This window comes from Asaia bogorensis (assembly GCF_900465345.1).
GTDB classification, from domain to species: Bacteria; Pseudomonadota; Alphaproteobacteria; order Acetobacterales; family Acetobacteraceae; genus Asaia; species Asaia bogorensis_A.
This window is the reverse complement of sequence record NZ_UEGO01000010.1, coordinates 57,672-173,014: the sequence shown is the minus strand read 5'-3', so window position 1 is coordinate 173,014 and position 115,343 is coordinate 57,672. Positions and strand designations below refer to the sequence as shown.

Here is a 115,343-nt window from a genome sequence, read left to right as displayed (position 1 = left end):
GACAGGCGGCTGAAAAAGCGATGACCAGCGAGGATCGCGCCCCGTAAAGCAGTCTCGCAGCAATGTCGCGCCCCTGTGAATCGGCCCCAAGGGCATAAGGCCCCCAGCGCCATGACGGGCCAATGGGAGAGAGGCCCAGATGGAGCGGGTTGTCATTGGCCTGCATGATATCCTGCGCATGGCCGTTGCGCATGACGGTGCCGGCCAGATTGGAAGCCATTGCATCGACCCCAACCACTCGCGCATAGAGCGGCGCGGCGACCGCGCCAAGCACCAGAAGAAACAAGGCACCCATCGCCAGCAACACCGCGATATTCCCGTGCCAAAGGGCTGAGCCTCTCGTGTTTTTCATTGGCTGTGCAAGCGCGCATGCGGCGGCGGAATGACCTGCCCTGCGAGAGCCATCGACGGGTTGGCCGGCAACGCGCCGATCACCATAATCGCTTCTGGGTCGCAGGTCGAAATCCTCATCACACCGATCGTGGCAAAACGACGCGATGATTTCAACGCTGGAATGATCTCGGTCCGAGACAAAGCTGGGCAATCAGACGACGTGACAGCGCCAGATCAGGGCTGCCCGTCTGCTTGCAGGCCAGCTCGAAACCCTGCACGGCATCGCAGGCTCTCCTGAGACCTGTGCGATCCCAGCGCTCAAGGGCTTTCGTGAAGCTCTCGGTTTTCTTGAAAAACACCGGGGGGCGAAGCATTTTCATGGCTTCCTGACGCGACTTGCCCTCATCCATCCAGTCCAGCACCCGCAGCAACCGGTTCATGAGCGACAGACAGGCACGCGCCAGAGCAATGGGAGACAAACCATCGGCAAGCGCACGCTCCAGCGCAATGTCAGCAATGGCTCGATCACCAGCCATCGCAGCACTTGTCGCATCATCCAGCGTAGCACTGGCAGAATCACCGATACATTCCTGACAGTCATCGAGCGTCAGACGGCCACCTTCCCCGGCAAAAAGAACGAGCTTCTCGACTTCGCTTCGTATGGCTGCCCGGTCGGCTCCCATGACGGAAGAAAGCCAGAACAGGGCGTCACGGTCGATCGTGACTGAGGCTTCACGAAAGAGATCCGCCAGTGAGGCGATGAGGGTCTTGCCCTCCTCCGGATAGCAACCGATGGCGGCAATTGAGGCATGGGCTTCAAGCGAGGTTCGCAGCTTGGCGCGTGAGGCAAGCCCCGGTGCTTCGATGACCAGAACCGTATCGCTGTCGATCGCAAGCGCCGCCATGACTCTGGGCAACACCGCGTCCTGTGCATCGCGCACCCATATGGCACGACGCCCCCCGATCAGTGAAAGCGCGCCCATCTCCTCTTCGAGGCGGCCATGCTGCTCCTGATCGAGCACTGCGACACGGAACGGGTCATCCAGAGACTCTGCCACCAGCTTGACGCACTGGGCGGCCCGCTCGCGTATCAGGCCGAGATCATCACCATAGAGCAGGACCCCGCGCCACTTGCCAATTTCAGCGAGTGTGCGGGAAGTCGAGCGGGCATCGATCTTCATGCGCGATCAGTTATCCGTACTGTTGAGATCCGTACGCCCCGTTGCCGCAGCCGGGAAGCCATCAGGGCCTGCCTTCTCGTAAGGCTGGCCATTCTGGGTCGGCATGGCGTTCGGATCGAAATAGGAAGGCAGATCCGCTGCATTATTACGCGATGGCTTGATCTGGGTCTTGAACCAGATGGCAATCTGCTGACGGATTGATCCCGCGAGGGTCTGGGCGATACGGGCCCGCACAGTCTCGTCATTCAGGGTCTGGGCGAGATACTGCTCGAAGGTCGCATTGAAACCATCGAGTTCATTCACGTCGCCCTCAGCCAGAAATCTCGGAGAGGGTTCGACAGTATAAAGACGCCAATGCGCTGTCCCCAGTTCGCGATAACGGCCCGCAGTATTATCGCTATGAATATCGATGACCGAAGCATTGACGCCGTAGCTTACATTGAGCGTGTACCCGTCTGGTGCCTTGGTGCTGCCACTGCCCAGCTGCTCCTGAAGTGCAAGCCGCAACTCCTGCCCCTGGCGCTCGGGTATGTTCGAGACATAGATACGCTGCAGCTCGTGCATCACGCGGGCGCCGCCATCTCCGTTGCTTCCATAAAGCGGCTGGAACCCGCAACCGCTCAGAGCCAGAGAAGCAAGCAGGATAAGACGACGCATCGGTTCAGCCTGCCACTACGAAATTGACGATACGGTTGGGCACATGGATACGCTTGACGATACGCTTGCCTTCCAGCATCCGCGCCACATTCGGCTCGGCCTCGGCCAGCGGAAGAACCATGTCAGACGGCGCGTCGGGTGGCACCTCGATTGTGCCACGCAGCTTGCCCATGATCTGTACGCCCAGCGTGATGCTGTCACGCGTGAGGAACGCGTCCAGCGCCTCCGGCCAGGCGCGCTCGACGACCATAGCCCCCTCAGGCTCCAGCAGGGCCACCATCTCTTCCGCCAGATGCGGCATCATGGGGGCTACGAGCAGAGCCAATGTGAGAGCGGCCTCGCGACGGGCTGCGCCAATACCGTCCTCGGTCGATTTCTCGGCCTCCGAAAGGGCAGCACTCAATTCATGCAGGCGCGCCACGGCGACATTAGGTGTGAAGCCCTCAAGCGCCTCGGTCACAGCCTTGATGGTGCGATGCGTGGCCTGACGCAGGCTGCGACCGCCCTCAGTGCAGGGCGCTCCCTGCGGCACCTGCGCCGCGACATTCTGCACCAGACGATAGAGACGCTGACCAAAACGGGCTGAAGCGGCAACGCCGGATTCGGTCCATTCCATATCGCGCTCTGGCGGGCTGTCGGACAGAACGAACCAGCGTGCCGTATCCGCACCAAAGCGCTCGATAATCGCCGTAGGCGAAACCGTATTGCGCTTGGATTTCGACATCTTCTCCAGGCGACCGAGCTGCACGGGCTGGCCATTGTCACGACGCACATAGCCCTCGCCCGAACGCACCACATCCTCAGGCGCGAGCCAGCCGCTCTCATCGCGGTAGCTCTCATGGGTGATCATGCCCTGAGTGAACAGACCATCAAACGGTTCATCGACGTTCAGATGACCCGTCTCGTGCATGGCGCGCGTGAAGAATCGTGCATAAAGCAGATGCAGGATCGCGTGTTCGATACCGCCGATATACTGATCGACCGGCAGCCAGCTATTCGCCGCAATCGGGTCAGTCGGGGTACTGGCATGGGGCGCGGTAAAGCGCGCGAAATACCATGAGCTATCGACGAACGTATCGAACGTGTCAGTCTCGCGACGCGCCTTGGCACCGCATTGCGGGCAGTCGACATGCTTCCAGCTCGGATGGTGATCGAGCGGATTACCTGGGCGGTCGAAGGTGACATCCTCGGGCAGTTTCAGCGGCAACTGGTCGTCCGGCACGGGCACTGCACCACAGCTGTCGCAATGGATGACCGGTATCGGGCAGCCCCAGTAACGCTGGCGCGAGATACCCCAGTCACGCAGGCGCCAGTTCACGACACCACGGCCGATCCCCATACCCTCGAGACGCTCGATGGCCTTGCGCTTGCCTTCAACAATATCCAGCCCGTCGAGGAAGCCAGAATTGATGAGCGTGCCCTCACCCGTGACGGCGGTCTTGCCCACCGTAAAACCGGCTTGCTGCTCGCCTGTCGGCAGAATGACCGGACGCACCGGAAGGTCATATTTGCGGGCAAAGTCGAGATCGCGCTGATCGCCACAGGGGCAACCGAACACAGCGCCCGTGCCATATTCCATCAGAACGAAATTGGCGATCCAGACCGGCACGGTCTCGTCAGGCGCAAACGGGTTGCTGACACGCAATCCGGTATCGATGCCGCGCTTTTCGGCCGCCTCGATCGCTTCCTCGGACGTACCGAGACGCTGACATTCCTCAATGAAGCTGCGTACGGCTTCGTTATCCTGACCAACCTTCGCAGCCAGCGGATGATCGGCAGCAATGGCGACGAAGCTCATACCGAACAGCGTATCCGGACGGGTGGTAAACACCTCGACCGAATCCAGGTCTGTGTCGAACCCTTCGGGGGGTGCATGAAGCGCAAAGCGGACGCGAGCCCCTTCCGAGCGGCCGATCCAGCGCTCCTGCATGACGCGCACGCGGGCCGGCCAGCGATCGAGCTTGTCGAGGCCTTCGAGCAGAGGTGCTGCAAAATCCGTAATCTTGAGGAACCACTGCGACAGGCGCTTTTTCTCGATCAGCGCACCCGAACGCCAGCCACGCCCGTCAACCACCTGCTCATTGGCGAGCACCGTGTTGTCCACAGGGTCCCAGTTGACCGAGGATTCACGACGCTCGACCAGCCCCTTGCGCCACATATCCAGAAACAGCTTCTGCTGATGCCCGTAATATTCCGGCAGGCAGGTGGCGATCTCACGCTCCCAGTCCAGCGAGAAGCCAAGGCGCTGCAGCGTGCCGCGCATGGCCGCAATGTTGTCCAGCGTCCACTGCCCCGGATGCACACCGCGCTCACGCGCTGCATTTTCTGCCGGGAGGCCGAACGCATCCCAGCCCATGGGATGCAGAACCGAGAAACCACGCGCGCGCTTGTAGCGCGCCACCACATCGCCCAGCGCATAGTTGCGCACATGGCCCATATGGAGCTGACCCGACGGATACGGAAACATCTCGAGCACGTAATATTTCGGCTTGTCGGCAGCGGGATGGTCATCGGCGGCGAAGGCACGCACGCCATCCCATTTTGCCTGCCATTTGGGCTCAGCCTTGCCGAAATCGTAGCCGAGTGTCTCTTGTTCCGTCATGATCTTCTGTCGTCTGTTCGTGTCACGTGATCTTCAGAGCGGGGATATCAGTCCCGGTTGCCGTTATCGGCACGAAGCTGGCGCGCACGGGCGAGAATACGCGTGGTAATGTCCGACGTGGTATTGGCCGCAACGGGGGTATCGACCCATTCGCTTCCCTGCTTTTCCTGACGGAACACGGATACGCGCAGCGCATCCGAACGCAGCCGGCGATCAAGGATATAGGCAGCGATCTTGAAACGCTCATTGGTGCTGGCAGGCGGCTGGTACCAGTCCGTCAGGATCACGCCGCCATTGGCATCGGCAGATGCGAACGGCATGAACGACAGGGTGTCGATAGCACCACGCCAGAGATAGGCATTAACCCCACCCTGAAGCTGGTCGTCTCCACCGGTCGCTCCACGATCGACGCCGAGCAGATGGTTGCGGGGCTGTGTCAGGCTGTCGGGATCACGCCCACCGCCACAGGCGCTCAGCGCCATAAGGGCGCAAAGCGGCAGAACGGGGAGGAACCGTCCCTTGAATGACAACGCCTTTGTGGGCGCGTTGGGAGGGGCGATCGGCTGCAAACGAGGTGTCATGTTGTCCCTATTAGACTGGCACTGGCCGCGTGTCGAAATCCCCGATCGCGGTACCCGCGTCCGGCTTCAACATCGGTTCATATCGCGCCCGCCCGGTCCCGCCAAGCGGGGCATCCACTTATCCTTGCGGCAGGCTCACTCGCGCAAGCATTTCACGCAACCGCGCCTTCATGCATTCCGGCAGGAAGTCATGGCGCGAAAGCACTCCGGCGATGGTAATATCCGGCACAAGCCGCAGAAGATGCCGTTTGACGCGCTCGGTCTCCTCCCCCATTCCATGGGCTGAGAGCGCCACGAGATAATAGAGCACACCAGCTGCGCTACGCGGATACAGACTGACGAAGGCAGCGCCAGCCTGCCTGGCCTCCTCGTTATTGCCAGATGCTTCGAGAACGAAAATGCTGAACGGCTCCGACAGAACAGCCAGAGGCTGTGAGGCCCTCAAGGCCCGGAACTGCTGTATTTCCTCAAGCGCAACCGCCTTGTCGTCGGATAGCAGGGCCTGTGTAGCCTTGAGCGCATGAATGGAAGGTGAAATGGCGATGGCAGGAAACACGCCCCCGGCCCCGGTATATTCCGCAGTCAGCGCCTTGGCTTCATCGAGCTGACCAGGCGTGAACGTGCGCGTCATCATCGAGAGCCACACCCCGAGTGGGTTGGCTCGCAGCTGGATCGCCACATAACCTGCTGCGGAGGCGATCTCTTCGATATCTTCCTGCGGAGCCGACGACCATGTCTCCAGGTACAGGAAGAACCGGATCAATGAGCGCACATAAAGCACGAACACCGATTCCTGATCAGACTGATAGGCGCGTTCGACCAGGTCACGCAATTCGGCGGCAAGCGTGACATCGCAGCGCAAAAGCAGCGTAAGGGCGCGCACAGCCATCTGGAAAGCCGATAGTTCGGCAATCGGCCGTGACATCATACGCTGCCCCTCCGAAACGAACAGCGACCACTGGAGCGATTTCATCACATAGAAAAGCAATGCACGCTGGGCCCGCGTATCCCTTGGCAGCTCGAAACGATCCGCCCAAACCACGCATCCTTCCTGCCGCAGGCTCAGAAGACGGATGATGACATAACCCTCACTGGTCTCCCCATGCTCAACATTCGCACGAACGAGGCCCGAGATGACATAATCGGTACCGGGGTTATGGGTATTGCCCAGAAGCGGTCCGGTTTCGCCCTGAGGCGTTTCCGGAAACGGCACAACGGTGAATGTCTGCAACCCTACGAGCTTGACCTCCAGACGCTCGGTCAGCTCAGCGGCCAGGGTTTCGGCATGCGCACCACCTGCGGCCTTCAATGGCGCGACAGCGATCGATCCCAAAGTGCGCGAGGAGGTGCCTGACGCCAGGAGATGAGGCTCCGTAACACCTCCGGCAAACAGCTTGACGTTTTCAGCGTGCGTATCCCCGTGAACAAGTCCGGGGTCACTTGCAACCGAGGTACCGTGATGCGTCTTGGCGTAGGAGTCAAAAGCGATTCGCTCCTGCAGACTGCGAACAAGACCCATCGTTGCGGGCCCGGGCACCGCGCCAAGCTGATCCTGGAAAAGCTGCACGACCTGATCTCCGAGTGTCGCAGCCTGGGCATACTCGCCCTTGGTCACCCATGCCTGGATGCGGGCACGCCATGCCGCCTCGTTGAGCCCGTCGCGCATCAGCAGATGATCAGCAGTCTCAAGAATGGCATCAGGATCCACCTGCGTGCGTAGCGCGCTCTCGAAAAGCTGATAGATATGGCGATTGAGGCGTGTACGCTGCCCCTCGATCCATTCATTGAACGCCGGATCAATGCCGTTGAGTTCGCCCAGCAATACTTCGCTCGGCGGCGGCAACTCGCGCAGAATGGACTTTCCTCCGTTGAGGATACGCTCGACATCGACAGAGGTCAGGGCGGGCTTGAGCGCAAGCGTATGCCGCTGGACATCAATCACGTCGACACCCAGAGGACTCAGGGCATCAAGCAGACGATGGATCTCCTGACGCAGGGAGGCGCGCGCGAGATCATCGGGGCGGCGGCTCCACAGCAATTCGGCAAGATGTGAACGGGCAACAGGCTTGCGGTCCGAAAGCGCGAGGATGGCAAGTAGTCCCTTCGTCTTCCCACCCACTGGAAGGACGCTCTCACCCGTGAGCGTTGTCGCTTCCATGCGACCGATCAGTCGCAGACGCAGCAGGGTGGAATCGGTTTTTGCAACACCACGAAGGGCCAGATCGAACATTACTTCACGCTTTCTTTTCTCAAGGCCTTGTATCACATCCCTATCTCGGTTTTTTTTACGAAACGTATTCTCTTCCCTGGCAACGCTTGCAGTTGAAGGAAGATTAACATGCCGAGAACGTGTTTTGCCGCCTGCCGCCTTTAGGGAAAGGATCAAAGTAAATCTCAGGGCCAGCCAGCGTAAATAAGGGCAAATTTCGCATTCCTGGCAGGCATACAGACTTACTAACAAAAGCAATCTTAGAATGACTTGCCAGTATTGCAACCGATCCTATGGTACAGAAAAAATTGAAACCGGCCCTCTTGCCTGTGTCACACGAGCTCCCTAGAATGGAAATGATTGTCCGCGTAGCTCAGCAGGATAGAGCACAGGATTCCTAAAATTGGGCGCCATGCTTGGAAACATCATGGTGGATCTGCTCAAATTCGGGGAACGCTCTGGCGTCTAGCCGTGCCAATCCCGAGCCAAACATGCGTCCGCAAGGTGGCATGGAGGTGTAGAGACTGTACGGGCAGCGCCTGTCGTCCGGTTTTCCGGGCTATGGTGAAGAGACAGTCCAGACCACAAACGGTGCGCCATGCGTACCGGCGGCGAAAGCCGAAGTGGTATGAATCCTGGGGCCGTGGGTTCGAATCCCGCCGCGGACACCATCACACTCATATAATACCAGAGATATCTCCCGGCACTCGCGCCCTTTGGCCGCGACGCCGTGGCGCGCTGGGCTTGTCATCACCTTCCCCGGCCGATCTGGCATCGCGCCTTCGCCCTCGGCTGATCATCACCCGCACAGGGTAACGGTCCGGCCTCCCACTCTGGAACGCTAGATCGTGACGCCCGTCATTTCCGGCGCAAACAGCGCATGCAAAAGCAGGGCCAGCAGCACAATCGCGATCAGCAAACCAAACAGCTTCCCGAACAGACGGAAGGAGATAACAACCAGAAGAAGCAGCAGCAGTGCCAGAAGAGACGTCTGCACCTGATGAGGGACACCAAGTGTCTGCAACCCTCTGCGGGCGGCCTCCTCAATAACGGCAATGATGGATACAATAAGGGAAAACAGGCCGATAATCAGGCCAAGTATCACCGCAATAGCACTCTGAATCACGCTTCTTTTCCCCCGGAACGCCGCAAGGTCTGGCATCTCGCTAAGGTATGGCACACGAAGCTGCCCATACCTGACCCTGCCATCGCTGCATGCGATGCGAATCATATGACCGAGATCATATCGCGCGACAACGCTGCAAGACGATGCCGGATTGCTGCGCGTCGCAACATCTGACCCCGGAGGGCGGGAGAGCCGACAGGGCCTGGCATGGCGCTCATGAGACAAGGTGACTGTTCCAGATTTGATATGACAGGGTGTTATGGCCTAGACCCGGGCTTCCCCCGCCGTTTTGGAGCTGCCTCAATGAAGCGCATGAGCATGACCACACTCATCATCATCGCGATGCTGCTTGGCATTACGGTGGGTGGCCTCGCCCATGCCTGGATCGCCGATTCCGTGCAGCAGCAGCATTTCGCCCATTACATCTCCATCGGCTCGACAGTCTTTCTGCGCCTGATCAAGATGATCATCGCCCCGCTGGTTTTCTCCACCCTCGTGGTGGGTATTGGTCATATGTCGGACGCGGCTTCGGTTGGTCGTGTTGGCGCAAAGGCCATGATCTGGTTCGTGCTGGCCTCGCTATTTTCGCTGACGCTCGGCATGATTCTGGTCAATCTCTTTGGCCCCGGTGTCGGGATGCATCGCCTGCACGGCATCACAACATCCCCCATCGCAACCGATGGCATGTCGCTCGACAGCTTCGTCAAGCACATAGTGCCGGATTCCGTCTTCCGCGCCATGACGGATAACGAGATCCTGCAGATCGTCGTGTTCTCGGTCTTTTTCGGCGTCGCCTGCGCCTCCATGCCTGAAAAGGCCAGAGTGATCATGGAATGGACAGAGAGCCTGTCACAGATCATCCTCAAGGTAACAGGCTATGTGATGCTCCTGGCCCCGCTGGCCGTGTTCTGCGCCATGGCTGCGACCATCACGACCAATGGACTTGGCGTGCTCATCAATTACGGCAAGTTCATGGGCGAGTTCTATATCGCGCTCTTCCTGCTCTGGTGCTCCCTGATTGCGGCTGCCTTCGCCATTCTCGGTCGTCCGGCGCGTCGTCTGATTCGACTGATGCGCGAGCCGTTCCTTCTGGCCTTTTCGACAGCAAGCTCGGAAGCAGCCTATCCTCTGATGCTCGACCAGCTTTCGCGGTTTCCCATTTCGCGCCGCATCTCGTCATTCGTCCTGCCGCTTGGCTACTCGTTCAATCTCGACGGCACGATGATGTATTGCACCTTCGCCAGCATCTTCATTGCACAGGCCTATGATATCAGCCTGCCCTGGAGCACGCAGATCATCATGCTGCTTACCCTGATGCTGACCAGCAAGGGCGTTGCAGGCATTCCCCGCGCGTCACTGGTCGTGATCGCGGCAACTCTCAGCCAGTTCAAACTCCCCGAAGAGGGCGTTCTGCTGATCCTTGGCGTCGATACTTTTCTGGATATGGGCCGTTCGGCCACGAATGTCGTCGGCAACTCCCTGGCGACGGCCGTGGTGGCCAAATGGGAAGGGCAATTGCCGGCAGAACCTGCCCAGTCCGGACGGGACTGAGCAGGCCGTCTCGTTTGATCAGGCTTTCTTGCGGCTCAGTAGGATCAGTCCCCAGCCACCGGCGAGAAGCACCGCAATGAACGGAATGGCACACACCGTATAGGTGCCTTCAGGGTAATCCAGACCCATCATCACGACCACAAAGCCGAGAAAGCCCAGCGTCAGCCACGAGGTGAACGGCGCACCCGGCATACGGAATCCGGCGCTTTCGACCTCGCCACGATTAACGAGCTGGCGCAGGCGTATCTGGCAGATCAGAATGAAGCTCCAGGTGCTGATAATACCCAGAGCGGCGACATTGAGCACGATCTCGAACACACGGGACGGGATGAGATAGTTAAGCCCGACCCCGACGAGATAGACCGCCACCGTGGTCAGGATGCCAACATAGGGCACAGACTGCCTGTTCATCCGCGCCAGAGCACGTGGCGCCGAGCCTCCCATGGCGAGGGCACGCAGAATACGCCCGGTCGAATACAGGCCCGAATTCAGGCTCGACAGGGCCGCGGTGAGCACGACGATGTTCATGACCGTATCAACATGCGGCACACCAAGGGCCTGGAAGAAGGTCACGAACGGGCTGACACCCTTGTGGTAGGCATTCCACGGCAGAAGGCAGACCAGCAGGATCACCGAGCCGACGTAAAACAGGCCGATACGCCAGATCACGCTGTTGATGGCACGCGGAATGATTTCACGCGGATTGGCGCACTCACCTGCCGCCGTACCCACCAGCTCGATGGCCGAATAGGCGAACACGACACCCTGCATCAGGAACAGGGCCGGCATGATGCCGTGCGGGAAGATACCGCCATTTTCTGAAATCAGATGAAAGCCGGGGACACTGCCTGCCACGGGCATCTTGAGGCCCAGCACGACGCAGCCGAACACCAGGAACAGGGCAAGCGCAATGACCTTGATAAGCGAGAACCAGAATTCCAGTTCGCCGAAATAGCGCACACCAATCATGTTCATGGTGCCGACAATGCCCAGCGCCACGAGCGCGAACACCCATTGTGGAACATGATCGAACGTGCCCCAGAAATGCATGTAGAGCGCGACCGCCGTGATATCGACGATACCGGTCATGGCCCAGTTCAGGAAGGAGAGCCACCCAGCTGCATAGGCCGCCTTCTCGCCCAGAAACTCACGGGCATAGGAGACGAAGCTGCCAGCGCTGGGGCGGTACATCACCAGTTCGCCAAGCGCGCGAAGGATGAGAAAGCAGAACATGCCGCAAACGAGGTAATCGAGCGCGAGAGCCGGGCCCGCCTGCTGTAACCGCGAGCCGGCACCAAGGAAAAGCCCCGTGCCGATGGCCCCGCCGATGGCGATCATCTGGACCTGTCGACGCCCGAGATCCTTGTGATAGCCCTCATCGACTTGCGGCGGGGGATGAAGATGCGACTTGGATGGAATGTCCAAAATTCTGTAATCCTGACCCTGTTGACGAAAATTCTTGTCTAATCGTAACGAATTCCCGGACTGCTGCCAATCGTTTCGATCAGCCTCCGAACCGGATGCAACAATCCGGAAATGCACGGCAGCGCACCGGTTGTGTCAAGTCATTGCCCATATTCAGGTGACCGAGTGCGGCAGTCGGCACTTCTTCACAACCTGTTGAGCCTGAAAGATAACAGAGGGGTCGTTGGCACTGATCCGATGCGGCCAATGGACCCATACCGCCCGAACAGCAACGCAGAGGCGCGATCCTTGCCACCCGCATGCCGGTAAATCACGCCCGATCCCGCAGGAATGCGATCAACGTCACATCAATGTGTCTCTTTTCACATAGAAATGTCATGTCCTCCGACCGTTGACGATTCTAGCCTGACCCAACCGAGCGATAACAGGGGCCGCCACAGCCCCGCGATCAAGGCGGAGTTCGTCCATGAAGCGCTTTTTCAATTCCCGTGACACAATCGTAGCCGAAGGCATTGAGGGGCTTCTACGCTCTTCAGCGGGGAGCCATCTGTGTCGGCTTGACGGTGCCGACGATATCCATGTCGTCCTGCGGAAGAACTGGGCGAAAGATCGCGTGGCCATCATTTCTGGCGGTGGTTCTGGACACGAGCCCGCCCATGCTGGCTTTGTGGGGAAAGGCATGCTCACGGCAGCGGTTTGCGGTCAGCTTTTCGCCTCGCCGGGCGTCGATGCCATTCTTGCGGCCATACGCGCCGTGACCGGTCCGGCCGGGTGCCTGCTGATCGTCAAGAACTACACCGGCGACCGGCTCAATTTCGGTATCGCAGCCGAACAGGCGAAGGCGCTCGGGCTTGATGTCGAACTCGTCATCGTAGGCGACGACATTGCCCTTGGCCACACGGCCAAGGCACGCGGCATTGCCGGCACCGTTCTGGTTCACAAGATCGCTGGCTACGCTGCCGAGACTGGGCGCCCGCTTGCAGAAGTCGCCACGCAGGCGCGCAATGCTGCGGGTGCGCTTCGTTCCATCGGCCTCGCCCTGAGCGACTGCAATGTCTATACGCCCGACCAGCCGCCCCGCCTTGGCGAAAACGAGGCCGAACTCGGGCTCGGCATTCACGGTGAAGCTGGTGTCGAACGTATTCCGATGGCCCCTCTCGACAAACTGGTTGCGCTCGCAGCAGACCGGCTCCTGTCATCCCTGCCAGAGAGCGATGCCAAAGACACAACCAGGCAGATTGTCCTGCTCAACATGCTGGGCAGTGTACCGCCCCTTGAGGCTCTGGCACTTCTCGACGGTTTCTCCCGCACATCACTGGCCGCCCGGACAGCATGGATTGCCGGCCCTGCCCCGGTCATGACGGCGCTCGACATGAACGGCTTCTCCCTGACGACGCTCCCTGCGGAACCCGCCTTTATCGAGGCGCTTGCTGCACCGGTCGAGCCTCACGCATGGCCCGGTCTGGCCGCTTTCGGCCCGGTCGCGACCCTGCCCGTGCCCGCGCTGCCCGAAACGTTTACGGATGCCCCCTCTGACAATCCGTTGCTCAGGCACCTCATCACTAGCGGCGCGGATGCGCTGATCGGGCATGAGGCCGCCCTCAATACGCTCGATGCCAAATGCGGTGATGGCGATGCAGGCTCGACATTTGCCGAGGCCGCGCGACAGGTTCTGCGCGCCATCGACCGCCTTCCCCTCGCCTCGCCGCAGGCGCTCATGGCCACAATCGGACGCCTTCTGGCCCGTCACAGCGGTGGGTCGAGCGGCGTTCTGCTGTCCATTCTCATGACCACGGCGGGGCATGATGAAAACTGGCGCGAAGGATTGCATAACGGTGCCGCGCGCATGCAGGCCTATGGCGGGGCAAAGCCAGGTGACCGCACCATGCTCGATGCGCTTCTGCCTGCCATTGCTGCGTTGCAATCCGGTCAGTCACTCACGCAGGCGGCGGTCGCAGCGCGCAAGGGGGCCGACGCGACACGGAGCATGAAAGCGCGTGCCGGCCGCGCTTCCTATATCCCGCCCGAGCAGCTGGCCAATATCCCCGACCCAGGTGCCGAGGCCATCGCCGTGCTCTTCGAGGCCCTGGCGGCATCAACCTGAAAACTCACCCCCCTGTTCCATCCCGGGTCATTCCCGCGAACGGGACAGGAGGCATTAGCGGGCAAGCATGATATCGGGTCGCGCTCAGCTGGCGCCGACACCCATTTCAAGCAGGCTAAGGTTGCTGCGTACCTGGGCTTCATACGCATCATAACGCATACCATTACCGCGCCATGACGCCGGGCGCACCCGCAACAGGAGGCAAGCTGGAGCCGAATGCGGCAAGCGCTGCGCTCCTCGCAGCCCGTGCCTTGGGCTGGACGCCATCGGTCATTGATCTGCTCACGCCCGAAGAACAACACTTGTGAATCAGCGAGGGTTTCAGACTTTAGAACCCGCGCCGGTCATCGGCCTCATAGCTCCAATGTATCAAGCAGGCTTTGCACAAGACCGAGATAGGTGGCCCCGAACAGACGGTAATGCACGAGCGCAGGCCAGAGACGATAGACATTGATGCTGCGTTCATACTCTTCCGGCAACGGACCGTAACTGCGCCAGAACGCCTCAGGTGGAGTCGCAAAAAGCGTCAGTATGGCGAAATCCGCACTCGCATCGCCGATATAACAGGCGGGATCGATCAATACGGCGCGTATCCCGCCCTCAGGCGCGGGCGAGGTAATGAAATTGCCGGTCCAGAGATCACCATGCAAAAGCGTGGGGCGCGGGGCCGAGGGCAGAAAACGATCAAGGGTTTGCGACAGGTGATTGACCCGTGCCGCCACTTCCCTGGGGAGGCTATTGAGGAAGGGCCTTAACCGGCAATCCCGCCAGAAGTCACGCCAGTCGAGCGTCCAGTCATTGATGATAGGCACCGTGCCAAAAGCGTAATCCTCGTCCCACCCATAACGCGGAGGCTGCTTCACCTCATGCAGGCAGCGCATCGCCTGCCCAAGCGCCGACCACGCCTCGTCGCCTTTCCCGCCACGAGGCACATAGCCCAGTGCGAGCAAATCACCCTGCACCGCCAGAACGGGCGGAACAGCGACACCTGTTGCCGCCAGCGCATCGAGCATGGCCGCCTCAGTGGCGACATGAGGCCCATTCTTGACGACGACACGGCGCCCGGACGCGAAATCGAGCTGCCAGATATCAGAAAGATCGCCCCCACCGAGGGATCGCACCTCAAAGGCACCCTCTTCCCCGATCAAGGCCGCAATCTGCGCAAATCGGGACGCGGCTTGTTGAGCGGGGTCAGCTGTCATCAGGGGAGCCCCTTCTCAGGAATCCAGCGTGAAACTGGCCAGATGCGCGCAGCCTAGAGCAATTTCCTGCCACGCCGTCTCGAAATCGATGTCCTTGCCATAGAAAGGATCAGAGATTTCCTCACCAGCACGCTCAGGCACATAATCCATCAGCAGGCGGATACGCTCCTGTTCCGCTTCCGGGGCAAGGCGACGCAGGGCACGCAAATGCCCTGAATCGAGCGCGATGATATGATCGAAACGCGTGAAATCGTCTTCCTGGACCTGCCTTGCGACATAGGTATCGATATCGAGCCCGTGTTTCTTGGCAACGCGTCGCGCACGGCTGTCCGGGGCTTCGCCCACATGCCAGACACCGGTCGCCGCCGAGTCGATATCCAAAGTCAGACCACGACGGGCCGCCTCGGCGCGCATGGCCGCCTCGGCAAGGGGAGAGCGGCAAATATTGCCCGTGCAGACAAAAAGAAAGGAAGGCAAAGGCATAGGATCATTCCCGCAGAATCTCTGGTGCCGTTCCAAAACCGGCTGTTACTCACCGGCCTTGGAAGGATCTGAACCAGAATAGACAGCCCGTGACGCTTGGAAATGCCATGGCCTATCAAGACTTTGCTACTGCGTGGCAAGGGAACTTTCAGCCCCCGGCCCTATCAGGCGTCAGAGAGACCCTTTCACGAAATCTGCGCCAGTCGTGTCGGTTCGTGCAACGTTCCGGCAGCCAGGTTCAGTGCGGCCAGCCAGCCAGAATATCGTCACGCACCGCCTCGGGCACAGTGATGTAGTCGAGCTTTCGCGCTTCCTGCTCACCCTCGCGCAGGCCGATCTCGAAGAAACGCTTCGTTTCCGGCTTCACCCCGATCGGCACGATGGCGTAGGTCGCGCTCATGATCGGCCAGGCATTGTCGCCCGCACTGTCGAGCAGATCCACCACATGGTGGCTGGCATGGGCCCAGTTGGCCTGCGAAGCGGCGGCCATGAAGCTTTGAGGCGAGGCCGTGACATAGGCCCCGTCATGGCTTTTCATACGCGCCATCGGAATGTGGTTGTGGCTGGCATAGGCATATTCCACATACCCGATCCCCCCCACGGTCTCCTTGACGCTGGCCGCAACACCATCATTGCCCCGTGCTCCTGCGCCATCACGCCATGCCACGGAGGTTCCCGCGCCAATATGGGCTTTCCATTCAGGCGAGACATGGGAGAGATAGGAGGTAAAGACGAAGCTCGTTCCCGAGGCATCGGCTCGATGGATCGGTGCCACATCCGCATCTGGCAAATTCAGCCCGGGATTTTGTGCCTGGATTTTCGGGTCATTCCATTCGGTGATGCGCCCGTCATAAAGGGCAGCCAGGGTCGGCCCATCGAGTTGCAGCGCCCCGGCCGGGATACCGGGAACATTCACGATGACCACAATCGCCCCAAGCGCCGTGGGGAACTGGTAAAGGTGATGGGCATCGAGCAGGGCAGTCGCTGCAGGCTTGTCCGACGCGCCGAAATCGACCGTACCGGCCACGACCTGATTGAGCCCTGCGCCCGAACCCACGCTCTGGTAGTTCACCCCGAGCCCCGCCTTTGCCTTGGCGATTTCGCCCCAGCTTTCATAAAGCGGTGCTGCAAAACTCGACCCGGCACCGGTCACGCTCTGGGCGTGTGCGGCAGGAGCGGAAATGACGGCTGCCAGACCGAAAAGCAGAAGGGAGCGGGAAAGCGAAATCATGACACCGATCGATTTTCTGTAACCACAATGCCGCTCTTCAGGATAGCCTGAACGAGCGGGCTGATGATACGATACCATATCCCGCCAACAGGCCTAATACCGCATCGGCCCGACAGGATTTCAGGAGCGACTCCTTCCATGCAACCGAGCTTTACACAAACCTGGCCTGCTTCGCCCCGAAGCGACCGTGCAAGACGCTGGGCCTGGATCGTTCATATCCTTTTCATCGCCTCGTTCTTTTTCGGCATCACCAGCATACCCGGTGTGATTGTTGCCTATCTCAAACGCGGTGACGCGGTGGGGACGATCTATGAGAGCCATTTCATCTACGCCATCCGCACATTCTGGCTCGGACTCCTGGGGGCCATCGTGGCAGGGCTGCTCTGCCTCGTGATGATCGGTTATGTCCTGCTTGGTCTGCTTTTTGTCTGGTGGCTGGTCCGCGTCATCCGCCCCATCGTCGCACTGGTTGACGAAGCACCGATGCGCAATCCGCGCGGCTGGTTCTGAGATCGCGGCCGCAAGGCCGTTTATGATGGCGCATATACCCCCCGCCTTCTTGTTCTAGAGGGAGGCGGGCCCCGTTTCGGGGCTGGTCCACGTCGCTCACTGAGGAGGCCCCATCGAGGCACCGCGCCCCAATGAGGTAACTCACCCCTGCCAAAGAGGCGCTCTCCGGCATCTGAACCGGGCAGCCTCAGCCATCGTACCGGATTTTCCGCCCTTCACCGTGTACCTGACCGGGCCTAAACCAGCCCGCTGCCGCTCAGCTCGTTCGGGGCAGCCAGATGCGGCAGGTCATGCCCTTGCCCGGTGCGCTTTCGATACGCAGGCGGCCGCCATGCCGATCCACGATATGCTTGACGATGGCCAGTCCGAGCCCCGTGCCTGATTGAGAGGCAGTGGCGCGCCCCTCGACACGATAGAAGCGCTCGGTCAGGCGTGGCACATGCTGGCTATCCACACCACGGCCATTATCCGCGACGGTAATCTCGATACCCTTGCCGTTCTCTGCGGTGATCCCGACCCGTATCTCGATGGCGGGGCCGCCATATTTGAGGGCGTTTTCGACCAGATTGAGCAACACCTGAACGATCTGGTCCTCATCAGCCGGGAAGAAAAGGTCATCCTCGGTCGGCAGGAGGATCAGTCTGGCATCGGATGACCGTATCAGGATCTGACTGTCTTCCAGCAGACGATCCATAAGGTCCTGTGCGGACACCATGTCATGAGGCCGCATATGTTCGAGGCGCTGCACACGCGACAGATAAAGCAGGCGCTCGATCAGCCGCTCCATACGCGCAGCCTGCGCCGCCATGATGGCCAGAAACTGCTGCTGTGCCGCAGGGTCATCGGCCGCCGGCCCCTGAAGCGTTTCGATGAACCCGATGAGCGATGCCAAAGGAGTGCGCAGTTCATGGCTCGCATAGGCCACGAAATCGGCGCGCATCCGATCCACGACCTCGAACTCCGAGCAGTCTTCCAGAACGGCGAGCACGCCCTCTTCCCAGCCTATGGCGCTGGCAAAGCGCTCCGGCCATTTCCGGAAGGTCACCTGCACGATCCGACGCACCGGCACGTCAAGTTCGACACGCGTGACGACACCCGTCTCAGGGGTCAGCGTTGCAAGGACAGATTGCACCGCAGGATGCCGGATGACCGCCCCGAGCGCATCACCAAAGACAGCGTGCGCCACACGATTGGCATGGAAAATGCGCCCGCCTGCGCCAAGTAACACAGCGGGAATAGGCAGGAGTTCGCAAAAGACCGGGGCCTTAGGAGCCTCCCCCGGCTGGGTGTTCACCAGTGCGACAGGGGTCGGCAGACGGGCGAGGCGCAAACGTGACTGTCGCCATGTAAGCCCCCACCCAAGACATGAGCAACCAAGAAGGATTGCAAGCAGAGCCGTCAGGGTCGTGGTCTCTCAGGCCTGATCGTCAAGGGCATAACCGGCAGAACGCACGGTTCTGACGTAATCGAGTTCCGTGTCGAGATTGAGCGCCCGACGCAATCTGCGGATATGCACATCGATGGTACGCAGTTCCACATGCACGTTGGAGCCCCATACTTTCTGAAGCAGATCCTCGCGTGAGAAGACCCGGCGCGGATGACGCATCAGAAATTCCAGCAGGCGGAATTCGGTCGGGCCGAGAGTCAGGGCACGGCCATTGCGCTCGGCACGATGGGTCTGCAGATCAAGTGTCAGATCGGCAAAGCTCAGGACATTCTGCTTGACGGGCTGCGTACGGCGCAACAGGGCGCGCAAGCGGGCGTCGAGCGCCTCGATGCTACAGGGTTTGGCAATATAATCATCGGCGCCGCTATCGAGCCCGCGAATACTGTCCTGCTCGTCGGCACGCGCCGTCAGCATGAGCACAGGCAGATCGTGCAGCGAGGCTGTGCCCCTGATGCGACGGCAAAGATCGATGCCCGACATACCCGGCAGCATCCAGTCCAGCACCATCGCATCCGGACGCGAGCGAGAGATGAACTCCCAGGCCTGCTCGGCCTCAGGGAAAGCCGATACGTCATAACCGAGCTTGTCGAGGTTATAGCGGATCATGAGTTGCAGGGAGGGATCATCCTCAACCACAACGATTTTCACCAGTGAGCCACTCATCGCGAAACCAGATCATCCCCGGCTGCCAGACCACCGCGCGGGCGCACCGAAGGCAGGTTCTCCCCCGTCACGGCGTAGTAGACGCGCTCGGCAATATTGGTGGTGTGATCGCCGATGCGTTCAAAATTCTTGGCAATGAACAACAGATGGGTGCACGGGCTGATGTTGCGCGGGTCCTCCATCATATAGGTGACGAGCTCGCGGAACATGGCGGTGTAATACTCGTCCACCTCACGATCGGCCTGCCAGACTTCGGTTGCGCGGTCGGCGTCCTGCTGGGTCACGGCATCGATCACGCGGCGCAGGTTCTCCTGCACCAGTCGCCCCATGCTGCGCAGACCCGAAAGCGAGATCTGGCGATCGACCAGATCGAAACGCTGGCTGCGACGGGCGATCGAGGCGGCATAATCGCCAATACGCTCAAGGTCGCCGGTAATCTTCAGAGCGGCCACGATCTCGCGCAGATCGCCCGCCATCGGGCTGCGCAGCGCCAGAAGGCGGATTGCCAGCGCCTCGACATCACGCTCAAGCATATCCACCTGCGGGTCCTGCGCAGGGGCCGCCTGCGCGGCATCCTCATCATGTTCGGTCACGGCCGCTACGGCCTGCGCCACCTGACTTTCGACAATACCGCCCATACGCGCCATCATGGCGCGCATCCGGTCCAGTTCCTGCTCGTAGCTCTTAACTGTGTGAAGGCTGTCCGCTGGCATAATTGCGTATCCCTACCCGCTTGGGGAAAACTTAACCGAAACGCCCGGTGATATAATCCTGAGTCTGCTTCTGACGCGGATTGGTGAACATCCGGTCAGCGCTGTCCATCTCGATCAGGGAACCCAGATAGAAAAAGGCGACCTGATCCGCGCAGCGTGCCGCCTGCTGCATGTTATGCGTCACGATGGCGATCGTGAAATCCTGCTTGAGCTCGTCAAGAAGCTCCTCGATACGCGCGGTCGAAATCGGGTCCAGCGCCGAAGTCGGTTCATCGAGCAGCAGCACTTCGGGTTTGGTCGCAATGCTGCGGGCAATGCACAGACGCTGCTGCTGCCCGCCCGACATGCCCGCTGCGGGCTCCTTCAGACGATCGCGCACTTCCTTCCACAGGGCCACGCGAGTCAGCACGTCCTCAACACGCGCATCCATTTCCGAGCGCGAGAGCTTCTCATGCAGGCGCACACCGAAAGCGATGTTGTCATAGATCGACATCGGAAACGGGGTGGGCTTCTGGAACACCATGCCGATACGCGAGCGCAGCATGTTCAGGTCGAGCGCCGGATCGAGGATATCGGCCCCGTCGAACAGGACCGATCCTGTTGCCTTCTGCCCCGGATACAGATCGTACATCCGGTTGAAGATACGCAGCAGCGTGGACTTGCCGCAGCCGGAAGGACCGATCATGGCCGTCACGTTCTGCTTGCGAAAATCCATCGTGATGGATTTCAGGGCCTGTTTCTCGCCGTAGTAGAAATCGAGTTCGCGCACCGCCAGAGCCGCCTCCGGCGTGGCCGGAGCGGACGATGTATGGGGGAAATCCTGCAGGGCTTCGCTCATGAGCGTGTCGTCCTCTTGCTTATGACTGTTTGCTGCGGAAGCCGAACCGCACGATGATATTGATACCCAGAACGCCAAGCGTCACCAGAAGCGCTCCCGTCCAGGCCAGACGCACCCAGTCATCATAGGACGCGCCAGCATACTGGTAGATGGCGATGGGAAGGCTCGCCATGGGCTTGTTGAGGCTGAACGACCAGTTCTGATTACCAAGCGAAGTGAAAAGAAGGGGCGCGGTCTCTCCGCTCACGCGGGCAAGCGCGAGCAGGATGCCTGTCAGAACGCCCGGCGCTGCCGAACGCAGGCACAGGAAGAGCACAACGCGCCAATGAGCCGCCCCAAGGGCCGAGCCGGCTTCACGCATAGCCACGGGCACGAGGCGCAGCATATCCTCGGTCGTACGCACGATGATCGGGACAGCCAGAATGGCCAGCGCCACCGATCCAGCGAGCCCGGAGAAGTGGCCGAAAGGGGCCACAAGCACGAGATAGACGAACAGCCCGATCAGAATGGACGGCGCCGAAAGCAGCACGTCGGAGACGAAGCGCACCGACATCGCGAATTTCGAGCCGCTGCCGAACTCTGAAAGATAGATCCCGCAGCCAAGACCGACGGGTGTTGCGATGATGAGCGCCACTGCTGTCTGGATCAGGCTGCCGAGAATGGCATTGGCCAGACCGCCATTGCTGCCCGGCGGCCCCATGGGATGAAGCAATGCCGCCAGAGACAGCCCTGCAAGACCGTTCCAGAGCAAAGTCCAGAGAATGGAAACCAGCGCCAGCACGAGGATGCCCGTTGCGGCAAGGCTCATGACAGTCGCCAGACGGTCCATCACGAGGCGCTGTGTGGCGCGCGGGTCCTTGCGCCATCCCGCTCCCATCGCCTTGCTCATGCCCGTTTCTCCCGCAGCAGCCAGCGTGCAATCGCGAGCGTGGTGAAGGACAGCAGCATCAGGATGAAACCCAGAGCCAGAAGTGAGGAGAGCTTGAGGCTGCCTGCCGCACTCTCGGGAAATTCGAGCGCTACGAGAGAAGCCACCGTGTTGCGTGGCGCAAACAGTGACCAGCCGATCGTATTGGCATTGCCGATGACGAAGGTAACCGCCATGGTCTCGCCGAGAGCTCGACCCATGCCGAGCACCACACCACCGATCATACCGGCGCGCGACCAGGGCACGATCACCCGGCGCATGACCTCCCAGCGTGTGGCGCCCAGCCCGTAGGCGCTTTCCTTGAGCATGGGCGGCATGACTGCAAACACGTCACGCATCACGGCCGTCACGAAGGGTGTGATCATGACAGCCAGAACGAGCCCACCCGTCAGCAGGCCATAACCGAACGGTGCGCCATGCACGAGCCAGCGTATGCCAGGCACATGGCCGAAATGATGCCGGAAGAAAGGCTGCACATGCTGCGCCATGAAGGGCACGACAATGAAGAAGCCCCACATACCGAAGATGATCGAGGGTACCGCGGCGAGAAGCTGTACGGCAGTCCCGACCACACCTGCCACCATGGGCGGTGCAATATTGGTCAGCCAGAATGCCGCCCCGAAGGCCAGCGGCACACCGATCAGGATGGCGATGAGCGTCGAGCCGATTGTGCCGAATACGGGAGCCAGGGCACCGTATTCATTGGTGACGGGGTTCCACACATCGTGAAAGGCAAAGCCTGCACCAAAGGTGCTGAAGGCCTTGCTGCCTCCCATCGCCATGGTCAGAACAAGCCCGCCCAACGATACGAGCACCAGCAGGGCGCACGCCCCCACCAGCAGCCGGAAGAGACGATCGCCCTTCCAGAACGGGGTTTTCCGGGCTTCCTGGAGCGGTGCAGGCTGGGTCCGCGGCGCGGCAGCACTAGTCATACGGTCGTTGCGTCCTGGCTCAAACAAGGCGGTGACAGAGGTCAAAGGCATCTTCTGCCAGTCTGTCGTGTAGCTTTCCAGCCCCTGTGAGACAACAAGCCTGTTCATGGCAGGCCTGTGAATATTTCATGACAGGGTCAGAAGCTGCGCCCCTCGGCCCAGCCGTGAAGCAGATAATGCATCAAGGGGCCGGGAGACCAATCCATCACATCAGGCTGTGATACCATATAGGCCTCGCCTGCCCAGGGCTTCGTCATGGCGTGATCCTGAAACAGGATCGGCCCGTTCTCCACATGAACCGGGAGGGAGGATGCTGATTTTGCCCATGGTATATAGACATGAAGGAGCCCCTCATATCGGGCCAGAAAGTGCCTCTCATCTTCCAGAAGCACGTTTACAAGGTGGCGTCCGGGCAGATTGGGTGTTGCCGCGTAGCGCAGCAAGGCACTGCGATCATCGGGGTCGAGAAGTGAATTCGTGAGCTTGCGTCGCGCACGGCGTTGCATCTCACCATAATCGTGATTGTGCCAGTGGAGATAGGTAAAGCGTGTCAGGGCATAGCCTGGCGCCATGAGTGATGACGGATTGTGCTGTCCATTATCAACCACTCCGACGCAGCCTGCAGGCACAAAGCCCTTGAAGAAACCGGAATCGACAGCAAACCAGCCAGGTCTTCCAGGAATATTAAACAGGGACGTAGCAATACGCAGAGCCCTTTTCTCACCGATATGCCTCGCAAATTCCCGTCTGATGCAATCCGGATCGGTCGAGAGACCCTCGTCGCCCACAACCGTCAGGAATTCATCGCAGTCGACAGGCAAGGCGAAATCGTAGGATGAACTGCGATCCCACTCGCGTATCTGCTCCGCAAAATGGAGACCCTTGCCGTGGAAATCAGCCGGGTCATCACGGTCCCGTCTGACGGTGACACCGCAGCGTTGAGCCTGTGCTAGGAGATGCAATGTCAGGGGATCACGCGACCCGTTGTCGAAGATCGTGAGATTCGGAAGACCGAACACCCGACCATAATACGACAGCCATGCCATGAGCATGCTTCCCTCATCACGCTGCATCATGACGACGCGTATCCTGGGAAAGAATGTAATGAAACATCTCCTAGATAACTAATGACAGGTATTTACCTAGCCATGTCGGTGTAACTGCGGCATTGCTGACATCAATGACCGCCATGAGGTCACCGATGCGACTTGCAAGAGAAACAGACTATGCAAACTGCCCCACCCAACAGCCCTTTTATTGGTTACTGTGATGGCCTCCAGAACGAGACCATAATTGGCTGGGCCGTCAATCGGCTCGATCCCTCGACCCCCGTGCGGCTTCATGTCCTGATCGACGGACAGGAAATCGCGCAGATTCTAGCGGATCAGTCACGCAGCGACGTGCAGAATGCCTTGAGAACACCGCACGATCGACTGGGTTTCACCTTCTCCATTCCTGCAAGATTCATGGATGGCGCACAGCATGAATTATCCATACGCTTCCAGGATCGGTCATCATTACCCATACAAGACGATTCTTTACAAGAAGGAAAAGGTTTAGTTCATAAATTTACTATAAAAGCCAGACCTGAATACACAAGCTGCGTCGATGGCATCAAGCAGGGAGCTCTCAAGGGCTGGATCCTGCAAAAGATGCCGGAAGATGCAGAGTGGCGCGGTGACTGCATTGTTTCGGTGACAGCCAATAATGTCCTGGTCGCACAGGTGCGTGCCGATCGGTATCGTGGTGACGTTGCCGCCGCCGTGGGCTGCAATCCGAATTGCGGCTTCGAAATTCCCATCCCGCAGCGCTTTCGCGGCTCCTCCCCCAGAAGCTTTTCGGTCAAGGTCATGCCCGAGGGTGAACACCTCATGGGCAGCCCGTTCACAAGCTCGATTGCCGATGACGCGCTTGAGACGCGCCTTCTCGATATTGCCGAGACAATCGACCGCCTGCACCGCGAACTGACCAAGCTGCGCACCGAGATACGCGCTGCCATCCCCCAGGCAGGATATAATCTCGGCAATTATGACCGCTGGGCCTCGCTCTATTACCCGGCCCTGCGCGAACGTACAGCACTCATGCGCGTCAAGGCCCCGCTGGCAGATGAACCGCTGATCAGCATCCTTTGCCCTACCTACAAGCCTCTGAAGGCAGACTATGTCACCGCCATCAACTCGGTCCTGAACCAGACCTATCGCAACTGGGAACTTCTCCTGATTGATGACGGCATGGTCTGCCCCCAGACGACAGCGCTGATGGAGGAATATGCCGCCAGGGACAGCCGTATCCGCGTTCTCCCGCTTGCGGAAAACCAGGGAATTTCCGGCGCTACCAATGCTGGCATGGAAGCTGCCAGGGGCGCCTACACAGTGTTTTTCGACCATGACGATATGCTGGTCGATGTTGCGCTTGAAGTCATGCTGCGCAAGGCACAAGAGAGCAATGCGCTCATCATCTATTCAGATGAGGACAAGGTTGATCTGGCCAATAACTGGCAATCCCCCAATTTCAAGCCTGATTTCAACTACCGCTACCTGCTGGGCTGCAACTATATCTGCCATCTCACGATGGTTGAAACCGCGACCATGCGCGCCATCGGCCCATTGCGCGCCGAATATGATGGTGCGCAGGATCACGATTTCATGCTGCGTGCCTGTGAAACCGTTCCTCATGATCGCATCGCCCATGTGTCAGAACTGCTCTATCACTGGCGCATGACGCCCAATTCGACCGCGGTGACGGTGGGCAACAAGAATTACGCCATTGCCGCCGGGGTGAAGGCCGTCTCGGACCATCTGACACGTCGGGGCTTCTCGGCCGATGTCTCATCCATCAATGGCCTTACCCTGTACCGGGTGGACTGGCGGCTCGATGCCGTCCCCAGTGTCTCGATCATCATCCCGTTCAAGGATCAGATCGACATCACGCGCCGCTGCCTGGAAACCCTGCTGGAACGCACGGATTATCCGGATTTCGAGATTGTCCTGATCGATAACTGGTCAGTCACGCCAGAGGCACACGCCTTCATGCGTGAGTTTGGCAGCCATCCCAATATCCGCTTTCTGACAGTGGAGGAGCCTTTCAACTATTCGAGGCTCAACAACCTTGCCGCGGCCGGATGCCGGTCCGACTATCTTGTGTTCATGAACAATGATGTGTTCGTCGAACACCCCAACTGGCTGCGCCTGATGATGAACGAGGCACTGGCCGATACGGGCGTTGCCGCCGTTGGGGCGCGCCTGCTCTATCCCAACCAGACCATACAGCATGCCGGTGTCGTGGTTGGCCCTGCTGGCGTGGGGGCCCATGCCCATCGCGGCTGCGGCCCCGAGGATTACGGCTATATCGGTCGTATCCTGCTCAGCCATGAAGTTACGGCGGTCACCGCCGCCTGCATGCTCGTGAATCGGTCGGTTTTCGAGGAGGTCGGGCAGTTCGATGAGACCCATCTGAAGATCGCCTATAACGATGTCGATCTTTGCCTCAGGATCCGGTCGGCCGGTCATCGCATCATCTATTGTGCCGAGGCACTGGCCTGGCACCATGAGAGCGTCTCACGAGGCTCGGATGATGTGCCGGAGCAGGAAGCGCGCTTCTTCGAGGAAGGGCAGGTCATGCAGCAGCGCTGGGCCGGACACCCGCTCTATGAACGCGACCCCGCCTATCCGCGCTTCTTCACCGTCGATCTCCAGCCCTTCTTCGATCTGGTCGATCCCCAGCGCACCTGATCGGGACTACCCGCATGAAGGGCTCGCGCCCGTGACAAGGCGCTTGCCCGCGAGAGAGGGTGTTCCCCTCTCCCGCCCCGGCTCACACGCGAGGTATGTTGTTCTTCTTGGTCCTGAATTCGTCGGCAATGCTCAGCACATAGATGCCGAACCCGCCAAGCGAGAGCGCGAGCCCCACCCACCCAACTGACGTCCAGCCAAGCCCAGCCGAGATGGCAAGTCCACCCAGCCATGGTCCGACCGCATTGGCGATGTTGAAAGCACTCTGGTTCAGTGCGGCGGCGAGACCTTCCGCGCCAACCGCCACAGTCAGCAAGCGCGCCTGCACCACAGTGGCAAGACCGCCGCTGGCACCGATCATGAACACGTTGATGGCGAGAGGCATGAATTTATGCGCAGCCTCAGGAAAGCCCGCCATCGATGCCGCCCCCATGAGCAGCACACCCGCAAGGGTTGGCATCATCTTGTGATCGGCAAGCCAGGCACAGACCAGCGTGCCGATTGTCATGCCCACACCGAAAACCGCCAACATGATCGGCACATAGGATTCCGGCACCTGCGTGACGTTGATCATGATCGAGGCGAGATAGGTATAGACGCAGAACACGCTGCCGAAGCCCACCGCACCGATGGCGAGCGTCAGCCAGACCTGTCGCAGCTTGAGCGCCGTGAATTCGTTGAGAATACTGGCATCCTTGCGCGGCGCATCCTTGGGAGCAAAGATACTCAGCAGAACGGCAGTGCACAGCGCCAGAAAGGCAATGAGGGCGAAAGCCCAGCGCCAGCCGACAATCTGGCCGATACCATTCGCCAGCGGCACACCACCGATGGTGGCAATGGTCAGGCCCAGAATGACACGGCCCACAGCCTGGGAGCGCTTGTTAGGCGGCACGAGTGATGAAGCCAGAATGCCGGCAATGCCGAAATAGGCGCCATGCGGCAGACCACTGATGAACCGGCAGGCCAGAAACAGCAGATAGTTCGGTGCGATCGCACTGACACCATTACCGATCATATAAAGCAGCATCATGCTGATCAACATGGTGCGTCGGCTGATCCCGGCGCTGAAAAGGGCAATGGTCGGCGCCCCGACGCACACGCCTGCCGCATAGAGCACAATGGCATGACCCGCCTCGGGATCGGTCACCCCAAAGCTATGGGCAATCATGGGCACAAGGCTCATCGCGGCAAATTCTGCCGTGCCGATTGCAAAGGCCCCGAGCCCAAGACTAAAAAATATGATGCGAATGTCGCGCATCGACCGAGCCAGATCGCCAGATCCCAAGCTGCTCATGCCACCCTCAGCCAGTATGAAGAATGATTCCCGTGAATAAGGGCGCGCCCATGGACCTTACCGCATACCCCGAGACGATTTCTGCCCTTACCCTAGCTTCGGACCAATACGAAGAGGCTCTGGCGCAAAATGATGTCACCACCCTTGATGCGTTGTTCAGCAATCAACCGAACGTGATCCGCCTCGGCGCGACTGAAAACCTTTTCGGACCGGAAGAAATCGCTGCGTTCCGCCGTGAACGCACAGGTGGCGCTCCCCCCCGTGAACGCCTGCGCCGCGACATCATTTCTCTTGGTGCCGATGCGGGTTGTGTCACCATCGTGTTTCGCAATCTGCGCAACGGGCGCATCGGACGTCAAAGCCAGACCTGGATCAGACAGGACGCTGCGTGGAAGGTCATTGTCGCGCATGTCTCGTTTCTCGCGTGATCTGCCTGCATCAGAGCGTTGAGTATTCGAGGTATGAGAGACGGGACCTGGTTCGGAAAGCATCAGGAATTACCGTGATTGACGACCGCGTCCCTCACACCATGATGAACTATTCGACATGAATAAGAGCCCCAGTTTGACGAGGCTTTAGCGCAACCGGCTCCCCTCAGGCACGTTTGGAGTTCATCGCTTTGCGCGAATGTCCGACATCAAACTTGTTAGGGTAGATCAATGACCACGAAACACGCGATGCATACGACCCAGAATGCTCTGAAGTCCAACGCCAAGACCGTGTCGATTGAAACGCTCAATGCCCGCCTTGCCGATCTGATCGACCTGGCGCTGATCACGAAGCAGGCACACTGGAACCTCAAGGGGCCGCAGTTCATCGGCGTGCACGAAATGCTCGATGGCTTCCGTGACAGTGTTGACGATCTGGTGGACAAGGTTGCCGAACGTGCCGTGCAGCTCGGCGGCACCGCCTACGGCACAGTGCAGGACGTCTCCAAGAATTCGGCGTGCACGCCCTACCCCACTGACGTTTACAAGATCGCCGATCATATCTCCGCCCTGATCGACCGCTACGCAACGGTTGCGAACAACGTGCGTGAATCCATCGACGTGACGGATGAAGCCGGCGACGCCGATACGGCCGATCTGTTCACCGAAGCCTCTCGTGCCCTCGACAAGCATCTGTGGTTCCTTGAGGCCCATACGCAGGAGCCGACTGGCGAAATGCGCGATGGTGATCACAAGGGCGCACGCTGAGTATCCACCTTCCTGTCCACGGGAAGAGATACGGAGACCCTGTCGCGTTTTTCGCGGCAGGGTTTTTTCATGACGGATGAGTCAAGAACAGTATAAAATCAGCCTCGGCGCCGAAAATGATGAATTTTCGATAAATATATGAGTGTTATTCCGTAATTTTATGAAATTTAACGACTTCACACCCTTTCTGAGCATTAAAAATCTAAAAATAACGTAACTGGCCTGGTTACATGGCGATCTTTAACGAAAACTCCTAGGACCCAAGAGCTTCCCTATGGAGAATTAATCGTTTGAGCATTGTTACAATAGTAGGTACATCCGGCACGGCTATCCAGGTCACTGTCGGGGGAGGCAAGGCGCAAGCGCTGGCGCAGACCTATGCGCAGCAGATGGCTGATGCCTATACCCGTAACACTCTCACTACGGTGCTCCTGTCTGAGTCGACGAACCAGACGGCGACTACGAGCGGCGCATTGCTTGAGGGCCTGATTACGACCGGTGGCAGCTTCGCCCCCCTCGGCACCTATGATTTCATTGGCGTTGGTGGATGGGCCGGTTCTGGCAGCCAGCCTGGCCAGACATTGCTCAACGACCGTGTGACCATTGACGGCGCGGGCCTGACGCCAACAGCAACCCTCTCTGTCCTGGGTGGCAGCACGGCGGGTCTGACCTACGAGGCGGGCAGCGGCGATGGCAGTTTTCTCGGTCTGTCCGGCGACAACTATTTCAACGGCAACACAAGAAGCGCCAGCTGGACTATCGTAACCGGCACAGGCAACGACACCATTCTCGCCACCAATGGCGTCAACTCGATTGACGCTGGAACCGGCCGAAACCTTATCCAGCTCCAGAAAGGCGTAAACACTGTCTATTCGGAAGGAGAGGATACGGTAACGGGACAGGAGGGCGGCAAGACATCGCTCACACTGACAGGTGGGAATTCGGTCGTGACGCTGGGAAGCAACAGTCTTGTAAGTGATCAAGCCACGAGCGGCAGCCATATCACGGTTGGGAATGACAGCACCGTACAGGCTGGCCAGGGGTCAACCATCATTTTCTCTGGCAATAACGGCACGATCTCGGGTGCCCATAACGATACTGTCTCAGCCTTGGGCAATCTCTCAGTTCTGAATGGCTCCGGGCAGACCCTGAGTGTCGATGGTGCGCTCCAGTTTATTGCCGGTACCGGTGCGACCAATATCACAGCAGATCAGGCAACACTCTGGGGTGCTGATGGCCTTAATGCTCAAGTGGATGTCAACAAGATCTCGCTTTGGACTGGCAATCAATCTGGCAGCAGCAGCGCCGAAATGATCAATGCTTCATCTTCGAAGGGATCGTTCGAAGCCTGGACGGGTGCAGGTCAGCAGACAGTCATCGGCAGTGAAGCCTCGGATCACTTTGTGTTCGGTACCCAATATAGTGGCAATGACGGGATGACCTTTGCCACTGTAACCGGCGGTAGTGCCGCTGCAAACACGTTTGGGGTGCTGGCTGGCCATACGGCGGGTGATATCACGATCACGGATTTTGCAGCCGTCAATGGCAACAAGTTCTTCATGTATAACTACAAGCCCGCAGATGCCGCCTCTGCTGTGCAGAGTCTTCTGGCCACGGCAACGGTGTCGGGCGGCAATACCTCCATCATGCTCGACAACAACATGAAAGTGACGTTCATGGGCGTGACCGATCTCAAAGCCAGCAGTTTCGACATCAGCTGATTTCAGACCAAGCCGGAGCCTTGCCCGCGCATGAGTGAGATGCATCTTGGGTTCCCGCAAGCCGATGTGACGCATTTGCTCTCGATGACCTGTGCGCTGCTCAATGCGGGTCGCCCGCGAAGTCATTCATGACCCGCCAGGCTGATCAGCGATCAACCAGCGCCATATTGGTCGTATTATAGCGCTGCCCCGTAACGGTCCCGGCAGTAAGGGCCCTGTCGAGCGCAGCAATATCCTCATCACCAAGACGCACATCCAGCGCACCCAGATTCTCGTCCAGATAGCTCTGCCGCTTTGTACCTGGAATAGGCACGATGTCCTGTCCCTTTGCCAGCAACCACGCCAGGGCAATCTGGGCCGGTGTCGCATCATGCTGGCTGGCAATCACACCCACAATCTCGGCTGCCTTCTGATTGGCTGCAAAGGCCTCACCCTGAAAGCGCGGATCAGTATGACGGAAATCGGTCGCAGGATAGGACTCTGCTGGCTTCGCCGTCCCGGTGAGGAAGCCACGGCCTAGCGGGCTGAACGGTACGAAACCGATCCCCAGTTCGCGCAGGGTAGGCAGGATATCTGCCTCGACATTACGCTCCCACAGCGAATATTCGCTCTGTACGGCTGCGACGGGATGCACGGCGTGAGCTTGTCTGATGGCCGTTGTGCCAGCCTCAGAAAGGCCGAAATGCAGAACCTTCCCCTCCTCGACAAGCCGTGCCACCGCGCCCGCTACATCGGCCATGGGCACGGTCGGGTCCACACGATGCTGATAGAGCAGGTCGATATGGTCGGTCTGCAGACGTCGCAGCGACGCCTCGACCACTTCCCGGATATGATCGGGGCGACTATCGACGCCGCAGGATTTTCCATTGTCGATCTTGAAGCCGAATTTTGTGGCGAGCTTGAGGGCACTGCGCCGTCCTGCCAGAGCGCGGCCCAACAGCTCCTCATTCAGAAATGGCCCGTAGACCTCAGCCGTATCGAACAGGGTAATGCCACGCTCTATCGCGCGGTCGAGTGTGGCCAGGCTCTCGCGTTCATCGGCAGCACCGTAGGACTGGCTCATCCCCATGCAGCCCAGCCCCAAAGCCGAAACACGCAGCCCTGATGCTCCAAGAACGCGATATTCCATAGACCGACCCCTTAACCTGCAGAATTTCCAATCCGGCAGACACAAAGCGGGGCGCGGGTCAGGGTTTCGTGCGTGACGATGGTCTTTTGGCAGGTTTGTCAAGCAAGCGGCTCAGATACCCCACCATGAGCGCCTCATCGGCGCTCAGGCTGGTGCGTGCGCTCTCCTGTTCCAGCAGGGTCTCGGCCTGACGAGCAAAGGCTTCGCGCAGGCTTCCGTCTAGATAACCGGTCAGGATCTGCGGATGGATATAGCATTTGCGGCACACGGACGGGGTGTTCCCCAGTTGGGACGCGACATGCTCGATCGTGCGCAGGATGTTTTTCTTGGCCCTGGCCCGGCTGTCGCTTGCCTCGAGGCTGGACAGCGTCAGCGCTGCCAGATGGGTCGCCGCCCAGGTTCGGAAATCCTTGGCAGTGATATCCTCTCCGCTGATTTCCTGCAGATAGGCGTTCACGTCCTGGGAATGGATCTCGTGCGGTTCGCCCTCATCATCGAGATACTGGAACAGTTTCTGTCCGGGCAGATCCTGCAGCCGTGAAATCACGCGGACGAGTTTGGGGTCACGCACGTCAAGATGTGCCTCGATCCCGTGTTTACCCCTGAAATCCAGCGCCAGCTTTCCTCCCTCGATATGCGCATGCCTGTGCCTGAGTGTGGTCAGGCCAAAGCTGCGATTATCCCGGGCATAGGTCTCGTTGCCGATACGCGCCATCGTGCGTTCCATAAGGCGCACCACGGCAGCCAGCACGCGCGCCCGGTTGAGGCTGGGATGTCTGAGGTCGTCATCCACGCGCTGTCGTATCAGAGGCAGCTTGTCGCCAAAGACCAGCATACGCGCAAATTTGTCCTCGTCACGGATCAGGCGCCATCTGGGGTGGTAGCGATATTGCAGCCGGTTCCGGCTGTCCTTGCCCACCGCCTGCAGATGCCCCTTCGGGTTGGCGCAAATCCATACGTCCCGATAGGCAGGAGGAATTGCGAGCCCCTGGATGCGTGTGAGTTCCTCCGGGGCGGTGATACGATCTCCCGAAGGGTCGCGATAGAAAAACCCCTTACCTGCGCGGTGGCGGGTGATACCGGGGCCGGAGCGGTCCACATAGGTCAGGCGAGCGGACCGGGCATGTTGGCGTGCCTCCTGCTCGGCACTCGCTGTTGTCTGGCTTTGCATGGCGCCCATTCTCCCGCTTCGCGCGGGTTGGTCCCCGTGCATGGGTGGAGAAAAGCGCAACAGGGGCAGGAGGGTTCCCCCTCCTGCCCCCGCCCTGCAAGTCCACGGCCTGACCCGTGCCCGATTGTTCCCACAGGCGTTACTCGGCAGGCAGACGGATCAGATAGTCGAAGGCGGAAAGGGCGCTCTTCGCTCCCTCGCCCACGGCAATCACGATCTGCTTGTAGGGCGTCGTCGTCGCATCGCCTGCGGCAAAGACGCCCGGCACAGAGGTTGCGCCGTGATCATCGACCTTGATCTCGCCAAAATCGTTCAGTGCCAGCGTATTGCGCAGCCACTCAGTGTTGGGCAGCAGCCCGATCTGGACGAACACGCCTTCCAGCTCGATCCTGTGGTCCTTGCCATCGCCACCGCGATAGGTCAGGCCGTTGACCTTGTTACCGTCACCCTCAATGCGGCTCGTCAGCGCCTCGGTCAGAACCGTCACATTGGGCAGGCTGCGCAGCTTGTCCTGCAACACCTTGTCGGCCTTGAGCTTGGAGCTGCGCTGCAACAACGTGACATGACCGACGATACCTGCCAGATCGATGGCCGCCTCGACACCACTATTGCCGCCGCCAGCCACGGCAACACGCTTGCCCTTGTAGAACGGGCCATCGCAATGCGGGCAATAGGCCACACCCTTGGTGCGATACTGCTCCTCACCCGGCACACCCAGCTGACGCCAGTGAGCTCCTGTGGTCAGAATGACCGTGCGGCTGTGCAGGATCGCCCCGCTCTCAAGCGCGATGCCATGCAGCCCACCCGGTCGCGCGGCGGGGAAGAGTTCCTTGGCACGCTGACCGGAGATGATCTCCACATCATAGCTGCGCACATGGGCTTCGAGCTGGGCAGAGAGCTTGGGTCCCTCGGTTTCTTTGATCGAGATGAAGTTCTCGATCCCAGCCGTGTCCATGACCTGACCACCGAAGCGGTCAGCCACAAGCCCCGTCCGCAGTCCCTTGCGTGCTGCGTAGATGGCAGCTGACGCGCCAGCAGGGCCGCTGCCGATGATCAGCACATCGAAGGCAGGCATGTCCTTCAGACGCTCTGCCGCACGACGCGGGGCGTCGTCATCCAGCTTGGCGAGGATCTGGTTCACATCCATGCGGCCAGAACCGAAGGCCATGCCGTTCAGATAGACCTGTGGCACAGTCATGATGTTCTTCGATGCCACTTCCTCCTGGAACAGGGCACCGTCGATGGTGGTGACATTGATGGCCGGGTTGAGCACGCTCATGGCGTTCAGGGCCTGCACCACATCAGGGCAGTTCTGGCACGACAGCGAGACGAAGATCTCGAAGCGGAACTCGCCTGCGAGCCCCTTGATCTGCTCGGCAATTGCCGGCTCGATCTTGGGCGGATGGCCACCCGCCTGAAGCAACGCCAGCACGAAGGAAGTGAATTCATGCCCCATCGGGATGGCCGCAAAATTCACGCCATGTCGGCTGTCGCCACGACGGATCAGGAAGGACGGACGACGCTCGCTGACACCGTCTTCCGAATAGGTCACTTTATCGGAAAGGGCAGCAACTTCCTGAAGGAGTTCACCCATCTCCCGCGCTTTCGCGCTCCCGTCGAGGGACGCTTCAAGCACGACCGGGTGGCCCAAATTGGCGAGATAGGTCGAAAGCTTTGACTTGATGGGGTCCTGCAACATCAGGCTGATCCTGCTCTTTCCGAAAAACTGCGCCGGATGATCCCGGCGGGGTTGGCCCGGCATGAAAGCCGGGCCAGACGACCTCAGATCTTGCCGATCAGGTCGAGCGACGGAGACAGGGTGGCTTCACCCTCTTTCCACTTCGCAGGGCAGACTTCGCCCGGATGCGACGCTACATACTGGGCTGCGCGGATCTTCTCGATCAGCTCGGCAGCCGAGCGGCCGACGCCACCGGAAGTGACTTCGATGTACTGGATCTTGCCTTCCGGATCGATCAGGAACGTGCCGCGATCGGCCATTCCGGCTTCCTCGATCATGACATCGAAGTTGCGGCTGATCGTGCCCGTCGGGTCGGCCAGCATCACATACTTGATCTTGCCGATGGCTGGCGACGTGTCGTGCCATGCCTTGTGTGTGAAGTGCTTGTCGGTGGAGACCGAGTAGATCTCGACGCCAAGCTGCTTGAAGGTCTCGTAATTCTCGGCGAGGTCTTCAAGTTCGGTCGGGCAGACGAAGGTGAAGTCAGCGGGGTAGAAGAAGAAGACAGACCACTTCCCCTTCACATCGGCTTCAGACACCTTGATGAACTTGCCATCATGATAGGCGTCGGTCTCGAAAGGCTTCACGGTCGAATTGATGCGTGGCATGCGATATGCTCCCTTTTCACATCTCTGTTTGATGACGGGCTCTTTGTCCCACGAACACGAACGCCCCGGAAATCGTTTCTGTCAATGGCAGATATAGGCAAAACCGCTTTCACAAACCGGTCACATTGGTCTTATCTATGGATATGACCTATATTCCTCTTTCCGGGCTTTCCCTGCGTGACATCGAGTATGTGGTGGCTGTCGATGATCTTCGCAATTTCTCGCGTGCCGCCGAACGATGCGGTGTCAGCCAGGCCGGATTGTCGGAACAGGTCCGCAAGCTTGAAATGCTGCTCGATGTCACACTGTTCGAGCGCTCACGCCGCCATGTAGCCCCTACGCCTGATGGTATCCGGCTCATCGCCATGGGCCGCGAGGTTCTGGCCTCGGCCCGCGCGATGATCGAGGCTGCCCGTGCCCGCACGGGTCCGCTGGAAGGATTGCTGCGCATCGGCGTTATCGCAACGCTGGGCCCCTATTATGTGCCGAGCCTCCTGCCCCTGTTGCGCCGGTCCTATCCGGAACTGAAATTGCAGCTGACCGAGAGCCTGACCAACACGATGCTGGCCCGCCTGCGCCAGAACGAGTTGGATCTCGTCTTTGCAGCCTTGCCCGTTTCGGGAGAGAGCTTCGAGACCGCGCCACTGTTCGAGGAGCCCTTTCTGGCCGTGTTCCCTCGCACGCACCCATTGGCAGAGCGCGAAACACTCGCCATGCAGGATCTCGCGGGCGATCATGGCGAGAACGGCTTGCTACTGCTCGAAGACGGCCATTGTCTGCGCGATCAGGCGCTGGCTGTCTGCGGTATGATGCCCATGCGCGACCAGCAGCGCCTTGCCACCAGTCTGGAAATGCTCTGGCACATGATCGGTGCCGGCGAGGGCTATTCGCTCATTCCGCAGCTTGCCCTGCGCAACCGTGCCGAATGGGACGAACTCGTGGTCACGCGCACGCTGCCTTCAGCCAGCCGACAGATCGGCCTGGTCTGGCGCAGCTCCGATCCGCGTGGCCCAGCTTTTCGTGAGTTCGCCGCTTTTCTGGCGCGTCATATTCCTGAAGGATGCCGCCAGGTTGGCGCTGCCTGAGACAGCGCCCGAACATCATGGGCCGCCCCCCTTCTCATTACTGACCGGGATCGAGGCCTCGCAGGAGGGCAGAACCAGTCTGGCGGCTTCAGTACAATGCAAATACACCGCTCAGATCTGCCATCCCTATCAACCACACGGAATGGATCTGATGCAGGATATCTAGAAAAGCCAGCTCCAGAATCCCTTGTCCTTGAGGTCGTTCTCACAGCTGGCATATTGCGCGGCATAGACGTTGGCCCGTGCACCTACCTTGCGCGCGACGGTCATGAGCCACCCCTTGCTGGCATAGGATCGCTTGCGGTACCCGCCCCAGCCCTCGTGATAGGCCAGATATTGCCGCATCCCATCCGTCACGGGCACTCGGTTCTGCTTGCGGGTGTTGGTTACGTACCAGTTGATGAAATCGAGCGAGTCGGCGAAATTCTCACGACTGGCGCTGGTATCGGTCGCCTTCTGATAGTCCTGCCAGATATCCGTCTTGGCCTGCGGGTACCCGTAAGCCGTGGTGACGTAGCCCCAGGGGATGAACCACAGAATGTAGGTGCGCTTCGTATGCAGGTTACTGTGGTACCCGGATTCCTGATACATGATCGCCATCGGAACGGAGAATGGCACATTCCATTTCTTCTCCTGGCGCAGCGCCGCATGATACCAGCCCCGCTTTTCGTGAAAGACCGAGCAGATATCATCAGGATGCGCAGGCGGCGCGGGCGTACAGGCAGCAAGGCTCAAGGGCACGAGGCAACCGCCTGCGAGGCCAAGACGCCTCACCGATTTTCTGGACGACAAGATCGACACCACCCCTCGGAATCTGCTGCCACACCACGCCCCGACATGCCGTCCGGGCGCTTCTCTCATAGCACAAATTATGTCGGGCTTATGGTTGATCGGCTGGCACAGCACCGCCAGGGGAATCGTCCGGTGCCGTTCGGTACACTGGAGAGACGCTGACCCGATCGCCCCGCCTTTCCCTCATACAGCACAAAGGCGTCAGACACTGACACCGGCATCGGGTATCGGGTATCGGGTTGTATCGAGTGGCGAAACAACGTTCCCCTCAGGACTCCGCCGTTCGAACAGGGCTCAGGAACAGGGGTTCAGCATCGCGTGATCCTGCGGAGCTTATTGCAGCAAAGAAAGCGGCCGAACCACAACATTTGAGAGGCGCCACCCCGGTACAAGACAAACCCTGAAAGCTTCTGCCTCCTTATAGAAAAGCCCCTGCCCTGACCGACGACATCAGAAGCTTCAACGCCCTGTCCATGTTCATGACCCGACGAGACGATCCGAATCCCTACGCTGAGGTCCGGGTTCTGGGTCTGAAATATAAGGTCTGACCTTCGCGCCTGCCTCAAAAACGAACCACTGCCTCCCGATCAGTCTGAGCCGACAATCGGGGAGGCTCACTGCGCGGTTCAGCGCTCCGTCGTGACGCCGCGCCATTCATCACGGGGGACGAGCGAGAGATCAGCAGCGCAGCTGCCCACCATGTAGCGGTCTGCGTCCCAGGACCAGATTTCAGGGGCGTTTAGCGGCTCCTCGCCGCCATAGGTGGGAAGCGAGGATGTCAGGCCAACCGCGCCAGTCTTTATTGCCTCGTACAGGCTGTCCAGTGTCGGATACATCATGGGATTTTGCCTCCTTATCGGGCCTTTTTGTTCATCCCCGGTATTGTTTTCCGGGTTGGATGCAGAACCAGCAGCAGGCTTCGGGGTTTCGGTCAGACCCACTGCGGAATCCCTCACTTTTCCGACAACGTCACACAGGGGGATCGTCGCACGCCACCCTTGAGCAGTAATGAAAACCATGACCAGAGACCCAGCTTCCACGAACTCGGCCTCCGCCCATGACACCGTTCATTCTGAAGGCCAGAAGAGCAAGGCCGAGCGCGATGAAGCCGAGCGGCAACGTCGGCTCGGGCTGCTGATCGACCGGCTACCCGCACGCCTCGCAAAAACCGTGCGCTGGTTGCTCGCGCCGTCGAGGATCTGGATCCGTATTCCGGCGGGGCTTCTCTTCATGGTCGGTGGCTGCCTGGCTTTCCTTCCTGTTCTTGGCGTCTGGATGCTGCCTCTGGGCTTTTTTCTGCTGGCGGAGGATATCCCCCTTCTGCGTCGATGGAGCGGCAGACTTCTTGCCTGGATCGAGCATCGTCATCCCAGCTGGATGGGGCTCAATTCCTGAATGACGCCTCGCCCACCCAGGCTGGGTGGGGCGTTCATTCCGCTCATGGATAATAAGACTGTCCGACCATCAGCAGGCGCATAGCCCGATCGCCGGAACAAACTCAGTGCGTCGGGTTACCCGCTGGCGCCGGTATGGGGTTGGTACGCACGCACGCCGTCTGCGCCTTCGCAGAAGGATCGCAGAGCGGCAGTTTCTCGGCGGTGGGAATGGGCCAGAACAGCCTTATGCCAAGCGAGATCAGCACCAGAACAAGCGCAACGATCGCCCAGGGCATGATCGAGGGGAGTTTGCGCTGCGGATCGGGGTCAGGCACCCCGTCCTTCATGATGCGGTGCAGATCGTTCACCGGGTCAGCCCTTGACCAGAACGGCCTGCATTTCGTCCCATTCGCGCTTGCTCAGCCCTGAATCGGCCTGTGTCACAGTCTCACCGGCCAGCTGGCGCTGCAGCACGGCAATCATGCCTGCCGAGAAGGTGAACGCGCCCAGTCGATAGTCCTCGAAGGCCGATGCCGTGATGGGCACCCAGGCACGCAGGATATCGAGCATCGCCTCGGCATAGACCCGGATCTCATACTGCGCGTGGCTGTCAGCACGCAGGCTCAGGAAGTGCAGCAGGTTGTGGAGGTCAATCTTCCAGTACCACTGCGTGTAGGTGTTGAGCGTCAGGTTCATGCGCGCAAGTTCACGCGCCAGACCATAGCCCTCGGGGTCGAGCATCGTCTCGTAATTGTCATAGCAGCGCGAGGCGTCCTGACGCAGCAGGTCGAGCACCTCGGCGGCCTTGTCGGGCGAAAGCGCCTCAGCACGACCCTGACGGTTGGAAACGCTCTGGGCCGAAACCTGCTCGGGATCGGGCAGATAGAATTCGCGGTCGAGAATCGAGTAACGCGCCGAATACTCGTTCACGTTCGCCATACGATGGCGAATCCACTGACGCGCCACAAATACAGGCAGCTTCACATGGAACTTGATCTCGCACATCTCGAACGGCGTCGAATGACGATGGCGCATCAGATAACGGATCAACCCGGTATCCTCGGATACCTTCTTGGTGCCGCGCCCATAGGACACGCGCGCAGCCTGTACCACCGCGCCATCATCGCCCATGTAATCGACCACACGAACGAAACCGTGGTCGAGCAGCTCGATCGGATTGAAAAGAATCGCCTCCAGGGCAGGCACGGTCGGCCGGCTCGTCTGAGAGGGCGTAAGGCGGGAGGCGTCGATCTCGGCGCGTTGTTCTGGTGTCAGCGGCATGGGCCGAGGCTTACCACAGGAATGCCGGCTTAGACACCTGCACTTCGCCTCGCGAGACAATTTGTCCGCTTCTGACACCCCTACATATCAGGCGCCATCAGGAAACGGGCACTCATGGTTCATCACGATTCAACCGGCTTGGTATGACGCGCGGAATGCGGTGACAAACCACCCCTTGCCGGGCGCACAGCAACACCCTATATGCATCGGTGCCGGAGGGCTTGCCCTTGGCTATGGCGATAAACGGTAAGTGGAATAATCGTTACGGACCCGGGGGCAGTGCCCGGCGTCTCCACCATTCCTTCCCGAGGGCTCTGCCCGACGGAAAGTCAGGGGACGAAACAGGCTCGACGTGCGTGGTAAAGACTTATCTTTTGCCCGGCATTGTACCGCCGTTATCGGGCTAAATCACAAGTGCCAATGATAACACAAAGGTGCTCGCTGTCGCTGCATAAGCGATAAGCGCGGTTCGGGAGGGCACCGGGCAACAGAAGCCCTCCCACTTTTCAGATCAACATGGACTCCAGATAGCAACGTCAGAGGCAAGTTCTGCCTGAACAGCCGTCGTTCGGGCTTTCGGGTGTTATGCGCCTCCGCCCGGAAACGTCCTATCGCGCTGCCTAACCACGCCATGCAGTCGGGGCGGGTTCAGCCCGCGCATGGGTGAAACACTGCGCTTCCCTGCAAGGCCTTGCCATCCCGCATGAAACGTCGCATCCCTGCGTGATCAGTTTTCGCAAGATGGATCTTCCAGAATGAATGATGATCAGGGTGACGGCATGGATCACGAGCTGCCAGAAAGCCTGCTGCCTTACGATGAGTGGGTTGAAGACGCCTATCGCGAAGTCATGCTGCGTGCTCTCGATTATGCGGGCGCCGAAGGACTGCCGGGCGAGCATCATTTCTATCTCACCTTTCTGACCGATTATCCGGGCGTCATCATTCCCGATCGTCTGCGTGCGCAGTATCCGCATGACATGACAATCGTGCTGCAACACCAGTTCTGGGATCTGAAAGTAGACCGCGATGCCATGACGGCCTCCGTCGGCCTCTCCTTCGGGGGGATCGGCAGCGTTCTGGTCATTCCGTTTGCCGCCATCACGGCTTTTGCTGACCCGCATATCCGTATGGCCCTGCGCTTCACGGTTGCACCGGGCGAGATGGCGGCTGAAGCCGAAGAGCCCGAGGCTGAACCCGAGGAGGCCGAAGCCACCCACCCAGCAGCCAGCGAGGATGGCCAGGTTGTCAGTCTCGACGCTTTCCGCAAGCGCCCTCACTGAACGCGGCTACCGCGCTCTGACGACACCATCCCAAAAGGGCGCCCTCGCGGCGCCCTTTTGTCTTTCAGTCGTTCTGACCAGCACGGCGGTAGACCGGCCTTGTCCCTCAAGCCGCATTCACAAGCCCCAGAACGAGCTTTTCCATTTCCGTTCTGACATCCCTGTCCGCCTCGCTCCTGACCAGTTGAGGGGCAAGTTTGAGGAGATGCAGCAGCACGACACCACGAGCAGCGGCACTGGCTTGTGCTCTGGGTTCTGCCTTCTCCAGAATACGCACCACGCGGCCCTGAAACTTGGCGCGCCACTGCGCCGTATGGTGCTCGGCGTCGGGTCGCGCCGCCAGAAGCAGCGTCGTGTAATCGCGCTCCTCGCGCTTATCCAGCCAGACATCTAGCAGCGCACGGGCCAGTTCTCCCCCCGCTCCGGGCCGGACGGTCTCGCAAAGCTGATCGAGCACGGCAAGGCGGTCATGGATGAACCGCTCAAGAAGCGTCGCGGCAATGCTCTCCTTGGTGGGAAAGAACCGGTAGAGCGACCCGATGGCCGTGCCCGAGCGCGTGGCGATCTCGGTCATGGTCGTCCCATCGACCCCTTTTTCGGCAAAAACCGCCCCGGCAGCATCGAGGATACGCGCCACTCTCTCGCGCCCGCGCTGCCTCTTGGGCGCAATTGCGTTTGACTTATGCGAGGATTCCCTCGCATAAGTGGCGGGTGACGTTTCCATCAGAGAAGGGTTCTCCCATGCTTGCTCTCGATCCCAAGACAACGGCGCTCGTGCTGATCGATCTTCAGAAAGGCATATTGAGTATGCCCGTCACCCCCCATACGGGCCAAGAGGTTCTGTCGCGCAACATGAAACTTGCGGAGCAGGCCCGTCAGGCCGGTGCCCCGGTCATTCTGGTGCATGTCGGCTTCGCCCCGGATTTTGCCGATGCGCCGCCCCATAACGTGGACAAGCCTCTCGCCTCCTCCAGCCCCCTGCCTGCCGACTGGAGCGACTTTGCCCCGGACCTCCAGCAGCCCGGTGATCTTGTCGTACTCAAGAAGCAATGGGGCGCCTTCACAGGTACCAATCTTGATCTGCAACTCCGCCGCCGGGGCATCCGGACGATCATCCTGGCCGGTATCGCCACGAATTTCGGCGTGGAATCGACCCTGCGTCACGCCTGGGAACTCGGCTATGATGTGGTCGTGCCCGAGGATGCCTGCACCTCGCTCAATGCCGATCTGCACAACATGGCGGTAACCCATGTCTTTCCGCGTCTGTGCCGTGTCACACGCAGCGACGAGATCGCGTTCGACGCATGAAAGGTAGGGCGTCGCTCTGGCTGGGGCTGATTGCCCTTTCCGCTTTGCTGGGTGGCGGGCTCACCCTGCTGGGCCTGCCCGCTGCCCTGCTGATCGGCGCGATGGTCGCGGCCATTGCTGTGGCCGTTTCGGGCCGTGTCATACCGCTGCACCGCACGCTGCCTGTTGTCGCTCAGGCGGTCATCGGGCAGCTCATGGCGCATAGCCTGACCCTTGGCGTTCTGCGCGAGATCCTGTCCCAATGGAGTATCTTCCTGGGCGGGGTGTTCTCGGTCATCGTCATGAGCTTTGCCCTCGGCTGGGTGCTGGCGCGATTGCGCGTCATGCCCGGCAGTACGGCCCTGTGGGGTGCCTCTCCGGGGGCTGCCACGGCCATTCTGCTACTGTGCGAGGCCTATGGCGCGGATCAGAGGCTTGTGGCCTTCATGGTGTATCTGCGCGTGTTGCTGGTAACGCTCACCACATCGATCATTGCCCATATCACCAGTGCACACCGCCCTGTGCCGCATGATGCCAGCACCTCTCACGCCAGCCTGACCAGTCAGGTCGGGATACCGGAAACAGCCCTTCACCTGATCGGCCATGAAGCCGCAACGCTGTGGCCCTGCCTTGCCGTCATTGCCTGCGCGGTTCTGCTGGCGCGTTTCGTGCGTCATGGTGCCGCGCCTTTGCTGCTGAGCATGGCGGGCGGAGTCGTCCTTCAGGCTGGTTTTGGCGTGCATTACGCCCTGCCCCATTTCCTGCTCGTCCCGAGCTATATGGTGATTGGCTGGATGGTCGGGCGACGCTTCACCCGCGATGTCATGCACCATGTCTGGCGCACCCTGCCCGCCGTCACGCTTTCGACGCTCATCCTGATTGGCGGTTGCGCCCTGCTGTCCTGGCCCCTTGCCCATATTGCCCATGTGGATGTGCTGAGCGCCTATCTGGCGACGAGCCCCGGCGGTGCTGACTCGATTGCCATTATCGCAGCCTCGACACCCATCAACATGCCCTTTGTCATGGCCATGCAGGTGGCGCGCTTTCTGTCTCTGCTGGTGATTGCGCCGCGCATTGCGACAACACTGGCCCGGTTTCTGCCCCCCGAGCCCGATGCTGTCTCTAGTCAGACGGCCCGGAACACTGATAGTGCTTGATATACGCCCCCGCCAGCCGAGGTTCGATCCTTCATGCGCTTCACTGTTGATCGTCTAGACCATATCGTTCTTACGGTTCGTGACCGTGCACTCTCCGCCAACTGGTATCAGCGTGTGCTCGGGATGGAAATCGAGGAATACGGTCGCAACAACCGTGTCTCCCTGAGCTTCGGTGGCCAGAAGATCAACCTGCGCCCTATCGATTCAGAGGGCTGGACGACAGCGGAATCCGCTGCCCCGGGTGTCAGCGATCTGTGCTTCACCACCGCCATCGACTCGGAAAACATCATCCGTCATCTGGATAAATGCGGTGTGGCGGTCATTGAGGGACCTGTTACCCGTATCGGCGCCCTTGGGCCCATTACGTCTGTCTATATTCATGATCCTGACAGGAACCTGATCGAAATTGCTTCCTATCAAGGGTGAGACCTCACCCTTTTGCCAGGTCATGACTGCACGTCAGGACACTGGCCATCATCGGCCATGCCCTGACATGTAGATAGTGCCTTACCAGTTCTTGCTGATCAGCCAGAACTCTTCCGAGGTAAGGGTCACGAGCCCACCACCCGGCAGGCTGGTCTCGGCAGCGGCGCTGGCCAGCGCTTCGATACGCTCGACCATGATCGTCTTGCGGACATGGGTTTCGGACTGTTCCTTCACCTGACCCAGCGCAGTGAGGGCGGATTTGGACGCCTTGGCGACACGCGCGGCATCGAGAGCAGCATAGGACATGGTTTACCTCCGTAAGAAACGTTCCCCCAATCTAGCGGAAAACAGCCATCACTCCACCCCCCGATACGGGGGTGGTTTTCCACGCTGACCTAGCGGGAAGGACATCGCGTCTGACGCAGGCAGCAGCAACCCGTTTAGAGGTACCGCGACCTCAGCCCGCGCGATGCGCTGCCAGATCGAAAACCACCGACACCTCGAGCGCCACCCACTGCCCTGTTGACCACGGCCCCTGCCCCACGCCGAAGCGGCTGCGCAGCAGATCGGCATGGCCTTTCGCATGAGCGGTCTCCCCTGTGACATCCAGGGTGAAGTCCAGCGTCACGGGTTGCGTGACACCGCGCAGGGTGAGTGTGCCGCTGGCCTGATACTGATCGCCCTGAACACGGCGGATTGCGTTCGACACAAAATGGGCTTTGGGGAACGTCGCGGTGTCGAACCAGTCCGATCCGGGCAGGGCCGTGTCACGTTGCCTGTCGCCGGTTTGTGCGCTGGCCAGATCGATTGTCATGTCGATCCGCCCTGTCTCAGGGTGGGCAGGGTCGAGCGCGATCTGGGGCTCATACTGCGCGAAGCTTCCCTCAAACGGCGTCCCGGTCTGGGTTCCGGTAAAACCGAACCGGCTATGTGCCTTGTCTACCACCCAGCTTGTGGACAGCCCCTTCGTAGAGGGTCCGGTGACATTCTGCGCACGGGCGAGGGTCGCTCCTGCCATGGGCACAAGAACTGAAAACAGGGCAATCATCTGCCGCACAGGCAAGGCGCGAAACTGAAAATTCATCGACGGGATCTCCGCAGAAAATTCGGCAGCATGCGGGCAAGCACCTCATCATGCAGCACGAAATGGTGGCGCAGGGCCGCAAACCCGTGCAGCACAATGAGCGCCATCAGCAGATAGGCCCCATAGGCATGGATCGCCGAGAAAACAGCCTCGACCGGCTTCTTGTCAGGCAATGACGAAAGCCATGGCAGATCCGGCCAGGGGATGACGCCAAACAATACGGTCGGGATGGCAAACACCGAACTCGATACAACGGCCCAGCCCGTAAGCGGCAGCCCGATCATCTCGGCATACAGGGCAAGATGGGCCAGCCCTGCGAGACGCCTCTCGCCCGGCGCCATGTCAGGGGGCAGAGGCGGTGGCGGACGAACGAACCGCCACATCAAGCGCAGACAGGCGGCGATCAGGATCGTGATGCCAATCGATTTGTGCAGCTGATACAGGGCAAATAGTCGGGATGGGCCAAGCGTGCCATGGACCATGACAAGCCCGATGCCGATCAGCGTGAGGATACCAAGAGCCATAACCCAGTGAAGCGTTACGGCAACCGGGTCATAGCGCCGCCTAGGCCCCGCCCCGTCTGCGGGGCGGCTTGTGCTCTGCGATGCGTCGCGACGAGTCATCTTCTTCTTACCCAACTGACCTGACCCATGCCGGCGTCATGCCGTCCGATCGGGGAGCGGCACCGATCCACTCCAAAGGGCCCGGATATCCCGGGCTCTCGTCAGGCACGTTATCCGGCATGGGCATCGGGCCTGACCGAGGGGCGTTATGCCCCGCTCAGGACTGGCGCTCGAAAGCCGCAGCGATGTGCAGGGTTACGGCATCGCCCACCAGCGGGACGTAGCGCGACACACCGAAGGCGCTACGAGAGATTGTCGCATTGCCTTCAAACCCGACCGTCTCCTTCTTGTCGAGCGGGTTGACGCCACTGCCGATCAGCTTCGCCTTGAAGGTGACAGGACGCGTGACGCCATGCAGGGTGAGATCACCGCTGATGCTCGCCATGCCTGCGCCATTGCGTACAATATGCGTCGAAACGAAATGCGCCGTCGGGAACTTGTCGGCATCGAACCAGTCTGTGCCCTTGAGTTCACCATCCAGCTTGGCCACCGTGGTCTGGACCGAGGCGATCGGCAGGGTCACATCGAGCTTCGCGGCATCGATATGAGCCGGGTCGAGCGTGAGCGACCCCGATGCCTGCGAGAAGAACCCCGAGAAATTGGTGAACCCCATATGCAGGAGCGTAAAGCCGACTTGCGTGTGATAAGGCTCGACCGCATAGGTGCCGGCCTGCACGGCCTTGGGGTCGGGGGTCCCGCCCTTTTGGGCATGAGCCTGCGGCAATGCCGCCAGAGAGGTGACGAGCGTGAGACCGGCGAGGAAAGACTTGTTCACAACCGATGATCCTTGCGTGAGGGTTGACTGATCAGAAAGAAAGGGCGGCGATCTCGGCCCGGGCGGCCTTGAAGGCGGCCTCACGGGCTTCCGGCCCACGGCTCAGACCTTCGGCACGGATCCAGGTGATGTCTTTCAGGCCCAGAAAGCCCAGGACCGCGCTCATATAGGGCTCCTGATGGTCCATGACGGCAGCCGGGTTGCCCGGTGTGTAATTGCCGCCGCGCGTCGAGATCAGCACGACTTTCTTGCCCTGCGGCACAAGGCCGGCGGGGCCGTTCTCGCCATAGCTGAACGTCTTGCCTGCCACCACGACACGATCAATCCAGTTCTTGAGCTGGGCCGGGACGGTGAAATTGTACATAGGCACAGCAATGACGATCACATCGGCGGCAAACAGCTCATCCACATGGGCATTACCACGCGCCAGATCGGCCTGAATCGTCTCGTCGGTCACCTCAGCGCCGAATCGCGCTGCAACATGACCGGCGCTGAGCACCGGAATCGGGTGCGCAGCCAGATCGTGATAGGTGATTTCAGCGCCGGGATGCGACGCCTTCAGATGGGAGATCGTCTCGGCCGTCAGGACCCGGCTGGCCGAATTGTCACCAAGAATGCTGGAATCGATGTGAAGAATCTTCATGGACTACGCTCCTGAATACAGCTTCGATGAGTCGACGGGCGGCCCGTATCGAGCCTCACCAGCTGCCGTGAGGAGCGCACCGTCCCATATGTTGATCCATCTGGACACTTGATATATTCCGATAGATAGTATCGCTTCAGGTTATGGATAATCAGTCAGGGAAGAGGCGCAATGCTCGACCGTATCTCGCTCGATCAGCTACGCGTTTTTATTGCCGCCGCCGATGATGGCAGCTTTTCCGCCGCAGCCAGACGCTTCCGCCGGTCGCAACCCGCCATAAGCGAGATGATCGCCACGCTGGAATCCCAGATGGGTGTCGCGCTTTTTGACCGTATGGGGCGCTACCCGCAGCTCACCAAGGCAGGCGAGACCCTTCTGGCGGACGCACGCGGCATCGTACTGGGCGTGGATCACATGAAGGCACGCGCTTACGGCATGTCATCGGGGATCGAGCCTGAATTATCGGTCGTGGTCGATGTGTTCTTTCCCATGGATCGCATGACGCGCGTGGCACGTGGCTTTCGCGAGACCTTTCCCCACACGCCGCTGCGCCTTTATGTCGAGGCGCTTGGGGGCGTGTTCGAGCCGATCCTCGATTCACGGGCCCGTATCGGCATTGCAGGCCCCCTCCCCGATCTGCCCGACGCGCTCTCCTCGGAAGTTCTGGGCGATATCCGTTTCATGATGGTGGCCTCGGCCGAGCACCCCCTGGCCCGTCACGAAGGTCCCATTCCACGTGAGGAACTTGCCCGGCATGTGCAGCTTGTGCTGACGGATCGTACCTCCCTTTCCGCCGGGCGCGAGCGTGGCATTTTCTCACCCTCGACCTGGCGTCTGGCCGATCTCTACGCCAAGCATCACTTCCTGCTTGGCGGGCTTGGCTGGGGTGGCATGCCGGTCCACAGCATCAGGGCCGATCTGGACTCCGGCAGGCTTGTCGAACTCGATATTGATGGCTTCATCCCCGGCGGATCGGCCATGCCCATGACCGCTGTCTATCCAACAGCCGAGCCGCCCGGCCCGGCGGGGCGCTGGCTGATCGATCACCTCAAGCTCTGTCCGGGCCATCAGGCTGAGGCTGAGAGTACCGGCTTGCCCCGAAGCGGTCACACACGCTCCGAGGAGCAGCTTCAACCGCAAATCACGAGCGGGGCCTGCCGCTCCACGCAGCCGGTTCTTCCCTGACGACGCACGCGACGGCGGGGAGAGGAAAGGATTATTTGCACTGGCATTTCAGGCCGGATCTGGCCTAAACGAAGCCGCCCATGCAGATATCCGATTTCGATTTCGATCTTCCGCGCGAGAATATCGCTCTGGAACCCGCCCGCCCGCGTGACAGCGCCCGCCTGTTGCGTGTTGCTGCCGGTCAGCCTTTGGCCGAGACGCGTATCAGCGATCTGCCCAGCCTGCTCGAACCCGGCGATCTGCTGATTGCCAATGATACGGCGGTCATCCGTGCTCAGCTCGCGGCACGACGCGGTGAAGCCAAAATCGGGATCACGCTCGATCGTATCCTGAGCGATGGCAGCTGGCATGCGCTGGCGAAAAACGCCCGCAAGCTGAAGCCGGGCGACACACTGCATTTCGGCACGGATTCCGTAACCGCTGAAGTGGTCGAGAATGAAGGCGATGGGGCAATCTCCATGCGCTTCTCCGCCGAGGGCGAGGCCTTTGACGACTTCCTCAAACGCGCTGGCGTTCTTGCCCTGCCGCCTTATATCGACCGCCCCACCGGCCCGACGGCGCAGGATGATAGCGACTACGCCACGATTTTCGAGCGCTACAAGGGCGCCGTTGCGGCACCCACGGCGGGGCTGCATTTCACGCCCGAGGTTCTGGCCGCCCTCGATGCGCGCGGCGTAAAGCGCCACACCCTCACCCTGCATGTGGGAGCGGGCACCTTCCTGCCCGTGCGTGACGAAATTGCCACCCACAAGATGCACGCCGAATGGGGCCGCATCGACGCCCAGACGGCACAGCTCATCAACGACACCCGCGCCAGTGGCCGGAAAATCGTGGCCGTGGGCACGACCAGCCTGCGTCTGCTTGAGAGCGCCGCCGATGAGCGGGGCGTCGTGCATCCGTGGGAGGGGGAGACCTCCATTTTCATCAAGCCAGGCTATCGTTTCCGTGCGGTCGATCGGCTGATGACCAATTTCCATTTGCCGCGCTCGACCCTGTTCATGCTCGTCTGCGCCCTGGCCGGAACCGAGACCATGCGCGAGGCCTATCGTCACGCGATTGCCGAGGGCTTTCGCTTTTATTCCTACGGAGATGCCTGCTTGCTGGACCGCGCCCCATGACCGAATCCGCCACGAAAATGCAGTGGAAGGCCGAGGCCTGTTGCGGTCAGGCGCGTGCGGGCCATCTGCATACCGCCCATGGCACGATCCCGACGCCTACCTTCATGCCGGTCGGCACGGTGGGTACGGTCAAGGCCATGACCATGGATGCCGTGCGCTCGACGGGTGCGGGTATCATTCTGGGCAATACCTATCACCTCATGCTGCGCCCCGGTGCCGAGCGCGTGCGCAAGATGGGCGGGCTGCATCGCATGATGGACTGGTCAGGCCCGATCCTGACCGATTCAGGCGGGTTTCAGGTCATGTCGCTCGGCGCGCTGCGCAAGCTCGATCAGGACGGGGTGACCTTCAACTCCCATATCGACGGCTCCAAGCATCGTCTGACGCCAGAGAGCAGCACCGACATCCAGCACGCGCTGGATGCCACCATCACCATGTGCTTCGATGAATGCCCCGCCCTGCCCGCCACGCCGGAGCGCCTCGAATCCTCCATGGAATTGTCCATGCGCTGGGCGGCGCGCTCGCGCGAGGCCTTCGTGCAACGCCCCGGCTATGGCCAGTTCGGTATCGTGCAGGGCGGCACGGAGCGCGATCTGCGCGCGCGCTCGGCCAAGGCGCTGACCGATATCGGTTTTGAGGGTTATGCCATCGGCGGTCTGGCGGTGGGTGAAGGTCAGGAACTCATGTTCTCGACGCTCGATTTCACCACCCCGCTCCTGCCGCAGGACCATGCACGCTATCTGATGGGCGTGGGCACCCCCGATGATTTGCTGGGCGGTGTGGAACGCGGTGTGGACATGTTCGATTGCGTCATGCCCACACGTGCAGGCCGCACGGCGCGCGCTTATACCGAGCGCGGCACGCTCAATCTGCGCAATGCCCGCCATGCCGAGGATAATCGCCCGATCAGCCCGGACTGCGATTGTCTGGCCTGTTCACGCCATAGCCGCGCCTATCTTCATCACCTGTTCCGCGCCAATGAAATTCTCGGCCCGATGCTGCTGACATGGCATAATCTGGCCTATTACCAGCGGCTGATGCGCCAGATACGGGTTGCCATTCTAGACGGCACCTTGCCGCAGAAAGCGCTTGCCCTGCGTGCCGGCTGGGCTGGGGGAGACTGGACGCAGGACGAATTCCCCCAGCCGGACTGGCCACCCGTCCCATGACGCCCCTCACCCCATGAGCAAAAGCATCGAAGACCGCATTGCCGATCATGCGCGGCATCTCGGCTTCGATGCGATCGGGTTCTGCGACGCCACCCTGCCCGAAGAAGCCCGCACGCGCCTGCGCCAGTTCGTGGAAGACGGGCGGCACGGCACCATGAGCTGGATGGAACAGCGCATCGACCAGCGTGGCGACCCCAAGGCCCTTTGGCCCGAGGTTCGCAGCGTGATCTCACTCGGCCTGTCTTATGCACCTGAAGCCGATCCCGCCGAAACGCTCGACCAACCCGATACCGGCACGATTTCAGTCTATGCCCGCCATCGCGATTATCATGATGTGCTCAAGGGCATGCTCAAGCATCTGGCGCAATTCGTGGTGCGTCAGGATGTCGGTGGCGACGGCACACAGGTGAAGGTGTTTGTTGATACGGCGCCGGTTATGGAAAAGCCTCTGGCTGAACAGGCCCAGCTTGGCTGGCAGGGCAAGCATACCAATGTCGTCTCCCGCGATCATGGGTCATGGCTGCTTCTGGGTGAAATATACACCACGCTCGACCTCACCCCGTCACCACCACGTGCCGGGTCATGCGGCAGCTGCACGCGTTGCCTGACCGCCTGCCCCACCGATGCTTTTCCGCGCCCTTATGCGCTCGATGCGCGACGCTGCATTGCCTATCTCACCATCGAGCATGACGGGCCGATCCCAGTCGAATTTCGCAAGCCCATGGGCAATCGCATCTATGGCTGTGACGACTGCCTCAATGCCTGCCCGTGGAACCGTTTTGCCGCCACCTCGCGCCATATGAAGCTTCAGCCCCGTGCCGATCTGATGGCGCCCCGGCTGGAAGATCTGGCCAGGCTGGACGATGCCGGATTTCGCAGCTTTTTCTCCGGCTCGCCCATCAAGCGCATTGGCCGCAACCGCTTTGTGCGCAATGTTCTGATCGCGCTCGGGAATTCGCACAACACTGACCATCTGGCCCTGATCGAAACCCTGACCGGGGACGAGAACCCGATGGTGGCTGAAGCGGCAGAATGGGCACGAGCTGAGTTGCTGGGTAACGAAGACATTGAGTGATCTCGTCAAACGCAGCTTTACGCTGTCACGCCACCGCACCAGCATCGCTCTGGAGCCTGAATTCTGGGCCGTGCTGGAGGAAATGAGTGCCGGCAATTCGCTGGCTTCCCTGATCGCCAGTATCGATGCAACCCGCCCGCCGGAACGCCCGCTCGCCTCGGCACTGCGCGTCGCATGTCTGGCCTTTCTACGCGGTTTCTGAGCGCGATCCGGTAACGCTCAAGGCGTCCCGAATTGTCACGACTGCGAACACTGCCTGCTGTATCCTGCGGAATTCAGGCCTTGCGGCAACTCATCAACGCACCCAGCCCTGTCACGATGACATAGGCCAGTATAAGGCTGACAAGCATCATGGTCGTCATGATGATGCTGGCCTGGCTCAGACCCAGGGCAAGAGCGTCATTGACGTAAAAAACGGGCGACAGGATCTTCCAGCTTCGACCCGACCAGGCAAAGTAGTGATGGGTCGCATTACCCAGAGCGAGATAGACCAGAATGGCGACTGGCAGGGTGACAAGCGCTTTCATCTGACGTCCAGCGTCCCGTAAGACCGCATCCCGTTCACATAGGCCGGCGATTGAGCGAGCAGGAATTCACGCAGGCGATAGAAATCATGGGTGTCAGGCAATGTAATGCATCCCTTGCTGATCCCCCAGAACCCAACGGGATGCAGCCGGAAAGCCCCGCGTCTGATGCCATCTATCGATGTCTGATCGTCTATGATGCCGTCATCACGGTAGAGGGCAAACCAGTCCTGACGATGGGTACCTGCGAAGAAATCACCGACATGATCCCTGACGACGCCCAGTCGACCTCCGCACCGCCGGTCAAGGATATGGTAGAGCCCCAGCGGGAGAGGACCATTATTTCTGTTACCGGCCGCCGCGGGACGGTTGGTGAAGTCGCCAGACCCGGAATAGGCAGGAAAAGAGCCGAACCCAACGCAGGTAAGTACCGAAACGTCTTTCTCGTTGAGGTAGAATACGCAATGCGCGGGCAAATGAGTTGTTTCCGATATCAGGCACAGAGCGATCTGCTCGAGTAATCATCTCTTTTACACTTTTCGGGAGGCAGGGCCATTGCTGCACAACCCCGCAAAGGCGGCTGCCGGCGATGACTCAGGCGTTCCCACGATTGTTGCAACGCCTTTCACCTGACCGTGAGCAAACCTCTAGCCAATGACGATCGTTGTCGATATTTAACGACAACATCATAATGCTCACCTTCGTGATGCTGGGGCTTCATCGATCCATGACGTCTTGCCCATCTGGCACTGCCTTTTCTCCTGACAGCCTCGAAGCCTTTATCGAAGCCGAGATCACGCGTGGCAGCTTTGCGAGTGAGCGCGCCATGATCGAAGCTGGCCTGACCCTGCTGCGTGAGAAAATGGCCACTTCCGCCAGGCGGGAGGGAGTCGCCTTTCCGCCTGCTGGTGGTCAATGTGGTGCGCTGATCCGTGGGCTGGACTGGGCACAGCATGCCGTTGGCCCGACATGCCGATGGTCTGATCCGCTACGGGCAACGATAACCAATATCGTCAATTCCCCCGTGGCCAAGATGCTGCTTTGGGGACCCGAGCAGATCCTGTTCTACAACGACGCCTTCAGTCTTATCGCAGGCGACCGCCACCCCTACGCACTTGGAACGCCACTCGCAAACGCCTTCCCGGAACTCGATGCGTGGACAAGACCCGTCCTCGAAGCCGGACTGCGCGGGGAAGCCGCAAGTTTCCAGAATCGCAGGATCAGGCTCAACCGGCAGGATCAGGTCGAAACGCTGATTCTCGATTTCTATTTCACCCCCGTCTATGAAACGGGCGAAGCGCCTGGCGGCGTCTTGTGCACCATCGTTAACAACACCGAGCGCGTTAACACCGAGAAGCGTCTGGCCTCAAGCGAAGCGGAATTACGGCGCGTTACCGATGCGACGCCCATGCTCGTTTCCTATGTCGATCAGGCGCATGTCTATCGCTTTGCCAATGCCGCTTATGAATCCTGGCTTGGCCTGCCGCTTGAGCGCATCGTCAACTGCCCCGTCATCGAGGTTCTGGGGGCGCGCGTCTATGAAGACAGGCGCCCCGATCTGGAAGCCGCGCTCTCGGGCCGGTCTCTCACCGCTGAGACTCTCCTGCCTCATCAGGACGGCACGGAGCGTCATACAGAGTTCCGCTACGTGCCGCATATCGACGAAGATGGGATAGTGCACGGCGTGCATATTCTCGGCATCGATATTGAGGACCGGGCACGGCGTATCGCCGAGGTCGCCGCGAGCGACAAGCGTTTCCGCACCGCGATGGAAGCCGTTCATGGTGTGCTGTGGACCAACAGCGCCGATGGTCGCATGATGGGCGAACAGCCGGGCTGGGCTGCGCTGACAGGCCAGACAAGCGAGGAATATCAGGGTTTCGGCTGGGCCAATGCCGTTCACCCGGACGACGCGGCCGCCTCGGTTGTCGAGTGGAACGCCTCCGTGTCGTCACGCAGCATGTTCGTGCATGAGCATCGCGTACGCAACCGCGACGGGCAGTGGCGCAATTTTGCCATACGCGCCCTGCCCATCCTCGATGACTCAGGCGAAATCACTGAATGGGTGGGGGTTCATACCGACATCACCCATCAACGCGCCGCAGAAGCTGCATTGCGCGATCACGCAGAAGACCTGTCCCGTCAGGTACGCCATCGCCAGCGGGCTGAAGAACAGCTGCGCAAGCTGAACGAGACGCTCGAAAACCGCGTGATCGAGGAAATCACGGAGCGACGTCAGGCCGAGACCCGACTGGCTCAGGCGCAGAAAATGGAATCCATCGGCAAGCTGACCGGCGGCGTGGCGCATGATTTCAACAACCTGCTTCAGGTGATCAGCGGCAATCTGCAACTGCTCGGCAAATATGTGATGGGCAACAGCCGGGCCGAGCGTCACGTCAGCAGCGCAATGGGCGGCGTGCAGCGTGGTTCACGTCTGGCCAGCCAGCTGCTTGCCTTTGGCCGCCGTCAGGCACTCGAACCCAAGATCGTGAATGTGACCCGCTTCGTGCGTGGCATGGATGAAATGCTGCGCCGTGCGATTGGTGAAGGGATCGAGATCGAGACCATCGTCTCGGCTGGCCTGTGGAACACGTTCATCGATCCAGCGCAAATCGAAAATGCCCTTCTGAATCTTGCCATCAATGCCCGCGATGCGATGGATGGGCAGGGCAAGCTGACAATCGAACTCGGCAACACCCATCTCGATGATGCCTATGTGCGTCAGCATGACGAGGTCAAGGCCGGGCAATATGTGCTTCTGGCCGTCAGCGATACCGGCACGGGTATGACACCCGACATTCTTGCCAAGGTGTTTGAGCCGTTCTTCTCGACCAAGGCAGAAGGCAAGGGCTCCGGGCTTGGCCTTTCGATGGTCTATGGCTTCGTCAAGCAGTCCGGCGGTCACATCAACATCTATTCCGAGCCGGGCGAAGGCACGACCATCAAGCTCTATCTGCCCCGTGCGATGGACGCCGAGGATGTCGAGATCGAACATCACATGGCCCCCGTCACCGGCGGCAGCGAGACTGTGCTGGTGGTGGAGGATGACGACGAAGTGCGGGCCACCGTGGTCGAGATGCTCTCCGACCTCGGCTATCAGGTTCTCAAGGCCACCGATGCCGCCAATGCGCTGGTGGTGATCGAAAGCGGTATGCCCATCGATATCCTGTTTACCGATGTGGTCATGCCCGGAACCCTCAAGAGCCCGGAACTGGCCCGTCGCGCCAAGGAGCGCCTGCCGGACATCGCTGTGCTTTTCACTTCCGGCTATACCGAGAACTCAATCGTGCATGGCGGCCGCCTGGATGCCGGGGTAGAGCTGCTTTCCAAGCCCTATACGCGCGACGCGCTGGCGCGGAAATTCCGCCATGTTCTGGCCAATCGCCAGCAGCGCGTGCAGGCAACAGCGACGCGCCAGCCGGACCCATCGGAAACCTCGTCTGCCAGCGCCGGACAGTCGGCCCTCATTTCCGGGGCGGAGTCCGTCGGAATGGGCAACGCCCCGGCCCGCACGCTTTGTGTGACGGTACTGCTGGTTGAGGATGACCGTCTGATCCGTCAGGCTACCTCGGAGATGCTCAAGGAATCGGGCTTCCTGACCGTTGAGGCCGCCGATTACGACGAAGCCCTGATCGTGCTGCAAACCATGCCGGTTGATGTGTTGCTGACAGATGTGAACCTCCCGGGCCTTTCGGGGAAGGATCTGGCTGCGCAGGCGCGCCTCCTCAGGCCGGATATCGGGGTCGTTTTCGCTACAGGTGATGTTCATGCCGTCGAGGGCGATCCGTCTGTCGTCGTGCTGTCCAAACCCTATGACCTCTCAACGCTCACTGCGTCCCTCTCGCGCAGCCTCCCTCGCCTCCCGCCGCAAGCTCAACCGGCTGACGACACGGTTTCGGCCAAGGATCGCCCCGCCACTGTTTGAACTCTCCCCTGTGCTCATGCTACCGGTAGGGAATGGCATTCTGGGGAAAGATGTTTGGTGGCGTGGCCGGTTTCGCTGTTGGCGGACCGATGGGCGCGCTCATGGGTGCGGCGCTGGGCCATGCGGCCGATCGCGGCTCGCTGCTTGAAACACCAACCGGGGGATGGCACGAGCACTGGCGCACCAAGGGACAGCCTGACCCCAATGGGGCCGCCTTCATGGCAGCCGCCAAGATGTCCACCCTGCTTGGCAAGACCGATCAGCTTTATGCCATCGGTCTGGTTGCCCTCTGCGCCAAGATGGCCAAGATCGATGGTCCAGTGAACAAGGCCGAGATCAGGGCCTTTCGCTCGCTCTTCCAGTTTCCGGCCGATAACATGCGTGAAGTGGGCATGTTGTTCGATCGGGCCCGTGACCGCACGGATGATTTCGAGATGTATGCCCGCGAACTCGGCAAGGGCTTTACCAAGGACCGCGCCCCGCTTGAGCAACTGCTGATGGCGCTCTTCGTCATCGCACGGGCGGATCTTCCCCCCGGCGCCGATCTGCATCCTGCTGAAACGGCTTTCCTGAAAAAGGTTCATGCGGCTTTTGGCCTGCCGCCCGGAGCCTGGGACAGGGCCGAGACGGGTCGCTCCGGGTCAGCCAGCAACGAGAATGATGCCTATGTGGAGCTGGGTCTCACCCGTAGCGCCACCGATCAGGAAGTCAGGACGCGCTGGCGTGTGCTGATCAGGGAGCATCACCCCGATGTTCTGGGTCAGAAAAACCTCAGCCCCGATGCCCTGGCCAAGGCTGGAGATCGCGTTGCCCGCATCAACGCGGCGTGGGACCGGATCAAGCGCGACCGCAAATTGTAGCCCCTGCCTGCGCCATGCCCCGCCTCTATCGCGTCGACCCGCAAGCGGTACCACACAGGCGGACCTCCCCGACATGATTTGATAATTTGTTGAGAGTAATTCTCATATAGAAAAGACCCTCATGAGCCCGGCATACCCTGCTTGCCGGTGCGCCTTGCGGAAGCGGTTTCCCGGCCATGATGGTTTTTCTGCTCCTTTTCTGCCTCTCCTGTGCTGCCTTCACGATCTCCTCCGTTGCAGGCGGGGGCGCTGGCCTCGTGATCATGCCCGTGCTGGGCCTTGTGCTGGCCACACCCAAAATCCCGGCAGCGCTCTCCATCGGCACCATGTGCAGCACGGTCGGGCGCATCGTCACCTTCTGGCAAGTCATCAACTGGCGGATTGTTCTGTTTTTTACCCCGGCCGCCCTGCCAGCTGCCGCGCTGGGTGTGTTCTGCCTGCGGCTCATGCCACCGGTTTATCTTGAGCTCGTTCTGGGCCTGTTTCTGAGCGGCAATGTCTTTCTGCTCCTTCGCCGCAGCCCGCCCCTAGAGGCCGATCAGCGCCAATGGCGCTATCTGCCTGCCATAGGGTTCGCGGCGGGGTTCGTTTCTGGATTCACCGGTGCGACAGGCCTCCTTTTCAACCGGTTCTACCAGAGACTGGGCCTTCAGAAGCAGGCACTGATTGCCACGCGCGCAGCCAATGAGGTGCTGCTTCATGCCATCAAACTGGTGCTTTACGCGCAGTTTGGCCTGTTTGATCGCGGGGTCTTTCTGGCTGGGGTTTGCGTGGGTGCAGCAGCGCTGGCCGCAATCAAGGTGACACAGTGGGTCCTGCCTCGGCTGACCCACGCCCAATTCTGCCGGATCGGCCATGCCGCGGCTGCGGTGGCAGGAATTCTCATGCTGAGCGGTGCTGCCCACCAGATTGTTCAGAAGGATGCGATGTCACTCATCTACGGGCGCGCCCATGGCGAGACGGAACTGGCCATGACATGGCGCAGTCACCGGCTGGCGCTGGAATTCGAGCGGCCTCTGGAACTCGAGGTCAAACATCGGGTGGCCAGCGTGATCGACCCGCAGACAGGCCGTTCAGGCGCGCGGCTGACGGTGCTGCATCTCGCGGCCAATCGTGGCCTGTTCATCACACGGCGCGACCTGCATGGCGACCGTGAGTACGGCTTCCATCGACGCCACCGGCATGACGCATAGCGACGTGCCACGGCGTGACGGGACCAGATCAGGTTTCCTGAGACCGCGAAAGCCGTGCCCCGAGGCCCGATGGGCGTAGCACCAGGCGTAAAAAAACCCCGCACGCCCGGAGACGTGCAGGGTTCTTTCGGGTCGGGCCGCAGGAAGCTTAACGGGTACCGAGCTTGAAGATGGTCGTGTAGTCGAACTTCTGCCCCGGACGGAGTTCCGTGGTCGGGAAGGACGGGTGGTTCGGGCTGTCGGGATAATGCTCGGCTTCAAGGGCCAGTGCGTCGGTCTGGCGATAGGCCCGATGGGAGATACCGGCATATTTCCCGGTCAGCGAATTGGAGGTGTAAACCTGCAATCCGGGCTGGTTGGTCGAGACCTCGAGCGTACGACCCGAGGCCGGATCGAAAATCACCGCAGCAGGCCGCGGGGCTTTGCCATAAGCGCCATCGACAATCCAGTTATGGTCATAGCCACGAGCAATCAGCATCTGCGCAAAGTCGCTGCGCAGATGGTCACCGATCCGCATGGGCTTGCGGAAATCAAGCGGCGTTCCCGCCACTGTGGCCAGCTCGCCCGTCGGGACCGAGGTGCCGTCGGTCGGGGTATAACGCTCGGCGTTGATCTGCATGACCTCGTTCTCGATCGAGCCTGAGCCTTCGCCATTCAGGTTCCAGTAGGAATGATTGGTCAGGTTCAGCACGGTCGGCGCATCGGTCGTAGCCTGGTAGTGCAGGCTGAGCGCGTTGTTTTCATCCAGCGTATACGTCACGTTGGTCGTGAGCGTGCCGGGAAAACCCTGATCGCCATTGGGGCTGACGAGACGCAGCGTGACCGAAGCACCCTTGGCGTTCTTTTTCGTGTCCACCAACGTCCAGACATGCTTATCGAAACCGATTTTTCCACCGTGCAGGGCGTTTGGCGGGTCGGTCAGATCCGTATGATAGCTCTTGCCATCAATGGTGAAGGTGCCATGAGCCAGACGATTGGCGTAGCGGCCGATCATTGCCCCGAAAAACAGGCCGCCCTCAGCCGAATCCTTCGTATAGCCCTCAAGCGTGCCGAACCCCAGGACCAGGTCCTGCACATGACCTGCGCGGTCCGGCGCTTCCACAGACTGGATGATGCCGCCATAGGTGATGACACGGACCGTCATCGCATGATCGTTGGTCAGGGTGATGATTTTGACATCCTCACCGGCAGGAGTCTTGCCCCAGGGCTGGACCGTAACTGCTGGCGCAGCCTGCGCCGCACCGTCCATTATCCCCGCAAGCGCCACCAGACACACGGCGCTCTTCACTAATGCTTTCATGGACAAGGTGTTTCCATCTGTTGATTCGCCGCCACACTGATCGGAGAAATGATCTGTGTCAAAGTATATAAAGTTCATTTTCCTCAACCGCAGCCCACCTCAAACGCTACGCATACGGCATGAGTTGGCATCTACGGTCTGGCGTCTGACAGACATCGTGCTAGAAAACCACGATGCTGCGTCTCTCGCGAGACAGCACGGACATTCTCTTCCCGCCGGAGAGGATGTTTCCTGCTGAATTACGGGTGACGCGATGAGGTAACAGGACCGGAGTTGAGTGACGGCTCCGGATAAACGATCGTGAGCAGGTGCGCAGTATGTGGCGCGACCGAGCGCGCTGACACGACTTGGGGATTGCGATGACCGCACCGCTAGGTGATTCCGATAACCGGCCAACAGCCGGAACTGCCGATTCAAGCCGTAAGAGACGGCGCGAGCAGCGCAAGGGCGGCCGTGTTCTCATCGGGCTGAGCGCCCTTCTTTCCCTGAGTGCCTGCGCCAGCTGGCGCAACCCGCCGCCGAAAGACCCCGAGGCGCTGGCAGACTACAAGGAAGCCAACGACCCCTACGAGCCGGTTAACCGCAAGATGTATGGCATCCAGATGTGGGCCTATCATCACGCGCTGCGTCCGGTGGGCAAGGCCTGGGCCTGGGCGGTACCCAAGCCGATCCGCAACTCGATCGATAACCTGAACCAGACATGGTACATGCCAACGGTCTTCTTCAGTGATGTCGGCGCTGGCAAGCCACGCCGCGCGGGTGATGACTTCATGCGTTATGTCATCAACATGACACTTGGCGCTGCCGGGTTCATCGACGTTGCAACGTCGCTGGGCTATCCGCATCATGACAGTGATCCGGGTCTGACACTGGCGACATGGGGTGTACCGAGCGGTCCCTATCTCTTCCTGCCGGGCCTCGGCCCCAACACGCTGCGCGACGCTGGCGGCTACGCCATCGCGCAGGGCCTGTCGCCCATCAACTATGTGCCACGCGGCTATGGCCTGCTGACGTTCAACTGGGCCTATAACGTTGCTGGCGTGCTGGGCGGATTCTCCTCTCATATTGACGAGATCGATCAGGTCGAGCAGGATTCACTCGATCCGTACGCGTTTATTCGTAGCGCCTGGCAGCAGAACCGCGCCAGCCAGGTTGACTCGCTCCGCAACGACCACCGGGCGACCGTGCCGGACTGGTACAATTAAGGACCTCCCGACATGTTCAAAACCTGCATCTCCTTCTCCCGTCGCGCAGCTCTTGGCGTTCTGACCACAGCGCTCGTTTCCGTCGCAGCCCTGTCCACCCCGGCCCATGCTGAAGATGCACAGGGCTTCGTGACGGCTTTCGGTAGCAAGCTCGTTGGGATCATCAACAGCGACAAGGGTCTGGCTGAAAAGAAGGCCGAAGTTCTGCCCCTGCTGCAGAGCAATGTGGACATCGCCACCATCGGCAAGTTCTGCCTTGGACGCTACTGGCGCACGGCCACCCCTGAGCAGCAGGCCCAGTACCTGAAGCTGTTCCATCAGGTGCTGGTCAATGCCGTGACGGACAAGATCGGTGACTATCGCGGCGTGAGCTTCAAGGTGACCGGCGAGACCAACACCCCCAACGGCGAACTCGTCAGCGCCCAGATCATGCGCCCCGGTCAGCCGGTTGCCGATATGGGCCTGCTGATTGCCCATGATGGCGGCATGAAGATTGTCGACATGATCGGCGAGGGAACGAGCCTGCGCCTGACGCAGCGTCAGGATTACAGCTCCTATCTCGCCCGCAATGGCGGCAATGTCGCCACACTGATTAGCGCGCTGGAGCGTCAGCTCTCGCATCGTCACTGACGACACATCCTTTTCGTCGGGAGTTGTGACGCTCCCGACGAAAAGACCTGCTTCATGAAACTAGCCGTCCTTTCGGACATACACGGCAATCTCACCGCACTCGATGCCGTCCTGGCGGATTGCGCCCTGAACAGCGTCGACCAATTGGTCATTCTGGGCGATCATTTCCCTGGTCCGCTCCTGCCCTTCGAAACAGCCCAAAGACTGATTTCCCTCGCCCCGACTGTCATAGCTGGCAATCACGAGTGGCAGCTTCTCACGCGATCATTTCATGAGATGGGGGAGTCCGACCGCTTTACCTACGGACCCTCGCCCCTCATCATTTCGACTGGATGACGAGGCTTCCGACAACGCTTCGGCTGGGAAGCGATATCCTGCTCGTTCATGGCACCGCCACCAGCGACCCCGCCTATTTCCTTGAAACTGTCGCGGTCGGGAGCCTGCGTCCCGCTACGCGGGCAGAAATCGTCGCCCGCCTCATCCAGTGCGATCATACCCATATCCAGCGCATGGTGGCCTTCGGAAAAGGGAGACTGGTACTCAATCCCGGCAGCGTGGGCCTGCTTGGCTGAGAGGATGACGAACCGTTCCCTCATCAGATCAGCAATGCCTCTCCACACGCGCGTTACGCGCTGCTCAACGGCGCAAACGGCAACTGGACTGCCAGCTTCCATACAGTCACCCATGACTAGGAACAGGCGGCACAAACTGCAGAAAGAAATGCGGCCAGACTGGGCCAAGGCACTGCGTACCGGGCGCCTTTAGGCCAGAGCAGGTTGCTTATCCTGCCTGATTTCGTAAACGAGCATCAGATAACCATCGCGCTCGAAGCTTTCCACATGGTGCATGCCGATACTGCCTAGCACGATGCGTGAGGGCATGTTGTCCTCGCGGGTGACGCCCACCACGCGCTCGACGCCGGCATCCAGCGCAAAACGCAGTGCAGCGCCCGCTGCCTCACGCGCGATACCACGCCCGGCGGCCTCGGGTACCAATGCGAAGCGCAGGCCGAGACCGCGCCCGTCCGGACGCTCATGCAACCCCGTGATGCCCACGAAGCGATTATTTTCGCGAATGGTGAAAATACCGATGCCGCGCTTTGCCCAAAAAGCGAGGTCATCGGCCATTTCGTCCTCAACCTGCCGGAGCGAGCGGACACCCCCCAGCATACGCCCGAATGAGGCGCCATTGGTCTTGAGGCGAATCATGTCCTGCATGTCGTGCCAGCTCACGGGCTGGAGCACGAGTCGCTGGGTCCGTATCTGACGCCCAAGCGTCACGATGCGTACCCAGTCATGACATCGGCAAGAGAGATGTCAGAGAAGAACCGCTCCGACATCTTCATCCCTTAGCGTGCGATGGGGCGATACTTGATACGGCTCGGTTCGGTCGAATCCGGGCCGAGGCGACGACGCTTGTCTTCTTCATAATCCTGGAAGTTACCCTCGAACCATTCGACATGGCTATCACCCTCGAAGGCGAGGATATGCGTGGCCAGACGGTCGAGGAACCAGCGATCATGCGAGATGACCACGGCGCAACCGGCGAATTCGGCCAGCGCGTCTTCGAGCGCACGCAGCGTGTCGACATCGAGATCGTTGGTCGGTTCGTCGAGCAGAATGACATTGCTGTCCTTCTTGAGCATCTTGGCCAGATGCACGCGGTTGCGCTCACCGCCCGACAGCACGCCCACGCGTTTTTGCTGATCGGAGCCCTTGAAATTGAAGGCCCCGACATAGGCACGCGACGGTACCGTGCGCTTGCCCAGCTGAATGACATCCGTGCCGCCCGAGATTTCTTCCCACACCGTCTTGCTGTCATCGAGCGAGTCGCGCGACTGATCGACATAACCGAGCTTGACCGTGTCGCCGATCTTGAGCGCACCGCCATCCGGCTGATCCTGACCCGTGATCATCTTGAACAGCGTGGACTTACCCGCACCGTTCGGCCCGATCACGCCCACGATACCACCCGGCGGCAGCTTGAAGTTCAGGCCGTCGATCAGCAGGCGATCGCCAAAGCCCTTGGAGAGGTTCTCGGCCTCGATGACCGTGCCACCCAGACGGGGGCCGGGGGTAATGACGATATCAGCCGTGCCACCGGCACGCTCCTGACTGGCGGCCAGCATTTCCTCGTATTTGGTGATACGGGCCTTGCTCTTGGCCTGACGGGCCTTGGGTGAGGCGCTGATCCATTCCTGCTCGGCGGCAAGAGCGCGCTGGCGCGAACTCTCTTCCTTCTCTTCCTGGGCAAGACGCTTGCGCTTCTGGGTCAGCCAGGAGGAGTAATTGCCTTCGAACGGATAGCCACGACCGCGCTCGATTTCGAGAATCCAGTTCGTAACATTGTCGAGGAAGTAGCGGTCATGGGTGATGACCATGACGGTGCCCTGATAATCGCGCAGGGTCTTTTCGAGCCAGGCCACGCTCTCGGCATCGAGATGGTTGGTCGGTTCGTCAAGCAGCAGCAGGTCGGGCTTTTCGAGCAGCAGGCGGCACAGCGCCACGCGACGGCGCTCACCACCGGACAGCATGGTGACAGGGCTGTCGGCAGGCGGGCAGCGCAGGGCTTCAAGAGCGATCTCAAGCTTGCGATCGAGCTCCCAGCCATCGCCGGCGTCGATCTTTTCCTGCAACTCGGCCTGCTCGGCCAGAAGGGCAGTCATCTCGTCATCGGTCATTGGCTCGGCAAAAGCCATCGAGATTTCGTTGAAGCGATCCACTGCGTGCTTCAGGTCACCAAAGCCGAGTGCCACGTTCTCACCGACGGTCAGAGAATCGTCGAGCTTGGGCTCCTGCTCAAGATAACCGATGCGTGCGCCTTCAGCGCCCCAAGCCTCACCGCCATATTCCTTTTCGATACCGGCCATGATCTTGAGCAGAGTCGATTTACCGGCGCCGTTGACGCCGAGCACACCGATCTTGACGCCGGGAAGGAAGGACAGGGTGATGCCCTTGAAGACCTCACGGCCCCCGGGATAGGCCTTCGTCAGGTCCTTCATGACATAGACATACTGATAGGCGGCCATGACGGATCTCCTGATGGAATGGTCGGACGGAATAGGACGAGAACGCGGCTCGAGTGCGCTCCGCATAGGAGCGTAAAAACCCCTGCGCCCGGCAGGACTCGAACCCGCAACCAAGCCGTTATGAGCGGCCTGCTCTAACCAATTGAGCTACAGGCGCACAGGTTGTGCAGGAAATCGCGCAATTCGGCCCCATTTGCAAGACGACATGACAAAGAAATAGGTCTGTTCGTCATTTTGTCTGTCATTGCCTGTGAGAGGTTTGCCGCCGCGTCACAGGCCTCTCCTTAGCCTCGCTCGATCGTGGTGCTTCAGGACAAGGGTATTGCACGAGCACCATGATATGACTGGTTTGCCCCCTGCCCCATCCCTAAATCTGCCCACACATCAGAAGACGACCTGATCTGACGGTCATCACAGGGACGATACCGATACCGATGCCAGACAACACGACAGCACAAAGCCCCATGCCGCTCCCCTCTTCCCTCCCCTCGGCCAGGATACGTATCGCGATACGCTACTGCACCCAATGCAACTGGATGTTGCGCTCCGCCTGGATCGCCCAGGAATTGCTGCAGACCTTCGGCACTGAGTTGGCAGAAGTCGCCCTCATTCCCGATACCGGGGGTCACTTCAGTATCATGGCGGGTGATCATCTGATCTGGGAGCGCAAGCGCGACGGGGGTTTCCCCGGCCCCAAGGACATCAAGCAGCGCGTTCGCGACGTGATCGCCCCGGAGCGTGATCTGGGTCATGTTGATCGGTGAATCACGGGCAAACCGTATGATGCCGATCACATCTGATCAGAACCGTGACCAATAGAACAACATGGACGGTACATAACGTTACGGCATCTGTGCAGGGAGGAAACGAGGGGTTAAGATGAGGCGATCAATTCACCCCCACCAGGACATGTAGTGATGGACGTCAGCAAGATCTCCCCCGGCAAATCCGTTCCCGATGACATCAATGTCGTGATCGAGATCCCGCAGGGCTCTTCGGTCAAATATGAAGTGGACAAGGAAAGCGGCGCCGTTTTCGTCGATCGCTTCCTTTTCACCCCGATGTACTATCCGGCCGCGTATGGTTTCATTCCGAATACGCTGGCTGCTGATGGCGACCCGGCCGATGCACTGGTTCTGGCACCGGGGCCGATCGTTCCGGGTGCGGTCATTCGTGCGCGCCCCATTGGCATGCTGAAGATGGAAGATGAGAGCGGACAGGATGAAAAGATCATCTGCGTGCCTCACGACAAGATCCACACGCAGTATACCGATGTAAAAACGATTGACGATCTGCCTGAAATCACTCTGAAGGCAATCGGCCACTTCTTCGAGCGTTACAAGGATCTCGAGCCTAACAAGTGGGTCAAAGTCTCGGGCTGGGCAGGACCAGAAGAGGCCAAGAAAGCGATTATTGCTGCTCTTGAAGCCGCCAAGTAACACCACTACGCTGTAATAAACAGTGACCGGAAAGACACAGCGTCTTTCCGGTTTTTTATATCACAGCGCTGTGAGCCCAATTCAGCTTTCTGCCCCATTGCCAAATCTAAATTAGATGTAATAAAAGGGTCATGTTGGGATAAGGAATGAAATACCTCATCCCGGAAAGTCACGGAACCTCGCGTTTTTCATCCGACTGGCGGATTGCCCTCATGTCTCTTCCCCGTATCTCCCCCAAGGCGCTGGGTGTCGTCACCACAGCTCTCGCTACCCTTGCTGCCATGCCGTCGGCCCAGGCGCAGTCGCCTCTGGCTGGGGGTGCGCCCAACGGCACAGGCCTTGCACCTTCGGTGCGTGTCTCTAGCCCGATCGGCACGGTCAATTTCCAGAATTCATCCGTCCCGCCCCTGCCCCATCCGGAAGCCATCTTTGACGATCCATGGGGATGGAACACCTGGCTGCGCCAGCATGGCGTCGCGATCCTTCTGGATACGACCAACGAATTCGCAGGTGCCATCACGAGCCCGACCAAAGGACTGGGCCTGAGACAGGGCAGCAGCAATGCCGGTCAGTATGGCTTTGAGAACGATATCGACTGGGAAAAGCTTGCCGGTATTCGCGGCTTCTCGACCCACGCCGTGTTCGTAGGACGTTACGGTATTCCTGCCAGCCGCATGTTTGGTGACAACCTGAACCCCAGCCAGGAAATCTACGGCGGTGGCGGTAACGTGGTCGTTCACCTTGTCTATATCTACGGTGAAGAAACGCTGTTCAATGGTCACCTCGACATTGCCGCCGGTCGTATTCCGCTGCTGACCGACTTCTCGTCGAACCCGCTGTACTGCAACTTCATGAACAATGCCTTCTGCGGTAACCCGAAGGCTTCTTCTGACAATACCAGCCATTCGTCCTACCCGGATTCGAACTGGGCAGCGCGTATCCGTGTCCGTCCGTCGCAGTACACCTACCTTCAGGCCGGTGTGTACTTCAACACGATGGGCATTTACGGCGTGCAGCAGATGCGCACGGGCTTCAAGTGGAACGGCGCGGATATCAACGGCGAGGCCGCACCGGTCGAGTTCGGCTGGGAGCCGATCTTCGGCAAGGACAAGCTGCCGGGTCACTACAAGCTTGGTGGCATTGTCGATACGGCACCCCATCCGGACGTGCTGTATGATATCAACGACAATTACTGGGCTGTAACGGGCCAGGCCCGCAAGGTTCACAACAACTCATGGTCTGCCTATGCCCTGGCCGATCAGATGATCATGCGCCACAAGGGCAATGGTCCCGATGCTGGTATCACCCTGCTTGGCGTGTTCTACAACAACTCGCCTGTGACCCAGACGCGTGAACGTCAATACTCGATCGGCGTGCTCGATCGTGGTTTCTGGAAGTCCCGTCCGCTGGACGCCTGGGGTGTGAACTTCAGCTACATCCAGGTCTCCAAGAAGGTCAAAACCGCTCAGGAAATTCAGCAAAGCCTGGGTTATCAAACCCTGCTTAACGGCTCGTTCTTCCCGCAGACCAACGGGATGGTCATCGAAGCGATGTATCAGATCCGCGTCTGGCGCGGCATCACCTTCGCTCCTGATTTCCAGTACTTCATCCGCCCGGGTGCCCAGCAGGGCCTGAAGGATGCAGCAACGCTCGGCTTCAAGTCGCACATCGAAATCTTCTGATCCTTCTCGCCCCTGCATTGCAGGGGCCTCGATCAGCCTGCACTATGCACGCCCTTATTGCCTTTTCATCCCACGATGGAGGCGATCAGGGCGTCGTAGTTTTCGAGATAGCCCTGAAGCGACAGCTCGGCTTCCGCATGTCGACGGGCTGCCCGGCGCAAGCGGGCCGCCAGCTTTCGGTCCTCAAGAATTTCGAGGATAGACTCCGCAATGCGATCGGGTTCGAGAAACGGGGTCAGCAGTCCTGTCCGTCTGTCCGTGATGAACTCTTCCACCGGCGCTGTCTGGCTTCCCACAATGGCGCACCCCGTTGCCATGGCCTCACGCAAGGACCATGAGGCGACAAAGGGATAGGTCAGATAGACATGCGCATCAGAGCGGCGCAGCGTAAGCCTGAACGTGTCGTAATCGACCTTGCCCAGAAAATGCACCCGATCGGCGTCGATACGTCCCGACACTTCCTTCAGGAAGATATCGCGCCAGCTTCCCGCATCTGAAGGAGGCGGCGCACCATAGCTCGTTCCGTCGCCACCGATCAGGACGATCCGTGCGTCGGGGCGTTCATCGAGAATACGCGGGAGCGCCCGCATGAAGCTATGGATCCCGCGATAAGGCTCAAGGTTGCGCGCCACAAAGGTCACGAGCTTGTCCCCGGGGCGGATGACATGGTCGCCAATCGCCACATCGCTTTTGAACACCGCTTGATCTGGTGCACAGAGATCGAGATTGACCCCTTCGCGCAACAGATTGATGCGGCTATGCGCCCAGTCGGGATACGTGCCTTTCTGAAAAAGCGTGGGAGTCTGACCGTGCTGGTTCAGGTTCAGGGCAAGAAGATTGATGGCATTCTTGACACGAACGCTTTGCGCCAGTTCAGGACGAGGTGGGAATTCCGGGTCGAAATCTACATCATTCTTATCTGTATGATAAAAGAACTCGAAATACCCAAGTATAGGTGTTGAGGGATAAACATCGACCAGGTTCAACAACTCACCCCAGCCATGATGCCCGATGATGATGTCGGGAGTGTAACCAAGTCCCTTGAGTGTCTGTGCTGCACGGGCGACGGCTTCTGCACGACTTAGCCCCATCTCCAGTTCGCGCAGCGAAGGATGGGTATGAGGCGACACCATACGTTCCTGACGGTAGAGAACGCGCCTCACACCAGGCAGATAGCCCTCATTGGCCTCGGAAATAAACACGATCTCATGACCACCCTGTTCATGAAGATGCCTGACCAGATGCAGAAACTGACCGGGGAAATTCTGATGCACGAACAGGAAACGCAAGACGCAAAAGCCTCTGGCTAGGGAGAGAACAAAGGCCGTGACAAATTGATGGTGGGCGCCGCCGGTGCGACTGTGCCTCAACGATACGACCAACCGCAATGGGCCTGAAAATCACGGCAAAAAAAGGGCTCCGATACCACCCGGTATCGGAGCCGCTTGTAATCAGGCGTCGGATGCCTTGCGCCGCGATGCCTGTTTTTTAGCTGATTTGGCGGCCGGCTCCTCTTTGCCTGCCTTCCCTGCGGCGCCATCACGCGGCACGACAAGCAACTGGAAAGCCTCCAGCGGCGCGAGCGACTCTGCTTCGAGTGTTACGCCCCCCGCGACAGGACCAACACGTGTGCCATCGGTGAAGGTTGCCGTAATGGACAGATCATACTTCTCTTCGGCCCCGTTCTTCAGACGGACACAAAGGCCAAGGATAGGGAGCGCCATACCGCGCGAGCCGCAATACTGGCCGGCTTCTGCCCAGGGAGAAAGCCAGCCCTTGCCGAGAACGGCCTGATATTCGATATCTTCAGGCGCAACGAGCGACTGCGGGGCAATACCAAAACCCTCGATCCAGTTCTGGCTCCCCGGCTCTCCCATCCAGTCTCCGATCTGGGCGAGTACATCGCCACGTCGCTGGATATGCGCTGCGAGTTCGGGTTTGAAATCGGGGCCAGGAGCCGCGACAGGAGCGGACGTCGCATCAGGGGTGGCCCGAGCCGCGGGCGCTGCTACGGTGGGGTCACCCGACAGTCGCGCTACCTGAATACCGGGTGCGGGCAATGTGCTGTCAGGCGCCTGGTAGGTTGTTACCATGACCTGCGCAGGCCCGCGCGACACGCGCACAAGGGCTGCACCAGCACCAGCACCGTGACTGCTGCTGATGATGCCATCATCTTCAAATGTCTTGATTGTAACAATGCCGCTCGGCATGTTCGGCGCTTGAGTGATCGTCACCGCGGGATAGCCATTGACACTCTGAACTGCATTTTCGGGGGGCAGGAATACGCAGAACAGACCGGCGTCAAAAGTCATCAGAGAAGCGTGAACCTTGAGCTGAACAACCTGCTCCGTCCCTGAAGAACTCGCGGAATTAGACATCTATATCAACCCATCTTCGATTTGTATGTGCAGTCGGAAATTTTGCACAATGTGACTAAAGAACGATACATAGGAATAAATTCAGGTATATCACTATAAACTACTCAGTAAAAGCTATATCATTTGATGTGAAGAATGTAGCAAGACATTACTCAGTAGAGACAGGGGCATTCCGAGAGGCACCACAGTTCCCCGGCCCGATCTCTGTATTCGTTCTGACTGCGCACCCAAGTCGAAACTTACCGCAGGTAAACGCGCATTCCACAAATTTGACAGGGCAAAGCACCAGGTTTCAGGCCAGATGGAGGGAATGAGACCTATATCGCAATTGCACGATTCGATAAGGCTTATGGCTTCTTCCTCGCGATACTCCCCCATTATCTGCACATGTCCTGTCGCCATCAGGCGATCATCATCAATTGTATATCCAGCTATGACATAATCGAGGGGCAGATTACGGCGGGCCGCGTCCTCCGCAAGTTGAAGAACAATGTCATAGCCTTTTTCACGCCCGATTGCGCCTGGTATGCATATGCGTCTTCTCGATCCGTCAGGCGGCCTCATGGTTTTCAGTGCGGGATAATTCTCGGATTCGAGCGGCCGCAATTCTATCTCAAGTCCCGTAAAATGCCGTTTGAAACGCCGCTGCAAGTCCAGGGATCCCGCAATCACCCGATTGGCACTGCGCAGGATCCGGTCTGACTGCGCTACAAGCTCAGCCACCGTCAAATCGCCTTCTACAAGCGTCCCCTGCTGCGCCACACAGGCCTCACAGCCCGCCAGGGCCGGTTCGCCGCAATAATGATCATTCGGCCCGACCAGACAGATTCGCGGGCAGAACCAGATATAGTCGTGCAGGATTATATCCCAACGCATGTCGAGTGCTGCTGCCAGATCACGCATCACGGGCGCATGGCCAAGCAGATGATGCCATTCGATGCGTCCGGCTTTCATGCGGCGCAGGACCGAAATGAAGTCCAGCCATTCGCGTGGCAGATCAAAAACGATGTTGACCGTGTCACCGCCACAATCTTCTATCCGGCAGCCTCTCTCATGGGGGCGCAGGATGAGAACCTGTGCCTTTTCAGCCTCGGCCTGGCGCCAACGTTGATCAATCACCCGCTCGACCCCGCCACCGGAATCATGGGTTACCATGATCAGACATGAAGCCGCCGATTTGCGGCGTGCAATCATGCGAACAAGACCGGCATTACGACGTACAAGCCGCAAGGGATCTTCGGCAATAAAGGCGCCGACGCGTTCATCATAGCCAGGATGCAGAAGGTTGAGCAGACGAAGATTACGCTCCAGCAGCAGGCTACGCGTCCGGCCAAACGACACTGTACCGACATGCCTTACAAACAGGTCAGTCGCTGCCACGTGACGCCAGCCAAGCGCAGAAGCACGACAGCAGAAATCATTCTCCTCGCCATAGCCCTGCGCAAAGACGTCGGCGTTCAGAAGTCCCGTCTGCGCAAGACAGTCGCCTCGTATCGCCATGCAGAAACCATTACCCGTCGGCAGGTCGATGAGCCCGGATCCCGGCAAGGACCTGAAGATACGGTCTGTCGATATGGCCATGCGGTAATCGGGCACCGGATTGGGCCGGGAAACCGACGGGTAGGAAAGAATACTCGCATCATTTGAGAAGGGGGTCGCTGTGCCGACATTCTCATCTCGGTCCAGCCAGGCCCGGAGACGGCCAATACCGCCTGCAGGGAGGATCGCATCGCTATTGAGCAGGACAACATCACGCCCTTGCGCGCAGGCCAGACCCGCATTGGCGCTGATCGTGAAGCCACGATTCCGCTCGTGCCGGATAAGCGTGATATCACCACGTTCGACAAATGCGTCCAGCATGGTGCGCAGAGCCGGTTCAGGAGAGTGGTCGTCAATGACCAAGCATTCCACATCCTCGGCCCCGTCCGCCAGAACAGCCTCGATACAATGTCGTGTCAGTGCATGATCACGATAGGCCGGGATGACAACAAGGCATCCAGCCTTCCTTGTCTGACCAAGCCGGTTTGCCTTGGCTGCGGGCATGGTGCCCCCCGGAAGGGCGGCATGGCTCCCTGCACCTTCATCCCCCTCAAGCAGGGCGATCGCAGTCGGGCCGAGTGGGCTGCCCGTGAGAAACTGTCCGTACCTGTCGAACAGACGGATCTCGTCTTCAGGCAATGCGTCGAGCGGCAGGGAGAAATGGCGTGGGCGAGCCAGCGGCTTGTCAAGCAGCGTTTCCTGCTCAACCCGGCTGGCGACCACTTCGAAACGTGCATCGCCTGCCTCAACCACAACATGAGGCGTGAAGTCCGGATCAGCCGGATACCAGATCCAGCCTTCGAGAGCGTGATGCCGGACAGAAACGAAACCCTGCATCTGGCGTATCATCGCAAGGTTGATCGGCGCCCCGTAAAGATCTCTCTCCGCGCAACTGACGCTCAGGGTAGAAGCCCTTTTCCATGCCTCGGGCAGGATGAAAGGCAATGTCTCGCCTGACGCGATCACGTCACCATCAAGACTGATCGTGACGAGGCCCTGAGCCTCGCCTCGCAGGACACCCTCATTACTTGTCGAACACCAACCAGGCGCGCCGGATTTTGCAGCAAAGAACCGTGTCCACGTCAGCACTTCCTCTGCGGGTGCACAGCTTGAGAGCATCTTGCCAAAGACGGAAACCGCCTCGTCGGGACGACCCAGATTCGACAAGGCTATGGCCTGACCGACAAGCGCCTTTCGCATGATAAAACGCTCGGCGATCCATGAAAACTGTCTACATGCCTCCTCCCAGCGTGAGGCCGATAGGAGCGCCATGCCATAGGAGAAGATGACGTTGGGATCATGACGCGCCATGCGCGCGGCACGTCCCAGCCAGTAGAGAGCTGCGGGCGCATCGCCCATGTTTGACGCATCTGTGCCGCGACGATAGGCATTCTGTGCCTTGGCATCATGCCACCTCTGCCAGTCCGCCCGGTCCTTTGCCGTAACCACATGGCCATAACCCGACTCGACAGGCGGCGGACGACGGGACGAGTGGCTGCGCCCCTCAGCCACGTCCGCCCATGCGCCGCTCGAGTTTGACGAGCTCTGCCGAAGCATCGTCGACACCTTGCGCGTGGGCGCGCTCAAGCCAGACCCGCGCCTCGACCGGGTTCACCTCACCAGCGAGACCACGCTTGAGATAACGCCCCAGCATCAGCTGACCCAGAGCGTGCCCGCGCTCGGCAGCACATCTGAACCATGACTGTGCCTCACGACGGTCGACGGCAACATCATGACCACCGCCAAGCATGGCCCCTGCGGAGAACATGGCATCGACATATCCCAGTTTGGCCGCTTCTCGGTACAGATCGAGGGCACGGGGATGATCCTTCCCCTGGGGCGCACGTCCAGAGACGAGTATCTGCGCCAGAAGCGTCATGGCTTCTGGCATTTGTGCCTTGGCTGCCCGGTCGAGCCACTGTAGGGCAAGTGTCATGTCCTGGGGTACGCCCCGCCCCTCAAGATACATGCGACCAAGCCAGTATTGTGCGTTTACAACGCCATCAGCGGCGCGCTGCATCCAGAAAGCCGCTTGCGTATCATCACGGGTGATACCCACCCCTTCGGCGTAGCACACACCCAGATTGAACGCCCCGACCAGATCGCCCTTTTCCGCAGCCTTGAAAAAGCGTTTGCGCATCGCCTCGCGATCCTGCTCGGATCCGATGCCGGTCAGCGCCAGATTGCCCAGATCGGCATCTGCCACACGATCCCCGCACTCGGCAGATATGCGAAACCACTTCGCGGCTTCATCCGGATCGCGCTGTACGCCAATGCCGGTCAGATAGAGGAGCCCCAGCCCGCGTGCGGCAGCACCATGCCCCATTTCGGCAGCAATCTGATACCAGGTTGCCGCTTCGAGATAATTCGGGGCCATCTCCTCGCCGCGGATATGCAGGTCACCCAGAAGTGCCGCAGCTTCGGCATCCCCTCCCATGGCGGCTCGACGAAGCCAGGTTTCCGCACGGTCCAGCCTGCGTGCAACGCCTTTGCCCTGAAGAAGGTAAAGAGCATAACGTGTCTGGGCCTGGACCACCCCACGTTCGGCCGCCTTCTCGAAGTAGCGCGCAGCGGTGGAGAAATCAGGTGCCTGGCCTATTCCCTGTTCATTGATCCAGGCCAGGAAATAAAAGGCCGTAGCCAGTCCCGCACGCGATGCCAGTTCAAGTTCGGCAGTTCCGCGGGCAATATCTTCCTCAGACCCGGGATTGGTATGCAGCGCCATACCGAGCCCTAGATGCCCCTGCGCCGATCCTGCAGCAGCGGCTTTTTCATACCACTCCCGCGCCTCCACCGCGTCACGCAGATCGTCAGGGCCGTTTGTCAGGACATAGGCAAGCAATGCCTGGGCATCGGGCTGGCCTTCAATGGCGGCAAGGCGACTCCAGTGAGCAGCCTGCCGATAGTCAGGAACCCGCTTGAGATCGCGTGTGTTAACCAGAAGGGAGGGGCGGTTTTCGTCAAACCCCTCGGGAAAGCCCACAAGGTACAGCGTGGCCAGCATGAGGCGTGCCTGCACATGACCACTCTCGGCGGCCTTGCGCATCCACTTCGTCCCATCCTCCAGGCTGGGTGGGGTACCCCAGCCTTCAAGATAGGCCTTGCCGACGCGGTATTGCGCTTCGACATTTCCCTGTGTAGCCAGAGGGGCAAGCAGGGCGAATCCCTGCACGGCATTTTCACCGGACTCGATCTGGGTGATGCCATGCCTGAGCCTCGCATCACGCGAAACCATTGATGCAAGACGTGATTTCAAAGCCACCCTGCTCTCCTCCGTGACCGTCTTGCAGGCTCAGTTCGGCTCGCGCATGCCGTTCGACATGGCAGGAATAACCTTGCTGAACAGATACTGGATCATCGTACGCTTGCCGACCTGGATATCGGCAGAGACAGACATGCCAGGCGTAGGATGGAAGAAGCTCGGCACGCCGTGAAGTGTGTACCGATCAATCCTCAGTCTTACGCGATAATACCCACTCTGTGAGGGATCCTCATCTCCTGCGGACATCTGCCCCATCGCACCGCTCTTGGCATCAGAGGCTGTAAAGGCATCCGCACTGATGAGGCGTACTGTTCCTTCAGCACCACCATACTGGGTGTAGGGGAATGTCGCGAACTTCAGCAGGGCATGATCTCCAAGCTTGACGAAACCGGCATCGTTTCCTTTCAGAACTGCCTCGACCTCAAGAGCCGCGCCAGTCGGTACAATCGACATCAGAACCTGGGCAGGTGAAATGATCGAGCCGACCGATAGCTTGGCAATGTTGAGCACAACGCCTTCATCAGGAGATTTGAGCAGAACCAGCTTGTTGCGCAAGGCTGCCTTCTCATAGTCACCCACTGCCTCGTCCAGCCGATGCTGAACCTCGGCAATCTGGGTATAGACCTGTGCCTTCCAGTTCTGGATATAGGCATCGCGCTCGGCCTCAGTCGCCGCAAGCTTGGATTTGGTCGCAGCTGCTGTCTGCTGTGCCTCGATCTGGGCTCTTTCAGCTTCCATCAACTCACTCTGCGCTGCCAGGGTTGAAAGCTTGCTTCCAACCTGGTCAGCCTGAAGCCGACGGCGCATCTGAAGGACCTCATTGGCCACGCGCCCGCGGCTCTGATGCATCGCCGCACTTGCGAGCGATCCATTGATCTGGCTCTGCATCGCCGCGATTTCCTGATCAAACTGACTGATCTTGGCTGTATATTCAGCCTTGCGCCGGGCATAGGATGCCGCTTCTCTCGCCGCAGAACTGTCATTCAGGTCAGGCGCATAGTTTGTTCCATCCGCCTCGGCATGCAGCCGCGCTATTGTTGCCTGATAAGAATCACGCTGGGCCTTCAGATTGACGAGATCGGCCTTCGTGATTGTCGGATCCAGATGCGCCAGCACCTGGCCCTTCTTCACATATTGACCGAGTTCGACATCAATCGAGCGGATGATGGACATCTCCATGGGCTGGATGACCAGATTATTGTTCACCGCAACCAGCCTGCCCGGCGTGCTGACGACCTTGTTCAGCGGAAACACACCAGCCGCGACCAGCCCGGCAATGAACATGGCCCCGACCAGCCAGATGATATAGCGCGCCGATGCCGTAGGAGGCAGATTGACCAGTGCCGAGCTTGGCGAATGGAATTCGAGCAGGGCCAGGGGCAGACCCTGAGGCGAGAACGGGTCATCAGCCTGTCTGGGAACATGCTGCTGGATCTCGGTGCTTTCGTCTTTCCCGTTCCCGGGAACAATATCCTTGTCGCTCATGGCTTATTCCTCATCCATCAGCATGGGATCGTCATTCTGATCGGTATTTTTGGCGTTATGGGCCGAATGCTCATGGCGGTTCTGTTGCATCCACAGCATGCGATAGATTTCGCAGCGTTCAAGCAGCACGCTATGCGGCGCCACATCGACAACCTTGCCCTTGTCCATGACGCAGATCTGATGGCAATCGACCAGCGAGGACAGACGATGGGAGACGATCACCATCGTACGCCCCTTGCCGATACGCTGAAGATTCGCATTGACCAGTGCTTCGCTCTCAGGGTCCAGAGCCGAGGTGGCTTCATCCAGGATCATCAGCTTCGGATCACTGATGACTGCGCGGGCAATCGCCAGTCGCTGCCTCTGGCCACCCGAGATGTTGGTCGATCCTTCCTCGATCGGCGTATCATATCCGGCGGGCATACGGTCGATGAATTCCTCGGCCCCGGCCAGACGGGCTGCACGAATCACGTCATCCATTGTGTAACCCGGTCGACCCGCGGTGATGTTGTCACGCACCGTTCCACGGAACAGGAAGTTATCCTGAAGCACCACACCGAATGAACGGCGCAGATGGCTAAGGTTGATTTCCCTCAGTTCCACTCCGTCAAGGCGCAGATACCCCGTATAGCTGCGGCTCACACCTTGAAGCAGACGGGTAACAGTGGATTTGCCCGAGCCTGAGCGCCCGACGAGACCCAGCATGGTTCCGGCAGGAATTTCGAAATTGACGTTGTTGAGCGCCTTGATCGTGGTGCCCGGATAGCTGAAATCGACCTGCGCAAAGGAGAGCGCCCCTTTGATTGGCGGTCTCAGCCCCGAAGTAAGGGCCTTGGTCTCGGTTGGCTGGTTCAGCACCAGACCCGCCTCACCAAGAGAGGTCATGACCTCGTTGACGTCTTCAAGGATCTTTGCCAGCCCCACGAGAGGTGCCGCCACACGACCACCCAGCATCATGAACGCCATCAATGCGCCGGGCTGGATGCTGCTCGATCCGGTCAGGATCAGATAAGCCCCGACCAGAATGATGCCGCGATTGATGAACATGTCGAGTGGCATAACCAGCGTGCTGGGCCAGTTCTGCATGCGCCCTGCCGCCAGCTTCCACCGGATGACCTCTGCTGTCGTCTCGTCCCACTTTTCGCGACGGACTGGCTCAAGAGCCAAGGTCTTGACTGTGCGGATACCAGCAACCGTTTCATAGAGAATGGAGCTGCGATCCATCTCTGCCTGAACCATCTTGTTGTAGACACGTGTCATCGGTCCAAGGAAGATCACGATGATCAACCCGATAAGTCCTGCACAGGCCACCGTCATCCAGGCCAGGGTCGAACTCATCCAGAAAAGAAGCGGCAGGATGACAATCAGCGTGAACATATCGAGGAATGTCGACATGAGCTTGCCGGTCAGGAAGTCACGCACCCTGTAGATCGACATGTAGCGGCCGAGGATGCGTCCTGTCTGTTCACGCTCATAGAACTCAAGAGGCAGCGCCAGAAGGCGATTGAAGGCATGAAGCGAGATACGCGTATCAACGCGCGTGGTCATGACCAGGGTCAGCTCGCGGCGTCCATAGGTCAGCAACGTTTCGTAGAAACTCAAGATCAGCACGATGGCCGTGATTGAAACAAGGGTGGACATCGAGTGGTAGTTCACCACCCGATCAAGCACCTGCATGACGATCATGGCCGGGAAGATCTGCAGCACCGAAAGCACCATCGATGCAAACAGGATATCACGCAGCGACTGCTTCTCGCGCATGACCACGCGCGCGAACCACATCAGGTCGAACGGCGCATCGGCCTCCGACATGTCGCGACGGCGCTTGACCAGCAGGATGTCACCTGTCCAGACCTGGGTCAGCCGCAGTTCATCCACAGCGACGGGAACACTGCCCTCATCCCCGAGAGGATCGCGCAACCAGACGATATTCTTGTCGGGATCGGCCCGCACCATCAGAGCGGCAGAACCATCGCGAAACATCAGGACAATCGGCGGCGTGTTCTGCATGCGCACAAGATAACGCCATTTGATACGCATCCCCTTCGCCACGGCACCATTCTCGTTCAACCATCTGGCCAAAGACGCAGGCGATGGTGACTCTTCCCCCGGCTCGGCCGCGAAGTCACGCATATCGAGATCGAGCCCATGGTACTTGGCAGCAGCCATGGCGGCGCGCAGTCGGATATAGACGGGATTATGGTTTTCGCTGTCCGCAGCGACGCCATCACGATGCTTCACGAAGCTTCCTCTTGTGTTTCACTAAGCCGCTGAGACTTCAGGGGGCTCGAATAGCGCGAATACCCTACCCCTTGTCGAGCGAGAATTCCGTGTTTTTATCATAAGTCATAGAAATCGCTTAACTCGACACGAAAACCCCTCATATTCTGGAACAGTTATTATGTAAATTCCGAAACAAGCCTGCAAAAAATACATAGAATTTAAATTCTGTAACGTGCTCTGAACACCGTATCTTGTTGCAGCAACTCCCGAATGCCCTCAACTCGACAGGACTCACAGGCGAGGATGACGTAGGAAAATTGCGGACAGATGCCCCGCACCCGATCGAGAAACAACTGATTGAGGGACGTGACAAGGTCACCCTGCCCGACACAGCAGGGACAAAGGCCGCCATGCCTCCTACTGCCAATCGGGGCGGCCGCGATGTGACGATAGACTGACCATCCAGCGTGCCTGTCCACTCCGACTGCGAGGCAGGCGCCCTCATCACAACGGTCAGCCAGATCAGACGGCATCGCCTCTTCGTCACCCAGTATCGTAAAGGGGATACGTCCATCTCCCGTCATTCGCACCTCCGCGCATCCTGTATCACGCACCGAGCATATGGCTCGCTGAGGAATGTGTGAACCTGACAGATGGATCATAAACTAGCGGTCGGCAGCCAGGACATAAAGCGGCTTCACCATCGCTAGCGTTACTCTGGCAGTGCATCATACTGGACAGATGCGGTTGCCTCTGAAAAAAGGCAGGCAGCCGTAGCGCCCAGTCGCGGCTTCGCATCTGCGCCCGACCCATAAAGCGAGACTGACTGCCATCATGACACGTCCCCATCTTCTCGACGCCCTGCGTGACCATGTCCTGCTTTGCGACGGCGGGATGGGCTCACGCATCCAGATGCTCGATCTGGAAGTCGAGCGCGATTACTGGGGGCAGGAGAACTGCACCGAGATCCTGACGCTGTCGCGCCCCGAACTGATCCGCGAGATCCACCGCGGGTATTTCGAGGTCGGCGCGGATATGGTCGAGACCAATACATTCGGTGGCTCGATCGTCACTCTCGCCGAGTTTGGCCTTCAGGACCGCGCGCGCGAGATCAACCGCAAATCGGCCGAGCTGGCGCGCGAAGCCGCCGAGACCTTCAGCGACGGGCGTCACCGTTATGTTGTGGGCTCCATTGGCCCGGGCACCAAGCTGCCCAGCCTCGCCAACATCGATTACGATACCCTCGAAGCCGGAATCATCGAGCAATGCCGCGGCCTGATTGACGGTGGGGTCGATGCCTTTCTGATCGAGACCTGCCAGGACACGCTTCAGATCAAGGCTGCTGTCAATGCCGCCAAGGCTGCACGGCGCGAGCTGGGCTCTGACGCCCCCATTTTCGTGCAGGTGACGGTAGAGACCACCGGCACACTTCTGGTCGGCCCGGATATTGCCGCAGCCGCCACCACCATTCACGCGCTGGACGTGCCGCTTATCGGCATGAACTGCGCCACCGGCCCGCAGGAAATGGCGGAACACGTGAAATGGCTGTCCGAGAACTGGCCCGGCCTGATTTCCATCCAGCCCAATGCAGGCCTGCCCGAGCTGGTGAACGGCACCACGCACTATCCCCTTACCCCCGGTGAGATGGCTAGCTGGGTCGAGCGCTTCATCGTGGAGGATGGGCTCAATCTGGTGGGCGGATGCTGTGGCACCTCCACCCCGCATATCCAGGCGCTGGACGGGATGCTTCGCAGGCGTGGCGGGACCGGTCATCGTCCCGCTCCGGTCAAGCGCATCCATCACTGGGTGCCGTCTGTAGCCAGTCTCTATACCCAGACGCCACTGCGACAGGAGAACTCCTATTTCTCCATTGGCGAGCGCTGCAACGCCAACGGGTCCAAGAAATGGCGCGAGTTGCAGGAAGCTGGCGATTGGGATGGCTGCGTTGCCGTCGGGCGCGAGCAGGCCGCTGAAGGCTCCAATGCGCTCGATCTCTGCACGGCCTTTGTTGGGCGCAACGAAATTGCCGAGATGAATGAGGTCGTCACGCGTTTCACGTCTTCCGTGAATGCACCTCTGGTGATCGACTCAACCGAGACCCCTGTCATCGAGGCTGCGCTCAAGCTGCATGGCGGCAAGCCCATCATCAACTCGATCAATTTCGAGGATGGTGAAGGCCATGCCCAGGACCGCATGATTCTGGCGCGCAAATTCGGCGCGGCAGTAATTGCGCTCACCATTGATGAAGTGGGCATGGCCAAGACGCCGGAAGACAAGCTGCGCATTGCCGAGCGTCTGGTCGATTTCGCCTGCACCAAGCACGGTCTGCCGCAATCCGATCTGATGATCGACCCGCTGACCTTCACCATTGCCACGGGTGTGGAAGACGACCGCAAGCTGGGTGTCTGGACGCTCGAAGGCATCCGGATGATCCGCGAGCGCTTCCCCGATATCCAGATCATTCTCGGTCTGTCGAACATCTCCTTTGGCCTCAATCCGGCGGCCCGCGCCGTTCTGAACTCGGTCTTTCTCGATCATGCCGTCAAGGCGGGCATGACGGGTGCCATCGTGCATGTGAGCAAGATCCGCCCGCTGCATCTGATTGCCGCTGAGGAAGTAAAGGTGGCCGAGGATCTGATCTTCGACCGACGCAGCGAGGATTATGACCCGCTCCAGAGACTGCTGGAACTCTTTGCAGGCCGCAAGGCGGCTGATGCCGTTCAGAAGCGTCGCGCCGAGACGCCAGCCGAACGTCTCAAGGATCGTATCGTCGATGGCGATCGCAAGGGCATCGAGGATGATCTTGCTGCGGCAATGGAAGAAATGCCGCCGCTCGACATCATCAACACCGTGCTTCTGGATGGCATGAAGGTGGTGGGCGAGCTGTTCGGCGCAGGCAAGATGCAGCTGCCCTTCGTGCTGCAGTCGGCGGAAACCATGAAAACCGCCGTAGCTTGGCTCGAACCCTATATGGAGCGCGTAGAGGGTCAGGCACGCGGCACGATGGTGCTCGCCACCGTCAAGGGCGACGTGCATGATATCGGCAAGAACCTCGTCGATATCATCCTCACCAATAACGGCTATCGCGTCATCAATCTCGGCATCAAGGTGCCTCTGGCTGACATGATTGCCGCCGCGCGCGAGCATAATGCGCAGGCTATCGGCATGTCCGGCCTGCTGGTGAAATCGACGGTGATCATGCGCGAAAATCTGGAGGAAATGGCGCGACAGGGCATTGATGTTCCGGTTTTCCTCGGCGGTGCGGCGCTGACACGCAATTATGTCGAAGACGAATGCGCCCGCTCCTATGGCATCGAAGCACCGGGTCGTGTGGCCTATGCGCGCGATGCCTTCGATGGGCTTTCGCTCATGGATAAGGTCGTGAACGACCAGTTCGACGACTATCTGAGCGCCATCCAGACACGTCGGGCGGGCAAGCAGCGCAAGACCGAACGTGCGCCGGAGCTGGCCGAGACACGCGGCTTTGCCCCCATAGACAAGGAGGCCGCACGCGCACGCCGCAGCCGTGTTGCCGGTGGCGAGCCGGTACCCGTACCGCCTTTCTGGGGCTCACGCGTCGTCGAGGCCACGCCTGCTGCCGTGCTGCCCTTCCTGAATGAGCGCTCACTTTATCAGTTCCAGTGGGGCTTCCGTAAGCAGGGACGCTCGCTCGAAGAGTTCATGGTCTACGCCAAGCAGGAGCTCCGCCCCGTGCTCAAGCGTATGCTGGCACTTTGCGCGGAAGAGGCCATTCTCAAGCCTCAGGCCATATACGGCTACTGGAAGGCTGCCGGTGAAGGCAACGACCTTGTGCTGTTCCATGAAGATGGCGTGACGGAGGCCGCGCGCTTTGCCCTGCCTCGCCAGCCGCGCGAAGACGGCGAATGCATTGCGGATTTCGTGCGCGATATCGACGATGCCCAGCGCGACGTGGTGGGACTTCAGGTCGTGACGGTCGGTCAGAAAGCATCGGATCTGGCGCGGGACTGGTTCGAGGCCAATCGCTATCAGGACTATCTGTATCTGCACGGGCTTTCGGTGGAGATGGCCGAGGCGATGGCGGAATATACCCACAAGCGTATTCGTGCCGAGCTCGGCTTCGCCGGCGAAGACGATCGCGACATGGAAAAGATGCTGGCGCAATCCTATCGCGGCTCGCGTTACTCCTTTGGCTACCCGGCCTGCCCACGCCTTGAAGATCAGGAGCCCATTCTGAAGCTGCTCGATGCCGAACGCATTGGCGTGTCGCTTTCGGACGGCTACCAGCTCCATCCTGAGCAATCGACTTCCGCACTGGTCATGCTCAATCCACGCGCCAAATACTTCACCGTCTGACCTGAGTGTGATGCCGCGCATTGCGGCATCGGGTCTTAGAATGAAGCGCGTTCAACCCGTGCTTCCCACCATTGCGGGAGGCATACCCCCCGGCTGGCTTCCCCCTGTACCGGCTCTTGGGGGCCGATACCTGTGGGACCGAGATGACACAGCCTGATTTTTCCGCTCTTCAACGACCAGAAATCAGGGAGGCGGCAGATCGCATTGCTGCCTATCTGGCCTTGACCAGCGTCGACGATGCGCCCGGCCGGATCGATCTCGTCTGTCTTGCGGGCAATGGCGTACTGGCCTGCGTAGATCACGCGACCAGTCTGGCGCGCCAGCATGACTGTCTTTTGCTGATCACGGGCGGAATAGGCCACTCTACACCGCCGCTGCTAAGCGCTATCGCCGCCCGTCTCGGCTGTCGGGAAGCTGCGCTAGCCGGGCTTGGAGAAGCGGAACTTCTGGCGAAACTGATTGCAGCGGATTCTCTTCTGCCCTCAGACCAGATCATACTCGAAACGCGCTCGACCAATACGGGTGAAAACGCAGCGTTCAGCCAAGCCATGCTCGAAGAGATGGGGTTGAAACCCCATCACATTGTCCTTGTGCAGGACCCCCTGTTACAGCGCAGGACCGATGCCACATTTCATCATGTGTGGGCAGATCACCCTGCACGGTTTTTTTCGTCTCCGCCCTTCATGCCCCAGCTTGATGCTGCGCTTACCGCAGAATCATGGACTATCGAGCGCTATCTCTCCCTGATCTTGGGCGAAGTTCCACGCCTCCACGACACGGTCGACGGCTACGGTCCGAGAGGGAAAGGCTTCATCGGCCATGTCGATATTCCGCATGACATTCTGGAAGATCACGCAGTTCTCGCGCAGGCTTTCGCGGCTCAGGCAGGGCGCTGAGCCGCAGATGAGCCGCAGATGAGCCGCAGACGAGCCGCAGCATACCCTGCGGCTCCGCAAGGCCTTAATAGGCGTAGGCAAGTCCTGCATGCAGGGTCAGGCCATTCTGTATGCCGCTCGATGACCCGCTATCGAAAATCTGTCCTTCGCTGATCGTCTGATAGCGTTCGTGGTAGGCATCATGGCCGTAAGACGTATAGGCATAATCTCCCCCGGCAGTCAGATGCCAGTGGTGGGTCATGCGATAATCCACACCTAGACTGCCTTCCCATCGCGGGCGGGTGGTCGAACTGCTGACACGGTAAGTCGTGGTATCGAGGATTTCGGCCCAGCCGAAACGGCCACGCAGCACGAGGCGATCGGTCAACGCGTAATCCGCATTCAGGCCCAGTCCAACGAAGAACGCATTCTGTCCGCCGAAGGATGAATAGCCGTAGCTGTCGTAGCCGCCCTGTACAAAAGGCGTTACGAGCGCCTTGTCGTTCAGGAACAGAAATCCTTTACCGATTTCTCCGCGTGTATAGGTTGAGCGCGCATCATCCCCGCCTCCCACTTGCCAGGAATCCTGACTGTAGGTCGATGCATAGGTATGGGCGTATTTATTGTTGCGCGTTCCCGAACCAAGACGGAACAGCGCAGATGCATAGAGGTTATGCACGTGCCCGATATCGACCATGCTGGATGCATCGAGCTGAAAGCCGGGCACCCATCCGATACGCCGTGACCGGGACTGCGAAGTATAGCTGTACGGACGGGACCACTGACCGCCAGTGCTTTGCGACCGCACCCCATAGCCGCCGACCATGTTGTCGAAAATCCCCGCCATTGAAAGGCCGATTTCGCGATTGACCGCAACAACGGGCACGGGATCGGCCAAAGCGGATCCCACCGACAGGACGGAGAGAAGCGAGGCGACGAGTACGGGGAGCTTGCTCATGAAAGTTCCAGAAAGAAACGAATTGTATCTCTCTGGAACCCAAAGCCACCTCGCCGTCAACGTTTCGCCGAGGCAATCAAGCGAATGTCATCATTCGTTATAAAACGGATAATCCGTATACCCCTCGGTCCCACGACTGTACCATGTCTTTATATTGTCCTGCTGAAGAGGAAGATCCTTCTCCAGACGACGTGGAAGATCAGGATTGGCGATGAATTTACGCCCGAAAGCGATGGCATCGGCTACGCCATTTTCAACGGTTTCAATTGCCTCTTCGCGTGTATAATCCTGATTCAGGACCAGGGGATGAGTGAATACCTGGCGAATGGGACCATGAAGCTTGGGCTGATCGGTTTTGCCGAATGTGCCGTTCTGACCGGGCTCGCGCAGTTCGAGGAAGCCGATACCAAGATCGTTCAGGAGTTTTGCCGCCGGGACGAATACCGTCTCGGGTGCGCTATCGATGCAGCCTTGCGTGTCACCATTCGGAGAGAGACGGACTGACGTGCGATCCGCGCCTATGGTGGCAATGACACGTTCCGTCACTTCACGCAGAAAACGAATGCGGTTTTCCGGCGATCCGCCGTACTCATCCTCGCGATGATTGGTTCCATCACGCAGGAACTCATCAATCAGATAGCCATTGGCCGCGTGAATCTGCACGCCATCGAACCCGGCTGCGATAGCATTGCGCGCAGCAACTTCGTATTCGCCCAGGATGCGCGTGATATCGGCCTTGGTGAGTGCGCGTGCCTGCTCGGGATCCTGCTTGCCGTCATAAGTGTGCAGCGGGCCGGGCGCAGAGGTAGGTGAGCTGGAAACCGGCTGCTGACCCGTTACGCTGGAATGGACCATACGACCCATATGCCAGAGCTGGACAACAATCTTGCCCCCCTTGTCATGCACCGCCCTGGTGATCGGCTTCCAGGCCTCTACCTGCTCCTGCGACCAGATGCCGGGCGCATAGGGCCAGCCCAACCCCTCACGACTGATACCCGTTGCCTCGGAGATGATCAGACCTGCGCTGGCGCGCTGGGCATAGTATTCTGCCATGACCGGCGTCGGCACATGCTCACGTGTGCCACGGCCACGTGTGAGCGGTGACATCAGGATCCGGTTCTTCGCGGCAATAGCGCCAAGCTGGATCGGATCGAACAGAGTTGTCATAATGCTAAGTCCTCATGAACCCATGGGGTTTAATTCGATTTTGATCGAACAATATCAGGAATGGGGATGCGTCGCCGTGACGACAACCCCTTCCCTCCTGTTTTTTGGAACCGGACAGCCCAGATGCCTGATTACGATCATCCCCCTGTGGAGAGCCTCACCCTGCTGGGAGTCCTGCGAGGGCTGGCAGATCCGATCCGTCTGGAAATCGTCCAGCACCTCGGTTCGGTTCCCGAAGCAAGTTGCGCCGCACTGCTTGGTGATCGGCCACGCTCAAGCATGTCCCATCATTTTCAGGTACTGCGTGAAAGCGGCCTGCTTCATACGCGCATACAGGGGGTGCAGCATTTCAACTCACTTCGCAGAGAAGATCTCGAAGCGCGTTTTCCCGGATTGATGCAAGCCGTCCTCGCTGGATAGACTACCCGCAATATGCGCTGGCATTGATGCCACCATAGCAATGCGTGGAGGCCGCGCCATCACGGCCGGAACAGGACGGGGCTTCTGCGCGATCTGGACAGCGAAGATTTTGCGCCAGTGGCGATGACCGCCACAAATAACAGCGCGGTGGTTCGCCATGAAGGGGTCGGTGCAGGCATGTCCTTTTTCAGCGAAAGACCTCTCCCGCCCGTCATGGCGCAAGCGCCGAGTAATGGCATCGTCAGTGACTATCCTGACGTCAAACCGACCGACTGACGCATCGACCAATATGTGCTCTCAGGCGTCTGTCACCTGCATATTGCGCCGCACCGGGCGACACGACGTGTCGAAGTCATGAATGATCCGCCACCGCTCGCGGTGATGCCGCCTCATCTGGGCATGGACAAGAAAAGCTTCAGCCCGGAAACGGGACTTGTCGAGATAGGGTCTGTCTATGAACGCCTTGTCCTAGAGGCGGGGCGTGCCGAAACTCCTGTCGTACTGACCCGGCCAGAAATGATGGGTTGACTAGCGCCCGTCGTATCGCGTGCCAGCTCATGCCCCCGAAGCGCTCATTTTGGTATATCTCCCAGGCTCCCGGCGCGGGAGGGAAATCAGCTCAGGGAGTAAGAGCGAAGCGCGCCATCACACGATTGGACTCAGGGCTCCAGATGACAATCTGCTCGCCTTCGGGGGTCGCGATCAGCAATGACAGACTACCGTCGGGGCGTACGGTCTGTGAGAGCACATGCCCGCCACCGTGAAGGGTGAACACGGCTGCCCTGTCACTCCCTTTCTGACCGGCCCTGGGTGCCACGATGTCGCTTTCCCCCGGCATAGGGGAAGAAGGAAGTCGTGTCTCGTGCAGGGTTGCCTGGTGGGGATGCATGGCACGATGGACCACAACGCCGATCAGCCCGGCCGTGCCGATGACGATCATCACGCCCATACCGATAACTGCAGCCATCAGAACACGTGAAACAGGGGGTGGCGGCGTAGTCATGGCGGCAAGTGATCCTAATTGCTAAAGGGGCACATGACCGATGCCCATGCCCCCGATGAAAACCGATTCGAGTTTGTTGTCACGCCAGAGCAGGCAGGGCAGCGGCTCGACCGCTTTCTGGCCGATTCCATCGGCACGCTCTCTCGCTCACGCGTCAAATCCCTGATCGAGGCCGGGCAGGTTTTCTGCGACGGCGCCATCATACGCGAGCCTTCGGAAACCACCAGAGCAGAGCGATGCTTCACGCTGGTCGTGCCGCCTGCCGCCCCCGCTCGCCCGCAGGCCGAGGATCACGCCCTGCCGATCCTGTTCGAGGACCGCGACCTGATCGTGCTGGACAAGCCTGCCGGTCTGGTGGTGCATCCAGCACCGGGTAATGAGACAGGTACACTGGTCAACGCCCTGCTCGGTCATTGCGGTGAGGATCTGGAAGGAATCGGCGGCGAAAAGCGCCCCGGTATCGTGCATCGTCTCGACAAGGATACGTCGGGGCTGATGGTCGTCGCCAAGACGCCGCTTGCGCATAATGCGCTTTCCGATGCCTTCGCCGCTCGTGATATCGATCGAGCCTACAAGGCGCTGGCATGGGGGCTTCTGCCAGCCACCATCAGTTATGATGGTGCGATCGGGCGGGACAAGCGCGACCGCAAACGCATGACAGTCGTCACCCAGGGGGGCAAGCACGCCCTGACCCATGTGCGCTGCCTCGAAGCCTTCGACGCCTCCGTAAGCCTGATCGAATGCAAGCTCGCGACGGGTCGTACTCACCAGATACGCGTGCATCTCTCTCAGGCTGGCCATCCGCTGCTTGGCGATCCGGTCTATCTGCGACGCATCCCCGCGGCCGCACGTGGGTTGCCCGAGGCAGCAAGAAGGACAGCGCTCGACTTCCCTCGTCAGGCTCTTCACGCGGCGCGGCTCGGCTTCACCCATCCCCGGACAGGGGAGAACCTCCTGTTCACCTCGGAGCCGCCAGAGGATTTCCAGTCACTCCTGCGTGCGCTGCGGGGGCGTTGATTAAAGCGCGTTTTCGCCCTGCTTCAGGCTAGATAAGGACTTGCGCACCCCGTGGACTATCGGCCGGGTTAAATAGGAGTAATGTAGTACGTTTTCTTGACTCGGAAAAAGCTGTATGATCCACTCATAGCCAATCCGACGAGCTGACGCGCCGCCGGAACGGACGTGCCGCCTGATATCGCTCAATGGGAGGGTATCGCGCGGTGACGTAAGTCCTTCCTTATCCATGCGTCACCCGCCAGCGGGAACCAACAGGGTAAATACCCGTATATCTGGTTCCTTCTCTGTCCGGGCGAAAGGAGTTGCAGCCCAATGGCCTCTTCCGCCGTCATGTCTATCGGCCCTGAAAACAACCTCACGCGGTACCTTCAGGAGATCCGAAAATTCCCCATCCTGTCACCGCAGGAAGAAGTCGAACTTGCCCGCCGCTGGCGTGACAAGGAAGACGACGCTGCTGCCCACAAGCTCGTTACTTCCCATCTGCGCCTCGTTGCCAAGATTGCCATGGGCTATCGTGGTTATGGCCTGCCGCTGAACGAACTGATCAGCGAGGGCAATATCGGCATGATGCAGGCCGTCAAACGCTTCGATCCCAATCGTGGCTTCCGCTTAGCTACCTATGCCATGTGGTGGATCCGCGCAGCGATGCAAGAGTACATCCTGCACTCGTGGTCGCTCGTGAAAATGGGCACCACTGCGTCACAGAAGAAGCTGTTCTTCAACCTGCGTCGTCTGAAAGGCCAGATGCAGGCCATTGATGATGGAGACCTGAAACCGGAGCAGGTCGACAAGATTGCCACAACGCTTGGTGTGCCCGAGCAGGATGTGGTGTCGATGAACCAGCGCCTCTCGGCACCGGATCACAGCCTCAATGCCCCCCTCCGCAGCGACAGCGAGGGCGAGTGGCAGGACTGGCTGGTTGACGATCAGGAAAGCCAGGAAACGACGCTGGGTGAAGCGGAGGAAATGAGCGGACGTCAGGCTCTGCTGACCGAGGCCATGAAATCGCTGAACGATCGTGAGCGGCATATTCTGACCGAAAGACGCCTCAAGGACGATCCGTCGACACTTGAGGAGCTCTCACACGAATATGGCGTATCGCGTGAGCGTATCCGCCAGATCGAGGCGCGTGCGTTCGAAAAGCTTCAGAAGGCGATGGCCGCCGAGGTTGAACTGCGCCGCAAACAGGACGAAGGAATCTCCCTGCACCATCATGTGCAGGCCTGATCCGACCCCGCTGGGTTTGCAGTTGCTCTGCAGCCCCGGCGAGAGAGCCGTTTCTTTCTGTCCAACCTGCTTAGCGCCACGCATCACCCGAGTATCAGGTGCAATGTCTCAGTGTACCTACGTCGAGAGCACCGTGCCGCCTTTTCGGCACCCTCTCGGCGGTGGCATGTCAGTCACGACAGGATCCGAGTAACGGGTGTATTCCACCGCACCCGCATTGGTCGCAGCATTTCTGGCGTCGCCTGACGCGGTCTACTCCCATCCGATCGGGCGTTATCATCACGACGGCAACAACCTGTCCCGAAGAGGTGTGAAGCCATGACGCCCTCCCACCCTATCCCCGCAAAACCCCTCCTGCTCCGGACGCTGCGTCTGAGCGAATTTCTCGCACTCTACGGGGGTGGCCCGCTTCTGGTGCTGGCCCTGCGTCAGCCGGGACTTCTATTCGCCGGGTTGTGGATTGGCGCAATCATCGCGTGGCTGTCCATACGTGGACGTCTTCCCGTATCCTATAGCGTGCATCACGAAGTACGTGCCGTGTTCGTACGCTTCGGGATTTTGGGGAGTGCACTGACAATTCTGGCCTTTTTTCTCTGGCCCACCCATTTCCTCGACCTCCCCCGACACCGCCCGGGCTTCTGGCTGGTTGTTATGGGCCTCTATCCCCTGCTCTCCGTCTGGCCACAGGAAATGCTCTACCGGGGCTTCCTGTTCCATCGCTATCAGTCACTGTTCGTGACCCCAACGCGTCGGATACTCGCCAGCGCAATCACCTTTGCCTTCGCTCATGTCATCTTCCTCAACTGGATTGCCATAGCCCTCACCTTCGCTGGCGGCTTTCTGTTTGCCCGCGATTACGAGCGTCACCGCTCGTTGCGCCTCGCTTGTCTGGAACACTCCCTTTATGGCTGTCTGATCTTCACCATCGGAATGGGGCGATTTTTCTACACGGGCGCGGCCTGGCATCACAGCTGAGACCACACTTGCACCTGACATGCCGGGAGGGGCGCGAAATTCGCCATCCGGCTGCCCCTCCTCTGTCAACTCAATCGCGCTTGCGCCCTGCTTTCACCTGCTCCTGCAACACCACGAAATCTCTTGCCCCGTCGCCTGCCTCGATAGAAGCAGCAAGACGATCGCGCACGATGTCGGCATAGGGCAGGTCCAAACCAAGCTCATGCCCGGCTTGTAGGAACATTTTCACGTCTTTCAGGCCCAATGTGACAGGTGCCCCCGGATAATCATAGGCGCGGTCAACCATGAGCTGACCGTAATTTCTGTGCACTGGGGCATTGCAGAAGCTGTTGGTCATGATCTCGAACACCAGTGCCGGGTCTGTCCCCACCTGCTCGTTGAGCGCAAAGACTTCCGCCATCTGCTCAATGGTCGAGTAGATCATGAAGTTGAGACTGAGCTTGACGAGATTGGCCTGCACCGGGTCATTCCCCACCCGGAAAATCCGCTGGGTGAACGCCTCCATGACTGGGGCCACGCGATCCAGCGCGGCCTGCTCACCGGCAATCATGGCATAGAGTTTTCCAGCCTCGGCGGCGGGCGGCCGACCCAGCACATTGGCGCTGACATAATCCTGACCACGCGCCGCATGACCATCGCGCAGCCGACGCGCCTGATCGAGTGAGAGCGTGCTGCAACAGACATGAACGGCGCCTTCACGCATGGCTTGCGCAAGTCCATCTGGTCCAAAACTGGCGTCCTGAGTTGTGGCATCGTCAAACAACATGGAAAATACGACATCTGCCTGCCTGGCCACCTCTGCGGGTGTGTCTGCCACCACGGCACCGTGCGCGACGAGGGCGTCGGCCTTTGAGCGGGTGCGATTATAGACCACCAGATCATGTCCGGCCTCAAGCAATCTCATGGCCATAGCGTGCCCCATGGCACCAAGGCCGATAAAACCTGTCTTCATAGGCGTGTCTCCCGAATGATCACCTCATGACACCCAAAGGCGAATAAGCTGAGCCTAGCGGCTTATTTGCTGGCGTTCCTGCGCCTGTGCGCCATAAATCAGTGCATGGACGCCAAATGCAGCATGGTCCCGCACGAAGTCACAGCGCATGACGCCCCCTGGATTCTCGGGGGCCATATGGGACAGGGCGAGCGCCGTGAGGCCCGTCCGCATGTCCATGAACGCGGGCAGATTTTCGGAATTGCGAGTGGCGTCATGGCGCTGCGCACGCAGGCAGCCCAGTGGTTGATCGGCCCTGGGCAGCTGTTATGGCTTCCGCCATCCCTGAGTCACGAGGCTCGCTCCCACGGCGCGGTCATGGGCTGGAGCCTCTATGTCCATCCTGAGCGATGTCAGGCCCTGCCAGTGTATCCATTTTTGTCGCGCGGGAGCGATCTGCTCAATGCCCAGGCCGTGCGACTTGCCCGCGTAGCACGTGGGGCGTTGTGGTCACCCACCGTGACACGACTTGCAGAAAGCTTCTGGGATGAGTTTCTCTCGATGCCCCAAGACACGGGCGCCCTCCCCTTTCCGCAGGATTCAAGGCTCAGGCGCGTGGCACAGGCACTGACAGATAATCCTGCGGACCAGCGCAGACAGCCCGACTGGGCCAGACTGGCCACGATGTCGGAGCGCTCCTTCGTTCGTCACTTCAGACAGGATACCGGCCTGCACTTTTCAGCCTGGCGACAACGCCTGCGCATCGCCCATGCCTATGAGAAACTTGGCCAGGGAGAGAATGTGGCCAGTGCAGCCCTGAGCGTCGGCTATGACAGCTTTGCTGCCTTTTCGAAGGCATTTGCAAGCCTGACCGGCATGCGACCTTCCACAATCAAACGCCGGACGGACCCCACCCGGCAGTGAGAAGACGCCCCTGCCCGGCCTTTCCGGGCAAGTCCGATGCCGTTCGTTGATCCGGCACATCGGGTTCTGTACGGCGCGCCTGGCCTGTCGACAGCAACGCCGTCAAACAGACACAGGCGAGCACCTCCTGACAAGTCTGTATGTCAGGCTGTCAAGGCAATCTGCTGGGCCTCAGAAGGCTCATTCAGATAGGTTGCGGTATCAATCACCTCAATGCTCAAGATGATCGGAGACATGCTTTCATGAGAAGCCAGGGGTAGCCATCCGTAGCCGTCTGTCCAGCGTACGCCCCCTTCTTCCGAATGCCATCCTGGGAGCCACTCGCCCGTCAGATGCGCAGTGACGACGAATTGTCCCTCACATGAGAACCCGTCAATGGCACCGACCAACACGCCCAGACGTCGGCGGTCATCGACGTAAGGCCCGATGCTGTCACAGGGACGCGCAGCGCGGGACGCAATATGGACCCCTGCCGTACCGGGAGGAAGCCGGAATACATATCGCGAACCGTCACGGCGCACCGGACGGATGTCACAACCAGCACCATCGACAAGACGCAGATCAGGCTCGCTTGTCAGGTTGGCCGTATCCTGCGCAGCGACACCCTGGGCAAAACGCTCATACAAAGCCTGCGCAAAGTCACGCTCCACACAAAGCGGCAACGCGTAAGGCTGTACAGGAGGTGCCCCCAGCGAGACGACGTTATGCGTTGCGTTGAAAAGATGCCTGTTGCCCGTGTCGATATAGCTTTCGGCAGGCGTATTTTCGGCAAGAATGATCGAATGCTCTGAAAGCTCGATATGATAATACTCGTAGCTCTGCATCGAGAGATCATATCGGATGGTCGTACCATTCACGAGCATACGGATCGGCAACATCTTGCCATCAAAAGCGAAACAGTGTTCCGGTGTTACGAGCAGGTCACGGGATGGCACACCCGGCTCGAAGGCATTTTCCTCAATGCGTACCGGATATCCCGCAAGGTCGGCAGGCTGCCAAGGCTCAAGCCGGTTGAACCGCTGGCCAATCCAGATGATCGGGCGGAATACGATTTCACCCTCTACCTTGCAGGCAACAGGCTCACCAACCTCGAGTTCCTCGACGCGTACCTCCCCACGAGCAGTCAGGATATGCGTTCCCTTGAGGAAGCATATTTCGGTTACGGCTTTGTCAACAACCAGATAGGCACCATTCCCTACTGATGGGTCCCTGACAACCGATCCCGACATTGCCGACATGGTACCGCCAGAGGCCACCTGACCGCTGATAAGCGACCCGCCAGCCTGTATCAGCGCAATATTATTATCATAACCGCTATTGTAGAAGGTATCGTTGACCGAACTTCCACCGGAATATATTGTTACAGGGTCAGAATTGAATTTATTACTTTTCGTCGTGCCGCCAGAAGATACATAGACGGCACCATTAGCTATGTAAGAGCTAGCCAACGTGCCGCCATTCTGAACGTAGATATAATTGCCGTAGCCCGAGAGACCCGTGGCTACTGCCCCACTGGTCACCCACAATATGGCACCATTTCCTAAAGTGGCCGGGGCCTGTACGGACGAAAGGCCATTTGTATAAACCGTGGTACCACCTGAATTGACCGCGCTCCATGTCCCATTAAGCACGGTGCCCGTTGGTGATGCCGGCGTTGCTGGAACGGTGACAGTGCCGCCAATCGACGTATAGGTTGCGAGATAAGTGCCAGGATCTGCATTGTAGCCGGAGAGATTGACCCCGGAACCAAACACTGCAGACCCTCCGGAGGCAACATGCAGACCGTTGATCGTGGCCCCGGTTGCGGCGCTGATTGTCGTGTTGCTGGTGACATTTGCATGAGTGACTACCGCACCACTGGCCACCTTGACGCTCTGAACAGCGAAACCATACCACGAATATGTATCATCGGTGGAGCGTGCTCCCGTGCTCAGGGTAACGTCACACCCGTCGAGCCGGTTGTTGCTCAGCGTCGCACCGCTATCAACACGCACGTAGGTGCGGGTGATATGTGAGTCTGTGATACTACCGCCTGCATAGACGCTGATTGTAGGGATTGTTCCTGAAATGCAGGTCAAACCTGAGACCACTGCACCGCTGCCGACATAAAGCGTCGCACCATTCAGGATAACAGGATCGCTGACGGTGGTAGTCCCGTTCTGGTAAACCGTCTTGCCATTTACATTGACCGCAGACCAGACACCATTCAGCACAGCGCCTGTCGAGACGACGTCGCCATTCCCAAGATATCCGGAAAAGGTCATTACTCCTGACTGAATATAACCACCATTGAGCGCCTGAATTCCGGTTGTGGTACCCGCAGCAAGCGAGGCGGAACCACCGTTGACAGCCGAGATATTGGTGCCGACTGCGCCCGTCTGTAATTGAAGATATCCACCGCTTCCCACCGTAGCGCCCGAGACAGTCGCGCCGTTCAGCGCATAGCTCCATGTTACGCCGGTACTGCCTTTGACATAGGTATCATTGATCGACTGAGCACCTGAACTCAGCGTGGTGCTAACGCCACTCAGGTTGTTCCGGGTCAGGACGCCTCCACTGGCGACTGAGAGCGTGCCGCCATCCAGATTGGCACTCGTGACGGCACCGCCTGTCTGAACCGTGATCGCCAGGGAACTGCCCGAGAGCGATGTAACAGTCGCACCGCTCATTACCGTGATCGATGTGTTGGCCGCAAAGCTTGCAGGCTGGCCAACATACGTTGTCCCGCTCTGATACATAGTCTGACCGCTGACATTCACAGCCGACCACCAGCCGGACAAGATTGTTGCCATTGTGGCACTCCTCGAATCTATGCGCGTCCTGACAGCAACGGGAAATTTCAGTCTGGAGAAAGTGCCATTCAGGCGAAGCTTTCTCTTCTGGCTTCCCGCGCGCATGTCAGATTGCGCTACCTGCAGGGAGGCCTATTTGTTTTAGAAAAACATGTAAACAGTTCCCTAATTGAATAACTATAAGTAACTATATATCGGAATGTTTTAATATAATATTAACGTTTAATTATTGTTTATGTCAGATCCTATATGTATCATTACCTTTTATGACTATGACCGTGCGTTACGAGTCCTCTATTCGCGCATTACAAACCTGTTTGACAAAGCGCGTGGCACGGACTGGCGACCGCCTAGCCGAATAAATGGATATGACATGAAAATGACGCTGAAGCGTCTGGTCGATATTATACAGAGCCGCACACGATACCACGCCCAGTATCGAGGTTTTCATATCGCGATGTTCGACCATGGAGGAGGCTCGCGCAGGTAAGGCGGACCGATCTGGAAGAGCGCAGCAGAGCAATCGAGCGCATACACATGCGCGATCGTGCTGCGATACGTCTCTGTATCTACCAGGTTAAGAATGAACGACCCGGCGAAAACGAGGCTGGCGGCCAGCCTTTGGTAATCACGCAGAAGCAGCGCAATTACTCGGAACATTCATGTCAGGGCCCGCAGGGAGCAAGGTCTCCCATCAAGATAGAGAGACCTTGCCCTTTTGCCAGACATCAAAAGCGGGCCTTGAGGCGTTATGCTTGCTCAGTCCTCGAAAGGATCGCGCATCAGGATGGTGTCATCACGCTCGGGGCTGGTGGAAAGCAGCGTTACCGGTGCCTCGATCAGTTCCTCGATACGGCGAATATACTTGATGGCTGCCGCAGGCAGATCGGCCCAGCTACGCGCCCCGAAGGTCGTTTCCTGCCAGCCCGGCATGGATTCCAGAACGGGCTTCAGCCTTGCCTGAGCGGCAGGGCTGGACGGGAAGGAGGTAATCACCTTGCCATCAAGCTCGTAACCCACACAGATCTTCACTTCCTCGAAGCCGTCCAGAACGTCGAGCTTGGTCAGGGCGATACCGCTGACACCGCCCACACGGGCTGCGCGACGTACCAGCACAGCATCGAACCAGCCGCAACGACGGGCACGCCCGGTGACCGTGCCAAATTCACGGCCGCGTTCGCCAAGATCCTGCCCGACCTGATCGAACAGCTCGGACGGGAAGGGCCCCTCACCCACGCGGGTGGTGTAAGCCTTGGCAATGCCGAGCACGAAACCCACCGTGCCAGGGCCGACACCGCTGCCACTGGCTGCGACTGCTGCAACCGTGTTGGAGCTGGTCACGAAGGGATAGGTGCCATGATCGACATCGAGCATGACAGCCTGCGCCCCTTCAAACAGGATACGACGGCCTGCACGACGGGCCTCGTCCAGACGCTCCCAGACCGAACAGGCGAAGGGCAGCACGCGCGGGGCCAGCTTCGCCAGATGATCCAGGATTTCCTGCTTGGTGAAAGTCGGCGCGCCGAGACCAGCAAGGAGCGTGTTGTGATGAAGCAGCAGCTCGTCCAGCTTCCAGTCCAGCGTCTCGGGCTCGGAGAGGTCGCACAGGCGGATGGCACGACGGGCCACCTTGTCCTCATAGGCCGGTCCGATGCCACGCCCCGTGGTCCCGATCTTGCGATCGCCGCGTGCGGCTTCACGCGCGCGGTCGGTCGCAACATGCAGCGGCAGGATGAGCGGCACGTTGTCGGCCACCCAAAGTGTCTCGGGATTGACCACAAGCCCCTGCGCAGACACGCGGTCGATTTCAGCAAGCAGCGCCTCAGGATCGACCACCACGCCATTGCCGATCACACCGGTCTTGCCGCGCACGAGGCCGGAAGGCAGCAGGGAGAGCTTATAGACCTGATCGCCCACCACCAGCGTATGACCGGCATTGTGACCGCCCTGGAAGCGGACGACGATATCCGCACGGCTGGCCAGCCAGTCCACGATCTTTCCCTTGCCTTCGTCACCCCACTGGGTGCCGATGACGGTGACGTTGGACATGCTCTTTTCCTTTTACAGCGTGATGAGTTCGTCAGCGACGAAAACAAAGGGGCAGTTCAGACGACGCGCTTCAGCAGCCAGATCCTCGACACTGTCGAGACCGGCGACCGTGGCATAGCCCTCCCTGCGCAGTCGTGCCGCTCCCTCGGAATCCTGCGATTCCGGTGCGATATAAACGCGCGGACGCAGCGTGATTGGCCGGGCCGCCCGCAGCAGGACCTCCGGGCGGAATGTCAGACCGCAGGCAGGCTCCTCACCTTGCGCCTGGTAACGCCCGCCACGGCCCAGCTCTTCGCGCTGGCTCCGGGCAAACACGGTCATGCAGACACCGGTGTGATACTGCCAGCCCCGGAATTCAGCAGGGTCGACGGTCAGGCGCAGCCCCGGTGCACGGGCATGAATGGCGCGTACCACAGCCATCAGACGCTCGGCATGGACCCTGATCTCGGGCGGCAATTCGAGCTTTTCCAGAATAGCCAGCGCCGCATCGGATGGGCCACAGGCCTCGACCAGTGCCGTCAGCACAGCAGCGACCGGGCCGCCCAGCTCCGCAACAGCGGCCATATCCTTGCGATCGAGCGCATGAACGAGTGCAGCGCGCCGTGTGCCGGTATAGCCCGAGAGCTGGACAAGCGCCTGAACAAGGGCGGGGCAGGAAAGATCGAAGGAGTAATCCGCAATACCCAGCCGTTCGAGCGCCTCGGCGGCAATCAGCACGATCTCGCAATCGGCCTCAACGGAATCGATCCCGATCAACTCGATCCCGGCCTGGCTGATCTGACGCTCGCCCTCTCGCCCGGGCGTGCCGACCAGAATACAGGCCCCAGCATAGGACAAACGCAGCGGGCGCGCCGTTCCGGCAAGGCGTGTGGCCGCAATGCGGGCAATCTGGGTCGTCATGTCAGGGCGCAGGGCCATCATGCGACGGGACTCAGGGTCCATCAGGCGAAAGCTCTGTTCCTCAAGCGCCTGACCGGCACCATGGAGCAGGGATGTTTCGAATTCGAGCAAAGGCGGTCTGACGCGCTCATAGCCATGAGCGGCAAACACATCCATTACGGATTCAATACCCTGCGCCTCGGCCTCGGCCTCGTGCTGAAGAAGGTCGATAAATCCCGAGGGCAAAAGAGCGGTATCAGGCTCGTCAGTCATTTTCATGCGGCGTATTCCATGCAGACCGTCTCATAGGCCCAGTCGAGCCACGGTAGAAGAGCCTCGATATCGGCGGCGTCGATCGTGGCGCCCCCCCAAATGCGCAGCCCCGGCGGTGCATCGCGATAGGAAGCAAGGTCAAAGCCTGCACCGGCTTCAGCCACGAGGCCCGTCAGCGCCTTGACGATCTTGTGCTGGGCTTCGACAGGTTGTGCGGCAAACCAGGGCGCAACAATACGCAGGCAGATGGAGGTGCTTGAACGCTGCGCCGGATCAGCTGCCAGGAAGGCCACCCAGTCGGTGCGCTCGACCCATTGGGATACAATATCGAGATTGGCACGCGAGCGAGCCTTCAGCGCTGGCAGCCCGCCGATGGACTGAGCCCATTTGAGGCTGTCGAGGGCATCCTCGACGCAAAGCATGGAGGGCGTATTGATGGTATCGCCCGAGAAAATGGCGTCGATCAGTCCCTTGCTGTTGGTCAGGCGAAAGATCTTGGGCAGCGCACGGGGCGTTGCAGCCTCAAGGCGGGCCACCGCGCGGGGGCTGAGGGCCACCATGCCATGCGCGGCCTCACCACCAAGGGCCTTCTGCCACGACCATGTCACGACATCCAGCCGATCCCAGGGCAGATCCATCGCAAACGCCGCCGAGGTAGCATCGCAGATGACCAGCCCCTCATGCACTGCCGGAACAGCCTCGCTACCCGGCAGGCAGACGCCCGAGGTTGTGCCATTCCAGGTCAGCACCACGTCATGCGACCAGTCGATGCGCGTCAGGTCGGGCAATTCCCCGTAAGGGGCTTCATGCACGACGAGATCATCGAGTTTGAGCACATCGCGCAGGTCCTGCGCCCAAAGCCCCGAAAAGCTCTCGAAAGACAGCACCTCGATCGGCCTGTCACCCGCCAGCGCCCAGAGGATCATTTCCACAGCACCGGTATCGGAAGCCGGCACGATGCCGATCTTCCAGTCTGAAGGTGCACCCAGCACCTTATGCGAGCGATCAATGACGTCCTTGAGCCGTGCACGCCCTTCCGGAGCACGATGGGACCGGCCGAGCAGCGCGCCATCAAGCGCGTTCAGCGTCCAGCCCGGACGTTTCGCGCAGGGGCCCGATGAGAAAAAAGGGCGGGCGGGTTTTCTGTCAGGGCGTTGGGGCATGATCGGTCCGGTAAACTGGCAGGCAGGCAAACTGAAAGAAAGTTTGCGAGATATGCCGGACCCGGACAGCAAGGCGCAAGTCACGGCCCGGTCAATAGCCTGTTTTCAGCCTGTTTTCGGTGAAAAATCTGGTACGAGAGGGGGGATTCGAACCCCCATGCCTTGCGGCGGTCGATTTTGAGCCGACTACGTCTACCGTTCCGTCACTCTCGCCTGATGGCCGGATTGTTAGCGAGTATCCGGACAAAAGGCAATCTATACCCTGCTTCCTCGTGTGTTACCTGACAAGGCGCGGGAACCCTTTGTCGCGAAGGGCGGTCACGGTATCAGCGAGCGTCCTTCAGAGAGCAGTCGCGCAAAGCCACTCGATACCACGGGCGGGGAAAACAGATATCCCTGCCCGATGGGACAGCCGATGCGCTGGAGAATAGCCAGCTGGTCAACGGTCTCGATCCCCTCGGCCACAACCTCGACCGAGACGGCCTCGCCGAAGCGGATGATCGCTTCCACAATGACCTCCATCGAAGGCTCTGTGCAGATCTGACGGACAAAGCTGCGGTCAATCTTGATCGACGAGATCGGGAAATCACGCAAAAAGCTGAGCGAGGAATAGCCTGTTCCGAAATCATCCAGCGTGATGCGCATCCCCGCGCGGCGCAGCACAGTCAGGGCGCGATGCAGATAATGCTCGCTGTTCTGATAGAGAACATGTTCGGTCAGTTCGAGTTCGATCAGCCGGGCCGAGAGACCGAACCTGTCCAGACGGGCAAGCAGTTTCTCGGCATAGTCATCCTGCATGAACTCAACCGGGGCAACATTGATCGAGATATGGGGTGGCTCAAGGCCCGTCCTGCGCCAAAGGGCGATGTCCTGGAACACACGCTCCTGCACCCTGGCCGACACGCGTGTCGCGAGATCATAGGAGCGGAAGATTTCCGGAAAGGCTTCCGGCCCGCAATCCACCACACCGTCACGGTACCAGCGCATCAGGGCCTCGGCCCCAACGATATGCCCGTCAGTCAGACTGACCTTGGCCTGATAGGCCGGGTAGATCAGATCATCGCGCAACATGCCGCGGATCAGGTTTGATTGGGCGGTCACGCCATCGCCAAGCCTGATCATGGATGGATCGAAAAGCCTGTATCCGCCGCGTCCACGAGCCTTGACGTCATTGACCGCCAGCAGGGCGTGGTGCTGAAGCCGCCCAAGCGTGTCGCCGTCGCGAGGGTAGAGCGAGGCACCGATGCTGAGCCCGAAGGTGATCTGTTGCGTTCCGATACGTACGGGCAGATCAACGAAACTCAGGAGCGCCTGGGCATGCGCCGCCAGTGTTGGGGCGTCCGCTCCACCTGTGACGAGGACGGAGAATTCATCATCACCACTCCGGGTAATCAGCCCATCCCCGGCGGCCAATAGCGTCAGACGATCAGCAACGAGCCGCAGAACAAGATCGCCAATATCGCGCCCGTAAAGATCATTAAGATCGCCCAGATAATCAATATCGACCAGAAGAAAGCCCAGGGCTGCACCGGCTTGGGCTGCGTCATCAAGATACTGACCCGCAAGGTGCTCAAACTGGCGCCATGTGGGCAACCCGGTAAGCTGGTCGTAATCGGCCCCCTCATGGGTGCTTTCTGCCTGAACGTCTGACGCGATGGAGGCCGACTTGTCGGCGCGCGCCCTGATTGTCGCCTGCCGGATTTCGTTATTCTGCCGCAACGGCGAGGCGTTCTCCGGCAAAAGAGGCATGGAGAGCCCCGCCATGTCATGTCCCGATGATGCAGATGGCAGAAGGCGGCTCGCGTCGATGCCTGCGTCGGGCTCGGAAACGAGCGGCCCATATGTCCTTCCCTGGCTTGCGAGGTGGGACGCAACAGTATTCAGCAAGGGAAAATCGGCTTCCGGATGACCAAACAGAATCCAGCCACTCCCTTCATTCATGCCAAGGCGCTGCCAGTGAAGGTCCGTCGCTATCGAGATGCCGTCATGATGGCGCAGGTCCACACGGCGCTGCACGCAGTAATCCATCGAATCCGGGCAGCGGCACGGTATCGGATGCTCCGACGCATCAATCAGATCGGTCCACAGAAATGGCGCACCACGCCGATCAAGACCCGAAAACTGCAACCAGTTCCTGTTGAGATAGGAGACCCGACCATCGGGATCGACGTGGCATGCCAGAAGTGGCAGCCAGTCCAGTACATGGCTACCGGGGGGGAGCGCGGCATTGACTGCGATCTCACTCATGCCTTCTTCACCATCCCGGTCCGGTGCTGAAGCATGACCCACCATTTTCGCCCCTCACGCAGGCAAGGCCTGCCTGCGCAGCAAGATCACGAGAGAAACGATCGACTCGGTGTGGGATCATCTGGATATCACGCCTTGAACCGGTGACGAACGCGCGGCCAAGGGTCAGGGTTCGGCGCACGGCATCAGGATTACAATGCGTTATTTCTGCTGTTCAGCCCACACATGATAGCCACATTTTGTAACGCTGCTCCGGAAGCCCCTTTGCCAAGATTGTCCAGGCGTGCCGTCAGCAGCACATGCCGCCATGTCTCGCTGCCATGAACGCGCAGTTCCATATCGTCCCGATTGGCCAGGGCTGCGGCATCGAGACGGGCCAGGTCCGCAGATTCAATGTGGATCCGGGACGAGGCCGCATAATGCTCTCGGAGGCATGCTTCGATATCGGAAATGCGAACGTAGCCCGGCAGATCGGCCAGTTGCAGGGGGATCGAGACAATCATTCCCTGCGCGAAATGCCCAATGGAAGGCACGAAAAGCGGACGACGGGTCAGGCCGGCATAATGCATGATCTCTGGCACATGCTTGTGTTCGAGCCCCAACCCGTAAAGCTCGAAGGCCGGGCCTTCGTTCTTTTCATGCGCCTCGATCTCGGCACGTCCCCCGCCACTATAACCGCTGACAGCATTGATCGTGATAGGATGATCGGCTGGCACCAGCCCCGCGTCGATCAGGGGACGCAGCAACCCGATCGCCCCGGTCGGGTAGCATCCCGGATTCGCTACGTAGCGTGCCGTCGCAATGCGCGCCTCCTGCCCGGCATCGAGCTCGGGAAAGCCATATTCCCAATGCGGGGCGATACGATGCGCGGTGCTGGCATCTAGAAACCGGACCTTGTCGAGCCCTGCGGCCAGGGCAACTGCCTCACGGGCGGCATCATCAGGCAGGCAGAGAATCACAAGATCGGCACTCTGCATCATTTCCAGTCGTGCCTGCGGGTCCTTGCGTTTGGCAGGATCGATCGAGAGAACCTCGACAGGCAGGCCACGCAGGCGATCCCTGATGCCCAGTCCTGTCGTTCCAGCCTCACCGTCGATGAAGACCCGTGTCATCAATTCATTCCTTCTTTAAAATATTCCATCTGGACGAAGTAAGCATTTACATGGCTTTGTCCAACATATGATGGAAAAAGATAATCTTTCACACCATGGATTTTCGCGCGAGGGTGAGCCGCCTCTTTTGCATGGCGGCAAGCTGAAAGACCGACATATTGCCATGATCGCCCTTGGTGGCGTGATTGGCGCAGGGCTGTTCATCGGCAGTTCGGCCGCCATCGCGGCGGCGGGTCCGGCGATCCTGCTGACCTATGTTGGCACAGGTCTCCTCGTCGTCATCGTCATCCGCATGCTGGGCGAGATGCTGCTTGCCAGACCCGGCATCGGCACGTTCATCGACTGCATCCGTACAGCACACGGCAACTGGGCCGGGTTTCTCTCGGGCTGGCTCTATTGGCTCTTCTGGGTTGTCACGATCGGCTCAGAGGCGATCGGCGGCGCCATTGCCATGCAGGACTGGGTGGCCCTGCCCGTCTGGGTGTTGGCACCCGCACTCATCATAGCAGTCAATCTCATCAATCTTGTCTCGGTGCGCGTTTTTGGTGAATGCGAGTTCTGGCTCTCGCTGATCAAGGTCGCAACGATCATTGCCTTCTGCGCCCTTGGATTGCTCAGCCTGAGCCATTTTGTCGGCCCGCATCCACGCATCGTGCATAACGTGTTCAGCCATGATGGCTTCTTCCCGCATGGCTGGGGTGCCATTCTGGCGACCGTGCCGACCGTGCTCTTTTCCATGATTGGCTCCGAGTCCGCCACCGTGGCTGCGGCAGAATCGGAAAATGCCGAGGAAAACCTGGCTCGTGTCACCCGCACCATTGGGGTGCGCGTCACCCTGTTCTATGTTCTGTCGGTCGTCCTGATCCTGACGCTTGTACCCTGGACAGCCATCGAGCCGGGTTACTCGCCTTTTGTGACCGTCATGCGCCATCTTGGCATACCGGGCGCCGCCACTCTCATGCAGATCGTGGTTTTCACAGCCATTCTCTCCTGCCTGAACTCAAGCATCTACATCACGTCGCGCACCCTGCGTGGCCTTGCGGAGTTGAATGATGCGCCGGCCTGGTTTGCCGCGCTTTCCAGTAGCCACGTTCCCCAGCGTGCCGTCACCTTTTCCAGCGTTATCGGTCTGATCGTCGCTTTCTGCTCGATCCTGTCGCCCAAGCTGATCTTCGCCTTCCTGCTGGGAGCAACAGGCGCTGTCATGCTGCTCATCTATGGGCTGATCGTTTCATCCCATCGCATCCTGCGTCTGGAGGACCCAACCAACAGGGCGTTCACCCTGCCATTCGGCTCGGCGCTCAATCTTGGCACGCTCGGCGCTATTGCCCTGGTCGTGCTCGCCATGATGGCGCAGGCCGCGCAACGCCAGACCATTCTTGCAAGCCTCGCCAGCGTTGCGGTGATCCTTGGTCTCTATGCCTTGTGCAGACGGGGCAGATAAGACAAGATTCACCCTCTTCGGATTCCATGTCTCCGGCGTGGACTTGGCAGATTTTTCGCTCCCCTGCCCCGCGCCCGAACTTCACTGACAGGATTATACCCATGAAGGTTTCCCCTCTGCGACGTGGTGCCTTCAGGGCATCGATCCTTATCTTGGGGAGCGTGCTTGCATCGGGCGCCCAGTCATTGGGTACCCCTGTACTGAGTGGCATGGCCTTTGCCGCTGAATCGTCAGGCCGGGGACAGGTCGCCCTGCTCAAGCCTGATGCAGGTCTGCTCGCCTCGCCCGCTCGCCCCGATGCCGATCGTGCACGCGACGCACTGCGCAAGCCGCTCGATCTGCTGGCACTTGTGCCCATGCCCAAAGGGGCCGTCGTTGCTGACCTCATGCCCGGCAGTGGCTATTTCACCCGCCTGCTGAGCCTCGAAATCGGGGCGTCGGGCCATGTCTTTGCAGTTATCCCTGCTGAAATGGCCGCACGTCATCCCCAGCTTTCCCAGACAGCGCAAGCCATCGCTACCAACCCAGCCTTCAGCAATGTCTCGGTCGTTGTCACCCCGATCGTGGATTTTCACGTTTCGCAACCGCTTGATCTGGTCTGGACGTCGCAGAACTATCACGATGTGTATGGCGGCATGGGCCCCGAGACAGCACTGCGCATGGACCAGGCCATATTCCAGGCGCTCAAACCGGGCGGATATTATGTGGTGATCGACCATGTCGGCCTGACTGGCACCGGCATCGTGGCGCCGACAACATTGCATCGCATTGATCCTGCCCTGATCACGAAACAGGTCGAAACCGCCGGTTTTCAACTTCTTTCCAGCAGCTCTGTCCTGCGCAACCCTGCCGATGACCACACACTCCCCGTATTCGACAAGACCATTCGCGGTCGCACAGATCAGGTTGTTCTGATCTTTCAGAAGCCGTCGCCCAAGGGTGGTGGAAACTGATCAGGCAGGCCCCTATGATCCGGTGAACCAACTCACCGGACTGGAGCCAGTCTTTGAACACCCCTACACCATCCGACCAGTCCGACAGCCAGAAAGCCACGGCAGAACTCGATCGCCTGATCACCATCATGGAAAGGCTGCGCGATCCACGTACTGGCTGCCCCTGGGACAGGGTCCAGACCCATGAGACCATTGCCCCTTTCGCCATAGAAGAGGCCTATGAGGTCATGGACACGATCGCTCGCGAGGATTGGGAGGCACTGCCCGACGAACTTGGCGACCTGCTGCTTCAGGTGGTTTATCAGGCGCGCATTGCCCAGGAAGCAGGGCGTTTCGATTTCGCCGATGTTGCACGGCTGATCAGTGACAAGATGGTGCGTCGCCATCCCCATGTATTTGCCGAACAGACGCTCGACCCCGATCTGTGGGAGCGCAACAAGCAGGCCGAACGCGCCGCCAAAGCCGAATATGGGTTGCTGGCAGGCATCGCCCCAGCCCTGCCTGCCTTGATAAGGGCCGAAAAGCTGGGGAAGCGCGCGGCACGGGTTGGTTTCGATTGGGACACGCCGGAACAGGTGCTCATAAAGATCGAGGAAGAACTCGACGAGGTCAGGGCTGAACTCGCAGGCGGTGACAAGGCACGCCTCAAGGACGAGGTCGGTGATGTGCTTTTCACGGTAGCCAGTCTGGCACGCAAGCTCGGGCTCGACCCGGAAGCCTGCCTCAGGCACGGCAATGACAAGTTCACCCGTCGTATCGAGACCATGGAGTCCGTACTGGCAGAAACCGGCAGCACACTGGCCGATCTCGATTTGCCGGCTCAGGAAGCCCTATGGCAAGAGGTCAAGATCCGTCTGGCGACACAACACATGGCCTGACCTCCCGATCCGTGCCGCCGGACCGGAAATAACCAACCGGAAGGGCGGCCATCTTGCAGGGTTGTGCCCTTTTTGGCGCAAACGTCTTTCACACCGGAAGCAACATGATGGGGGAGAGCGGGACCTCTCCTCTTTCGCAATGCGATCTGCATCCGAGCGCCTTGATGTGACTGCTGCCAAGATATCTGGCCAGCGATCATCACCTGTCGCTCATGAGCGGCACGATAATAATCTTAAAAAATCGCAGCACCTGATACAGTCCAGACCTATAGTCGGTCTTTAACGATCAATAACGTTAAAGCATTACTTAAGGGCCATTAACGAAACTAACGTTAATGTGTTCACATTAACAAACGATTTATTGACGAAAAATTATCTCCGTGGAACTAAAGCTTCCATCTCGGTGGGGGTCATGTGCTCGCCCTCTCGCAAGTCATGACTCACTCGTACTCGGCGATGTATTGTGCTGGATTCTTCTCAATGGCTTTCATCTCTGAACATATTTATAGATGAGAAATGGTAATAATGTTATGATAATAAAAAATTTCCTTTATATTGTTTTTCATGGAATATACACTTTATCAAAAAGAAAATACTCTAGATCATCTATAAAGATCATAGCTTTTGCCATCTGCCTGCTTGGATCATCCCTGTCCAATAAATGTCATGCACAAAGCCAGTCCTATACGGGAACGATTGGTGTATCACTGCTCCTGAAAGCCGCCTGTCAGATTGGCGGCACGACACTGGCTGGCAATACCAATCTTGGCGTCCTCGCTTTTGACGCCCAGACGACATTTTTCAGCCAGGTGGATAAGCAGGTGCTTTCAGATGGGTCCAATGGCGGCGGCGCGATCACCATGACCTGTTCGCCGGGTGTCACACCGGAGCTCGAAGTCACAAGCGGCAATCATGATGACCAGAAGAGTGGGGGCCATAACCATGCTCTCGCCAATGGCACAACCTATATCGCCTACGACCTGTATACTGATTCCAGCTTTGCCCAAGTGGTACAGAACAACACGCCCATTTCCCTGTCCGCCAATGGCACAACCTACACAATCGGGCTGTTCGGACGCGCCTTCGGTACAGGATCTGCCTCAACCCTGCCGGCAGGCACCTATACCGACACGATCAACGTGACCCTGTCATTCTGAGCAGGCTGACATGCGCCTATGCAGCCCGTCCTTGATTCTGACCATTCTCGGCAGTCAGATTTCAACGGCCAGCGCGGCGACATCAACAACCATGTCAGTCAGTGCGCAGATTGTGGGGGGGTGCACGATAAACGGCGTTGTTTCCTCTCCCGGCAGGTCGGTCGGGTCGTTCGGCACACTTGATTTCGGCTCGGTCTCATCGCTTTCGCGCAATGCCGTGAGCGCCCGCCTGGATACCGGCTCGGCCATCACCCTGAACTGCACTCCGGGCATATCGGTCATGATGAGCCTTGATGACGGCCTGCACCCGCTCAATGGCAGCAGGACAATGATGCGCAATGGCGGAACAGAGCGTGTCTCATACAGCCTGTATGGCGACAGCAGCTACAGCACGGCCCTGTCGCCCGGCACGTCATTTGCACTCGACACCAGCCACTCCCCGGCTCCTCTCAGCTTTCCGGTCTACGGGCGCGCGATGCCGGATGGCACATCTCCGCCCGGCCAGTATTCCGATACAGTGACGGTAACGATTCAATGGTAACTCCCCTGCGCAAAGCCTGCGCTTTTGGCCTCCTGGCATTACTCCTGACCCGTCAGGCTCCGGCATGGGGCGCTTCTTCTGTCACCATCTGGCCAGTCAATCCGCTGCTCGGTCGTGATGTCGAGGCAAGCGCTCTCTGGCTTGAAAACAATGATCACAAGCCTGTTCTGCTACAGATCCGCGTGTTCCGCTGGACCCAGGATCAGGGTGAGGATCATTATGACGACCAGACGGACATCATCGCCAGCCCACCCATGTCGAGTGTGCAGCCCGGTACGCGCCAACTCATCAGGCTGATGCGCACAGGTGACAAACATGCCGATGTCGAGACGGCATATCGCGTGCTGATCGACGAAATCCCGACCCCGGATGCACAGCAGGATACCACCAGAAGTGCCTCCCGGATTGCGATACAGCTTCGTTATTCGATCCCGCTTTTTGTCTATGGCACGCGGGCCGCTGACGATGCCGCCAATCCTGCCCTGTCGAGCGATATGAAGACAAAGCCGATCCTGCTTGCGCATCTGGACCATCGCAATGGCAGGGCAAGGCTGATGATCCGCAATGATGGTAGCATTCACGCACGCCTCAGCAAGGTGACCCTCGGCCATACCAGCATCTCGGCCGGACTGCTCGGCTATATTCTACCAGGTCAGGAAATGGCCTGGCCTCTGCCGGCAGGTGTCTCCACCGGCCCTTTGCAGGCATTGATCAACGATTCCCGCATGATCGAGACCATCCCGCTTCGCCTGTGAGATGCCCGCACTCCATTATCATGCCTCGTCATCATTCCGGCTCTTCCGGTCTCACCCGCGCCTTTACTGGCCTTCGATGCGCCAGTCAGGCCGATGCAGGGTCACTGCGCATTGGGCTTTTCCCTGTCGACCAGAGCTGTGCGTCATGCTGATGCTGGCCCTCTGTCCAAAACAGGCAAGAGCCGCGCTTCCACCGCCACCACGTGCGACCGATCTCCCCTCTCTGCTCGAGAGAATGACACTCCACCTCGACGTCATCCTGAACGGGCGTGATACCGGTCATGTCGTGCCTGTCACCATGCAGCAAAAGCGTTATGCGGTCAGTCACGCGACATTGCGTCTTCTCGGCCTTGGCATGCGCATAACCGACCACACGCCCGATCCGGTCGACCCGACGGAAATCGGCGCTCTCGTTGTCCGCTATGAACCCGCCACCCAACGCCTGATACTCGATGTGCCACCGCAATGGCTCCCTCGGCAGATTCTCACACGACAGGGACAACGAAGCCCGACCAAGGCACAGGCGAGCCTCGGGGCGATTGTCAACTATGACGCCTATGCGACTCAGGCAGCCCATTCTGACAGTCTCTCATTATGGAGCGAGCAAAGGCTGTTTGGTCGTTTTGGCACGCTATCGAATACGGGGGTGATGCAGTTCGGGGCAGCACACGGTTTTTTCCACGGTGAAAGCGATGTCACCTATCACCGCTATGACACGACCTGGAGTTATTCAGACCAGAAGCGGGTCGCGACAGCAGAGGCAGGCGACATTCTGACCAAGGCGCTCGCATGGTCGAACACAATGCGGTTGGGCGGCCTTCAGATCTCGCGCAATTTCGCGATACGCCCGGATATCATCACCTATCCGCTCCCGCAGTTTTCTGGACAGGCCTCAGTGCCGACAAGCATCGACCTGCTGATCAACGGTGTGCAGACAATGCACGACAACGTGCAGCCCGGCCCGTATAGCCTCACGAATATTCCCTATATCAACGGCGCTGGTGAGGCGACGGTGGTCACCACCGATGCGCTGGGCCGCCGAACGGAATCCAGTATCCCGTTCTATGTGGCCAGCACGCTGCTCCGTCCTGGTTTCAGCGACTACACCCTGTCTCTCGGTGCCCAGCGCAGGCGTTACGGTTTGAGTGATATGGATTATGGCCCCCTCAATCTCGATGCCTCCTACCGGCGTGGAATACTGCCGGACCTGACGCTGGAGTCACATTTCGAGGGTAGTGCCCATCTCGCGCTCTCGGGGCTGGGCATACTTGCGCGGCTAGGACCACAATTCGGGGTAGTGAACCTGGCAGGCAGCGTCAGCCACAGGCCCGACAATACCGGTGCATTCGATGAGGGCCGCCTACCCACGAACGGCCATCAGCTTGTCGTTGGATATCAATACACCCATGGACGTATCACACTTTCGGCTCAGAAAATCTGGCGCAGCCGGGGTTTCGCTGATCTTTCAACCTATGAACCCGGGTTGATACGTCTTCCGCGCAGAAGCCTGCAAGCCAATGCCAGTCTTGTGCTGCCACATTTCGGTTCGTTCAGCGCAGGGTATTTCGATGTTGCCCCGGCTGCGGGAGAAAGAACCCGCTTTGCCACACTGGGCGATACACTCCCGCTATGGCGCAATGTCAGCCTGTCACTCATGGCCAATCGCTATCTTGGCGGTCAGGGATCCCGGGAGAGCGGCTGGGCAGGCTATGCCCAGATCGTCATACCCTTTGGCACTTATGGAACGGCCAGCGCGGGCTGGAGCCGCCAGGCGGAGGGGAGCAGTCTCGCGCAGCTTTCGGCAAGTCGCTCGGTTGCGCCAGGCGGTGGCTTTGGCTGGAACGCCAATTATCAACATGCCAGTGCAGCCGACAAAATATCGTCACCCGGTTCGGTACAGGCCTCGCTGACTTGGCGCAACACTGTCACCCAGCTGCAGGGCGGTGTTTACGGCCCTGTCAATGACACCACGCGCTGGGCCGAGGCGCAGGGATCGCTTGCTGTCATGGACAACACGGTTTTTGCGGGCAATCGGGTATCGGATGCGTTCGCTGTCATCAGCACGGACGGCATTGCAGATGTCCCAGTGCGTTACGAGAACCAGATTGTCGGCAGAACCGGCAAGGATGGTCATCTGCTCGTCCCCTATGCCATCTCCTATTATCCGGCGAAGTACGAGATAGACACTCTTGCACTCTCGCCAGACCTGCAGGTGCCTCAGGTCGAACAGCGCGTGGCCATACAATATGGCAGCGGTTATCTGGTGCATTTTCCGGTCAGACGCACCCGCGCAGCACTGATCCACCTCAATGATGAAAAAGGCAATCCCCTGCCGATTGGCACACGCGTCGAGGCAGGGAGCCGTATCATCTATGTTGGTTGGGGTGGAATTTCCTATGTGCCAGACCTGACTGGCGTGCGCATTCTGAAGGCATATCTGTCTTCAGGCAGAACCTGCATGGCCGAAATCCGCACACTCCCTGCCGCCGTGAAAGGGGTCAGAAGACTCGCTCCCCTTGTCTGCAGGCTGGCACCATGAGGGCCGAAATCATCAAAGCGCTCGCTGCACTGGTGATCGCCATGCTGTTCGGTCTGGCAGCCCCCACTGCCCAAAGCGCCTGCGCCGTGAGCCAGCCAGGCACGACATCGCTCGGGGCGCTCTCATCGCTCTCGCTCAGCACGTTGGGCAATACCACGCTGGTTTCCTCTGGCTTTGCGTGCTCGGGCGGATTGCTCTCCGTAGTATATACGCAAAGCATGAATGCGACCATTCAGGCCATCACATCCCTAACCAATGGAACGGGTGATGTCCTGCCTCTCCAGATCTGTGACTCGGCCAGCTGTGCTGTGCCTTATGCGACCGGGCAGGTCATTTCCTGGCAGACAACAAGCCTGATCGGCCTGCTGGGGCTGTTCAATGGTGTCGGGGGGACATTGCCGCTTTATCTGCGCATTCCGTCTGGCACCTATAATGTGAGTGCCGGGCTCTATCGTGGCTCGATCACCATCGGCTGGACGTGGAATGTATGCTGGGGGCTTGGCCTGCTTGGGCTCTGCGTGGGGCAGGATGTGCAGAACACCCCTGTTCCGGTGACCATACCGGTCGAATTCACGATCACGGCTGATTGTCGTCTTTCCGCGCCGGATGTTGTGTTCACCCCGAGCCCCTTCGTTTCAAGCTTTGGTGATGTGCATCAATCCCTGAGCGTGGGATGTACGAAAGGTCAGAGTTACACGGTGGGTATCAGCCCTGGCAGTCATGCCGATGGCACGAGCCGGGCCATGAGCAACAGTTCAGGCACTCTGCTACGCTACGAAATCTATAAGAAGTCGAGCGTCGATGTCTGGGGGTCTACCGGATCGGCCCGGCGCAGCAGCGCCACGGCCGAAACGAATGCTGGCAAGCTGGACGGCGTGGCCGTGCAGGGATTTGCCTATACGGCGCGTATCCTGACCGGCCAGACCACGCCGGCCACAGGCTATTACAGCGACAATCTTGTCATCGATGTACAGTTCTGAACAACGATACGCATCAAGACCCCTCTGATCTAAACTTTCGATAATTCCCTGTTGGTTTCGTGACCACAGGGAAAGTCAGCTTGTACCTCTGGGGCCAAAAGGACAGTGGCCTGCCGACCCTGGCTGCCACCATTTCCTTTGATTGCTGCGGATGCGGCAGCGGGATCCAACCGCTGCCAGGCGATCAGGCATCGAGCGCCAGTGCGATATTCTTGGTGACAAGATCAGTCGAGATGAGCCTGGAGCACTCGAACTGACGATCTGTGTTCGCATGGCGTGGGCACCAGAGAAAATCATTATGATTGAACTGATGCCGCGGGTCGTTCCAGCACGAGTTGCATGCATGCCATGAAATCACGCGCCACGGCGTATGGAACTCATTATCGGGATGGGTGAAGCCTGAAATCATCACGGTTTTCGTCCCTGCCGCCCAGGCAAGCCAGGACAGACCTGAACTCAGGCCGATAAAGAGATCCGCATGCTTCAGCCAGCGGACACGTTCTGCGAGTGGTCGGTCGCCCGTCTGATCTTCGGCACCGTTTGGAATATGATTCCAGGTAATGCCCGTGCCGTTGAAGGGCTTCTGGTCAATGCAGATAACGCGATAGCCACGCTGCTTGAGGAACGCGACCACACCAAGCCAACCACCGGGGTTGTTCCAGTATTTGCATTGGGCCGAGGCCTGCGTGGCGATGCACACATAAGGCTCTTCGATAGGACGTGTCTCATCGTCAATGACAATTTTGGGCGGTGCCTCGGTCGGATCGACGCCAAGGATGTAACCAGCCGTGCGATGAAGACCGACATAGCGGAAATCACATGGCTGATGGATATTGTCGTTATCGTCGAAAAACAGGCCAATATTGTAGGTGGCATAGACCTGGGACCGAAGGGGACTTTCCTCAAATTCCTTCTTTGTCACGAAGGCAATGTCCGGATAGGCAGCGGCAAAGAGCGGTATGAAGACGTGAGCGAGGCAGCATATGACCTTTGCACCACTCTGTTCTGCAAAACGGGCAACATAGGGAAACCAGCCCAGGGTATCACCCAGTGTCCCGACAGGCAGCTGGACCAGAACATATTTATCGCGGGCATCGAACTCATGCCGCAGGACCTTGGTGATGGCGCCATTTGTCGCGATGCGTTCGACATCGATCGCAAACCGGATAAAAAATTTCTTGGTCGAGGACAGGTGTCCCTCTTCCAGCTCCCCCTGGAAGATGATCGTCGAATTATCGAGATCAGTAAGTGTCGCCCGCCAACGCCCATCCGGCGTTTTGGGCAGCAGGACACGAGCGCCCCAGTTGAAGTCGAAGTGGATACCTTGTCCCGCATCTGTCGTAGGCAAATCAGGCGGCAGGATATAGGGATTAACGACGGGCACCTGCTGTGGCCGGGCAGCCGACGAGGTTTCGCCTTCGGATGCAGTGGCTGGGTTGTCAGTGGACATGGGCCGCGTCGTCACCTTTTCTAAATCAATGGACCGCATTCAATGCGGAATGAACCCCTGCTGCGCGGTGGATACAATCCCGCCGGATCATCATGCTGGTTAAACACCAACATCTAGTACCAGCGGTCGGATTGTTCAACGTCTGTTTTTGATATATTTCTTTCAAATAGTATCGATAACTTGACAATATTTGTTATTAACAAATTGTTGAGTATATTTTCTGTCATTTTCAGAATCCGCCAGTATGTCCAGAGCAATCCTTCCCACGCTCTGAAGCTTCTCGCGTGATGCGCCGTCACGCGCCTGTATCCCCATGCCGCCCAGCAATGCGCCAAAACAGGCTGCGATCGCGCCAATATGGAGCGTTTGAGGCAAATCGCCATCCTGCACTCCCTGCTCCAGCCGGGCATGAATGGCTTTCTCGGCCAGATGACGCTGGTTAATCATCAGGTCACGCAAGCGAATCTGGGCCGGCGAACATTGAGTGGCAGCCACGGCAATCATGCAGCCAGATGGTGCATCGTCGCGAGTGAAGGCAATCGCAGCGGCGTCGAACATGGCAGCAAAGGCCTCACGGGTCGTTCCCTTGGCCGACAAGGCCTCGACAAACCAGGCCCCCTGCTCTTCAGCGTAGGCCTCTATAGCCTCGACATAGAGCGCTTCCTTGCTGGCAAAGCTGTTATAGAAGCTCGACGCGCTGATCCCCATGGCTGTGATCAGATCATCAAAGCTCGTTCCCTCATAACCACGGTCCCAGAACAGTTTCACCGCCTTGGAAAGAGCGGTGGCGCGGTCGAAGGCAGGGGGGCGGCCTCGGGGTCGACAAGGGCCTTCACTTTTTTTTGGTGTCATCGCTCCATAAATCCTTGAAACCGGGCTGCGCCCTATCATATGCATCATGTTGGAGCGATTGCTCCACAATTAAAGTTTCAACGCCTTCACTCTCTCCCATTTTATCCGTCACCTGTGCTGCCCGTATCGATCCCCCAACGGGGCGTTGGCAGCCGTGACCGAACCGGACAGGTCAGAAGATCATGAGCAAACTTGCAGGAAAAGTCGCTGTTGTGACCGGCGCCTCGAAGGGTATTGGTGCTGGCATTGCCCAGGCCCTGGCCGAGGCCGGCGCTTCGGTCGTCGTCAATTATGCTTCAAGCCGTGAAGGCGCGGACAAGGTGGTTGCGGCCATCACCGCATCGGGCGGCAAGGCCGTGGCCGTGCAGGGCGATGTGTCACACAAGGAAGAGGCCGCGGCCATTATCGCGAAGGCCATCGAGAGCTACGGGCGTCTCGATATCGTGGTCAATAATTCCGGTGTCTATGAATTTGCTGGAATCGAGGAGATTACAGAGGCGCATTTCCATCGCCAGTTTAATGTCAATGTGCTCGGCCCGCTCTTTGTCACCCAGGCGGCCAGCCCGCATCTGAATGCAGGGGCCAGCATCATCAACATCAGTTCCATCGTGACGCGCGTCACTCCGCCGCATGCCTCTGTCTATAGCGGCACCAAGGGTGCCCTTGACGCTATTACCGGTTCACTGGCTAAGGAACTCGGACCGCGTCAGATTCGGGTGAACACCATCAATCCGGGCCTGGTCAAGACAGAAGGAACAACCACGGCCAGCGTTATTGGCTCGGAAATGGAACAGGCCATCATCGCCCAGACACCGCTCGGGCGCACCGGCGAGGTGCAGGATATCGCACCCCTCGCCGTGTTTCTCGCCTCGGATGACTCACGCTGGCTGACCGGCGAGATCCTGCTCGCCTCGGGCGGCCTGCACTGAGGGATCCTGTGGCGCAGCAGGCCTTTGTGCTGCGCCAGAGAACCAACGGCCTCATCGCAGCCGGGTCAGGCCGGTTGCGACAAGGCGATGTGACGCGCTCAGGGCTTTGCGTGGCGGTTTTCTGCAATCCAGTCCTGCACGCGCTGGCGCAGCAGATCAAGCGGCATCGCGCCCTCATCCAGCAC

Annotated in this window: 104 protein-coding genes, 2 tRNA genes and 1 other RNA gene (2 of these 107 cut by a window edge); 47 read left to right on the top strand and 60 right to left on the bottom strand. The window is 59.3% G+C overall.

Annotation, left to right across the window (positions count from 1 at the left end; genetic code table 11):
- From ED655_RS04465 to ED655_RS04430, 7 genes are all read right to left on the bottom strand, one after another.
- A protein-coding gene (locus tag ED655_RS04465) for an ABC transporter permease (RefSeq protein ID WP_122049153.1) crosses the window boundary here: on the bottom strand, positions 1–352 show its start. Its footprint begins 611 nt before the window's first position; only the first 352 of its 963 coding nucleotides appear in the window; it begins with the start codon at positions 350–352; the stop codon falls past the left edge of the window.
- A 151-nt stretch (positions 353–503) separates the two neighbouring features.
- A complete protein-coding gene (gene holA, locus ED655_RS04460; RefSeq protein WP_122049152.1) occupies positions 504–1,514 on the bottom strand; it encodes a DNA polymerase III subunit delta in 1,011 nt (336 codons plus the stop codon).
- 6 nt (positions 1,515–1,520) lie between these two features.
- Complete coding sequence (locus ED655_RS04455) at positions 1,521–2,171, bottom strand: LPS assembly lipoprotein LptE (RefSeq protein WP_122049151.1); 651 nt, start codon at positions 2,169–2,171, stop codon at positions 1,521–1,523.
- 4 nt (positions 2,172–2,175) lie between these two features.
- Positions 2,176–4,773 (bottom strand): leucine--tRNA ligase, encoded by a 2,598-nt coding sequence (leuS, locus tag ED655_RS04450; RefSeq protein ID WP_122049150.1) that lies wholly within the window; start codon positions 4,771–4,773, stop codon positions 2,176–2,178.
- Positions 4,774–4,820: 47 nt separating this feature from the next.
- The gene (locus ED655_RS04445; protein ID WP_122049149.1) at positions 4,821–5,354 is read right to left on the bottom strand and encodes a DUF3576 domain-containing protein; all 534 of its coding nucleotides are present in this window, start codon (positions 5,352–5,354) and stop codon (positions 4,821–4,823) included.
- A 118-nt stretch (positions 5,355–5,472) separates the two neighbouring features.
- Entirely contained in the window at positions 5,473–7,584 is a 2,112-nt protein-coding gene (locus tag ED655_RS04440; protein WP_122049148.1) for an AfsR/SARP family transcriptional regulator, read from the bottom strand.
- A gap of 820 nt (positions 7,585–8,404) precedes the next feature.
- Positions 8,405–8,689 carry a hypothetical protein gene (locus ED655_RS04430; RefSeq protein WP_162993390.1) on the bottom strand — a complete coding sequence of 95 codons (285 nt, stop codon included), beginning with the start codon at positions 8,687–8,689 and terminating at the stop codon, positions 8,405–8,407.
- A 318-nt stretch (positions 8,690–9,007) separates the two neighbouring features.
- Here ED655_RS04430 and ED655_RS04425 point away from each other — a divergent pair, with 318 nt between their 5' ends.
- On the top strand, positions 9,008–10,240 hold the full coding sequence (locus ED655_RS04425; protein WP_240993498.1) for a dicarboxylate/amino acid:cation symporter: 1,233 nt from the start codon (positions 9,008–9,010) through the stop codon (positions 10,238–10,240).
- A gap of 18 nt (positions 10,241–10,258) precedes the next feature.
- Here the strand turns inward: ED655_RS04425 and ED655_RS04420 are convergent, their stop codons facing one another.
- The gene (locus tag ED655_RS04420; protein WP_408735645.1) at positions 10,259–11,668 is read right to left on the bottom strand and encodes an amino acid permease; all 1,410 of its coding nucleotides are present in this window, start codon (positions 11,666–11,668) and stop codon (positions 10,259–10,261) included.
- A gap of 463 nt (positions 11,669–12,131) precedes the next feature.
- Here ED655_RS04420 and ED655_RS04415 point away from each other — a divergent pair, with 463 nt between their 5' ends.
- Positions 12,132–13,769: a dihydroxyacetone kinase subunit DhaK gene (locus ED655_RS04415; protein WP_122049145.1), complete on the top strand. Its 1,638-nt coding sequence runs from the start codon at positions 12,132–12,134 to the stop codon at positions 13,767–13,769.
- Positions 13,770–14,122: 353 nt separating this feature from the next.
- Here the strand turns inward: ED655_RS04415 and ED655_RS04410 are convergent, their stop codons facing one another.
- The 3 genes from ED655_RS04410 to pstS form a co-directional block, all read right to left on the bottom strand.
- Positions 14,123–14,971: a fructosamine kinase family protein gene (locus ED655_RS04410; protein ID WP_122049144.1), complete on the bottom strand. Its 849-nt coding sequence runs from the start codon at positions 14,969–14,971 to the stop codon at positions 14,123–14,125.
- 15 nt (positions 14,972–14,986) lie between these two features.
- Entirely contained in the window at positions 14,987–15,454 is a 468-nt protein-coding gene (locus tag ED655_RS04405; protein ID WP_122049143.1) for a low molecular weight protein-tyrosine-phosphatase, read from the bottom strand.
- Positions 15,455–15,692: 238 nt separating this feature from the next.
- On the bottom strand, positions 15,693–16,685 hold the full coding sequence (pstS, locus tag ED655_RS04400; protein WP_122049142.1) for a phosphate ABC transporter substrate-binding protein PstS: 993 nt from the start codon (positions 16,683–16,685) through the stop codon (positions 15,693–15,695).
- 138 nt (positions 16,686–16,823) lie between these two features.
- Here pstS and ED655_RS04395 point away from each other — a divergent pair, with 138 nt between their 5' ends.
- Complete coding sequence (locus ED655_RS04395) at positions 16,824–17,195, top strand: DUF4870 family protein (RefSeq protein WP_062164088.1); 372 nt, start codon at positions 16,824–16,826, stop codon at positions 17,193–17,195.
- A gap of 256 nt (positions 17,196–17,451) precedes the next feature.
- On the opposite strand, the gene ED655_RS04390 is transcribed toward ED655_RS04395, so the two are convergent.
- From ED655_RS04390 to ED655_RS04360, 7 genes are all read right to left on the bottom strand, one after another.
- The gene (locus ED655_RS04390) at positions 17,452–18,525 is read right to left on the bottom strand and encodes a sensor histidine kinase (protein ID WP_240993496.1); all 1,074 of its coding nucleotides are present in this window, start codon (positions 18,523–18,525) and stop codon (positions 17,452–17,454) included.
- Between the two features lie 84 nt (positions 18,526–18,609).
- Positions 18,610–19,305 carry a phosphate regulon transcriptional regulator PhoB gene (phoB, locus tag ED655_RS04385; RefSeq protein WP_023979056.1) on the bottom strand — a complete coding sequence of 232 codons (696 nt, stop codon included), beginning with the start codon at positions 19,303–19,305 and terminating at the stop codon, positions 18,610–18,612.
- Positions 19,302–20,018 (bottom strand): phosphate signaling complex protein PhoU, encoded by a 717-nt coding sequence (gene phoU / locus ED655_RS04380; protein ID WP_023979057.1) that lies wholly within the window; start codon positions 20,016–20,018, stop codon positions 19,302–19,304. Before phoU ends, phoB begins: the two co-directional genes overlap by 4 nt.
- A gap of 31 nt (positions 20,019–20,049) precedes the next feature.
- Positions 20,050–20,856, bottom strand: a complete 807-nt coding sequence (gene pstB / locus ED655_RS04375; protein WP_031241007.1) for a phosphate ABC transporter ATP-binding protein PstB — start codon at positions 20,854–20,856, stop codon at positions 20,050–20,052.
- 19 nt (positions 20,857–20,875) lie between these two features.
- Positions 20,876–21,745, bottom strand: a complete 870-nt coding sequence (gene pstA / locus ED655_RS04370; RefSeq protein ID WP_031241008.1) for a phosphate ABC transporter permease PstA — start codon at positions 21,743–21,745, stop codon at positions 20,876–20,878.
- Positions 21,742–22,716: a phosphate ABC transporter permease subunit PstC gene (pstC, locus tag ED655_RS04365; RefSeq protein ID WP_023979060.1), complete on the bottom strand. Its 975-nt coding sequence runs from the start codon at positions 22,714–22,716 to the stop codon at positions 21,742–21,744. Before pstC ends, pstA begins: the two co-directional genes overlap by 4 nt.
- Positions 22,717–22,853: 137 nt before the next feature.
- Positions 22,854–23,792: a glycosyltransferase family 2 protein gene (locus ED655_RS04360; protein WP_122049140.1), complete on the bottom strand. Its 939-nt coding sequence runs from the start codon at positions 23,790–23,792 to the stop codon at positions 22,854–22,856.
- Between the two features lie 150 nt (positions 23,793–23,942).
- Here ED655_RS04360 and ED655_RS04355 point away from each other — a divergent pair, with 150 nt between their 5' ends.
- Positions 23,943–26,447 (top strand): glycosyltransferase family 2 protein, encoded by a 2,505-nt coding sequence (locus ED655_RS04355; RefSeq protein WP_122049139.1) that lies wholly within the window; start codon positions 23,943–23,945, stop codon positions 26,445–26,447.
- An 82-nt stretch (positions 26,448–26,529) separates the two neighbouring features.
- Here ED655_RS04355 and ED655_RS04350 read toward each other — a convergent pair whose 3' ends face one another.
- Positions 26,530–27,741: an MFS transporter gene (locus ED655_RS04350; RefSeq protein WP_122049138.1), complete on the bottom strand. Its 1,212-nt coding sequence runs from the start codon at positions 27,739–27,741 to the stop codon at positions 26,530–26,532.
- A 50-nt stretch (positions 27,742–27,791) separates the two neighbouring features.
- Here ED655_RS04350 and ED655_RS04345 point away from each other — a divergent pair, with 50 nt between their 5' ends.
- From ED655_RS04345 to ED655_RS04335, 3 genes are all read left to right on the top strand, one after another.
- Positions 27,792–28,169, top strand: a complete 378-nt coding sequence (locus ED655_RS04345) for an AtzH-like domain-containing protein (protein WP_122049239.1) — start codon at positions 27,792–27,794, stop codon at positions 28,167–28,169.
- Positions 28,170–28,400: 231 nt separating this feature from the next.
- Positions 28,401–28,937, top strand: a complete 537-nt coding sequence (dps, locus tag ED655_RS04340) for a DNA starvation/stationary phase protection protein Dps (RefSeq protein WP_023979065.1) — start codon at positions 28,401–28,403, stop codon at positions 28,935–28,937.
- 290 nt (positions 28,938–29,227) lie between these two features.
- Positions 29,228–30,658 carry a beta strand repeat-containing protein gene (locus ED655_RS04335; protein WP_122049137.1) on the top strand — a complete coding sequence of 477 codons (1,431 nt, stop codon included), beginning with the start codon at positions 29,228–29,230 and terminating at the stop codon, positions 30,656–30,658.
- Between the two features lie 145 nt (positions 30,659–30,803).
- Here ED655_RS04335 and ED655_RS04330 read toward each other — a convergent pair whose 3' ends face one another.
- The 4 genes from ED655_RS04330 to ahpC all read right to left on the bottom strand — a co-directional run bounded on the left by ED655_RS04330 (position 30,804) and on the right by ahpC (position 35,304).
- Positions 30,804–31,787, bottom strand: a complete 984-nt coding sequence (locus ED655_RS04330; RefSeq protein ID WP_122049136.1) for an aldo/keto reductase — start codon at positions 31,785–31,787, stop codon at positions 30,804–30,806.
- Between the two features lie 58 nt (positions 31,788–31,845).
- Positions 31,846–32,958: a DNA topoisomerase IB gene (locus ED655_RS04325; protein ID WP_122049238.1), complete on the bottom strand. Its 1,113-nt coding sequence runs from the start codon at positions 32,956–32,958 to the stop codon at positions 31,846–31,848.
- Positions 32,959–33,097: 139 nt separating this feature from the next.
- Positions 33,098–34,657, bottom strand: coding sequence for an alkyl hydroperoxide reductase subunit F (gene ahpF, locus ED655_RS04320; protein WP_122049237.1), 1,560 nt, complete (start codon positions 34,655–34,657; stop codon positions 33,098–33,100).
- Between the two features lie 83 nt (positions 34,658–34,740).
- Positions 34,741–35,304, bottom strand: a complete 564-nt coding sequence (gene ahpC / locus ED655_RS04315) for an alkyl hydroperoxide reductase subunit C (protein ID WP_023979070.1) — start codon at positions 35,302–35,304, stop codon at positions 34,741–34,743.
- 143 nt (positions 35,305–35,447) lie between these two features.
- Between ahpC and ED655_RS04310 the strand changes: the two genes are divergently transcribed.
- On the top strand, positions 35,448–36,389 hold the full coding sequence (locus ED655_RS04310) for a hydrogen peroxide-inducible genes activator (RefSeq protein WP_122049236.1): 942 nt from the start codon (positions 35,448–35,450) through the stop codon (positions 36,387–36,389).
- Positions 36,390–36,551: 162 nt separating this feature from the next.
- Here ED655_RS04310 and ED655_RS04300 read toward each other — a convergent pair whose 3' ends face one another.
- Positions 36,552–37,181, bottom strand: a complete 630-nt coding sequence (locus ED655_RS04300; protein WP_023979072.1) for a transglycosylase SLT domain-containing protein — start codon at positions 37,179–37,181, stop codon at positions 36,552–36,554.
- 626 nt (positions 37,182–37,807) lie between these two features.
- Entirely contained in the window at positions 37,808–38,020 is a 213-nt protein-coding gene (locus tag ED655_RS04295) for a hypothetical protein (RefSeq protein WP_023979073.1), read from the bottom strand.
- Between the two features lie 178 nt (positions 38,021–38,198).
- Here ED655_RS04295 and ED655_RS04290 point away from each other — a divergent pair, with 178 nt between their 5' ends.
- The gene (locus tag ED655_RS04290) at positions 38,199–38,576 is read left to right on the top strand and encodes a hypothetical protein (RefSeq protein WP_240993495.1); all 378 of its coding nucleotides are present in this window, start codon (positions 38,199–38,201) and stop codon (positions 38,574–38,576) included.
- 103 nt (positions 38,577–38,679) lie between these two features.
- On the opposite strand, the gene ED655_RS04285 is transcribed toward ED655_RS04290, so the two are convergent.
- Together ED655_RS04285 and thyX are read right to left on the bottom strand one after the other, a co-directional pair.
- Positions 38,680–38,925, bottom strand: a complete 246-nt coding sequence (locus ED655_RS04285; protein WP_122049134.1) for a hypothetical protein — start codon at positions 38,923–38,925, stop codon at positions 38,680–38,682.
- 4 nt (positions 38,926–38,929) lie between these two features.
- Entirely contained in the window at positions 38,930–39,838 is a 909-nt protein-coding gene (thyX, locus tag ED655_RS04280) for an FAD-dependent thymidylate synthase (RefSeq protein ID WP_062164076.1), read from the bottom strand.
- Positions 39,839–40,009: 171 nt separating this feature from the next.
- On the opposite strand from thyX, the gene ssrA reads away from it, so the two are divergent.
- Both ssrA and ED655_RS04270 read left to right on the top strand, forming a co-directional pair.
- Positions 40,010–40,342: a transfer-messenger RNA gene (ssrA, locus tag ED655_RS04275) on the top strand.
- Positions 40,343–40,593: 251 nt separating this feature from the next.
- Positions 40,594–41,118, top strand: a complete 525-nt coding sequence (locus ED655_RS04270; protein WP_122049133.1) for an SspB family protein — start codon at positions 40,594–40,596, stop codon at positions 41,116–41,118.
- A gap of 106 nt (positions 41,119–41,224) precedes the next feature.
- Here the strand turns inward: ED655_RS04270 and ED655_RS04265 are convergent, their stop codons facing one another.
- Positions 41,225–41,842, bottom strand: coding sequence for a TetR/AcrR family transcriptional regulator (locus ED655_RS04265; RefSeq protein ID WP_122049132.1), 618 nt, complete (start codon positions 41,840–41,842; stop codon positions 41,225–41,227).
- Positions 41,843–41,859: 17 nt separating this feature from the next.
- On the opposite strand from ED655_RS04265, the gene ED655_RS04260 reads away from it, so the two are divergent.
- Genes ED655_RS04260 through ED655_RS04250 form a run of 3 tightly spaced genes read left to right on the top strand, consistent with a single transcriptional unit; the run spans position 41,860 to position 43,988 of the window.
- Positions 41,860–42,426, top strand: a complete 567-nt coding sequence (locus tag ED655_RS04260) for a hydrolase (protein ID WP_122049131.1) — start codon at positions 41,860–41,862, stop codon at positions 42,424–42,426.
- Positions 42,423–43,562 (top strand): AbrB family transcriptional regulator, encoded by a 1,140-nt coding sequence (locus ED655_RS04255; RefSeq protein WP_122049130.1) that lies wholly within the window; start codon positions 42,423–42,425, stop codon positions 43,560–43,562. The genes ED655_RS04260 and ED655_RS04255 overlap by 4 nt, the downstream gene beginning before the upstream one ends.
- A gap of 33 nt (positions 43,563–43,595) precedes the next feature.
- On the top strand, positions 43,596–43,988 hold the full coding sequence (locus ED655_RS04250; protein ID WP_062164071.1) for a VOC family protein: 393 nt from the start codon (positions 43,596–43,598) through the stop codon (positions 43,986–43,988).
- An 81-nt stretch (positions 43,989–44,069) separates the two neighbouring features.
- On the opposite strand, the gene ED655_RS04245 is transcribed toward ED655_RS04250, so the two are convergent.
- From ED655_RS04245 to ED655_RS04225, 5 genes are all read right to left on the bottom strand, one after another.
- The gene (locus ED655_RS04245; RefSeq protein WP_023979083.1) at positions 44,070–44,294 is read right to left on the bottom strand and encodes a hypothetical protein; all 225 of its coding nucleotides are present in this window, start codon (positions 44,292–44,294) and stop codon (positions 44,070–44,072) included.
- Between the two features lie 151 nt (positions 44,295–44,445).
- Complete coding sequence (locus tag ED655_RS04240; RefSeq protein ID WP_240993494.1) at positions 44,446–45,072, bottom strand: YceI family protein; 627 nt, start codon at positions 45,070–45,072, stop codon at positions 44,446–44,448.
- The gene (locus ED655_RS04235; protein WP_122049232.1) at positions 45,069–45,695 is read right to left on the bottom strand and encodes a cytochrome b; all 627 of its coding nucleotides are present in this window, start codon (positions 45,693–45,695) and stop codon (positions 45,069–45,071) included. Before ED655_RS04235 ends, ED655_RS04240 begins: the two co-directional genes overlap by 4 nt.
- A 157-nt stretch (positions 45,696–45,852) precedes the next feature.
- On the bottom strand, positions 45,853–46,470 hold the full coding sequence (locus tag ED655_RS04230; protein ID WP_122049129.1) for a YceI family protein: 618 nt from the start codon (positions 46,468–46,470) through the stop codon (positions 45,853–45,855).
- A 31-nt stretch (positions 46,471–46,501) separates the two neighbouring features.
- A complete protein-coding gene (locus ED655_RS04225) occupies positions 46,502–47,113 on the bottom strand; it encodes an FMN-dependent NADH-azoreductase (RefSeq protein ID WP_122038905.1) in 612 nt (203 codons plus the stop codon).
- A gap of 171 nt (positions 47,114–47,284) precedes the next feature.
- On the opposite strand from ED655_RS04225, the gene ED655_RS04220 reads away from it, so the two are divergent.
- The 5 genes from ED655_RS04220 to ED655_RS04200 all read left to right on the top strand — a co-directional run bounded on the left by ED655_RS04220 (position 47,285) and on the right by ED655_RS04200 (position 51,862).
- The gene (locus tag ED655_RS04220) at positions 47,285–48,298 is read left to right on the top strand and encodes a LysR family transcriptional regulator (RefSeq protein ID WP_122049128.1); all 1,014 of its coding nucleotides are present in this window, start codon (positions 47,285–47,287) and stop codon (positions 48,296–48,298) included.
- Between the two features lie 80 nt (positions 48,299–48,378).
- Positions 48,379–49,416, top strand: a complete 1,038-nt coding sequence (queA, locus tag ED655_RS04215) for a tRNA preQ1(34) S-adenosylmethionine ribosyltransferase-isomerase QueA (RefSeq protein ID WP_122049127.1) — start codon at positions 48,379–48,381, stop codon at positions 49,414–49,416.
- Positions 49,413–50,585 (top strand): tRNA guanosine(34) transglycosylase Tgt, encoded by a 1,173-nt coding sequence (tgt, locus tag ED655_RS04210; RefSeq protein WP_122049126.1) that lies wholly within the window; start codon positions 49,413–49,415, stop codon positions 50,583–50,585. Before queA ends, tgt begins: the two co-directional genes overlap by 4 nt.
- A 13-nt stretch (positions 50,586–50,598) precedes the next feature.
- A complete protein-coding gene (gene queG / locus ED655_RS04205; protein ID WP_122049125.1) occupies positions 50,599–51,660 on the top strand; it encodes a tRNA epoxyqueuosine(34) reductase QueG in 1,062 nt (353 codons plus the stop codon).
- Complete coding sequence (locus ED655_RS04200) at positions 51,653–51,862, top strand: ribbon-helix-helix domain-containing protein (protein ID WP_122049124.1); 210 nt, start codon at positions 51,653–51,655, stop codon at positions 51,860–51,862. Before queG ends, ED655_RS04200 begins: the two co-directional genes overlap by 8 nt.
- A 73-nt stretch (positions 51,863–51,935) precedes the next feature.
- Here the strand turns inward: ED655_RS04200 and ED655_RS04195 are convergent, their stop codons facing one another.
- Together ED655_RS04195 and ED655_RS04190 are read right to left on the bottom strand one after the other, a co-directional pair.
- Positions 51,936–52,187: a hypothetical protein gene (locus ED655_RS04195; protein ID WP_122049123.1), complete on the bottom strand. Its 252-nt coding sequence runs from the start codon at positions 52,185–52,187 to the stop codon at positions 51,936–51,938.
- On the bottom strand, positions 52,184–52,660 hold the full coding sequence (locus ED655_RS04190; RefSeq protein ID WP_122049122.1) for a DUF2778 domain-containing protein: 477 nt from the start codon (positions 52,658–52,660) through the stop codon (positions 52,184–52,186). Before ED655_RS04190 ends, ED655_RS04195 begins: the two co-directional genes overlap by 4 nt.
- A 251-nt stretch (positions 52,661–52,911) precedes the next feature.
- On the opposite strand from ED655_RS04190, the gene ED655_RS04185 reads away from it, so the two are divergent.
- The 3 genes from ED655_RS04185 to ED655_RS04175 all read left to right on the top strand — a co-directional run bounded on the left by ED655_RS04185 (position 52,912) and on the right by ED655_RS04175 (position 58,162).
- Positions 52,912–56,109: a hybrid sensor histidine kinase/response regulator gene (locus ED655_RS04185; RefSeq protein ID WP_205835984.1), complete on the top strand. Its 3,198-nt coding sequence runs from the start codon at positions 52,912–52,914 to the stop codon at positions 56,107–56,109.
- 32 nt (positions 56,110–56,141) lie between these two features.
- Entirely contained in the window at positions 56,142–56,969 is an 828-nt protein-coding gene (locus tag ED655_RS04180; protein ID WP_062164061.1) for a TerB family tellurite resistance protein, read from the top strand.
- A gap of 176 nt (positions 56,970–57,145) precedes the next feature.
- Positions 57,146–58,162 carry a sulfite exporter TauE/SafE family protein gene (locus ED655_RS04175; RefSeq protein ID WP_122049121.1) on the top strand — a complete coding sequence of 339 codons (1,017 nt, stop codon included), beginning with the start codon at positions 57,146–57,148 and terminating at the stop codon, positions 58,160–58,162.
- 148 nt (positions 58,163–58,310) lie between these two features.
- Here the strand turns inward: ED655_RS04175 and ED655_RS04170 are convergent, their stop codons facing one another.
- Positions 58,311–59,462 (bottom strand): aldose epimerase family protein, encoded by a 1,152-nt coding sequence (locus ED655_RS04170; protein ID WP_122049230.1) that lies wholly within the window; start codon positions 59,460–59,462, stop codon positions 58,311–58,313.
- Between the two features lie 359 nt (positions 59,463–59,821).
- Here ED655_RS04170 and ED655_RS04165 point away from each other — a divergent pair, with 359 nt between their 5' ends.
- From ED655_RS04165 to ED655_RS15695, 4 genes are read left to right on the top strand one after another with little or no spacing between them, the layout of a single operon-like run.
- Positions 59,822–60,667: an MlaA family lipoprotein gene (locus tag ED655_RS04165; RefSeq protein ID WP_023979098.1), complete on the top strand. Its 846-nt coding sequence runs from the start codon at positions 59,822–59,824 to the stop codon at positions 60,665–60,667.
- Between the two features lie 12 nt (positions 60,668–60,679).
- Positions 60,680–61,297: an MlaC/ttg2D family ABC transporter substrate-binding protein gene (locus ED655_RS04160; RefSeq protein WP_122049120.1), complete on the top strand. Its 618-nt coding sequence runs from the start codon at positions 60,680–60,682 to the stop codon at positions 61,295–61,297.
- Between the two features lie 54 nt (positions 61,298–61,351).
- Entirely contained in the window at positions 61,352–61,633 is a 282-nt protein-coding gene (locus ED655_RS15700) for a metallophosphoesterase family protein (RefSeq protein ID WP_205835983.1), read from the top strand.
- Positions 61,630–61,869, top strand: coding sequence for a metallophosphoesterase family protein (locus ED655_RS15695; RefSeq protein ID WP_205835982.1), 240 nt, complete (start codon positions 61,630–61,632; stop codon positions 61,867–61,869). The genes ED655_RS15700 and ED655_RS15695 overlap by 4 nt, the downstream gene beginning before the upstream one ends.
- A gap of 189 nt (positions 61,870–62,058) precedes the next feature.
- Here the strand turns inward: ED655_RS15695 and ED655_RS04150 are convergent, their stop codons facing one another.
- The 3 genes from ED655_RS04150 to ED655_RS04140 form a co-directional block, all read right to left on the bottom strand.
- Positions 62,059–62,541, bottom strand: a complete 483-nt coding sequence (locus ED655_RS04150; protein WP_277302603.1) for a GNAT family N-acetyltransferase — start codon at positions 62,539–62,541, stop codon at positions 62,059–62,061.
- Between the two features lie 104 nt (positions 62,542–62,645).
- Entirely contained in the window at positions 62,646–64,325 is a 1,680-nt protein-coding gene (gene ettA, locus ED655_RS04145; protein WP_122049118.1) for an energy-dependent translational throttle protein EttA, read from the bottom strand.
- An 83-nt stretch (positions 64,326–64,408) separates the two neighbouring features.
- Positions 64,409–64,482, bottom strand: a tRNA-Ile gene (locus ED655_RS04140).
- Between the two features lie 307 nt (positions 64,483–64,789).
- On the opposite strand from ED655_RS04140, the gene ED655_RS04135 reads away from it, so the two are divergent.
- The 3 genes from ED655_RS04135 to ED655_RS04125 all read left to right on the top strand — a co-directional run bounded on the left by ED655_RS04135 (position 64,790) and on the right by ED655_RS04125 (position 67,446).
- Complete coding sequence (locus tag ED655_RS04135) at positions 64,790–65,089, top strand: Rdx family protein (RefSeq protein WP_122049117.1); 300 nt, start codon at positions 64,790–64,792, stop codon at positions 65,087–65,089.
- A gap of 153 nt (positions 65,090–65,242) precedes the next feature.
- Positions 65,243–65,764 (top strand): inorganic diphosphatase, encoded by a 522-nt coding sequence (gene ppa, locus ED655_RS04130; RefSeq protein ID WP_062164056.1) that lies wholly within the window; start codon positions 65,243–65,245, stop codon positions 65,762–65,764.
- A 146-nt stretch (positions 65,765–65,910) separates the two neighbouring features.
- Positions 65,911–67,446 (top strand): carbohydrate porin, encoded by a 1,536-nt coding sequence (locus tag ED655_RS04125; RefSeq protein WP_240993493.1) that lies wholly within the window; start codon positions 65,911–65,913, stop codon positions 67,444–67,446.
- A gap of 65 nt (positions 67,447–67,511) precedes the next feature.
- Here ED655_RS04125 and ED655_RS04120 read toward each other — a convergent pair whose 3' ends face one another.
- The 6 genes from ED655_RS04120 to ED655_RS04095 form a co-directional block, all read right to left on the bottom strand.
- A complete protein-coding gene (locus tag ED655_RS04120; RefSeq protein WP_122049116.1) occupies positions 67,512–68,735 on the bottom strand; it encodes a glycosyltransferase in 1,224 nt (407 codons plus the stop codon).
- A gap of 162 nt (positions 68,736–68,897) precedes the next feature.
- The gene (locus tag ED655_RS04115; RefSeq protein ID WP_240993492.1) at positions 68,898–69,758 is read right to left on the bottom strand and encodes a hypothetical protein; all 861 of its coding nucleotides are present in this window, start codon (positions 69,756–69,758) and stop codon (positions 68,898–68,900) included.
- Positions 69,759–69,938: 180 nt separating this feature from the next.
- A complete protein-coding gene (locus tag ED655_RS04110) occupies positions 69,939–72,920 on the bottom strand; it encodes a glycosyltransferase (RefSeq protein ID WP_122049114.1) in 2,982 nt (993 codons plus the stop codon).
- Positions 72,868–74,625: a tetratricopeptide repeat protein gene (locus tag ED655_RS04105; RefSeq protein WP_122049113.1), complete on the bottom strand. Its 1,758-nt coding sequence runs from the start codon at positions 74,623–74,625 to the stop codon at positions 72,868–72,870. The genes ED655_RS04110 and ED655_RS04105 overlap by 53 nt, the downstream gene beginning before the upstream one ends.
- Positions 74,626–74,655: 30 nt before the next feature.
- Positions 74,656–76,110, bottom strand: a complete 1,455-nt coding sequence (locus tag ED655_RS04100; RefSeq protein WP_122049112.1) for an HlyD family type I secretion periplasmic adaptor subunit — start codon at positions 76,108–76,110, stop codon at positions 74,656–74,658.
- A 3-nt stretch (positions 76,111–76,113) separates the two neighbouring features.
- On the bottom strand, positions 76,114–78,279 hold the full coding sequence (locus tag ED655_RS04095; RefSeq protein ID WP_122049228.1) for an ABC transporter transmembrane domain-containing protein: 2,166 nt from the start codon (positions 78,277–78,279) through the stop codon (positions 76,114–76,116).
- Between the two features lie 305 nt (positions 78,280–78,584).
- Here ED655_RS04095 and ED655_RS15460 point away from each other — a divergent pair, with 305 nt between their 5' ends.
- From ED655_RS15460 to ED655_RS04080, 3 genes are all read left to right on the top strand, one after another.
- On the top strand, positions 78,585–78,791 hold the full coding sequence (locus ED655_RS15460; protein ID WP_162993388.1) for a hypothetical protein: 207 nt from the start codon (positions 78,585–78,587) through the stop codon (positions 78,789–78,791).
- Positions 78,792–79,167: 376 nt separating this feature from the next.
- Positions 79,168–82,668 (top strand): methionine synthase, encoded by a 3,501-nt coding sequence (metH, locus tag ED655_RS04085; RefSeq protein ID WP_408735642.1) that lies wholly within the window; start codon positions 79,168–79,170, stop codon positions 82,666–82,668.
- Positions 82,669–82,811: 143 nt separating this feature from the next.
- On the top strand, positions 82,812–83,564 hold the full coding sequence (locus ED655_RS04080) for a YdcF family protein (protein WP_122049109.1): 753 nt from the start codon (positions 82,812–82,814) through the stop codon (positions 83,562–83,564).
- Between the two features lie 64 nt (positions 83,565–83,628).
- On the opposite strand, the gene ED655_RS04075 is transcribed toward ED655_RS04080, so the two are convergent.
- Positions 83,629–84,501 carry a hypothetical protein gene (locus ED655_RS04075; protein ID WP_122049108.1) on the bottom strand — a complete coding sequence of 291 codons (873 nt, stop codon included), beginning with the start codon at positions 84,499–84,501 and terminating at the stop codon, positions 83,629–83,631.
- A 90-nt stretch (positions 84,502–84,591) separates the two neighbouring features.
- Positions 84,592–85,668 (bottom strand): alkene reductase, encoded by a 1,077-nt coding sequence (locus ED655_RS04070; protein ID WP_122049107.1) that lies wholly within the window; start codon positions 85,666–85,668, stop codon positions 84,592–84,594.
- 123 nt (positions 85,669–85,791) lie between these two features.
- Between ED655_RS04070 and ED655_RS04065 the strand changes: the two genes are divergently transcribed.
- A complete protein-coding gene (locus tag ED655_RS04065) occupies positions 85,792–86,088 on the top strand; it encodes an ArsR/SmtB family transcription factor (RefSeq protein ID WP_122049227.1) in 297 nt (98 codons plus the stop codon).
- A 354-nt stretch (positions 86,089–86,442) separates the two neighbouring features.
- Positions 86,443–86,616 (top strand): hypothetical protein, encoded by a 174-nt coding sequence (locus ED655_RS15455; protein WP_162993387.1) that lies wholly within the window; start codon positions 86,443–86,445, stop codon positions 86,614–86,616.
- 91 nt (positions 86,617–86,707) lie between these two features.
- On the opposite strand, the gene ED655_RS04060 is transcribed toward ED655_RS15455, so the two are convergent.
- Positions 86,708–87,091 carry a hypothetical protein gene (locus ED655_RS04060; protein WP_122049106.1) on the bottom strand — a complete coding sequence of 128 codons (384 nt, stop codon included), beginning with the start codon at positions 87,089–87,091 and terminating at the stop codon, positions 86,708–86,710.
- Positions 87,092–87,124: 33 nt separating this feature from the next.
- On the opposite strand from ED655_RS04060, the gene ED655_RS04055 reads away from it, so the two are divergent.
- The 3 genes from ED655_RS04055 to ED655_RS04045 all read left to right on the top strand — a co-directional run bounded on the left by ED655_RS04055 (position 87,125) and on the right by ED655_RS04045 (position 90,310).
- Positions 87,125–88,108: an RluA family pseudouridine synthase gene (locus tag ED655_RS04055; protein WP_122049105.1), complete on the top strand. Its 984-nt coding sequence runs from the start codon at positions 87,125–87,127 to the stop codon at positions 88,106–88,108.
- Between the two features lie 312 nt (positions 88,109–88,420).
- Positions 88,421–89,335 carry an RNA polymerase sigma factor RpoH gene (gene rpoH, locus ED655_RS04050; RefSeq protein WP_122049104.1) on the top strand — a complete coding sequence of 305 codons (915 nt, stop codon included), beginning with the start codon at positions 88,421–88,423 and terminating at the stop codon, positions 89,333–89,335.
- A 318-nt stretch (positions 89,336–89,653) separates the two neighbouring features.
- Entirely contained in the window at positions 89,654–90,310 is a 657-nt protein-coding gene (locus tag ED655_RS04045) for a CPBP family intramembrane glutamic endopeptidase (protein WP_122049103.1), read from the top strand.
- A gap of 70 nt (positions 90,311–90,380) precedes the next feature.
- Here the strand turns inward: ED655_RS04045 and ED655_RS04040 are convergent, their stop codons facing one another.
- Positions 90,381–91,262 carry an NAD(P)-dependent oxidoreductase gene (locus ED655_RS04040; RefSeq protein ID WP_122049102.1) on the bottom strand — a complete coding sequence of 294 codons (882 nt, stop codon included), beginning with the start codon at positions 91,260–91,262 and terminating at the stop codon, positions 90,381–90,383.
- A 123-nt stretch (positions 91,263–91,385) separates the two neighbouring features.
- Between ED655_RS04040 and ED655_RS04035 the strand changes: the two genes are divergently transcribed.
- Entirely contained in the window at positions 91,386–92,165 is a 780-nt protein-coding gene (locus tag ED655_RS04035; protein WP_122049101.1) for an AraC family transcriptional regulator, read from the top strand.
- A 143-nt stretch (positions 92,166–92,308) separates the two neighbouring features.
- Here the strand turns inward: ED655_RS04035 and ED655_RS04030 are convergent, their stop codons facing one another.
- From ED655_RS04030 to argC, 8 genes are all read right to left on the bottom strand, one after another.
- Positions 92,309–94,957: a Hint domain-containing protein gene (locus ED655_RS04030; RefSeq protein WP_162993386.1), complete on the bottom strand. Its 2,649-nt coding sequence runs from the start codon at positions 94,955–94,957 to the stop codon at positions 92,309–92,311.
- A gap of 447 nt (positions 94,958–95,404) precedes the next feature.
- Positions 95,405–95,617 (bottom strand): hypothetical protein, encoded by a 213-nt coding sequence (locus ED655_RS04025; protein ID WP_122049099.1) that lies wholly within the window; start codon positions 95,615–95,617, stop codon positions 95,405–95,407.
- Between the two features lie 99 nt (positions 95,618–95,716).
- Positions 95,717–97,006 carry an adenylosuccinate synthase gene (locus ED655_RS04020; protein WP_023979133.1) on the bottom strand — a complete coding sequence of 430 codons (1,290 nt, stop codon included), beginning with the start codon at positions 97,004–97,006 and terminating at the stop codon, positions 95,717–95,719.
- Between the two features lie 12 nt (positions 97,007–97,018).
- Entirely contained in the window at positions 97,019–98,158 is a 1,140-nt protein-coding gene (locus ED655_RS04015) for an ATP phosphoribosyltransferase regulatory subunit (protein WP_122049098.1), read from the bottom strand.
- Positions 98,159–98,160: 2 nt separating this feature from the next.
- Positions 98,161–99,321, bottom strand: a complete 1,161-nt coding sequence (locus tag ED655_RS04010) for a phosphoserine transaminase (RefSeq protein ID WP_122049097.1) — start codon at positions 99,319–99,321, stop codon at positions 98,161–98,163.
- A 129-nt stretch (positions 99,322–99,450) separates the two neighbouring features.
- Positions 99,451–99,534 (bottom strand) — tRNA-Leu (locus ED655_RS04005).
- 105 nt (positions 99,535–99,639) lie between these two features.
- Positions 99,640–101,568, bottom strand: a complete 1,929-nt coding sequence (locus ED655_RS04000; RefSeq protein ID WP_162993385.1) for a putative bifunctional diguanylate cyclase/phosphodiesterase — start codon at positions 101,566–101,568, stop codon at positions 99,640–99,642.
- A gap of 191 nt (positions 101,569–101,759) precedes the next feature.
- Positions 101,760–102,680 carry an N-acetyl-gamma-glutamyl-phosphate reductase gene (argC, locus tag ED655_RS03995; RefSeq protein WP_122049095.1) on the bottom strand — a complete coding sequence of 307 codons (921 nt, stop codon included), beginning with the start codon at positions 102,678–102,680 and terminating at the stop codon, positions 101,760–101,762.
- 67 nt (positions 102,681–102,747) lie between these two features.
- Here argC and ED655_RS03990 point away from each other — a divergent pair, with 67 nt between their 5' ends.
- From ED655_RS03990 to ED655_RS03955, 8 genes are all read left to right on the top strand, one after another.
- Positions 102,748–104,124: an amino acid permease gene (locus ED655_RS03990; protein ID WP_240993490.1), complete on the top strand. Its 1,377-nt coding sequence runs from the start codon at positions 102,748–102,750 to the stop codon at positions 104,122–104,124.
- A gap of 101 nt (positions 104,125–104,225) precedes the next feature.
- Positions 104,226–105,077 carry a class I SAM-dependent methyltransferase gene (locus tag ED655_RS03985; RefSeq protein ID WP_122049094.1) on the top strand — a complete coding sequence of 284 codons (852 nt, stop codon included), beginning with the start codon at positions 104,226–104,228 and terminating at the stop codon, positions 105,075–105,077.
- Between the two features lie 53 nt (positions 105,078–105,130).
- Positions 105,131–105,955, top strand: coding sequence for a nucleoside triphosphate pyrophosphohydrolase (gene mazG / locus ED655_RS03980; RefSeq protein ID WP_277302602.1), 825 nt, complete (start codon positions 105,131–105,133; stop codon positions 105,953–105,955).
- A gap of 530 nt (positions 105,956–106,485) precedes the next feature.
- Positions 106,486–107,112 (top strand): Csu type fimbrial protein, encoded by a 627-nt coding sequence (locus ED655_RS03975; RefSeq protein WP_162993384.1) that lies wholly within the window; start codon positions 106,486–106,488, stop codon positions 107,110–107,112.
- A gap of 10 nt (positions 107,113–107,122) precedes the next feature.
- Positions 107,123–107,653, top strand: a complete 531-nt coding sequence (locus ED655_RS03970; RefSeq protein WP_122049092.1) for a spore coat protein U domain-containing protein — start codon at positions 107,123–107,125, stop codon at positions 107,651–107,653.
- Complete coding sequence (locus tag ED655_RS03965; protein WP_122049091.1) at positions 107,647–108,408, top strand: fimbrial biogenesis chaperone; 762 nt, start codon at positions 107,647–107,649, stop codon at positions 108,406–108,408. The genes ED655_RS03970 and ED655_RS03965 overlap by 7 nt, the downstream gene beginning before the upstream one ends.
- A gap of 145 nt (positions 108,409–108,553) precedes the next feature.
- Positions 108,554–110,947 (top strand): fimbria/pilus outer membrane usher protein, encoded by a 2,394-nt coding sequence (locus ED655_RS03960; RefSeq protein ID WP_162993382.1) that lies wholly within the window; start codon positions 108,554–108,556, stop codon positions 110,945–110,947.
- Positions 110,944–111,927, top strand: a complete 984-nt coding sequence (locus ED655_RS03955) for a Csu type fimbrial protein (protein ID WP_122049089.1) — start codon at positions 110,944–110,946, stop codon at positions 111,925–111,927. The genes ED655_RS03960 and ED655_RS03955 overlap by 4 nt, the downstream gene beginning before the upstream one ends.
- A 184-nt stretch (positions 111,928–112,111) precedes the next feature.
- Here ED655_RS03955 and ED655_RS03950 read toward each other — a convergent pair whose 3' ends face one another.
- Complete coding sequence (locus tag ED655_RS03950; protein WP_122049088.1) at positions 112,112–113,377, bottom strand: autotransporter strand-loop-strand O-heptosyltransferase; 1,266 nt, start codon at positions 113,375–113,377, stop codon at positions 112,112–112,114.
- Between the two features lie 162 nt (positions 113,378–113,539).
- A complete protein-coding gene (locus ED655_RS03945) occupies positions 113,540–114,268 on the bottom strand; it encodes a TetR/AcrR family transcriptional regulator (protein ID WP_240993489.1) in 729 nt (242 codons plus the stop codon).
- A 143-nt stretch (positions 114,269–114,411) separates the two neighbouring features.
- Between ED655_RS03945 and ED655_RS03940 the strand changes: the two genes are divergently transcribed.
- The gene (locus tag ED655_RS03940) at positions 114,412–115,158 is read left to right on the top strand and encodes a glucose 1-dehydrogenase (RefSeq protein ID WP_122049087.1); all 747 of its coding nucleotides are present in this window, start codon (positions 114,412–114,414) and stop codon (positions 115,156–115,158) included.
- 98 nt (positions 115,159–115,256) lie between these two features.
- Here the strand turns inward: ED655_RS03940 and ED655_RS03935 are convergent, their stop codons facing one another.
- Positions 115,257–115,343, bottom strand: partial view of a DUF885 domain-containing protein gene (locus ED655_RS03935; RefSeq protein WP_162993381.1) — the 3' portion only. The gene runs 1,722 nt beyond the window's last position; the window shows 87 of its 1,809 coding nt (coding positions 1,723–1,809); the start codon falls outside the window, past its right edge — the gene reads right to left on this strand; the stop codon is at positions 115,257–115,259.

Excerpts from the sequence above, each read along its gene's own strand:
- holA (WP_122049152.1), bottom strand. The coding sequence starts at position 1,514 with ATGAAGATCGATGCCCGCTCGACTTCCCGCACACTCGCTGAAATTGGC.
- ED655_RS04455 (WP_122049151.1), bottom strand. The coding sequence starts at position 2,171 with ATGCGTCGTCTTATCCTGCTTGCTTCTCTGGCTCTGAGCGGTTGCGGG.
- leuS (WP_122049150.1), bottom strand. The coding sequence starts at position 4,773 with ATGACGGAACAAGAGACACTCGGCTACGATTTCGGCAAGGCTGAGCCC.
- ED655_RS04445 (WP_122049149.1), bottom strand. The coding sequence starts at position 5,354 with ATGACACCTCGTTTGCAGCCGATCGCCCCTCCCAACGCGCCCACAAAG.
- ED655_RS04440 (WP_122049148.1), bottom strand. The coding sequence starts at position 7,584 with ATGTTCGATCTGGCCCTTCGTGGTGTTGCAAAAACCGATTCCACCCTG.
- ED655_RS04425 (WP_240993498.1), top strand. The coding sequence starts at position 9,008 with ATGACCACACTCATCATCATCGCGATGCTGCTTGGCATTACGGTGGGT.
- ED655_RS04415 (WP_122049145.1), top strand. The coding sequence starts at position 12,132 with ATGAAGCGCTTTTTCAATTCCCGTGACACAATCGTAGCCGAAGGCATT.
- ED655_RS04410 (WP_122049144.1), bottom strand. The coding sequence starts at position 14,971 with ATGACAGCTGACCCCGCTCAACAAGCCGCGTCCCGATTTGCGCAGATT.
- ED655_RS04405 (WP_122049143.1), bottom strand. The coding sequence starts at position 15,454 with ATGCCTTTGCCTTCCTTTCTTTTTGTCTGCACGGGCAATATTTGCCGC.
- pstS (WP_122049142.1), bottom strand. The coding sequence starts at position 16,685 with ATGATTTCGCTTTCCCGCTCCCTTCTGCTTTTCGGTCTGGCAGCCGTC.
- ED655_RS04395 (WP_062164088.1), top strand. The coding sequence starts at position 16,824 with ATGCAACCGAGCTTTACACAAACCTGGCCTGCTTCGCCCCGAAGCGAC.
- phoB (WP_023979056.1), bottom strand. The coding sequence starts at position 19,305 with ATGAGTGGCTCACTGGTGAAAATCGTTGTGGTTGAGGATGATCCCTCC.
- phoU (WP_023979057.1), bottom strand. The coding sequence starts at position 20,018 with ATGCCAGCGGACAGCCTTCACACAGTTAAGAGCTACGAGCAGGAACTG.
- pstB (WP_031241007.1), bottom strand. The coding sequence starts at position 20,856 with ATGAGCGAAGCCCTGCAGGATTTCCCCCATACATCGTCCGCTCCGGCC.
- pstA (WP_031241008.1), bottom strand. The coding sequence starts at position 21,745 with ATGAGCAAGGCGATGGGAGCGGGATGGCGCAAGGACCCGCGCGCCACA.
- pstC (WP_023979060.1), bottom strand. The coding sequence starts at position 22,716 with ATGACTAGTGCTGCCGCGCCGCGGACCCAGCCTGCACCGCTCCAGGAA.
- ED655_RS04360 (WP_122049140.1), bottom strand. The coding sequence starts at position 23,792 with ATGATGCAGCGTGATGAGGGAAGCATGCTCATGGCATGGCTGTCGTAT.
- ED655_RS04355 (WP_122049139.1), top strand. The coding sequence starts at position 23,943 with ATGCAAACTGCCCCACCCAACAGCCCTTTTATTGGTTACTGTGATGGC.
- ED655_RS04350 (WP_122049138.1), bottom strand. The coding sequence starts at position 27,741 with ATGAGCAGCTTGGGATCTGGCGATCTGGCTCGGTCGATGCGCGACATT.
- ED655_RS04345 (WP_122049239.1), top strand. The coding sequence starts at position 27,792 with ATGGACCTTACCGCATACCCCGAGACGATTTCTGCCCTTACCCTAGCT.
- dps (WP_023979065.1), top strand. The coding sequence starts at position 28,401 with ATGACCACGAAACACGCGATGCATACGACCCAGAATGCTCTGAAGTCC.
- ED655_RS04330 (WP_122049136.1), bottom strand. The coding sequence starts at position 31,787 with ATGGAATATCGCGTTCTTGGAGCATCAGGGCTGCGTGTTTCGGCTTTG.
- ED655_RS04325 (WP_122049238.1), bottom strand. The coding sequence starts at position 32,958 with ATGCAAAGCCAGACAACAGCGAGTGCCGAGCAGGAGGCACGCCAACAT.
- ahpF (WP_122049237.1), bottom strand. The coding sequence starts at position 34,657 with ATGTTGCAGGACCCCATCAAGTCAAAGCTTTCGACCTATCTCGCCAAT.
- ahpC (WP_023979070.1), bottom strand. The coding sequence starts at position 35,304 with ATGCCACGCATCAATTCGACCGTGAAGCCTTTCGAGACCGACGCCTAT.
- ED655_RS04310 (WP_122049236.1), top strand. The coding sequence starts at position 35,448 with ATGACCTATATTCCTCTTTCCGGGCTTTCCCTGCGTGACATCGAGTAT.
- ED655_RS04295 (WP_023979073.1), bottom strand. The coding sequence starts at position 38,020 with ATGATGTATCCGACACTGGACAGCCTGTACGAGGCAATAAAGACTGGC.
- ED655_RS04290 (WP_240993495.1), top strand. The coding sequence starts at position 38,199 with ATGACCAGAGACCCAGCTTCCACGAACTCGGCCTCCGCCCATGACACC.
- thyX (WP_062164076.1), bottom strand. The coding sequence starts at position 39,838 with ATGCCGCTGACACCAGAACAACGCGCCGAGATCGACGCCTCCCGCCTT.
- ED655_RS04270 (WP_122049133.1), top strand. The coding sequence starts at position 40,594 with ATGAATGATGATCAGGGTGACGGCATGGATCACGAGCTGCCAGAAAGC.
- ED655_RS04265 (WP_122049132.1), bottom strand. The coding sequence starts at position 41,842 with ATGGAAACGTCACCCGCCACTTATGCGAGGGAATCCTCGCATAAGTCA.
- ED655_RS04260 (WP_122049131.1), top strand. The coding sequence starts at position 41,860 with ATGCTTGCTCTCGATCCCAAGACAACGGCGCTCGTGCTGATCGATCTT.
- ED655_RS04255 (WP_122049130.1), top strand. The coding sequence starts at position 42,423 with ATGAAAGGTAGGGCGTCGCTCTGGCTGGGGCTGATTGCCCTTTCCGCT.
- ED655_RS04250 (WP_062164071.1), top strand. The coding sequence starts at position 43,596 with ATGCGCTTCACTGTTGATCGTCTAGACCATATCGTTCTTACGGTTCGT.
- ED655_RS04245 (WP_023979083.1), bottom strand. The coding sequence starts at position 44,294 with ATGTCCTATGCTGCTCTCGATGCCGCGCGTGTCGCCAAGGCGTCCAAA.
- ED655_RS04240 (WP_240993494.1), bottom strand. The coding sequence starts at position 45,072 with ATGAATTTTCAGTTTCGCGCCTTGCCTGTGCGGCAGATGATTGCCCTG.
- ED655_RS04235 (WP_122049232.1), bottom strand. The coding sequence starts at position 45,695 with ATGACTCGTCGCGACGCATCGCAGAGCACAAGCCGCCCCGCAGACGGG.
- ED655_RS04225 (WP_122038905.1), bottom strand. The coding sequence starts at position 47,113 with ATGAAGATTCTTCACATCGATTCCAGCATTCTTGGTGACAATTCGGCC.
- ED655_RS04220 (WP_122049128.1), top strand. The coding sequence starts at position 47,285 with ATGCTCGACCGTATCTCGCTCGATCAGCTACGCGTTTTTATTGCCGCC.
- queA (WP_122049127.1), top strand. The coding sequence starts at position 48,379 with ATGCAGATATCCGATTTCGATTTCGATCTTCCGCGCGAGAATATCGCT.
- tgt (WP_122049126.1), top strand. The coding sequence starts at position 49,413 with ATGACCGAATCCGCCACGAAAATGCAGTGGAAGGCCGAGGCCTGTTGC.
- queG (WP_122049125.1), top strand. The coding sequence starts at position 50,599 with ATGAGCAAAAGCATCGAAGACCGCATTGCCGATCATGCGCGGCATCTC.
- ED655_RS04195 (WP_122049123.1), bottom strand. The coding sequence starts at position 52,187 with ATGAAAGCGCTTGTCACCCTGCCAGTCGCCATTCTGGTCTATCTCGCT.
- ED655_RS04185 (WP_205835984.1), top strand. The coding sequence starts at position 52,912 with ATGACGTCTTGCCCATCTGGCACTGCCTTTTCTCCTGACAGCCTCGAA.
- ED655_RS04180 (WP_062164061.1), top strand. The coding sequence starts at position 56,142 with ATGGCATTCTGGGGAAAGATGTTTGGTGGCGTGGCCGGTTTCGCTGTT.
- ED655_RS04175 (WP_122049121.1), top strand. The coding sequence starts at position 57,146 with ATGATGGTTTTTCTGCTCCTTTTCTGCCTCTCCTGTGCTGCCTTCACG.
- ED655_RS04170 (WP_122049230.1), bottom strand. The coding sequence starts at position 59,462 with ATGAAAGCATTAGTGAAGAGCGCCGTGTGTCTGGTGGCGCTTGCGGGG.
- ED655_RS04165 (WP_023979098.1), top strand. The coding sequence starts at position 59,822 with ATGACCGCACCGCTAGGTGATTCCGATAACCGGCCAACAGCCGGAACT.
- ED655_RS04160 (WP_122049120.1), top strand. The coding sequence starts at position 60,680 with ATGTTCAAAACCTGCATCTCCTTCTCCCGTCGCGCAGCTCTTGGCGTT.
- ED655_RS15700 (WP_205835983.1), top strand. The coding sequence starts at position 61,352 with ATGAAACTAGCCGTCCTTTCGGACATACACGGCAATCTCACCGCACTC.
- ED655_RS15695 (WP_205835982.1), top strand. The coding sequence starts at position 61,630 with ATGACGAGGCTTCCGACAACGCTTCGGCTGGGAAGCGATATCCTGCTC.
- ettA (WP_122049118.1), bottom strand. The coding sequence starts at position 64,325 with ATGGCCGCCTATCAGTATGTCTATGTCATGAAGGACCTGACGAAGGCC.
- ED655_RS04135 (WP_122049117.1), top strand. The coding sequence starts at position 64,790 with ATGCCGCTCCCCTCTTCCCTCCCCTCGGCCAGGATACGTATCGCGATA.
- ppa (WP_062164056.1), top strand. The coding sequence starts at position 65,243 with ATGGACGTCAGCAAGATCTCCCCCGGCAAATCCGTTCCCGATGACATC.
- ED655_RS04125 (WP_240993493.1), top strand. The coding sequence starts at position 65,911 with ATGAAATACCTCATCCCGGAAAGTCACGGAACCTCGCGTTTTTCATCC.
- ED655_RS04115 (WP_240993492.1), bottom strand. The coding sequence starts at position 69,758 with ATGACTTTTGACGCCGGTCTGTTCTGCGTATTCCTGCCCCCCGAAAAT.
- ED655_RS04110 (WP_122049114.1), bottom strand. The coding sequence starts at position 72,920 with ATGCTTCGGCAGAGCTCGTCAAACTCGAGCGGCGCATGGGCGGACGTG.
- ED655_RS04100 (WP_122049112.1), bottom strand. The coding sequence starts at position 76,110 with ATGAGCGACAAGGATATTGTTCCCGGGAACGGGAAAGACGAAAGCACC.
- ED655_RS04095 (WP_122049228.1), bottom strand. The coding sequence starts at position 78,279 with ATGGCTGCTGCCAAGTACCATGGGCTCGATCTCGATATGCGTGACTTC.
- metH (WP_408735642.1), top strand. The coding sequence starts at position 79,168 with ATGACACGTCCCCATCTTCTCGACGCCCTGCGTGACCATGTCCTGCTT.
- ED655_RS04080 (WP_122049109.1), top strand. The coding sequence starts at position 82,812 with ATGACACAGCCTGATTTTTCCGCTCTTCAACGACCAGAAATCAGGGAG.
- ED655_RS04075 (WP_122049108.1), bottom strand. The coding sequence starts at position 84,501 with ATGAGCAAGCTCCCCGTACTCGTCGCCTCGCTTCTCTCCGTCCTGTCG.
- ED655_RS04070 (WP_122049107.1), bottom strand. The coding sequence starts at position 85,668 with ATGACAACTCTGTTCGATCCGATCCAGCTTGGCGCTATTGCCGCGAAG.
- ED655_RS04065 (WP_122049227.1), top strand. The coding sequence starts at position 85,792 with ATGCCTGATTACGATCATCCCCCTGTGGAGAGCCTCACCCTGCTGGGA.
- ED655_RS15455 (WP_162993387.1), top strand. The coding sequence starts at position 86,443 with ATGAATGATCCGCCACCGCTCGCGGTGATGCCGCCTCATCTGGGCATG.
- ED655_RS04060 (WP_122049106.1), bottom strand. The coding sequence starts at position 87,091 with ATGACTACGCCGCCACCCCCTGTTTCACGTGTTCTGATGGCTGCAGTT.
- ED655_RS04055 (WP_122049105.1), top strand. The coding sequence starts at position 87,125 with ATGACCGATGCCCATGCCCCCGATGAAAACCGATTCGAGTTTGTTGTC.
- rpoH (WP_122049104.1), top strand. The coding sequence starts at position 88,421 with ATGGCCTCTTCCGCCGTCATGTCTATCGGCCCTGAAAACAACCTCACG.
- ED655_RS04045 (WP_122049103.1), top strand. The coding sequence starts at position 89,654 with ATGACGCCCTCCCACCCTATCCCCGCAAAACCCCTCCTGCTCCGGACG.
- ED655_RS04040 (WP_122049102.1), bottom strand. The coding sequence starts at position 91,262 with ATGAAGACAGGTTTTATCGGCCTTGGTGCCATGGGGCACGCTATGGCC.
- ED655_RS04035 (WP_122049101.1), top strand. The coding sequence starts at position 91,386 with ATGGTCCCGCACGAAGTCACAGCGCATGACGCCCCCTGGATTCTCGGG.
- ED655_RS04030 (WP_162993386.1), bottom strand. The coding sequence starts at position 94,957 with ATGGCAACAATCTTGTCCGGCTGGTGGTCGGCTGTGAATGTCAGCGGT.
- ED655_RS04025 (WP_122049099.1), bottom strand. The coding sequence starts at position 95,617 with ATGTTCCGAGTAATTGCGCTGCTTCTGCGTGATTACCAAAGGCTGGCC.
- ED655_RS04020 (WP_023979133.1), bottom strand. The coding sequence starts at position 97,006 with ATGTCCAACGTCACCGTCATCGGCACCCAGTGGGGTGACGAAGGCAAG.
- ED655_RS04015 (WP_122049098.1), bottom strand. The coding sequence starts at position 98,158 with ATGACTGACGAGCCTGATACCGCTCTTTTGCCCTCGGGATTTATCGAC.
- ED655_RS04010 (WP_122049097.1), bottom strand. The coding sequence starts at position 99,321 with ATGCCCCAACGCCCTGACAGAAAACCCGCCCGCCCTTTTTTCTCATCG.
- ED655_RS04000 (WP_162993385.1), bottom strand. The coding sequence starts at position 101,568 with ATGAGTGAGATCGCAGTCAATGCCGCGCTCCCCCCCGGTAGCCATGTA.
- argC (WP_122049095.1), bottom strand. The coding sequence starts at position 102,680 with ATGACACGGGTCTTCATCGACGGTGAGGCTGGAACGACAGGACTGGGC.
- ED655_RS03990 (WP_240993490.1), top strand. The coding sequence starts at position 102,748 with ATGATGGAAAAAGATAATCTTTCACACCATGGATTTTCGCGCGAGGGT.
- ED655_RS03985 (WP_122049094.1), top strand. The coding sequence starts at position 104,226 with ATGAAGGTTTCCCCTCTGCGACGTGGTGCCTTCAGGGCATCGATCCTT.
- ED655_RS03975 (WP_162993384.1), top strand. The coding sequence starts at position 106,486 with ATGATAATAAAAAATTTCCTTTATATTGTTTTTCATGGAATATACACT.
- ED655_RS03970 (WP_122049092.1), top strand. The coding sequence starts at position 107,123 with ATGCGCCTATGCAGCCCGTCCTTGATTCTGACCATTCTCGGCAGTCAG.
- ED655_RS03965 (WP_122049091.1), top strand. The coding sequence starts at position 107,647 with ATGGTAACTCCCCTGCGCAAAGCCTGCGCTTTTGGCCTCCTGGCATTA.
- ED655_RS03960 (WP_162993382.1), top strand. The coding sequence starts at position 108,554 with ATGCTGATGCTGGCCCTCTGTCCAAAACAGGCAAGAGCCGCGCTTCCA.
- ED655_RS03955 (WP_122049089.1), top strand. The coding sequence starts at position 110,944 with ATGAGGGCCGAAATCATCAAAGCGCTCGCTGCACTGGTGATCGCCATG.
- ED655_RS03950 (WP_122049088.1), bottom strand. The coding sequence starts at position 113,377 with ATGTCCACTGACAACCCAGCCACTGCATCCGAAGGCGAAACCTCGTCG.
- ED655_RS03945 (WP_240993489.1), bottom strand. The coding sequence starts at position 114,268 with ATGATAGGGCGCAGCCCGGTTTCAAGGATTTATGGAGCGATGACACCA.
- ED655_RS03940 (WP_122049087.1), top strand. The coding sequence starts at position 114,412 with ATGAGCAAACTTGCAGGAAAAGTCGCTGTTGTGACCGGCGCCTCGAAG.